The 94,353-nt window shown below is 71.9% G+C and carries 89 protein-coding genes and 9 pseudogenes; 54 read left to right on the top strand and 44 right to left on the bottom strand.

Annotated elements, in window-relative coordinates; genetic code table 11:
* Positions 1 to 236 precede the first annotated feature (236 nt).
* Complete coding sequence (locus ACFOYX_RS01290) at positions 237 to 1,835, bottom strand: IS1182 family transposase (protein ID WP_322443012.1); 1,599 nt, start codon at positions 1,833 to 1,835, stop codon at positions 237 to 239.
* 361 nt (positions 1,836 to 2,196) lie between these two features.
* Here ACFOYX_RS01290 and ACFOYX_RS01295 point away from each other — a divergent pair, with 361 nt between their 5' ends.
* The 3 genes from ACFOYX_RS01295 to ACFOYX_RS01305 all read left to right on the top strand — a co-directional run bounded on the left by ACFOYX_RS01295 (position 2,197) and on the right by ACFOYX_RS01305 (position 4,820).
* Positions 2,197 to 2,676 (top strand): hypothetical protein, encoded by a 480-nt coding sequence (locus ACFOYX_RS01295; protein WP_322443011.1) that lies wholly within the window; start codon positions 2,197 to 2,199, stop codon positions 2,674 to 2,676.
* A gap of 321 nt (positions 2,677 to 2,997) precedes the next feature.
* Positions 2,998 to 4,179 carry a low temperature requirement protein A gene (locus ACFOYX_RS01300; RefSeq protein ID WP_322443010.1) on the top strand — a complete coding sequence of 394 codons (1,182 nt, stop codon included), beginning with the start codon at positions 2,998 to 3,000 and terminating at the stop codon, positions 4,177 to 4,179.
* 62 nt (positions 4,180 to 4,241) lie between these two features.
* Positions 4,242 to 4,820: a hypothetical protein gene (locus tag ACFOYX_RS01305; protein ID WP_322443009.1), complete on the top strand. Its 579-nt coding sequence runs from the start codon at positions 4,242 to 4,244 to the stop codon at positions 4,818 to 4,820.
* 252 nt (positions 4,821 to 5,072) lie between these two features.
* Here ACFOYX_RS01305 and ACFOYX_RS01310 read toward each other — a convergent pair whose 3' ends face one another.
* From ACFOYX_RS01310 to ACFOYX_RS01330, 5 genes and pseudogenes are all read right to left on the bottom strand, one after another.
* Positions 5,073 to 5,549: a hypothetical protein gene (locus ACFOYX_RS01310; protein WP_322443008.1), complete on the bottom strand. Its 477-nt coding sequence runs from the start codon at positions 5,547 to 5,549 to the stop codon at positions 5,073 to 5,075.
* Between the two features lie 113 nt (positions 5,550 to 5,662).
* A pseudogene (locus tag ACFOYX_RS01315) lies at positions 5,663 to 7,230 on the bottom strand (helix-turn-helix domain-containing protein).
* 1,037 nt (positions 7,231 to 8,267) lie between these two features.
* Positions 8,268 to 9,224, bottom strand: a complete 957-nt coding sequence (locus ACFOYX_RS01320; RefSeq protein WP_322443007.1) for an NADP-dependent oxidoreductase — start codon at positions 9,222 to 9,224, stop codon at positions 8,268 to 8,270.
* Positions 9,225 to 9,272: 48 nt separating this feature from the next.
* Positions 9,273 to 10,388 carry a Gfo/Idh/MocA family oxidoreductase gene (locus tag ACFOYX_RS01325; RefSeq protein ID WP_322443006.1) on the bottom strand — a complete coding sequence of 372 codons (1,116 nt, stop codon included), beginning with the start codon at positions 10,386 to 10,388 and terminating at the stop codon, positions 9,273 to 9,275.
* 69 nt (positions 10,389 to 10,457) lie between these two features.
* Entirely contained in the window at positions 10,458 to 11,039 is a 582-nt protein-coding gene (locus tag ACFOYX_RS01330; RefSeq protein ID WP_322443005.1) for a helix-turn-helix domain-containing protein, read from the bottom strand.
* A 303-nt stretch (positions 11,040 to 11,342) separates the two neighbouring features.
* Between ACFOYX_RS01330 and ACFOYX_RS01335 the strand changes: the two genes are divergently transcribed.
* The 3 genes from ACFOYX_RS01335 to ACFOYX_RS01345 all read left to right on the top strand — a co-directional run bounded on the left by ACFOYX_RS01335 (position 11,343) and on the right by ACFOYX_RS01345 (position 13,172).
* Entirely contained in the window at positions 11,343 to 11,762 is a 420-nt protein-coding gene (locus tag ACFOYX_RS01335) for a hypothetical protein (protein WP_377533760.1), read from the top strand.
* A gap of 50 nt (positions 11,763 to 11,812) precedes the next feature.
* Positions 11,813 to 12,796, top strand: coding sequence for a zinc-dependent alcohol dehydrogenase family protein (locus ACFOYX_RS01340; protein ID WP_322443003.1), 984 nt, complete (start codon positions 11,813 to 11,815; stop codon positions 12,794 to 12,796).
* A 244-nt stretch (positions 12,797 to 13,040) separates the two neighbouring features.
* The gene (locus ACFOYX_RS01345; RefSeq protein ID WP_377533761.1) at positions 13,041 to 13,172 is read left to right on the top strand and encodes a hypothetical protein; all 132 of its coding nucleotides are present in this window, start codon (positions 13,041 to 13,043) and stop codon (positions 13,170 to 13,172) included.
* 656 nt (positions 13,173 to 13,828) lie between these two features.
* Here the strand turns inward: ACFOYX_RS01345 and ACFOYX_RS01350 are convergent.
* Positions 13,829 to 14,035, bottom strand: a pseudogene (locus ACFOYX_RS01350) (site-specific integrase); the annotation flags it as partial.
* A gap of 149 nt (positions 14,036 to 14,184) precedes the next feature.
* Here ACFOYX_RS01350 and ACFOYX_RS01355 point away from each other — a divergent pair.
* Entirely contained in the window at positions 14,185 to 15,420 is a 1,236-nt protein-coding gene (locus ACFOYX_RS01355; protein ID WP_322443001.1) for a low temperature requirement protein A, read from the top strand.
* A 42-nt stretch (positions 15,421 to 15,462) separates the two neighbouring features.
* Here ACFOYX_RS01355 and ACFOYX_RS01360 read toward each other — a convergent pair whose 3' ends face one another.
* Positions 15,463 to 16,071, bottom strand: a complete 609-nt coding sequence (locus ACFOYX_RS01360) for a TetR/AcrR family transcriptional regulator (protein ID WP_322443000.1) — start codon at positions 16,069 to 16,071, stop codon at positions 15,463 to 15,465.
* A 175-nt stretch (positions 16,072 to 16,246) separates the two neighbouring features.
* Between ACFOYX_RS01360 and ACFOYX_RS01365 the strand changes: the two genes are divergently transcribed.
* The 4 genes and pseudogenes from ACFOYX_RS01365 (at position 16,247) to ACFOYX_RS01380 (ending at position 21,425) form a co-directional block, all read left to right on the top strand.
* Positions 16,247 to 16,807: a hypothetical protein gene (locus ACFOYX_RS01365; RefSeq protein ID WP_322442999.1), complete on the top strand. Its 561-nt coding sequence runs from the start codon at positions 16,247 to 16,249 to the stop codon at positions 16,805 to 16,807.
* Between the two features lies 1 nt (position 16,808).
* Positions 16,809 to 18,230: an NAD(P)/FAD-dependent oxidoreductase gene (locus ACFOYX_RS01370; protein WP_322442998.1), complete on the top strand. Its 1,422-nt coding sequence runs from the start codon at positions 16,809 to 16,811 to the stop codon at positions 18,228 to 18,230.
* A 190-nt stretch (positions 18,231 to 18,420) separates the two neighbouring features.
* Positions 18,421 to 19,591 (top strand): annotated as a pseudogene (locus tag ACFOYX_RS01375) (MalY/PatB family protein).
* Positions 19,592 to 20,516: 925 nt separating this feature from the next.
* On the top strand, positions 20,517 to 21,425 hold the full coding sequence (locus ACFOYX_RS01380; protein ID WP_322475125.1) for a hypothetical protein: 909 nt from the start codon (positions 20,517 to 20,519) through the stop codon (positions 21,423 to 21,425).
* A gap of 11 nt (positions 21,426 to 21,436) precedes the next feature.
* On the opposite strand, the pseudogene ACFOYX_RS01385 reads toward ACFOYX_RS01380, so the two are convergent.
* Positions 21,437 to 21,571, bottom strand: a pseudogene (locus tag ACFOYX_RS01385) (transposase); the annotation flags it as partial.
* Positions 21,572 to 22,409: 838 nt separating this feature from the next.
* Here ACFOYX_RS01385 and ACFOYX_RS01390 point away from each other — a divergent pair.
* On the top strand, positions 22,410 to 22,841 hold the full coding sequence (locus ACFOYX_RS01390) for a hypothetical protein (RefSeq protein ID WP_200216679.1): 432 nt from the start codon (positions 22,410 to 22,412) through the stop codon (positions 22,839 to 22,841).
* A 225-nt stretch (positions 22,842 to 23,066) separates the two neighbouring features.
* Here the strand turns inward: ACFOYX_RS01390 and ACFOYX_RS01395 are convergent.
* Positions 23,067 to 23,554: pseudogene (locus ACFOYX_RS01395) on the bottom strand (tyrosine-type recombinase/integrase); the annotation flags it as partial.
* A gap of 343 nt (positions 23,555 to 23,897) precedes the next feature.
* Complete coding sequence (locus ACFOYX_RS01400; RefSeq protein WP_322442123.1) at positions 23,898 to 24,836, bottom strand: cyclase family protein; 939 nt, start codon at positions 24,834 to 24,836, stop codon at positions 23,898 to 23,900.
* Positions 24,837 to 24,914: 78 nt separating this feature from the next.
* On the opposite strand from ACFOYX_RS01400, the gene ACFOYX_RS01405 reads away from it, so the two are divergent.
* Positions 24,915 to 25,079, top strand: a complete 165-nt coding sequence (locus ACFOYX_RS01405) for a hypothetical protein (RefSeq protein ID WP_322442124.1) — start codon at positions 24,915 to 24,917, stop codon at positions 25,077 to 25,079.
* Between the two features lie 178 nt (positions 25,080 to 25,257).
* On the opposite strand, the gene msrA is transcribed toward ACFOYX_RS01405, so the two are convergent.
* On the bottom strand, positions 25,258 to 25,734 hold the full coding sequence (msrA, locus tag ACFOYX_RS01410) for a peptide-methionine (S)-S-oxide reductase MsrA (protein WP_322442201.1): 477 nt from the start codon (positions 25,732 to 25,734) through the stop codon (positions 25,258 to 25,260).
* Positions 25,735 to 26,227: 493 nt separating this feature from the next.
* Between msrA and ACFOYX_RS01415 the strand changes: the two genes are divergently transcribed.
* Both ACFOYX_RS01415 and ACFOYX_RS01420 read left to right on the top strand, forming a co-directional pair.
* Entirely contained in the window at positions 26,228 to 27,457 is a 1,230-nt protein-coding gene (locus tag ACFOYX_RS01415) for a low temperature requirement protein A (RefSeq protein ID WP_322442125.1), read from the top strand.
* Between the two features lie 119 nt (positions 27,458 to 27,576).
* Positions 27,577 to 28,356, top strand: a pseudogene (locus ACFOYX_RS01420) (transposase); the annotation flags it as partial.
* Between the two features lie 61 nt (positions 28,357 to 28,417).
* On the opposite strand, the gene ACFOYX_RS01425 reads toward ACFOYX_RS01420, so the two are convergent.
* Together ACFOYX_RS01425 and ACFOYX_RS01430 are read right to left on the bottom strand one after the other, a co-directional pair.
* Positions 28,418 to 29,413, bottom strand: coding sequence for a cytochrome d ubiquinol oxidase subunit II (locus ACFOYX_RS01425; protein WP_322442126.1), 996 nt, complete (start codon positions 29,411 to 29,413; stop codon positions 28,418 to 28,420).
* Positions 29,410 to 30,837: a cytochrome ubiquinol oxidase subunit I gene (locus ACFOYX_RS01430; RefSeq protein ID WP_322442127.1), complete on the bottom strand. Its 1,428-nt coding sequence runs from the start codon at positions 30,835 to 30,837 to the stop codon at positions 29,410 to 29,412. Before ACFOYX_RS01430 ends, ACFOYX_RS01425 begins: the two co-directional genes overlap by 4 nt.
* Before the next feature lie 183 nt (positions 30,838 to 31,020).
* Here ACFOYX_RS01430 and ACFOYX_RS01435 point away from each other — a divergent pair, with 183 nt between their 5' ends.
* From ACFOYX_RS01435 to ACFOYX_RS01455, 5 genes and pseudogenes are all read left to right on the top strand, one after another.
* Positions 31,021 to 31,164: a hypothetical protein gene (locus tag ACFOYX_RS01435; protein ID WP_322442128.1), complete on the top strand. Its 144-nt coding sequence runs from the start codon at positions 31,021 to 31,023 to the stop codon at positions 31,162 to 31,164.
* Between the two features lie 114 nt (positions 31,165 to 31,278).
* Positions 31,279 to 31,335 (top strand): annotated as a pseudogene (locus ACFOYX_RS01440) (hypothetical protein); the annotation flags it as partial.
* A gap of 146 nt (positions 31,336 to 31,481) precedes the next feature.
* Positions 31,482 to 32,135, top strand: a complete 654-nt coding sequence (locus ACFOYX_RS01445; protein ID WP_322442129.1) for a hypothetical protein — start codon at positions 31,482 to 31,484, stop codon at positions 32,133 to 32,135.
* A gap of 264 nt (positions 32,136 to 32,399) precedes the next feature.
* Complete coding sequence (locus ACFOYX_RS01450; protein WP_322442130.1) at positions 32,400 to 34,235, top strand: glycoside hydrolase family 15 protein; 1,836 nt, start codon at positions 32,400 to 32,402, stop codon at positions 34,233 to 34,235.
* Positions 34,223 to 34,494, top strand: a pseudogene (locus ACFOYX_RS01455) (DDE-type integrase/transposase/recombinase); the annotation flags it as partial. The gene ACFOYX_RS01450 and the pseudogene ACFOYX_RS01455, both read left to right, overlap by 13 nt.
* Before the next feature lie 42 nt (positions 34,495 to 34,536).
* Here the strand turns inward: ACFOYX_RS01455 and ACFOYX_RS01460 are convergent.
* From ACFOYX_RS01460 to ACFOYX_RS01470, 3 genes are all read right to left on the bottom strand, one after another.
* Positions 34,537 to 35,466 carry a redoxin domain-containing protein gene (locus ACFOYX_RS01460; RefSeq protein ID WP_322442131.1) on the bottom strand — a complete coding sequence of 310 codons (930 nt, stop codon included), beginning with the start codon at positions 35,464 to 35,466 and terminating at the stop codon, positions 34,537 to 34,539.
* A gap of 24 nt (positions 35,467 to 35,490) precedes the next feature.
* On the bottom strand, positions 35,491 to 36,714 hold the full coding sequence (locus ACFOYX_RS01465) for an epoxide hydrolase (RefSeq protein ID WP_322442132.1): 1,224 nt from the start codon (positions 36,712 to 36,714) through the stop codon (positions 35,491 to 35,493).
* A gap of 490 nt (positions 36,715 to 37,204) precedes the next feature.
* The gene (locus ACFOYX_RS01470; protein WP_322442133.1) at positions 37,205 to 38,401 is read right to left on the bottom strand and encodes an ROK family transcriptional regulator; all 1,197 of its coding nucleotides are present in this window, start codon (positions 38,399 to 38,401) and stop codon (positions 37,205 to 37,207) included.
* 88 nt (positions 38,402 to 38,489) lie between these two features.
* On the opposite strand from ACFOYX_RS01470, the gene ACFOYX_RS01475 reads away from it, so the two are divergent.
* Entirely contained in the window at positions 38,490 to 39,788 is a 1,299-nt protein-coding gene (locus ACFOYX_RS01475) for a DUF1479 domain-containing protein (RefSeq protein ID WP_322442134.1), read from the top strand.
* An 18-nt stretch (positions 39,789 to 39,806) separates the two neighbouring features.
* On the opposite strand, the gene ACFOYX_RS01480 is transcribed toward ACFOYX_RS01475, so the two are convergent.
* From ACFOYX_RS01480 to ACFOYX_RS01490, 3 genes are all read right to left on the bottom strand, one after another.
* Positions 39,807 to 40,103, bottom strand: coding sequence for a MerR family transcriptional regulator (locus tag ACFOYX_RS01480; RefSeq protein WP_322442135.1), 297 nt, complete (start codon positions 40,101 to 40,103; stop codon positions 39,807 to 39,809).
* Complete coding sequence (locus ACFOYX_RS01485) at positions 40,100 to 40,399, bottom strand: hypothetical protein (RefSeq protein WP_322442136.1); 300 nt, start codon at positions 40,397 to 40,399, stop codon at positions 40,100 to 40,102. The genes ACFOYX_RS01480 and ACFOYX_RS01485 overlap by 4 nt, the downstream gene beginning before the upstream one ends.
* 110 nt (positions 40,400 to 40,509) lie before the next feature.
* Entirely contained in the window at positions 40,510 to 41,157 is a 648-nt protein-coding gene (locus ACFOYX_RS01490; protein ID WP_109801346.1) for an FMN-dependent NADH-azoreductase, read from the bottom strand.
* A gap of 83 nt (positions 41,158 to 41,240) precedes the next feature.
* On the opposite strand from ACFOYX_RS01490, the gene ACFOYX_RS01495 reads away from it, so the two are divergent.
* Positions 41,241 to 41,729, top strand: coding sequence for a MarR family winged helix-turn-helix transcriptional regulator (locus ACFOYX_RS01495; RefSeq protein ID WP_322442137.1), 489 nt, complete (start codon positions 41,241 to 41,243; stop codon positions 41,727 to 41,729).
* 6 nt (positions 41,730 to 41,735) lie between these two features.
* On the opposite strand, the gene ACFOYX_RS01500 is transcribed toward ACFOYX_RS01495, so the two are convergent.
* Entirely contained in the window at positions 41,736 to 43,979 is a 2,244-nt protein-coding gene (locus tag ACFOYX_RS01500; RefSeq protein ID WP_322442138.1) for a hypothetical protein, read from the bottom strand.
* Positions 43,980 to 44,247: 268 nt separating this feature from the next.
* Here ACFOYX_RS01500 and ACFOYX_RS01505 point away from each other — a divergent pair, with 268 nt between their 5' ends.
* The 5 genes from ACFOYX_RS01505 (at position 44,248) to ACFOYX_RS01525 (ending at position 48,902) form a co-directional block, all read left to right on the top strand.
* Positions 44,248 to 44,838: a TetR/AcrR family transcriptional regulator gene (locus ACFOYX_RS01505; protein ID WP_322442139.1), complete on the top strand. Its 591-nt coding sequence runs from the start codon at positions 44,248 to 44,250 to the stop codon at positions 44,836 to 44,838.
* A 119-nt stretch (positions 44,839 to 44,957) separates the two neighbouring features.
* On the top strand, positions 44,958 to 45,974 hold the full coding sequence (locus tag ACFOYX_RS01510) for an alcohol dehydrogenase catalytic domain-containing protein (RefSeq protein WP_322442140.1): 1,017 nt from the start codon (positions 44,958 to 44,960) through the stop codon (positions 45,972 to 45,974).
* 28 nt (positions 45,975 to 46,002) lie between these two features.
* Positions 46,003 to 46,155 (top strand): hypothetical protein, encoded by a 153-nt coding sequence (locus ACFOYX_RS01515; RefSeq protein ID WP_322442141.1) that lies wholly within the window; start codon positions 46,003 to 46,005, stop codon positions 46,153 to 46,155.
* 352 nt (positions 46,156 to 46,507) lie between these two features.
* A complete protein-coding gene (abc-f, locus tag ACFOYX_RS01520) occupies positions 46,508 to 48,142 on the top strand; it encodes a ribosomal protection-like ABC-F family protein (protein ID WP_322442142.1) in 1,635 nt (544 codons plus the stop codon).
* 109 nt (positions 48,143 to 48,251) lie between these two features.
* Positions 48,252 to 48,902, top strand: coding sequence for a hypothetical protein (locus ACFOYX_RS01525; RefSeq protein WP_322442143.1), 651 nt, complete (start codon positions 48,252 to 48,254; stop codon positions 48,900 to 48,902).
* Positions 48,903 to 48,930: 28 nt separating this feature from the next.
* On the opposite strand, the gene ACFOYX_RS01530 is transcribed toward ACFOYX_RS01525, so the two are convergent.
* Positions 48,931 to 50,157, bottom strand: a complete 1,227-nt coding sequence (locus tag ACFOYX_RS01530; RefSeq protein WP_109801349.1) for a CdaR family transcriptional regulator — start codon at positions 50,155 to 50,157, stop codon at positions 48,931 to 48,933.
* A gap of 83 nt (positions 50,158 to 50,240) precedes the next feature.
* On the opposite strand from ACFOYX_RS01530, the gene ACFOYX_RS01535 reads away from it, so the two are divergent.
* Together ACFOYX_RS01535 and ACFOYX_RS01540 are read left to right on the top strand one after the other, a co-directional pair.
* On the top strand, positions 50,241 to 51,332 hold the full coding sequence (locus ACFOYX_RS01535; protein ID WP_322442144.1) for a ferredoxin reductase: 1,092 nt from the start codon (positions 50,241 to 50,243) through the stop codon (positions 51,330 to 51,332).
* Between the two features lie 14 nt (positions 51,333 to 51,346).
* Positions 51,347 to 52,486: an acyl-CoA desaturase gene (locus ACFOYX_RS01540; protein ID WP_322442145.1), complete on the top strand. Its 1,140-nt coding sequence runs from the start codon at positions 51,347 to 51,349 to the stop codon at positions 52,484 to 52,486.
* 125 nt (positions 52,487 to 52,611) lie between these two features.
* Here the strand turns inward: ACFOYX_RS01540 and ACFOYX_RS01545 are convergent, their stop codons facing one another.
* Positions 52,612 to 53,295, bottom strand: a complete 684-nt coding sequence (locus tag ACFOYX_RS01545) for a triacylglycerol lipase (protein ID WP_322442146.1) — start codon at positions 53,293 to 53,295, stop codon at positions 52,612 to 52,614.
* Between the two features lie 282 nt (positions 53,296 to 53,577).
* Here ACFOYX_RS01545 and ACFOYX_RS01550 point away from each other — a divergent pair, with 282 nt between their 5' ends.
* Together ACFOYX_RS01550 and ACFOYX_RS01555 are read left to right on the top strand one after the other, a co-directional pair.
* On the top strand, positions 53,578 to 54,996 hold the full coding sequence (locus ACFOYX_RS01550; RefSeq protein ID WP_322442147.1) for an ATP-binding protein: 1,419 nt from the start codon (positions 53,578 to 53,580) through the stop codon (positions 54,994 to 54,996).
* Positions 54,997 to 55,058: 62 nt separating this feature from the next.
* Positions 55,059 to 56,873, top strand: coding sequence for an acyl-CoA dehydrogenase (locus ACFOYX_RS01555; RefSeq protein ID WP_322442148.1), 1,815 nt, complete (start codon positions 55,059 to 55,061; stop codon positions 56,871 to 56,873).
* Positions 56,874 to 56,932: 59 nt separating this feature from the next.
* On the opposite strand, the gene ACFOYX_RS01560 is transcribed toward ACFOYX_RS01555, so the two are convergent.
* Both ACFOYX_RS01560 and ACFOYX_RS01565 read right to left on the bottom strand, forming a co-directional pair.
* A complete protein-coding gene (locus ACFOYX_RS01560; RefSeq protein WP_322442149.1) occupies positions 56,933 to 58,615 on the bottom strand; it encodes a long-chain-fatty-acid--CoA ligase in 1,683 nt (560 codons plus the stop codon).
* A 96-nt stretch (positions 58,616 to 58,711) separates the two neighbouring features.
* Entirely contained in the window at positions 58,712 to 59,425 is a 714-nt protein-coding gene (locus ACFOYX_RS01565; RefSeq protein ID WP_322442150.1) for a spermidine synthase, read from the bottom strand.
* Positions 59,426 to 59,595: 170 nt separating this feature from the next.
* Here ACFOYX_RS01565 and ACFOYX_RS01570 point away from each other — a divergent pair, with 170 nt between their 5' ends.
* Positions 59,596 to 60,600, top strand: coding sequence for a zinc-binding dehydrogenase (locus ACFOYX_RS01570; RefSeq protein ID WP_322442202.1), 1,005 nt, complete (start codon positions 59,596 to 59,598; stop codon positions 60,598 to 60,600).
* A gap of 36 nt (positions 60,601 to 60,636) precedes the next feature.
* Here ACFOYX_RS01570 and ACFOYX_RS01575 read toward each other — a convergent pair whose 3' ends face one another.
* Complete coding sequence (locus ACFOYX_RS01575) at positions 60,637 to 61,245, bottom strand: class I SAM-dependent methyltransferase (RefSeq protein ID WP_322442151.1); 609 nt, start codon at positions 61,243 to 61,245, stop codon at positions 60,637 to 60,639.
* Positions 61,246 to 61,436: 191 nt separating this feature from the next.
* Between ACFOYX_RS01575 and eccB the strand changes: the two genes are divergently transcribed.
* Positions 61,437 to 62,819, top strand: coding sequence for a type VII secretion protein EccB (gene eccB / locus ACFOYX_RS01580; protein WP_322442152.1), 1,383 nt, complete (start codon positions 61,437 to 61,439; stop codon positions 62,817 to 62,819).
* Positions 62,820 to 62,899: 80 nt separating this feature from the next.
* Here the strand turns inward: eccB and ACFOYX_RS01585 are convergent, their stop codons facing one another.
* The 5 genes from ACFOYX_RS01585 to ACFOYX_RS01605 form a co-directional block, all read right to left on the bottom strand.
* A complete protein-coding gene (locus ACFOYX_RS01585; RefSeq protein WP_238454236.1) occupies positions 62,900 to 63,505 on the bottom strand; it encodes a bifunctional 2-polyprenyl-6-hydroxyphenol methylase/3-demethylubiquinol 3-O-methyltransferase UbiG in 606 nt (201 codons plus the stop codon).
* Between the two features lie 104 nt (positions 63,506 to 63,609).
* Positions 63,610 to 64,221 (bottom strand): phosphatase PAP2 family protein, encoded by a 612-nt coding sequence (locus ACFOYX_RS01590; protein ID WP_322442153.1) that lies wholly within the window; start codon positions 64,219 to 64,221, stop codon positions 63,610 to 63,612.
* 38 nt (positions 64,222 to 64,259) lie between these two features.
* Positions 64,260 to 65,126 (bottom strand): carbohydrate ABC transporter permease, encoded by an 867-nt coding sequence (locus ACFOYX_RS01595; protein ID WP_322442154.1) that lies wholly within the window; start codon positions 65,124 to 65,126, stop codon positions 64,260 to 64,262.
* Positions 65,126 to 66,082, bottom strand: coding sequence for a sugar ABC transporter permease (locus ACFOYX_RS01600; protein ID WP_322442155.1), 957 nt, complete (start codon positions 66,080 to 66,082; stop codon positions 65,126 to 65,128). Before ACFOYX_RS01600 ends, ACFOYX_RS01595 begins: the two co-directional genes overlap by 1 nt.
* Positions 66,079 to 67,473, bottom strand: a complete 1,395-nt coding sequence (locus ACFOYX_RS01605; RefSeq protein WP_322442156.1) for an ABC transporter substrate-binding protein — start codon at positions 67,471 to 67,473, stop codon at positions 66,079 to 66,081. Before ACFOYX_RS01605 ends, ACFOYX_RS01600 begins: the two co-directional genes overlap by 4 nt.
* Before the next feature lie 203 nt (positions 67,474 to 67,676).
* Here ACFOYX_RS01605 and ACFOYX_RS01610 point away from each other — a divergent pair, with 203 nt between their 5' ends.
* From ACFOYX_RS01610 to ACFOYX_RS01620, 3 genes are read left to right on the top strand one after another with little or no spacing between them, the layout of a single operon-like run.
* Positions 67,677 to 68,630 (top strand): zinc-binding alcohol dehydrogenase, encoded by a 954-nt coding sequence (locus ACFOYX_RS01610; RefSeq protein WP_322442157.1) that lies wholly within the window; start codon positions 67,677 to 67,679, stop codon positions 68,628 to 68,630.
* Positions 68,631 to 69,449 carry a sugar phosphate isomerase/epimerase family protein gene (locus tag ACFOYX_RS01615; RefSeq protein WP_322442158.1) on the top strand — a complete coding sequence of 273 codons (819 nt, stop codon included), beginning with the start codon at positions 68,631 to 68,633 and terminating at the stop codon, positions 69,447 to 69,449.
* Positions 69,446 to 70,849 (top strand): hypothetical protein, encoded by a 1,404-nt coding sequence (locus ACFOYX_RS01620; protein WP_322442159.1) that lies wholly within the window; start codon positions 69,446 to 69,448, stop codon positions 70,847 to 70,849. Before ACFOYX_RS01615 ends, ACFOYX_RS01620 begins: the two co-directional genes overlap by 4 nt.
* Before the next feature lie 170 nt (positions 70,850 to 71,019).
* On the opposite strand, the gene ACFOYX_RS01625 is transcribed toward ACFOYX_RS01620, so the two are convergent.
* Complete coding sequence (locus tag ACFOYX_RS01625) at positions 71,020 to 71,256, bottom strand: winged helix-turn-helix domain-containing protein (protein WP_109800200.1); 237 nt, start codon at positions 71,254 to 71,256, stop codon at positions 71,020 to 71,022.
* A gap of 134 nt (positions 71,257 to 71,390) precedes the next feature.
* Here ACFOYX_RS01625 and ACFOYX_RS01630 point away from each other — a divergent pair, with 134 nt between their 5' ends.
* A complete protein-coding gene (locus ACFOYX_RS01630; protein WP_322442160.1) occupies positions 71,391 to 71,621 on the top strand; it encodes a hypothetical protein in 231 nt (76 codons plus the stop codon).
* Between the two features lie 318 nt (positions 71,622 to 71,939).
* Here the strand turns inward: ACFOYX_RS01630 and ACFOYX_RS01635 are convergent, their stop codons facing one another.
* The 6 genes from ACFOYX_RS01635 to ACFOYX_RS01660 form a co-directional block, all read right to left on the bottom strand.
* Positions 71,940 to 72,347, bottom strand: coding sequence for an arsenate reductase ArsC (locus ACFOYX_RS01635; protein ID WP_322442161.1), 408 nt, complete (start codon positions 72,345 to 72,347; stop codon positions 71,940 to 71,942).
* Positions 72,347 to 72,532 carry a hypothetical protein gene (locus ACFOYX_RS01640; RefSeq protein ID WP_322442162.1) on the bottom strand — a complete coding sequence of 62 codons (186 nt, stop codon included), beginning with the start codon at positions 72,530 to 72,532 and terminating at the stop codon, positions 72,347 to 72,349. Before ACFOYX_RS01640 ends, ACFOYX_RS01635 begins: the two co-directional genes overlap by 1 nt.
* Entirely contained in the window at positions 72,529 to 73,275 is a 747-nt protein-coding gene (locus ACFOYX_RS01645; protein ID WP_322442163.1) for an MIP/aquaporin family protein, read from the bottom strand. Before ACFOYX_RS01645 ends, ACFOYX_RS01640 begins: the two co-directional genes overlap by 4 nt.
* A complete protein-coding gene (locus ACFOYX_RS01650; protein WP_322442164.1) occupies positions 73,275 to 73,529 on the bottom strand; it encodes a hypothetical protein in 255 nt (84 codons plus the stop codon). The genes ACFOYX_RS01645 and ACFOYX_RS01650 overlap by 1 nt, the downstream gene beginning before the upstream one ends.
* Positions 73,522 to 74,211, bottom strand: coding sequence for a helix-turn-helix domain-containing protein (locus tag ACFOYX_RS01655; protein WP_322442165.1), 690 nt, complete (start codon positions 74,209 to 74,211; stop codon positions 73,522 to 73,524). Before ACFOYX_RS01655 ends, ACFOYX_RS01650 begins: the two co-directional genes overlap by 8 nt.
* 122 nt (positions 74,212 to 74,333) lie before the next feature.
* Positions 74,334 to 74,711 (bottom strand): metalloregulator ArsR/SmtB family transcription factor, encoded by a 378-nt coding sequence (locus ACFOYX_RS01660; protein WP_322442166.1) that lies wholly within the window; start codon positions 74,709 to 74,711, stop codon positions 74,334 to 74,336.
* A 206-nt stretch (positions 74,712 to 74,917) separates the two neighbouring features.
* On the opposite strand from ACFOYX_RS01660, the gene ACFOYX_RS01665 reads away from it, so the two are divergent.
* From ACFOYX_RS01665 to ACFOYX_RS01685, 5 genes are all read left to right on the top strand, one after another.
* Entirely contained in the window at positions 74,918 to 75,244 is a 327-nt protein-coding gene (locus ACFOYX_RS01665) for a metalloregulator ArsR/SmtB family transcription factor (RefSeq protein WP_109800207.1), read from the top strand.
* Positions 75,244 to 75,741 carry an N-acetyltransferase family protein gene (locus ACFOYX_RS01670; protein WP_322442167.1) on the top strand — a complete coding sequence of 166 codons (498 nt, stop codon included), beginning with the start codon at positions 75,244 to 75,246 and terminating at the stop codon, positions 75,739 to 75,741. The genes ACFOYX_RS01665 and ACFOYX_RS01670 overlap by 1 nt, the downstream gene beginning before the upstream one ends.
* Positions 75,742 to 75,816: 75 nt before the next feature.
* On the top strand, positions 75,817 to 77,235 hold the full coding sequence (locus ACFOYX_RS01675; RefSeq protein WP_322442168.1) for an FAD-dependent oxidoreductase: 1,419 nt from the start codon (positions 75,817 to 75,819) through the stop codon (positions 77,233 to 77,235).
* On the top strand, positions 77,235 to 78,596 hold the full coding sequence (locus tag ACFOYX_RS01680; RefSeq protein ID WP_322442169.1) for an MFS transporter: 1,362 nt from the start codon (positions 77,235 to 77,237) through the stop codon (positions 78,594 to 78,596). The genes ACFOYX_RS01675 and ACFOYX_RS01680 overlap by 1 nt, the downstream gene beginning before the upstream one ends.
* 113 nt (positions 78,597 to 78,709) lie before the next feature.
* Positions 78,710 to 79,108, top strand: coding sequence for an NUDIX domain-containing protein (locus ACFOYX_RS01685; RefSeq protein ID WP_322442170.1), 399 nt, complete (start codon positions 78,710 to 78,712; stop codon positions 79,106 to 79,108).
* A gap of 3 nt (positions 79,109 to 79,111) precedes the next feature.
* Here the strand turns inward: ACFOYX_RS01685 and ACFOYX_RS01690 are convergent, their stop codons facing one another.
* Positions 79,112 to 80,425 (bottom strand): PLP-dependent aminotransferase family protein, encoded by a 1,314-nt coding sequence (locus ACFOYX_RS01690; protein WP_322442171.1) that lies wholly within the window; start codon positions 80,423 to 80,425, stop codon positions 79,112 to 79,114.
* Between the two features lie 98 nt (positions 80,426 to 80,523).
* Between ACFOYX_RS01690 and ACFOYX_RS01695 the strand changes: the two genes are divergently transcribed.
* Entirely contained in the window at positions 80,524 to 81,786 is a 1,263-nt protein-coding gene (locus tag ACFOYX_RS01695) for an MFS transporter (RefSeq protein ID WP_322442172.1), read from the top strand.
* A gap of 82 nt (positions 81,787 to 81,868) precedes the next feature.
* The gene (locus tag ACFOYX_RS01700; protein WP_109801975.1) at positions 81,869 to 82,267 is read left to right on the top strand and encodes a DUF2267 domain-containing protein; all 399 of its coding nucleotides are present in this window, start codon (positions 81,869 to 81,871) and stop codon (positions 82,265 to 82,267) included.
* Positions 82,268 to 82,284: 17 nt separating this feature from the next.
* Here ACFOYX_RS01700 and ACFOYX_RS01705 read toward each other — a convergent pair whose 3' ends face one another.
* The gene (locus ACFOYX_RS01705) at positions 82,285 to 83,514 is read right to left on the bottom strand and encodes a hypothetical protein (RefSeq protein WP_322442173.1); all 1,230 of its coding nucleotides are present in this window, start codon (positions 83,512 to 83,514) and stop codon (positions 82,285 to 82,287) included.
* Between the two features lie 49 nt (positions 83,515 to 83,563).
* Positions 83,564 to 84,082 carry an NUDIX domain-containing protein gene (locus ACFOYX_RS01710; RefSeq protein ID WP_322442174.1) on the bottom strand — a complete coding sequence of 173 codons (519 nt, stop codon included), beginning with the start codon at positions 84,080 to 84,082 and terminating at the stop codon, positions 83,564 to 83,566.
* 53 nt (positions 84,083 to 84,135) lie between these two features.
* On the opposite strand from ACFOYX_RS01710, the gene ACFOYX_RS01715 reads away from it, so the two are divergent.
* Entirely contained in the window at positions 84,136 to 84,873 is a 738-nt protein-coding gene (locus ACFOYX_RS01715; protein WP_322442175.1) for a class I SAM-dependent methyltransferase, read from the top strand.
* Positions 84,874 to 84,878: 5 nt separating this feature from the next.
* Here ACFOYX_RS01715 and ACFOYX_RS01720 read toward each other — a convergent pair whose 3' ends face one another.
* Together ACFOYX_RS01720 and ACFOYX_RS01725 are read right to left on the bottom strand one after the other, a co-directional pair.
* Entirely contained in the window at positions 84,879 to 85,301 is a 423-nt protein-coding gene (locus ACFOYX_RS01720) for an OsmC family protein (protein ID WP_109801978.1), read from the bottom strand.
* A gap of 65 nt (positions 85,302 to 85,366) precedes the next feature.
* Positions 85,367 to 85,969 (bottom strand): DUF4291 domain-containing protein, encoded by a 603-nt coding sequence (locus ACFOYX_RS01725; RefSeq protein ID WP_322442176.1) that lies wholly within the window; start codon positions 85,967 to 85,969, stop codon positions 85,367 to 85,369.
* 94 nt (positions 85,970 to 86,063) lie between these two features.
* On the opposite strand from ACFOYX_RS01725, the gene ACFOYX_RS01730 reads away from it, so the two are divergent.
* Both ACFOYX_RS01730 and ACFOYX_RS01735 read left to right on the top strand, forming a co-directional pair.
* Positions 86,064 to 86,558: a type II toxin-antitoxin system PemK/MazF family toxin gene (locus ACFOYX_RS01730; protein WP_322442177.1), complete on the top strand. Its 495-nt coding sequence runs from the start codon at positions 86,064 to 86,066 to the stop codon at positions 86,556 to 86,558.
* A gap of 97 nt (positions 86,559 to 86,655) precedes the next feature.
* A complete protein-coding gene (locus ACFOYX_RS01735; RefSeq protein ID WP_322442178.1) occupies positions 86,656 to 87,684 on the top strand; it encodes a phosphotransferase in 1,029 nt (342 codons plus the stop codon).
* A gap of 8 nt (positions 87,685 to 87,692) precedes the next feature.
* Here the strand turns inward: ACFOYX_RS01735 and ACFOYX_RS01740 are convergent, their stop codons facing one another.
* A complete protein-coding gene (locus ACFOYX_RS01740; RefSeq protein ID WP_322442179.1) occupies positions 87,693 to 88,343 on the bottom strand; it encodes a GGDEF domain-containing protein in 651 nt (216 codons plus the stop codon).
* 266 nt (positions 88,344 to 88,609) lie between these two features.
* On the opposite strand from ACFOYX_RS01740, the gene ACFOYX_RS01745 reads away from it, so the two are divergent.
* The 7 genes and pseudogenes from ACFOYX_RS01745 to ACFOYX_RS01775 all read left to right on the top strand — a co-directional run.
* On the top strand, positions 88,610 to 88,873 hold the full coding sequence (locus ACFOYX_RS01745; RefSeq protein ID WP_322442180.1) for a DUF397 domain-containing protein: 264 nt from the start codon (positions 88,610 to 88,612) through the stop codon (positions 88,871 to 88,873).
* A 112-nt stretch (positions 88,874 to 88,985) separates the two neighbouring features.
* On the top strand, positions 88,986 to 89,867 hold the full coding sequence (locus ACFOYX_RS01750) for a helix-turn-helix domain-containing protein (RefSeq protein ID WP_377533762.1): 882 nt from the start codon (positions 88,986 to 88,988) through the stop codon (positions 89,865 to 89,867).
* A 97-nt stretch (positions 89,868 to 89,964) separates the two neighbouring features.
* Positions 89,965 to 91,020 (top strand): LacI family DNA-binding transcriptional regulator, encoded by a 1,056-nt coding sequence (locus tag ACFOYX_RS01755; RefSeq protein ID WP_322442182.1) that lies wholly within the window; start codon positions 89,965 to 89,967, stop codon positions 91,018 to 91,020.
* An 11-nt stretch (positions 91,021 to 91,031) separates the two neighbouring features.
* Entirely contained in the window at positions 91,032 to 91,235 is a 204-nt protein-coding gene (locus tag ACFOYX_RS01760) for a hypothetical protein (RefSeq protein ID WP_322442183.1), read from the top strand.
* Between the two features lie 133 nt (positions 91,236 to 91,368).
* Entirely contained in the window at positions 91,369 to 92,823 is a 1,455-nt protein-coding gene (locus tag ACFOYX_RS01765; protein WP_322442184.1) for a protein kinase, read from the top strand.
* Positions 92,824 to 92,881: 58 nt separating this feature from the next.
* Positions 92,882 to 93,655 (top strand): DedA family protein, encoded by a 774-nt coding sequence (locus ACFOYX_RS01770; RefSeq protein WP_322442185.1) that lies wholly within the window; start codon positions 92,882 to 92,884, stop codon positions 93,653 to 93,655.
* 412 nt (positions 93,656 to 94,067) lie between these two features.
* A pseudogene (locus ACFOYX_RS01775) lies at positions 94,068 to 94,353 on the top strand (hypothetical protein); the annotation flags it as partial.

Below are 94,353 nucleotides of genomic sequence, written 5' to 3' on the forward strand. Positions count from 1 at the left end.
ATCGATCACCGACGCGCCGGAATCTCATCGCCCCACCACCGCCGACTTCGACACACGCCCTAGGTAGCTGGTGTTAAACGGCGGTTGACCGGATCCGGGTTGACTGCCGTTATCGCGTGGGTGGTGCCGGTTCGGTGCGCTGGTTCGAGAGTTTCGGGTGCTGAAACCGTTGCTGAGGCGGCGATGCAGGCCCTGCAGAACGTTTGCCGGGTGGGGCCAGCCGGGGCCGGTGGTCCTCAGGCGGGGTTGAGGGCCCAGCCGCGGCCGGTGGTGTGGTGGACGCCGAGGGTGGCGAGTCGGGCGAGGTTGACGGCGCCGGCGAGGAGGGTGAAGTCCGCGGCGATGCGGTGCCGGCCGCGCATGCGGGCGCGTCGTCCGCCGTGGCGTCGGCGCATGAGGTGGGCGAGTTTGCGTTCGACTTTGGGTCGGGTGGCGCGGTAGTCGGCCTGCCAGGCGGGGTCCTGTTGGCGGGTGCGGGCGGCGGTGAGGCGGGCTTCGTGGTGGCCGATGGTGATGCTGCGGCCGGTCTTGGAGTCGGTGCACTGCGCGCGTAGGGGGCAGGTGGTGCAGGCGGCGGCGAAGTCGGCTCTGCCGGCGTTGCGGTCGTGGCCCTTGACCGGGCGGATCGGGATCGTGACGCCGCCCGGGCAGGTGACCTGCTGGCGGCGCAGGTCGATGTCGAAGCGGTCCTTGGTGAACTTCCCGGCGGGCGCGTTCGGTGGCTGGACCTTGGTCTTGGCGTCGATGCCGTGGGTGTGCAGGTGGTCGAGGATCTCGCCGGCGCCGTAGGCGGCGTCGCCGTAGACAGCTGCGGTGTCCTCGGCGGGCTGGGTGTCCTCGGTGAGGTCGGTGATGAGGTCGGCGGCGGGCTCGGCGTCGCCGACGTTGCCGGCGGTGACCGCGGTCGCGGTGATGATCTCGGCGTCGGGGTCGACGGCGATGTGGCCTTTGTAGCCGTCGAAGCCGCGGTGGCTGGTCTTGTGTCCATGCCTGGCCTGCGGGTCGACGGTGGAGATCACCCGGTCCGGGGCGACCTTGCGGGCGATGCGCAGCACCCCGTCGGCGCCGGCCTCAAGGTCCTGGCCGAGCACCGTGGCCAGCAGCTGCGTGGCCTGGATGACCGGCTCGGGCAGGTCGTCACGCCCGTCGAGGGCGGCCAGCAGGCCGTGTCCGTCGCGGGCCTGGGAATCGATCAACGCTTCCCGGGCGCTCTGATCGTCCCAGTCCACGACCGGCTTGGCCGAACTGGTGTAGTCGTCACCGGCGGACAAGACCGCCCGCAGCGAGGCGGCCAGGTCGGGTCCGGCCACGCGGAGCAGGCCACGGATCGCCGAACGGATCAGCGTGATCGTGTCCATCGTCGCGACCGCGTCATACAACGGCGTGGAATCCAGCACCCTCCGCCGGCCCAGCAGCCCCGCCGTGCGGGCGGCGTCCAACGCCACCTCGAAGATCCGGTCCGGCTGCTGCGAGCGGCGCAACCGTTCCCGCATGTCCACCAGCACGGTGTGGGCGAACCCAACCCGGCCGGCGCCGTCCCAGCCGCCCACTCCGGCCGCGAAACGCCACCGCGCGTCGAACATGAACCGGTCGACCGCTTCCCGGTCGGACAACCCTTCCAGCCGTTGCAGCACCATCACCGCCGCCACCACCGACGGCGGCACCGACCGGCGACCGACCTTCGCGAACAGGTCGGTGAACAAGCTGTCCGGGAACAACCGGTCACGATGCTCGTGCAGGAACACGAAGATCGAGTTAGCCGGGAGCGCATCCCCGCAGAACCGGCTGACCGGATCGAGAAGATCGAGCTGCTGCGACGCCACACCCAACGCCATACCAGCAAACTACTATAAATAGATGGAAAACGATGACCGCCACGCCGGCAGCGGCCATCGTTTAACACCAGCTACCTAGGCCCTCGCACGGTTCCGGCCTGACAGCGCCATGAAACCTTCGAAGGGTCGGCTGGCTCCACGGACGCCGACGCCCGCCAGCTGAGCTGCCGAGTATCTGCCGCCTCGAATGATCGAGGCTGACGTCCGCTTCTGCCGCTGGTCGGGCGCGCCGTGCTGCAGGCGTGTTTGGTCGGGCAACGCCGGCGCGGAGTCCAGAAATGGCGGATGAGCATGCAGAGCAAGCGGCTGCTCGACTGATCATGCATCGACGGCACCCGGCATGCTGAGCACGGCACCAGGCATGCTGAGCATTGTGAGCGACTTGTACATCCGCCTGATCCCGACGAACCCGGACTGGCAGCCCACCCACGACGCGGCCGCCGCCGTTGCCTACGTGGCGAGCTTGTACTCGGGCCCCGGCGACGCTGTCGAGGAGGTGGAATACGAGTTCTACGACCGGATGACCCTCATCGACGCCGGCGAGAACACCAGCCAGATCGCGTGCTCGCGCTGCGGTCGGGATATCGGTCTGGACTGGCTCGGCGACCTGGTCAGGGGAAATGGCAGCCTGAGCTTCGACCACCTGGACGTGACAGTGCCCTGCTGCGGTGCCGTCGTACCGCTGAACAGCCTGCACTACGACTGGCCCATCGGTTTCGCGCGGTTCGAGGTGAGCGCCATGAACCCGACTCGAGCGCAATACGAACTCGATACAGAGGAACTCGCCAGGGTAGCCGATCTCCTCGGCCACCCAGTTGCGCAGATCCTCACTCACTATTGACCACCAGGCCGAAGAGGCAGCCGGTGCCTGCCGCCGCACGTCCCTAGCAGCGGATGCGCGGATCTGCCGCGATCCGCGCGCTGGGTGTCGCAGATCAGCCGGCGGACGAGTGTCGCGCATCAGTCGGCGGAGGACAGGCCGGCTGCCGGCGTGTCCGGTCTCAGGACCTACGTGACGGATCGGTATCAGGACCTGGCTGACACTTCCCAGCCTGCAGCACGCCGCCACTCGACCCAGGCCACGGCACATCCCCATCCACCACAGCCGCAGCATGGTACGACTGCTTCAAGAACGACAATAACGGCAGAAGCGGGCGAGCCTATGGCGACGAGTAGGGCAGGCGGGCTGCTGCGGAGACCCGGGCAGCCGCAGCAGGCAACGTACCTGGAACTGTTCTTCGACCTGGTGTTCGTCCTCGCGCTCTTCCGGCTCACGCAGGGGCTGCTCCAGAATCTGACGTGGATCGGCACCCTCCGGACGCTGGTGTTGCTGCTGGCCCTGTGGTGGGTCTGGTCCCGCGTTGCGGGGACAACCGACAGGTTCGATCCGCAACGACCGCCGATACAGCTGCTGGTCATCGCGTCCATGCTTGGCATCCTGGTGATGGCCGCCGCGACGCCGGAGGCGTTCGGCAAGCGAGGCCTATTCTTCGCGGGCGCGTACGTCGCCATTCGGATTGGCGCCAGCGCCGTCCTCGTGCTCCTGCTGCGCGGCCACCAGGCGCAGCGCGCCTTCCTGCGGCAATTCTTCTGGTACGGCGTGTCCGCCGTGCCATGGATCGCGGGAGCCGTCGCGCACGATACGGCGCGTCTGGCGCTGTGGACGCTGGCGGTGGCCGTCGACTACACGGCGACCGCACTCCGCTTGCCCACACCGGGGTTGGGTCGCCTTTCGCGATCGGAGCTTGCGATCCTGGGCGAGCACTTGGCCGAGCGCTTCCGGCAGTTCTTCATCATTGCGCTCGGCGAGTTGATCCTGGTCACGGGTCTGGCGTTCGGCACCAGTGGCTTCGGGGCCGAGCACAGCGTTGCAGCCTTGGTGTATTTCACTACCACCGTGCTGTTGTGGCGAATCTATATCTACCGCGCTGGGCAGCTGCTGGAGGAAGCCATCGCAGCCGCCCCCAATCCGCTCCGCCTCAGCATCGCGGCGACCTACTCCCACCCGATCATGGTGGCCGGCATCGTCATCACCGCCAACTGCGTCGATCACGTCCTCGACCACCCGTTCGGACACGCAGAGCCGATCTGGATCGCCATGATCCTCGGCGGACCCGCGCTGTTCCTGGCCGGGCGCGGCATCTTCGAGTACGCGGTCTTCGCCCGCGTGTCCCGCAACCGGCTGATCGGTGTCCTCGTGCTCGCCGCCATCTCACCGGCGATGATCCGAGCGCCGCGGCTGGTGATCGCCATCGCCGCTGCTCTCGTCCTGGCCGCGATCGCCCTATCCGATACAGCCCGCGCCCGAGGACGCCCACCCGAACCGCCGTCACCGCCCCGTTAGCCGGAAGTGTCACGCAGGTCCCGAGACTGATCTGTCGGACCAAGATCTCAGCTTGCCACCCGGTGGCAGACGTGGCCGGATGGTGGATGATCCCTGGCGTGGGAGTCCTCCACGACTACTTTGCGACCGCATCGGATGAACATGCCGCCGCGACGATCGACCTCAAGGGCGGCCCAGGTGGGGCCGAGCCCTTGTCGCCCGAGCTACAAGCGGCCATCCGTGCTGGTGATCACGAGGCGATGCACCGCCTCATGCGGCCGCGCGTCCGATTCTCCGAGCACGGTCTGCATGTCTTGTCCGTCAAGGGCATCGACCCAGTCGTGCAGATGGGGACCTTGGAAGAACTACTCACCGGCGTCAGCACCGATGTCATCTTCGCTCGCCCACGTTCCGGCCTGGACGTAGCCGTCAGAGATGAAGGCGAGCGACTGGTCCTGTCGCTCACTGACGAACTACAGCAGGCACTGGTCGAGCAAGCCCCCGAACGGCTGGATGCGGTTGCCGTGCCGTGGTCTCAGACAGAGGAGTTCTGGGGCCACGGCGACCCAGAAGTACTGGCCGAGTTCCTGCGTGAGTTCTCCCAGCTCGCACGCCAGGCCCGCGACCGAGACCACCGTCTGTACTGCTGGGTTTGCGTGTAGTCCATGGAGAGCCGCGCCTGGCATCCGTCCGCTCATGGCCGGTGACGGCGCGATCATGTCAAGCATCTGGTGGGACGCGAGCGTCAAGCATGTCCCGTGACGGGACACAGGCCGGCTGCCGGCGTGTCGGGCTCCACTTGATGCGTTACGGATGGCGTTCAGTTGATCCGTTACACGTCCGGCTAGACGATCATGGCTCTGTTTGGTCTTGTTTCACACGTTCACGGCAGGTGCCAATGCTTGCGGGCAGCTTCAGCAGTCGGCGTTGTCGGGGCGACCGTCGATGAGGACGATGAAGGTGGCGGTGTGGTCGGCTGTGCTGTCGGCCAGGCTGGTCACGTCCAGCCGCGCGGTTCTCTCGTTGATCACCTTGCAGTACCGCAGGTTGGTGGAGCCGGCGTCACCCGCCTGGTAATGCCAGCCCGCCGCCTCGACGTCCGGGCCGACGAGGGCGACGAGCTCGTCCACGGTGTACCCGCGGTCGACGCTGTATTGGCGCCAAACGGTTGCGAACTCCGGCCCTGCCGAGTCTTCCCGGTTCTGAGGTACCCGGTGGTCACAGGCACGCGTTTTGGATGCCTCCTTGAGCAGCCGCCCGTTCGGCGGAGTCAGCGTGAATGCCGGGTCCTTCCGGTATGCCGTCACCGCTGTGGCCTGGTCACCCGGGGGGAAAGTGCAGCCCAGCAAGGGCGTCGTGCGGGCTGCCATTGCCGTCAGCGTCAGCAGCACGGCGGCCACGAGAACTCTGGCGACGACACGCCTGCGCCGTGACGGGGAACCTGGATCAGGGTCGTTCTTCGCCGATTCGTCGCCAAGCTGGGAAGCGCGGGGGCCGGTTTCATTCATGGGGGACTTCCGAGGGGGAGGCGCCGTCGCGGGGGCTCGGGTTTGCGGGCCTTGAATCTAGCGATGTTCTTCGTGCTCGTGCGGGGGACTTCGGTGAGGACCTGGTCGCGGTCGTGGATGCGGAAGGTGTCGCCGGCGTCTTCGACGGTGACGGTTCGGCCGGCGTGGCCGATCCCGACGTGGATGCGCTGTCCGGCGATGACGAGGACGCCGCGGCTGCTGACCCGCCGTTCGATCCGTAGTGGTTCTGTTGATGGTGGCGGTGGTGGTCCGGCGGGGCGGGCGTCACGGACGCGGGCCTGTTCGGTCGGGGTCAGCGGGTTGGGCAGGCTGCGCAGCAGGCTTCGGTCGGCGTCGAGGATGTGCAGGACGCCACGATCGAGGCGGATGGTGATGCGCCGGCCGGCGAGGTGGTAGCCGATGGGGTATTGCCGGCCGGCGAGGCTGACTAGTCCGGTGGCGTTGACGAGGCGGTCCACCTCGATAGGAGCGCCGGGCTTTACCGGCCCGGCGGTGACCGGGGGCGGCCCCGCCGGGCGGCCTCCGTCGGCGAGGAGCTGACGCAGGTGGCCGGGGGCGAGCCGGGAGGGCACGGTCTTGAGACGGACCCCATCGAGGAGTAGGTGAACGACGGTGGTGTCGACCCATAGGCCGATCGTGAGTCCGGCCCGGGCTGGGCCCAGCCAGAACTGCTGCCCGCAGACAGCCAGGTTGCCCGAGGCGGGGACCACCCGAGTGATCTCGACGGCGAGGTTGACCGGATCGACGCCGTTGGCCGAGACGAGCAGCCGCGGAGCGGTGGCCGGTCGGTGATCGAGTGGCGGGCGAGGCTTCGGCACCGTGACCGGTGATGGCTCATCCGGCCGAGCCTCGTCCGAGGTCAGCGTTGGCGGCAGCCGCAGCGGCAGCTGCGAATCGGTGGGGCGGGCGGTGAACCGGTCTGCCGGGAAGGCCATGTCCAGGGATTGGTGCGGCCGGTCGGTGTTGTACTCGTGCCGGAATGCGTCGATAGCGGCTTGGACGGTCTCGATGTCGGGCCACGCCGGCACGGTGTCGAGCAGTTCGCGCTGCAGGGTCTGGTGGACGCCGGTGACGACCTTGGCCTCCCGGCCGTTGGCGAGCATGACGCCGCCCACGATGTCCATCTGCCACAGTTCCATCGGCCGTTCACGTTGCCACCGTCGGTAGTCCTGGCGACGTCTACGACGCGGCACTGGATCGATCAGCCCGTGCCTGATGAGGACACGGTAGATGGTGGTCAAAGAGGGAACGGGGCCGGGACAACCACGGCGGCCCAGCTCGTAGTGCAACCGTCGTTGACCCCATCGCGGATGCGTCCGACGTAACTCACAGATCGCCGACTCAACCTCTGCCGGGGTCTGGGCCGGATGCCCCTGGGGCCGGTGGGACCGGTCCCGCAACCCGTCCAAGCCCTCCTCTGCATACCAGCGCAGCAACGGTGCACCGCCTGGCGGGAGATCCCGAACCGGTCGGCCACCTCAATGACCGGGAGCCCGGCCCGGACCTCCAGCACTGCTCTGTAACGCTGTTCGGTCACGCTCATCTCCACCAGCACTCGGCGGAGTGTCACGCATCAAGTGAAGCCACCGTGTAACGCATCAACCGGAGTCGGACAGGCCGGCTGCCGGCGTGTTGTTCAAAGTTTCTGTACGTCTTCAAGGCGGCCCTGAACGGGCCGCACGCGCCGCCGCCTGGGCGCGTGGCCTGCACTCCGCTGCCGCTCCGCTCCGGCCACGCCGAACGGCCGGCGGCTGGCGCGGGAAGCGGGAAGCCCGGAGGGCCGCCGGAGAACGACAGGCCGTTCACGGGTGAGGTAGTGGGCCGGCAGCCGGCCGGGCCGCGCGGCCAGGACCCGCGCGGCGTAGGGGAGCGCACGCCGGCCGCGTCGGCGAGCTGGCGGTGGTCGTGGGGTTGCGGTTAGGGCGCCTCCGGCGGGGGCGCTCGGGCTCCAGGATGGCCTGGGCTCCGCCGGCGGGTCACGGTCCGTGGGGGGTGCGGCCGTCCCGACAGACGTAAAGCCCTGACCAGCGGAAACGCTGGTCAGGGCTTTAAGCTTGTCTATGGGGTTTTGAACCGCCCCCCGAAAACCCCTCATTTGCCAGGGTCGGCAACCAGGTTTGTCATCCATGTGCGTCGTTGGGTGCCGTGGGTGCGGGACGCCGCCGTCCCCCGCGGTCGGCGCCGAGTCGCTCAAGGATGTCCGAGACGTCCGGGGCTTGAGCGGGCCAAGACGGTGCTGACCGACGTCGGCCCGGTCGAGACGTCTTACAGTCCCCGGAAGCGCGGGTCAGGCTCTCTTGTTGCTTGTCCCTTGCGGGCGTTTGGCTGCTCGGTGGCTGCTCGTCCGACGAGCATCCCCTCCGTACCGCCCTGTCCGCATGACTCCGGTTGCATCCGGTCTGGTCGCGGCGGTGGCGACGATGAGATTCGCGAATTCCATTGATGCGCACTGATCGGGTGACCGCATCGAGGCGCGTCAAGCCGGCGCGCGCCACCGCGCTTGCAGCCGCCACAATCTCGCGCTCGCGGCCCCGGGTGTCGGTCGCCGCCCGGCGTCGTCCGACGCTTGGGCGCTCGGCCTCAGAACTCGATGATCAGGCGGCCCCGTACGCCGCCCGCTTCCAGCAGCCGGTGTGCGTGGGCGGCCTGCTCCGGTGGGAACCGGTCGGCGACGCGAAGGGTCAGGGCTTTCTCCTCGGCGAGGCGCCGGAGCAGGTCCAGCTTGTCGCGCCGCCCGTCGTAGTCGTGCACGAAGGCCGTCACCAGGGTGATGTCCCGACGGGCGGCCCGGTCCAGGTCAGCCGGCTCGGGGCCGCCGCGCAGCAACGCCACGGCGCCGCCGTCACGGACCGCCGGCACCAGCTCGGCGCCGACCAGTGCGGCGTCGACCGCCGCGTCCACGCCGTCGGGGGCGTGCGCCCGAAAGCGGTCGGCGACGCCGGGGCCGCGGGTCACCGTCACGTCGGCGCCGAGCGCGGCGACCACTTCGGCGTCGTGCGGCGCGGCGTCGGCCAGCACCCGGTGGCCGGCGGCCTTGGCCAGCTGCACGGCGTACCCGCCGACGGCGCCGGCCGCGCCGGTGACGGCGAGGGTGCTGCCCGGTGCCAGCCGCAGCTGGTCCATGGCGTGCAGGGCGGTCAGCCCGTTCATCGGGAGGGTGGCCGCCTCGGCGGGCGTGGAGCCGGCCGGCACAGGCGCCATCCAGGACTCCGGGAGCACCACCCACTCGGCGTACCCGCCGCCGGCGGGTCGGGTGGGGTTGATCATTGCCATCACCTCGTCGCCCGGGGCGAGGTCACCGCTGGTGCGGGGGCCGACCTCGTCGATGGTGCCGGCGACATCCAGGCCGGGCAGGAGGGGCTCGGTGCCGTGCAGGCGTACCGGTGTGGCGCCGGCCCGGATCAGGGTGTCCGCCGGGTTGACCGCCGCCGCGCGTACCCGGATGCGCACCTCGCCCGGGCCGGCGTGCGGGGTCGGCAGTTCGACCACGCGCAGTACCTCGGGTCCGCCGTACCGCAGGAGTCCTACCGCCTTCACGTCTCGTCTCCAAATCATCAGAGGGTGGCCGGTGCGGGTTCGCGCCGATTACCTCGGGGTGGGACAGGCCAGGGACTGGGTCGCGCCCGTGGCGGAGGCCCGCTCGATCGCGTCGATGAGCTTGTGCCGGCCCAGGGCGTGGGCGAAGTCGGGTACGGTCCGGGCGCCGTCGGCCAGGTCCCGGGCGAACTCCCGGTAGAGCCGCGCGACGCTGCCGGGGGCGGACCGGCTCAGCTCGGCGGGGACACCGGCCAGGTAGGACGTCGGCACCTCCAACGGCTGGACCGTGGGATCCGCGCCCTGACCGCCGGCGAGCTTCAGCTCGGCAACCTGCATGTTGCCCCAGTCGGCGGTCAGCACAAGGTCACCGTCGGTGCCATTGATCTCCCACCGGAAGTTGTCCCCCCGGGACGCGCCGCCCCGGTAGAAGACCGACGCGGCCGCGCCACCGTCGAGGGTGCCGATCAGCGAGACCTGGTCGGGCACGGTGAACGGGATGGTGCTGCCGTCGACGGCGACGGTCGCCTGCTTCCGGCCGACGACGAGGTTCGCCGCGACCGAGTCGAACTCACCGAGTACGAAGTGCAGCGGATCGAGCGCGTGCAGGGTCGCCGAGGTCAGCGGGGTCGCGCCGTTGGCATTGTCGAACCAGTACGCATGGCCGTGGTCGGCGACCTCCCCGCCCCAGACCATCCCGGAACCGACCATGGTGGTGCCGAGCACCCTGCCGACGTACCCGTCCCGGACCAGATCCCGGGCGAACCGGACCTCGGACGCGTAGCGGCCCTGGAGCCCGACCACCGTCCGGACGCCCGCCTCTGCCGCCTGGTCGGCGAGCTGCTGGGCCTCGGTCAGGCCGTTGCCCAGCGGCCACTCGCTGTAGACCATCTTGCCCGCCTCCAGCGCCGCCGAGATGAGCCGCAGGTGCTCGGTGACCTTCACGGCGACCACCACCAGGTCGACGCCGGGGTGGGCGATCAGATCGCGGTGGTCGTGAAAGGCGGGTACGCCGTACCGCGCCGCCGCGACCTCCGCCGTGCTGGGCCGGGACGTGCTGACCGCTCGTAGCTCGAACTCGGGCGACGCGGCGATGGCAGGCACGTGCGCGATGGACGCCCAGCCGCTGGTGCTCGCGCCGATGATGCCTACTCCGATGAATGTCATATCCATGTCTTCTGTTGATGTGAGGGTGATCAGGGACGAGCCGGCCGTCCGGACGGCGGTCAGGTCAGGTCAGGTCAGGCAGCTGAGGGCGACCTCGGCGGACCGCATCAACGCGGCACGGTCGGGGTTAATGGCACCCATCACGCGCAGGCCTTGAAGGCTGGTCACCAGGAAGCCGGCCAGATCGCCGGGGCTGCGGTTAGCCGGGATCTGGCCACGCAGCTGCCCCTCGGCAAGCAGGTCGTAGAGCGCGAGTTCGAGGGACTGGGTGGTCGAGCGGAGCCGCTCGGCGACCCGCAGGTCATGCTGCGCCCGCTCCATCGAGGCGCCGACAATCAGGCAGGCGAGGCGTCGACCGTCGCCGACGATGTCGTCGATCACCCCGATGAACACCTCGCGGATGACCTCACGGGCATCGCTGCCCGCGCGCAGCATGTCGGCCAGTGGTGCGGCATAGCGCTGCCGGTAGCGGTCGAGCGCGGCCAGGTAGAGGCCGTCCTTACTGCCGAACGCGGCGTAGAGCGAGCCGCTGCCCAGCCCGGTCGCCTCGGCCAGGTCCCGCATGGAGGCGCCTTCGTAGCCTTTGCGCCGGAAAACCTCCATGGCGGCGTCCACCGCAGCGTCGAGGTCGAACTCCCGAGTACGTGCCATGCCCACACACTAGCTCTATCTTGAACGATCGCCAAAGAATCCAGCAAGGCAAGACGGTCAAGTGGGCCGGCTCATGCCAGATTTGTAGGACTCTCGCCCCAAGTTACGGTTAATGTCTACGGTGATGCTAGGCACCAGCGCGAGCCGTTTCTGGCGCGATCGGTCCAGATAGCGCCATCGGGCGACCACCGTCGCCACGACCAATGCCCTTCGGATGGCTGTCGATCCATGCCCAGCGGCGTACCGAGGCTGAGGTGAGCGCGCTGGGCCTGTCGTTTCGGTTTTCCGGCGGCGCGCCCCGCGATGGTGGGGCTCGCCACGCCGGAGCTTGCCGCATCCATCGACACACATTCGCCGGTCCTTCTTCGGCCCCGTTGGGTGCAGCGACCCGCGGCTCAGCTGGTCGGGCTCTTCGACGCGCTCCTGGACGCTCTCGACCGGCACGGTTTCTTCGGTTGTCCCTTCGTCAGCGCGGCGGTCGAGGCACCGTTGGACTCGGAGGCCCGTGCGATCACCGTGCGTCATACCGAGCGCCGGCACGCGTGGCTCACGGAGTTGGCTACGGAGGCCGGCGCGGGCGACCGGGTCGCACTCGCCCCGCAGATCGGGCTTTTGATCGACGGCGCGTTGACCTCGGGCCGGCTGTTGCAGGACCGGGCGGTGGTGGACGAGGCGAAGGGTGGCGCCCGGTCGCTCGTTGCCCAGCACGCCGCCTGGCCGTGAACGCATCCGTAGCTGAACCGAATCAGGAACTGGAAGACCGAGGGAGCGACATGCGCGCGGTACTGCTCAAGGAATTCGGCGGCCCGCTGGTACTGGAGGAGATCGAGAAACCGGTACCGGGCGGCGGACAGGTACTGGTCCGGGTCACGGCGAGCGGTGTCAACCCGCTGGATACCAAGATCCGGGCGGGAAAGGCCGCCCACGCCCGGAACCATCCGCCGGCCATACTCGGTCTGGACCTGGCTGGTGTCGTGGCGGAGGTTGGGCCGGGGGTAACAGCTTTCACTCCCGGTGACGAAGTGTACGGACTGACCGGCGGCGTCGGTGATCTCCAGGGGTCGCTCGCCGAGTACGCGGCCGTGGACGCCCGGCTGCTCGCCCGCAAGCCCGGGTCGCTGAGTCTGCGCGAGGCGGCGGCTCTGCCGCTGGCCGTCATCACGGCGTGGGAAGGGCTGGTGGACCGAGCCCGGGTGACAGTGGGCCAAAAGGTACTGGTCCACGGGGGCGCCGGCGGCGTCGGACAGGTCGCCATCCAGATCGCCCGCGCCCGGGGTGCTGAGGTCTTCGCCACCGGATCAACCCGAAGCCTGGCGGCCATCGCTGGCATCGGCGCGACTCCGATCGACTACACCACCAGGGCGGTGGAGGACTACGTTGCCGAGCACACCGGAGGCGAGGGCTTCGACGTGGTCTTCGACACCATCGGCGGTGCCAACCTCGACCTGTCGTTCACCGCCGTCCGCACCTACACCGGGCACGTCGTCAGCGCTCTGGGCTGGGGTACCCACAGCCTCGCGCCGCTGTCGTTCCGTGGTGCCAGCTACTCCGGGGTCTTCACTCTGCTGCCGATGCTGACTGGCCAGGGACGCGAGCACCACGGAGAGATCCTGCGCGAGGCCGGCGCCCTGGCTGACGCGGGAGCGCTGAAGCCGCTCCTCGATCCCCGGCCGTTCACCCTGGCCACCGTGGCCGACGCCCACGCCGCCGTGGAAAGCGGCACCAGCACTGGCAAAATCGTGATCGACGTCGAGTGATGAGGCCCCCGCGAGCGCCGACGCGGCGTCGGCCGTGACCCGCCGGAGCGTCGGCGCGTGGGAGACTGGCGCTGCGGTGAGGGTTCGGCTGTTGGTGGCGCAGCCGACGTTGCACTACGAGCGAGGCGGCGTCCGGTCGCTCCAGGGGATGGGTCATGACCCGCTCGATGCCGGCTGCGGTGGCGACCACCCAGACGAACATCAGCCAGTGGGCGTAGGAATTCGTCTGGACGAGCGGGCTCCGATGGGCGGACTCTCGGTCGCGGCCCGGGTCGGGCACCAGGCCAGCTATCCAGAGGACGCTGAAAACGTCGCCGGCGTGCAGCAGCAGTTCGCCGGCCTGGAGTTCGCCCTTATGCCGGCTTTTCGAAGTTGAGCGGGGTTGAGGGACAACGTGATCGTCTTCGCAACACTGGCCGCTGCCAGGGGATTGAAGCCCACAGTGGTCATCAGTAGGCAGGCATTGCTGTTCCGTGGTCGTCTGTAGTTGTGGACAACTGGCCGAACCCAGACCCGCATGCACTGCTGCTCACGCCGCCGCCAGCCGTTGCCGCCACGATGCCTGTGCGAACATCGGCAGGCGGCGTGTGACAGTGGCGGTAGGAATACGACGACGGCGCCACGGCCAGATGGCCGCGGCGCCGTCGTCGTCAGGGCGGGTCAGCCCATGTGGGTCATGTCCCAGTTGGCGTACCCCTGGTGCATGCCCGGGTTGTGCTGCCCGTCGAAGCCCATGTCCTGCGTGCAGGTCGCCACGTGTCCGCCGAAGTCCGCGCCGGTGCTGCCCATGTCGGCAGAGGCCGCCGCAGGGACGGCCAGCAGGCCGACCAGGACCGTTCCTAGAACCACAACACCCTTGCGAATGCCACGCATCGCGGCCACCTCCGACTCACCGTTTCCAGGCCCTGGTTGCGGGGCCCGTCTGCCTTCCACCTTTTCGTTCCGGAGGCGCCTCCGCGCAGGGCCGAAGGTCCTCACCCGCCGGGCCTTGCGGGCTCTTCGAATTTGGGCGGGGTTGAGGTGTCCGGGGTGCACCTCCCGTACGGACAGCCGGCCGTCGAGCCGCTTGGCGCCGAGGCCGGGAAGGATGTAGAGGCGGCTCAGGGTTTCGTAGGTGGCATAGGTGAGCGGTGCGAGGTTCGGCTCCACGATTTCGCCCAGCCAGTACGTCATGTAGTTCGCCACCGTAGGGACGTTTGTGGCGACCGGGCCGGCCTTGGCTTGTTGGTGCAGCCTCAGCAGGTCGACGGTCAGACCACGCTCGCGCAGTTCCCGCAGTGGTTGGCCAGGTGTCATTGCTGCGGGGGTAAGGGGGACGCCGTCAAAGGCTGACGCAACCCTCCGGCGGCCGATTCGTTGGTGCGACAAGGGGCGGACGGAGGCGGACGATGGCGGCGGGACGCGGTGCCGACCTGCTGCGCCCTCCCACGAGTTCGGGCCGCGCCACGTTCCTGGAGCTCTTCTTCGATCTGGCCTTCGTTGTGGCCCTCACCCGGGTCTCGCAACGATTCGCCGACCTGAGCAATGACACTGGATGGGCGCTCGTCGCAGGGTTCGGTCGTACCCTGCTGCTCTTCTTGGCGCTCTGGCTGATTTGGTCGCACACCACCTGGATCACCAGTCGCTACGAACCAGAGCGGTCGATCATTCAGGCCGTCGTGGTCGGCACCATGTTCGCCGCCCTGGTGATGGCGGTGACGCTGCCACGCGCAATGGAGGAGCGGGCGCTGCCGTTCGCGGTCGCGTACTTGATGGTGATGGTGGTGCGGCCGCTGGTGGTCGCCGCCGCGCTGCGTGGCCATCCACGACGGCTGGTGCCGTTCCGGCTTGCCGCATGGGCTGCGGCGAGCGCGCCACTCTGGCTGGCCGGCGCGTTGGGCCCGGACCGGCTTCGCCTGCCGCTGTGGGCTGCCGCCCTCGCTGTCGACTACCTCGCCTGGGGCCTGGGCTGGCCGCTGCCGCGGCTCGGGGCTGCGGCGGTGGGCCGCTGGCGGATCACCGGGGAGCATCTGGCCGACCGTCACCAGCAGATGTTCCTTATCGCACTCGGTGAGTCGATTTTTGTCATCGGCACGGTTTTCAGTGGCACGGACTACTCCGCGAAACGGGCAGCCGCCTTCGGGGTCGCGTTCGCCACCAGCGCGCTCCTCTGGCGGATCTACTTCCACCGCGCCGGTCTGCTGCTGACCGAAGCGTTGGGTCGGGCGGGTATGCCCGGCCGGCTGGGCACGGCGTTGGAACGGACGCATGCGTTGATCGTGCTCAGCGTGCTCGTCACCGCGGTCGGCTACGAGCTGGTGATCGATCATCCGTACGGGTCGCCGCAGCCCAGTTGGCTTCTGTTCGTGGTAGGCGGACCGGTGCTCTTCCTCGTCGCCCGTGTGCGGCTGGAGTACGAGATCTTCGGCCGGGTTTCCCGATCCCGGATGATCGGCGTGGTGGCCCTGCTGCTGTTCACGCCGGCGTTGGCCCGCTGGGCGCCGATGGTCGGGCTGAGCGTGGTGGCCGGAGTGCTGGCCCTGGTCGCGCTACTCGACGCGCTGCGGAGCCGGGGACGTCCGCTGGAGGTTTCCGCCTCGCCGATCGGGCGGGAGGCATCCCGCGATCGCGACTCCGAGGCGTGACCACGCGCGGCCGTGCACAGCGACCAGACCCGAGAACCCGGACTAGCGGGCGGACTCCGTCGACTGGCTCTCGGTATTGATCCGGAGGAGTCCTTCGATCCCGCGGAGGAAGGTCTCGGACACCAAGGCCGGGTTGAAAAGGCATCCGGCTGCCATGGCGCCGTCGCGGAGCATGACGAAGTGGCGCGCGGCGGGATCCGCCGTTTCCTCGTGGACCTGCGTCATCAGCATGGTGAGCGTGTCCAGGAACCATTGCCGGTGGGCGATGATCTCCTGGTGCACGGGATGGTCGGTGTCGGAATACTCGGCCGCGGCGTTCAGGAAGGCGCATCCGCGGAACCCGGGGGACTGGACGTTCTCAGCGATGGAGCCAGCAATGGCCAGCAGGGAGTCGACCGGCGACGGGTTGGTGGCGATGGCCGCGTCGACCATGCCGCGATCCATCTGATGGACTTCACGCAGGTAGGCCAGAATGAGGTCTTCCTTGCTGGGGAAGTGCCGGTAGAAGGTGGCCCGGGTCACTTTCGCCTCGGCGATGATCCGGTCAACGCCGACGGAGTGGATGCCTTCCGCGTAGAAGATCCTGGTTGCCGTGGTGAGGAGCCGGAGTCGCGCCTCGGAGGGCCGGGTGTCGGGTTCACCGCGCGTCATCCAACCAGCCTAGCGGATAGAACGTTCGGTCTGAGGTGCGCGAGCGGACTCAGGTCCGGCAGCCCCGCTCAGAATAGGGGATAGAACGTTCGGTCTTGACAACGTGAGTTGAGGTTGCCATGCTGAACGTGAACAGAACGTTCCATCTCCTCACGCCTCCACTGGAAGGGTCACCGTGACCACCCTTGCTGCTTCACCCGGTATCTCCCAGACCGCTTCCGCACTACGGCGGCTGTACTTCACCCGATTCGCGTTCGCCATCGTGTGGGCACTGGTGACGATCGCGACCGCCAAGGAAATCGGCCCGCTCACAGTGGTGCTCTTCGTGCTCTACCCGCTGTTCGACGTGGGCGCCGCCATCTACGACCTTCGTACGTCGCGGACCACCGGCTCGCCGACCCTGCTGTGCGTGAACATCGCGGTCAGCCTGATCACCGCGGTCGGCGTGGGTGTCGCCTGCGCGTCCGGCATCCCCGCTGTCCTGCGGGTGTGGGGCGCCTGGGCGATCGTGGCCGGTCTGGTCCAGCTGATCGTGGGTGTCACTCGTCGCAAGATGGGCGGCCAGTGGCCGATGATCATCAGTGGCGGCATCTCGGTTCTGGCTGGTGGGTCCTTCATCGCCGGTGCTTCCGCGGACAACGCGTCGCTGACCAACGCGGCTGGCTACGCCATCCCAGGCGCCATCTTCTTCCTCATCGCCGCCATCCGCCTCAGGCGCAGCGCGAAGGGCAACTGACATGACCAACATCGAGTGCGACGTCGTCGTGATCGGTGCGGGTCCGGTCGGGGAGAACGTCGCCGACCGGGTCGTGCAGGGCGGCCTGACCGCCGCCATTGTCGAACGGGAGTTGGTCGGCGGGGAGTGCTCGTACTGGGCCTGTATGCCGACCAAGGCGTTGCTGCGCAGCGCGTCCGCGTTGCGGGCGGCTCGCCAGTTGCCGGGTGCGCGGGAGGCGGTGACGGGAAACCTGGATGCCGCGGCGGTGCTCGGACGCCGGGACTCCTTCGCGTCGCATTGGAAGGACGACGGGCAGGTGTCCTGGCTCGAGTCGGCTGGGATCGCGCTGTACCGCGGCCAGGGGCGGATCCGTTCGGCCCGGGTCGTCGAGGTGACCGGCGTCGACGGTGTCACGACGAGGTTGACCGCGCGGCACGCGGTGGTCGTCACGACCGGAAGCAGCGCTCTGCTGCCGGATATCCCGGGTCTGCGGGAGGCGGCGCCGTGGTCCAGCCGCGAGGCCGCCTCGTCCGGGTCGGTTCCCCGCCGGCTCGTGGTGATCGGTGGTGGCGTGGTGGCGACCGAGATGGCGACCGCGTTCGCCGCTCTGGGGTCTTCGGTGACGGTGCTGGCCCGTGACAGTGTGCTGCCGTCGGTGGAGCCGTTCGCCGGCGAGTTGGTCACGGAGTCGTTGCGCGAGGCCGGTGTTTCGGTACGCCTCGGCGCGGAGGCTGTTTCCGTCAACCGCGACGACAGCGGGACCGTCCACCTCGAGACCGCCGACGGCGAGCGGGTGGAGGCCGACGAGGTCCTGGTGGCGATCGGCCGGACGCCGAACACACAGGACATCGGACTGGAGAGCATTGGGCTGGCGCCGGGTGCCTGGCTGGCGGTCGACGACACTTTGCGCGTCGTCGGCGGCGGGGAGTGGCTATATGCCGCAGGTGACGTGAACCGGCGGGTGCTGCTGACCCATCAGGGCAAGTATCAGGCGCGCGCGGTGGGTGACGTGATCGTGGCCCGGGCGAAGGGTGAGAAGGTCGAGGACGGCCGGTGGGGCCGGCACGCGGCGACGGCCGATGAGCGGGCGGTGCCGCAGGTGGTCTTCACCGACCCGGAGATCGCGTCGGTGGGGCTGACCGCGGCCGCGGCCGCGGCGGCCGGACCGCGGATCCGGGTCGTGGACTACGACTTGGGCGCCGTTGCCGGATCTTCCCTGCACGCTGATGGCTACAAGGGACACGCCCGCATGGTCGTCGACGAGGACCGGAAGGTGATCGTCGGCTTCACCCTCGCCGGCCCGGACGTCGCGGAACTGATCCACGCCGCCACGATCGCCATCGTCGGCGAGGTCCCGCTCGACCGGCTGTGGCACGCGGTTCCGGCATACCCGACCGTCAGCGAGGTTTGGCTGCGGTTGCTGGAGACATACGGCCGCTGACGGTGAACCAAGCGCTCGTCCCGTCGCGGTTCGCGCCGGGACGAGGTTTGCCGTCCGCTCCGGGCTGGATGCCATGGTCGGGACTGCCCTGTACGGCGAGGGAGATCGTCGCTGACCCACGACCAGGCGGTGCCGTTGCTGAGTACTCCGAGGTCGGCGCAGGCCGGACGGAGCGGAATAGGCTTCAGCCGTGAGTGGCGTGCCTAGTGGTGCCCGAAACGCGGTGAATCCTCTTCGCCAGCTCACGATCGACCAGCTCCGTCAACGGACGAGCCTCAAGTGGCGGGAGTACCCCGACGACGTGCTGCCGCTCTGGGTGGCGGAGATGGACGTGCCGCTGGCCGAGCCGGTCGCGCGGGCGATCACCGACGCCGTCGCGCGCGGCGACACCGGCTACACCGCCGGCACGGCGTACCCGCAGGCGCTGGCAGAGTTCGCCCGGCGGCGGTGGGGTTGGGACGGGCTGGCCGTGGAGCGCACCGCGCTGGTGCCCGACGTGATGCACGGCATCGTCGAGGCGTTGCGGCTGGTCACTGAACCGGGGGCGCGGTGGTCGTCAACTGCCCGGTCTACCCGCCGTTCTATGAGTTCGTGGCGCACGCCGGCCGCCGGATCGTGGAGGCGCCGCTCGGCGAGGACCTGCGGATCGACCTCGGCACACTGGAGGACGCGTTCCGGCAGGCTCGGTCCGGTGGGCTGCCAGCGGCGTACCTGCTGTGCAGCCCGCACAACCCGACCGGCGTCGTGCACACCGCGGACGAGTTGGCCGCCGTCGCCAGGCTGGCTGAGCGGCATGGGGTGCGGGTGGTCGCCGACGAGATCCACGCTCCGGTGGTGGGTGGGGGAGCGCGGTTCGTGCCGTACCTCTCGTGCCCGGCGCGGAGAACGGCCTGTCGCTGATGTCCGCCTCCAAGGGGTGGAACCTGGCGGGCCTGCGCGGTGCGCTTCTCATTGCCGGCCCGGCCGCGGCCGGAGACCTCGCCCGCGTTCCGTTCGAGGTAAGCGTCAGCACCAGCCACCTCGGCGTGATCGCCCACACCGCAGCCTTCCGCGACGGCGGCGAGTGGCTCGACGCCTTGTTGACCGGCCTGGACGACAACCGTCGGCTCCTCGCCGCGCTGCTCGCCGAGCACCTGCCGCACCCGTTACCACCCCGGTCAGGCCACCTATCTCGCCTGGCTCGACTGCCGCGCCCTGGGCCTCGGCGACGACCCCGCCACCCTGTTCCTCGACGTGGCCGGGTGGCGCTCAACTCCGGTTCGGCCCTTGGCACCGGCGGCGGCCACGTCCGGCTGAATTTGGCCACCGCGCCGGAGTTGATCACCGAGGCGGTATGCCGGATGGCCACTGCCGTCGCCTGAGAAGCCACTTCGGCCGCGCTTCATGGTGCTGCAGTCCCGCAGCGGCACGCGTCAGGGCTTCCCGCTACCGCGCCGATCTCCGATCCATTGGCTGGTAGAGGCTGCGCTGCGTAAATAAGGAGACGACCTGACCGCGGCGGTGCCCGGCGGCGATGGCGACGGTGAGCCGGGCGGCGGCGGCGAGGCGGAGGAGGCGCCGGCCAGGGGCGAGCGGGCGGCAGCAGCCCCGCCCCCGGTCGTTCTCTTGCCCCGCCGCGCAAGCAACGGGCGCCAGCAACCGACTGCTGCCGTCATTTGGGAATCAGCTGTAGTTCCTCATGAACGACGATCATGGATTCATGGTTGAGGTCCCCACCGACACGAACCCCCATGCCTGCTGTAGGCGGGTAGCGACAGGTAGGAGCACGTCGTTCTCGTGGTGACGGGAGGTCCCGATGGCGGGGGAGCGGGGCGCGGTGGGACCTGGCGAGGTCCTGTCGGCCTGCCCCCGTTTACCCCCCGAAAACCCCCGCCTGCCGTTGACAACCAGCGACAAGAAGCAATCATTGCTTGATCGTGTCTGTGCAGCTCAGCGCCCATTTCTGAGGGTCGATGACAAGGCCCGGGTGGCTACGTTTGGTAACAAGGGGTCGTCGGTTCGAATCCGGCCGTCCCGACAGAGGGAGGGTTTCCGCAGGTCAGAGCCTGTGGAAACCCTCTTTTCTTGATTGATTTGGTCAAGGCGTTTGTGTGCTTGGTGCTCGTGGATCCCTTGACTCGGCGGATCCCTTGACCCCTGCGGGTCCGACAACCCCGCGCTGCGGACAGCCTACTTAAGTCACTGTTGACATACCGAAGGGCGCATCCGCGAGGTAACGCTTCGACCATCGTCAACGCGCTGGTCAGGCTCGCGCTGCCCCAGTCAGCCCGTGACATGATTGCGCCCATGGGGAAGCAGCAGGACGTCGGCGGGCCCGACCGTCACAGCGGGTCAGGTACCACCGCCCACCGTGCGACCGGTGGGAGCGCCGACGCGCGGCTCGCCCTCGCGCAGGACCCCGCAACGCCACAGATGACCCTCTTCGACTTGGCGTCCGACGCGTCGGCCGTGGTCCGTAAGGCGGTCGCGGCCCGGACCGACGCACCCGCGCAGGCACTGCGACCGCTGACCCGGGACCATGATCGTCAGGTCCGGGAGGCCGTGGCGAGGAACCCTTCGACCTCGGTCGGCAATCTCTTGCGTCTCGTCAAAGACGCCGACCGGTGGGTCCGCTGGGCGGTCGCCGGCAACCCGGCTTGCGACGAGTCGGTTCGTCGGGTGATGTCAGAGGCGCCCGACAAGGAGCTTCGTGGCCTCCTCGCGGAGATGCGGGAGTTGGAGTCCGATCTGGCCGCCAGGCTGATCGACGACGTCTCACCCGAGGTACGGGAACGACTCGCCACCCACACCCACGACCCCGACGTGATCACCGCTCTGATGGCCGATCGCACCGCACGCGTACGCAAGGGGGTCGCCCGCAACCCGCGGACCACCGCCGAGCAGCGCAGCGCGCTTGCCCAGGACCCCGTGGTCGACGTCCGTGCCGCGCTGGTCCGCGCGGTCGAGCTGGACGAGGCGGACCTGGAACGCCTGGTTGACGATCGTTCGGTGCAGGTCCGACTGGCGATGGCAACATCCGAGGTCATCCCGCCGCACATCCGGCGGGCCCTCGGCCGCGATCCCGACGATATGGTGGCCGGTGCGGCGCGGGATTTCCGCCCGGCGTCTGGCAACTCCCCGGTGATACGGGCTCCACGCGTCGGTCACCGGCGCTCCGGGACCGGCCCAGATCGACCGGGCGGCGCCGCGCGCTAAGGCCGGCGGCATGTCTGCCACGGCCCATACCGGACGGGGACGTCCCGCCACGGCGAACCTACCCTGGTCCGCCACCGGATTCCGTCGATCAACTGCCGTCTCGTCAACTTCGGCAGACGACCTATCAACGCTCGTGGTTGAGTCACGGTTCAGGCGTGGTGGTCAGTCATCCGGATGACGCCAGCATGGCAGCGGCCCGCGACGCACAGGTTAAAGATCAAGCTATGCGCCTTATCGCTACACACCGAAGATGATCTCGGGTTCGTTCGGATCCGCATGTGGGGTTACGGTATCGATCGCCACCGACACAAACCCCAACGGCGGCGGGATGGTCCTGGCTGAGGGGTGGGGCAATGGATTACTTCACTCGGCTGAGTATGCTGGTGGGCGACCTGGGAGAACATGCTTGAGCACGCCGCTGGGGCCTTCAACTACTGGGGGTCAAGGGGTCGTCGGTTCGAATCCGGCCGTCCCGACGCAGGTCAGAGGCCATCCGGGATTCTCCGGGTGGCCCTTTCTGATCTTGTACGACAGCGAAGTACAGCAACGGCTCATTGATCCAGGCTCTCGGCCGATTTTCCGCAGGACTTGGCGGGTAGCCTTGGACGAGACCTGGCTGTAGATCTCCATCGTGATCGAAAGCCCGCGTGTCTCAGGATCGCCATCGCGATCCGGGGATGGACGGCCAGGTCGACCACCGGTGACCTGGTTCGGCGGCCTCGCCCTCACCCGCGAGGACGACGGCACCACCACACTTCGCGCTGCCGTGGGGACCAGGCCGAGCTGCACGGCCTGCTCACCAAGGTCCGCGACCTCGGCGTTACCTTCATCTCCCTCACGTCCATCGACGCCGCGCGCGACCCCGATTCCCAGGAACAGCAACACCAATAGACCGCCCGGGTCCACGCGACGGGGCTGACCCACGCCCCGATCACGTACTCCGGCGCGACCGCCACCATCCCGCCTCGACCAGGAGTGAATTCCATGGCTACCATCACTGCCGCCGCACCCGCCATCCATCCCGATCTGTCGCTGACCCGCCTGCACCTGATGCGCGCCGGCTACCTCCTGATGGGTGTCGGACTCGCCCTGGTGAAGTGGCCGCTCCTGCCCGACGTCGCCACCCTGCCGCTCTACGAGGGCGTGACGCTCTGCATGTTGACCGCCATGTCCCTCTTGGCGTTCCTCGGCCTGCGCTACCCGGTCAAGCTGCTTCCCGTGCTGCTCTTCGAGTCGCTCTGGAAGCTCTTCTGGCTCGCACTGGTCGCCCTCCCCCAAGCCATCACCGGTGACCTCGACGCGGCCACGACCGAGACCGTGGTCAGTTGCTCCCTGGTTGTCGTCATCCTCGCCGTCACCCCGTGGCGGTACGTGTGGCGGAACTACGTACGCGCCACCGGAACCCGGTGGCGGTGACCAGCCCGATGTCCCTGAGCTTTCCGCTCGCAAGCATCGCTTAGCCTCGGGACGCTTGCGAGGCGACCTGGGCAAACGTGCCGTGAGCATGCCGCTGGGCCACCGGACTACTGGGGATCAAGGGCTCGTCGGTTCGAATCTGGCCGTCCCGACCCAGGTCAGAGGCCATTCGGGATCTTCCGGATGGCCTTTCTGATCTTGTACAGCAGCGAAGTACAGGAACCCTCATTGATCGAGGCTCTCGCCGAGCTTCCGCAGGGCTTCGCGGGTGGCCTTGGATGAAACCTGGCTGTAGATCTCCATCGTGATCGAGAAGTCCGCGTGTCTGAGGATCGCCATCGCGATCCGTGGACGCACGTCCAGGTCGACCAGCAGGGAACCGCAGGTGCTTCGGGCGTCGTGGACGGTGATCTTCCGGATGCCGGCGCGGGCGATGCGGCTGTCGTAGGAGCGGTTGAAGTTGCGGGCTCGACCGGGAGCCCGTAGCGGGTCGTGAAGATCATGCCGGTGTCGTGCCAGGCGTCGCCGGCTTCCTCCTTCGCGGTCTCCTGTTGCCTGTGGCGGTGCCGCAGTGCGGTGACGCAGATGGTCGCAGCGGGAGGGGGGCCGCGTACCCGCTGGAGCTGCTTGTCGATGACGAGGTTGATGTCGTGGTGGTCGCGGCAGCCCTCGCAGGATGGTTCGCCATGCGTGGTCCACGGCTTGTCCCAGCCCTTTCCCTGAGCGCAGCACTGGCATGTCTTCGCGACTTTCTTGAGCCAGGTCTGCACCTCCCGTACCGCTATCTGGTGGATGTCCTGATCCATGCCTACCGGGTGCTCGGGTTTGAACAGGCCGTGAGCGGGGAACGCGGTGTTCGGTCAGTTGGTGCTGGCCCTGCCGAGGTTCGCGAAGGAATCGTGGCGGCAGCACCTCGCCCGTGGCCTGCGCCGCGCACGCCTTGAGACGCTCGTGCCGCCTGGTTCCCGACCAGCACGGCGTGTCCTCACCGACCACGACCGCGTTCCAGGTGCGGGTCGGGCCGTTCATGGCACCGCACCCCCTCGTGAACCGCGGTCAGAATGTGGCGATCGGGTTGACCGGGCTGCCGGACGTACCGGCGAAGCGGACCGGCGCGACTGCGAGGTGGAAGTCCCACTGGCCGAGCTCGGCAGCCGTTGTCGCGCACACCTCCAGGTCGCAGTTGTCGAGCAGCCACAGACCCATCGCGACGAGACTCACGGCGTGAACCGGCATCAACACGTCTTCGTACCCCGACGGCTGAACGTCCTGGGGGGTGTCAGCGCCGATCAGCGCGACGTCGCGTTCATGTAGCCACGGCAGGCAGGACGCGTGCCAGCCGGCCTGCGTGAAACCGCTGGCCTCACCGGCCTCGTGCCGGACGCGGCCATAGCCGGTCCGCAGGAGTACCGCATCGCCGGATCGCACCCGTACACCCTGGCGACGCTCGGCCTCCTCGAGATCGTCGGGAAACACACCCTGCCCCGGTTCCAACCACGGCACATCGCGGGCCCTCGCAATGTCCAGCAAAACACCACGCGTGATGATCCCGTTCGCCGCCGCCGTGACGGCCGCCCACGCCGATCCCGTTGCGGCGTCGACCAACGAGTGCGACCGCCCGTTGTACATCGTGCCGTCCCAGAAGATGTGGCACGGCGAGTCGACGTGGGTGAGGGTGTTGCCGTGGAACGTGATGCCGAGCCGCTCGGACGAAAAGCCCCAGCGCCGGTCGGCGTGGAAGCCGGGCACCGGCATGTTCTCGGCACCCGGCATGTCGGCGGCGCACGGGCACGTCGTCGTCGACCGCTCCATGTCTTCCGGTACGGCAACCTCCCATGCGCAGGACACGCTCCTGCCGTGGCGCACGGCCCGCGCCGCCGCCAGCCGGACGTCGTCGGTGATGTGGTTCAGAGTTCCGAGCTCGTCTTCGTCGCCCCACCGTCCCCAGTTCGACAGCGTGTTGAAGTACCCGAGCACGTCGTCCTGTGTGGGCATCGGTCGCCCTGCCGTCATCCCAGCATCGACTCCTCCGGTCACGCGGTTCGAGGCACCGCAGGTAGGGTATCCCGCCGCTTGATCGAAGACCGCAATGACTGGTCGACCAGACGACCCGTCCGCACTGCCGGCTGCTACCGCGTCATCGAAATTCAGGCCGGCAACCACACCATCACCGCCACCGACCTACTACCCGACGACCTCCGCACCGCCGGCGCCGCGATCACCCAAGGTGCGCATTAATTTGAGCCAAGTCGGGCAATGCCGCGCGCACCAGCATCTCGTGCAGCCGGTCGAATGCCACGTCTCGCTCGGCACCGGTGCCGGAGAGAGCCTGCACCCATCCGGCTGAATCCTCGTCCAGGCCGACCACCTCGGCCCCGGGCCGGCGCGCGGACCCGCGGTCCGCGCACCGGGGGTGTCAGGCCGTCGCCCGCTTCGGGAGCTTCCACCCGGGGCGGGGGAAGTGGCAGGTGTAACCGTTGGGGTAGGTCTGCAGGTAGTTCTGGTGCTCGGGCTCGGCCTCCCAGAAGTCGCCTGCCGGGGTGACCTCGGTGACGACCTTGCCGGGCCACAGGCCCGAGGCGTCGACGTCGGCGATCGTGTCCTCGGGGACCCGCTTCTGCTTGTCGCTGGTGTAGAAGATCGCCGAGCGGTAGCTGGTGCCGATGTCGTTGCCCTGGCGGTTCTTCGTCGAGGGGTCGTGGATCTGGAAGAAGAACTCGAGCAGCGCGCGGGAGTCGGTCTTCTCGGTGTCGTAGACGACCTCGATGGACTCCGCGTGGATGCCGTGGTTGCGGTAGGTGGCGTTCGGGACGTCGCCGCCGCTGTAGCCGACGCGCGTGGACACGACGCCGGGCTGGTGGCGGAACAGCAGCGCGGTAGCATTGCGCGAGATACTTAACGTACAGGGTGCCCTGGTCGGACGGCTTTGCACACTTCTTGCATTCGGCAAGGAATTTCTGACCATGGAGGTCCTCGCCAAGAAGCATTCCGCCAAGGTCAAAGGAAAATGTCGACCCACCATGCCATTTGAACGTCAGCTTCGGCACAGCGACGGGATGAGGATTTACCCACTGGACGTGCACGCGGGTCGTCGACTCAAGCCATAGCTTCGCGCGTCGGGCGCCATCGGCCCCCTTGGCTTGAGTCTCTTCCCAGACACGGTTCGTAGCGAACCGGTCACACAGGACCTGGGCCAGTCCAGGGTGGTATGGCAGGCGGTGGCGACAGGGCGGTCGCCTCGGCCGCGGCGGGGCGTCGGGCTCGACCTGGTGCCTGATGTGCACAGGTGATGCCCGCGCTCGAGCGTCGCCTGGAGTCGCGGGCCGCCGCGGTTGCCTTGGCGGTATCGGGTGTGTTCGGGCCTGCCGGGCAGTTGAATGGGTCAAATGGGCAGCCGGTTTGCGGGGCGGCGGCGGGCCGCGGGTCGGGCGGTGGGTTTGCTGCGGCGGAGCGGCAGCGCGCAGCAGGCGACGTTCGTGGAGTTGTTCTTCGATCTGGCGGTGGTGTTCGCGCTCGACCGTGTGGTCGCGGGGTCGTTGCCCGGTTTCCTCAACGACGACCCGGCGCGGCGGTGGGGCAATGCCGGCCGGACGGTGTTGCTGTTCATACCGGTGTTGTACCTGTGGACCACCACCGCGTACCTCACCGGCCGGTTCGAGCCACGCCGCGCGGGCACTCGGGTGATGCTGCTGTTCAGCACCTTCGCCATGATGATCATGGGGACGGCTGTGCCGGGGGCGTTCGCCGGTGAAGGTCTGGTGTTCGCGGTGGTGTTCGTGACGGTGCGGGTGGCGCGCCCGGCCGTGATGTCGCTGGCTCTGCGGTCGCACCGGTTGCGCCGGTTGTACTGGCGGGTAACGGCGTGGTTATGCCTGGCCGGGGTGTTTTGGGTAGGCGGCGGGGTGGCCGTCGGCGCCGCCCAGCTGGTGTGGTGGGCGGTGGCGGAGGTGGTGGATCTGGGATCGGCGAGGTTGGGCTGGCCGCTGCCCGGGCTGGGTCGGCGTCAGGACACCATCTGGCAGCTCGCCGGGCACTACCTGGCGAACCGGAACCAACAGCTGTTGATGATCGCCCTCGGTGAGAGCATCCTCGCCGTCGGGATCAGCTATAGCACCCACCCGCACGGCCTCTACAAGACTGCTGGCCTGGTGATCGCTTTCGCCACCACGACGCTGCTGTGGCGGGTGTACTTCCAAAAGGCCGGTGAGCTGCTGCCCGAGGCCCTCGACGCGGCAGGCGATCCCGCGGGGTGGGGTCGACGGGTCGGGTTCGCGCATGCGGTGATGGTGCTGGGCATCGTCACCACCGCAATCGGATATGAGATCGTGCAGCACGGCCACACCCAGGTGACACACCCGTCGTGGCGGGCGACAATCCTGGGCGGGCCGGCGCTGTTCCTCGTCGGCCGGGCCCGCCTGGAGCATCTGGTGTTCGCCCGGGTCTCGCGGCGCAGGATCGTCGGCATCGCCCTGCTGGCCGCGGCAGCCCCGCTGATGGGGCGGGTGTCGCCGCTGGCCACCGCGACCACCGCCGCCGCAGTGCTGCTGCTCATCGCCGTGCTGGACTGGCGCAACGCCGCGGGCAAGCCACCGGAGGTCCCGTCGCCGCCCGGCTGACCGCCGCCCAAGCAAGAGCGGGGCATCGACGGCGGATGGAAGGTTTGCCGCGTCGATGCCCCGCCACTTTGTGGAGCCCACCTACGTTGCTAGCTTGATCTTCAACCTGTGGCGGATCCGTGGGTACCCCGGCTGATCATGCCGACAGCCCTGGTCGATCAGCTGATGCGTTCGGGGAGCTGGTGGCGTTCCGGCGGGAGTTCCACGCTTGTCTGACCACACGGGCGGACGCGATGTTCGAGCTGGCCGACGCGGTGTTGTGCGGCGACGGGCCGGTGCATTCGCTGGTGGAGCTGTCGCTGGTGGGCGAGCATCGTCGTGGCCATGGGTCGCTGTACGCGGCGCTGGCCCGGGGCCGGGTGGATGTCGAGCGGCTGCGCACGAGCTTGGCAGCGCTCCCGCTGCCACGCGCGGCCGACGGCCGGCTGGTCCTGGCGGTGGACATCACCTGCTGGCTGCGGCCGGACGCGCACACCTCCGCGGAGCGGATCCTGTGCCACACATACGGCCGCGGCAAGGACCAGCACGTGATGATCCCTGGCTGGCCGTACTCGTTCGTCACGGCGTTGGAGCCCGGTCGCAGTTCCTGGACCGCGCCGCTGGACGCTCAGCGGCTCGCGCCGGGCCACGATGCCGCCACCGTCACCGCCGGTCAGCTCCGCCAACTCGTGCAGCGACTCATCACCGCCGGACAGTGGCGCACGGTGACCGACACCCGCCTCTACGGCACTGCCACCGCCCGCAGCTGGAACCGACTGCATCCCCGGCTGACGCACCGCAACGCCTGGCTCGACCAGACCGGCGACCTGCCGCTCATCGAAGGCACCGTGATCCGGCTGGAGGTGAATCACCTGCCCAGCGGCGCGATCCCGAAGCCGGTGTGGCTGTGGTGGTCCGAAACGAGACCACCAACGAATCTTGAACCGGCCGCGGTCCGGCACGGCGCCGGCGTGAACGGAGTCAGGCGGTGTCCAGGCGACCGCGCTGATGCAGGACGAACAGCAGCGCCATGGCCGGCACGACGAGCAGGAGCGCCGCGGCGGCGACGAGGGTGAGCGACGCCAGGGTGGCGTCGGGAGCCGCGGCCTCGTCGATGCGTAGGTGGGTGCCTAGTAGGTACGGGTACTGCGCGACGCCCCAGCCGAGCACCACCGTGCCGGCCGCGCTGACGGCGAGCGCCTGCAGCAACCGGGGCGCCGCCCGGTGCAGCAGTGCGATGCTGGCCAGTCCGCATGCCGCGGAGACCAGCACCAGGGGCAGGCCGCGGCCGGTCAGCCCGGAGAACAGGCGCCCGGCGTCGGCGTGCAGGATGGCGATGCCCGCCAGTGCCACGGCGCCGGTCGCCACGGTGCTGGCCTGGGCTCGGCGGCGGAACCAGCGCTCCAGGCGGGCGTCGGCGTGGGTACGGGCCTCGGCGGTGAGGAACACCGCGGCGACGAACGCGCACACCCCGACCGCGAGCACCCCGCCGAGCAGCGACGTCGGGTTGACCCAGCTGGTCACGGGGTTGCCGTGTCCGTCGGCGGGCACCCGCCCGGAGGCGATTCCGCCGGCGACTGTGCCGAGGAAGAACGGCGTGATCACCGACGAGGTGGCGAACGCCGCCCCGGTCGCCCGCTGATGGTCGGTCTTCACCACCACCTTCCGGAAGGCGAACCCGCTGCCGCGGACCACGATGCCCAGCGCGGCGAGGCCCAGCGGGATGTAGAGCGTGGTCATGATCGCGGCGAAGGCGGAAGGGAAGCCGGTCCAGAGCATCACCAGGCAGAAGATCAGCCACACGTGGTTGGCCTCCCACACCGGTGCCAGCGTGTGGTCGATCAGGTGCCGGGGGGCCCGCCCGCGCCGCGCACCACCGGCGGTGAGGTCCCAGAAGCCCGCACCGTAGTCCGCGCCGCCGAGCACGGCGTAGGCGGTGACGCCGATGAACAACACGACGGCGGCGAACGTACTCACGCCTGCCCTCCCGCAGGCGCGGACTCCGAGGCCCGGGGCGGCCCGTAGGGCACGTCCGTCTCGGTAGCCCCGCCCTGGTCGCGCCAGCGGCGGCGCAGCAGCCGCAGGACGTACACGGTGGTGGCGCCGACCGCGGCATACAGCGCGACGGTGGCGGCGAAGAACAGCCACAGATTGCCGGACGTGGCGACCGCGTCCCGGGTGAGGAGGTGACCGACGACCGTCCACGGCTGCCGGCCGACCTCGGTGACCACCCAGCCCGCCTCCAGCGCCACCACCGCGAGCAAACCGCTGACCGTGGTCGCCCGTAGGAACCATCTGCTGCGCGGCAGGTCACGGCGGCGCCACCAGGCCAGCGCGTACCAGGCGGAGAGGGCCAGCAGCGCGGAACCGATACCGACCATGACGTCGAAGCTCAGGTGAACGATCGTGACCAGGCGGTCCGGCGGCCGCACCTCGGCGGGTATGGCGTCCAGGCCCTGGATGCGGGTCGACGGTGAGTAACCAGACAGCAGCGAGGCCCCCGAGGGAACCTTGAGGCCGCCGTGCACCTTCCCGTTCGCGTAGTAGCCGCCCAGCACCTCCGGCACGTGGGTGCCCGTGGTCGGGAGGGCCTCGATCGTGGCGAACTTCGCCGGCTCGTTCCGGTAGACCTCGCGCGCGGCGATGTCGCCGACGAAGACCTGCAGCGGGGTGGCCAGCGCCGCGACGGTCAGCGGTATCAGCAGGCCGAGCCGGTGGTACCGGTCGCGGCGGCCGCGCAGCATCCCGGCCGCGTACACGCCGGCGACGACGAACCCGGCGACCACGTACGCGGCCAGCAGCATGTGGATGGCCTCGTACCAGAACGCGTCGTTGAAGATCACCTCGAGCGGGCGGACCTCCACGATCTTGCCGTCCCGCATGGTGAATCCGCCCGGCTGGTTCATCCAGGCGTTCGCCGCGACCACCGACAGCGTGCCGCCGATCCCGGAGAGCACCACCGGCACCCCGGTCCAGAAGTGTGGCCATGGGCGCATCCGCCGCCACCCGTAGACGTAGATGGCGACGAAGATCGCCTCCAAGAAGAAGAACAGACCCTCGATCGCGAACGGGATGCCGAACGCCGCGCCGTAGTTGCCCATCAGTCGTGGCCAGAGCAGGCCGAGCTCGAACGACAGCATCGTGCCGGACACCGCGCCGACGGCGAACAGCACCGCCGCCACCTGTGACCAGCGCCGGGCCAGCAGCAGCGCAGTCTCGTCGTTCCGGCGAATGCCGCGGGCGTTCGCGATCAGCATCAGGAATGTGAAGGCCACCCCGAACGGCACCAGGATGATGTGGAAGCCGAGAGTGAAGGCCATCTGCTCGCGCGCCGGCAGCAGCTGCGCCGGATCGGCGAGCACGAGGCTGGCGCCGAGGGGCACCAGTGACAGGCCAGGCATGGCGCGTGCTACCCGTTGACGGCGGCCCAAAACATACCGATGGGGTGAGGATTAGGGCGGTTCATACAGCTACGTCGACTGGCTCTTCGGGCCGACCGCCCTCACGCCCGAGCAGTTACCACCGATGTTTCCCACGAGAATGCACACCCCGACCGTCGTTGACCAGGCAGAAGGGTGGAGCGGGTGTTGCCGATCATGTTGCCCGCCTACACATTCGGCATCGCCGAGGACACCAACCTCGTCGAGTCCTGGAATGCGCGCTACGCCGCCGTGCGCAAGGACCCGGCCGGTCCGGTGGGAAGGGACACCGATGGCGGGTCTGCCTGACACGATGCCTGGGGGCGTACCTCACCGAACTCGGGGGGCCCAGAACGCATCCGGATCGGCCCCCTCTCGGTGCCGGTTCCGGGCCCCACCGACGTCCTGGTGCGAACGGAGCTGATGGCGGTCAACCGTGTCGACACGTTCGTACGCTCCGGCGGGTACGCCACGCACACACCGTTCCCGTTCGTGATCGGTCGCGACCTGGTCGGCTCCGTGGTCGAACCGGCGAGGGGGTGGATGAATTCGCGATCGGAGAGAAGGTCTGGTGCAACAGTCCGGGGCACCGGGGGCGTCAAGGGTCATTCGCGGGGTTCGCCGTGGTGCCCCGGGAGCGTCTCTACCGCCTGCCGGCGCAGGCCGACCCGGCGATCGCCGCCTCCGTACTGCACACCGCGGCGACCGCGTACCTCGGCCTGTTCCGGACCGGCTCCTTGCGGCCCGGTGAGACGGTCGTCGTCGCCCGGGGCGGCGGGCGGGGTCGGGAGTGCGCCCGTACAGCTTGCGGTGACGGCGGGTGCTCGCGTCTTTGCCAGGCGGCGCCAGAGGACTTCGACTGGTGCCGCCGGTGCGGCGCTCACCTGCTGATCGACTACCGCGACCAGGCCTTACCGGCTCTGCTCGCCCAGGGCGCACCGGAGGGATTCGACCTGTGGTGGGACAACTCGGAACGCCACGACCTGGACCTTGCCGTACCCCGCTGCTCAAGCGGGGTGGACGGATCATCGCGCTGGCCGGGATGGCGGCCCGGCCGGTGCTGCCGATGGGCGCGCTGCGCGGTGTACACACGTGACGCCAGCATCAGGGGGTTCGTCATCAGCAACGCCTCGGCCGCGGACCTAGCGGAGGCGGCCGCCGTTATCAACGACCTGCTGGCCACCAACCGGCTCGTCTCGCGAACTACTGGGCCAACGGGTGAACAGTTGCACACCCAGACACGCGAGGTGAACCGCCAACCCTTCGGGGTGCGAACGTAGGTGTCCTGGTCCTCGCCGACCGCGAACGGCACGGTGGCGTCGAGTCCGAGTTCGTAGTGGCCGCGTCGCAGGTTCTGCATGAAGGCGTGTCCGGCGATGATCACCTGCGCTGTTCGGTCGGTCCGTAGCCCGCGCATCGGTTTCCGCCCGGTTAAATCAACCGGACAGGGGTAAGTAGGCGCAAGCGCAATTCAGGGCGTCTGGGGTCGAACTACTCAGGATCCGCCCCGTCAGCTAACACGGCTATCAGCCAACATGGCAAGGATGATCGCTAGGTGGCTCAGCTACTGGAAACCGACCAGTCCGGGGTTGCACGCCGTGTGCGCCGGTCGGATTGAAGACTACGGCTACCTCGCCGACGGCCGATCCGGAGCCCTGGTCGGCCGCGACGGTTCCGTGGACTGGTGGTGCCCGTCTCGGTTCGACGCGCCGTCGATATTCGCCCGCCTGCTCGACGACGACGGCGGACATTGGTGGATCCGGCCTGCCGGAGACTTCCAGGTCGAGCGGAGCTACCTGACAAACACGCTGGTGCTGCGGACGGTATTCACCACCCGGGACGGATCCGTGGCGGTCACCGACGCCCTGGCCATGGACTCGAATGTCCGCGGACACGAGATCGGCCGGAATCCGCCCGGCCTCCTCCTGCGGCTGGTGGAAGGGCTCTCCGGACACGTTCCAATGGTGATGTCCTACGCGCCCCGCTTCGAGTACGGCCGCGTGCGGGCCCATCTCGATCTGCGCGGCGAGACTCTCGTCGCGAGAGCCACGGGCACCACGCTCGGGATGACCGCGACGGTGCCGGTGCACCGCCAGCGGACCGAAGCGTCAGCGTCGTTCACGGTCGACCCGGGACAGCGGGAATCCTTCTCCCTGTCCTACTCGTCGACCTATCACGAACGCGAGCCAATGCCGGTCGACGTACCAGGGACCCTCGCCGAGACAGCCGAGGGGTGGCGTTCCTGGATATCGGAGCACAACTACCCAGGGCAATATCCGGAGTTGGTGCGCCAGAATGTGATAATCCTGGGGGGGTTGACCTATCAGTCAAGTGGTGCGTACGTCGCCGCGGCAAGCACCTCGCTGCCGGTGCGGCCGGAGGGCCACGACAACTACGACTACCGCTACGTGTGGTTGCGCGACTTCAGCCTCGCCATGCGGGCCCTGTACCAGGCGGCCTGTTCGTTAGAGGCGGAACGGCTCTTCCGCTGGTTGGCCGAGGCGATCGGCGATGTGGGCCGGCAGCCCGTACCGATCATGCTCGGGGTCGAGGGCGAGCACGACCTGGCCGAACGTCAGCTCGACGTGCTAACCGGGCACCTTGTCAGGGGTCCAGTGCGGATCGGCAATGACGCCTGGCGCCAGCGGCAACAGGACGCACTCGGCCAGGTGATCGACGCCGCGTGGGTGCTGCGTGACAGCCTCGAACCCATGCCCGACGACGTACGGCGGTTGCTGCGTTCCCTGGCCGAGCAGGCGGCCGAAACCTGGCGGCTGCCAGATTCGGGAATGTGGGAGGCACGGGGCGAGGAGCGGCATTACGTCACGTCCAAGGTGGGATGTTGGATGGCGTTGGACCGAGCCGTGCGGTTCGGCACCGTCCTCGGCAGTGCGGCGGACCTGGAGCGTTGGGCGGCGGCCCGCGACGAGATCCGTGCCGCGATCCTGCAACAGGGCTGGAATCCCAGCGTTGGCGCCTTTACCAGAGCCTTTGGATCCGACGTGCTCGACGCATCGGTACTCGTCCTGCCCATCATCGGGTTCATTCCCGCAGCCGACCCGCGGATGCGCGCGACCATCGAACGGATTGAACAGGAGCTGACCACCGATGGGCTGGTCCGCCGCTGGCCCGACGAGTCGGCGGGCTTCGTCATCTGCTCTTTCTGGCTGGTCGAGTGCCTTGCGCTGGCCGGCGAGCGGGATCGGGCCGCCGCGCTGTTCGAACGCCTCGCCGGGCGGGCCAACGACCTCGGCCTCTTCGCCGAGCAGATCGACCTGCGTACGGGTGAACAGTTGGGGAACTTCCCGCAGGCGTTCTCACACATCGGCCTGCTCTCCGCCGCCTTGCGCCTGACAGAGGCCAGCACGCCAGCGCCATGAGGCCTTCACAGCGGCCCAGACGGCGTGGCGAGATCGATAACACTTCTGGCTGGTTCGTTGACGAACCGTACGTCAGAGTCATCTGGCGGTACGTGTACCGGGGCAGTTGACCAGTACGGGCAGGTCATCGACGTGCTCGTGTCGGCCCGGCGGTTCTTCCGACGGGCGCTGTCGGCTTTGAAGGTGACACCCCGCGAGGTGGTCACCGACGCCGCCGCGGTCTACCCCCACGGTGCTGGACGAGGTCATCCCTCAGGCCGATGAATGCCGGAGATGGTCGATCAGGGATATCCCCATCTGGTTACCCGAACGTAAATACGTACGCCTCGGCGCCGGGCTCGAGGAACGTAATCTCCAGGGTCCGTTCGCGGACCGCGTCGTGCTGGCGCACGAGCTGGTACAGGCGGCCCTCCCGGAGCAAGCCGTTCCCATCTTCGTCCACGTCGACGCCGTGTGACGGGCCCGGAGCTTCGCCGTCGAGGAGCACGCGGAACGGGATCGGCTGTCGCGCTCCGGCAGACAGCACGAGATGCACGTCGCGCGCGTGGAACCGGTAGGCGATGCCTCCGCCGGCCTGGTCGAGCACGACGTCCTCAGACCCGATTGTCCACTCGCCGGCGAGGGCCCAGTGGTTGAAGGGCAGGTTCTCGGGGAGCTCGTAGGCCCGGCGTTCGTCGAATGCGGCGCCGTTCGGTGACGCGAAGTGCTCGCTGCGCGCGTAGCCGAGATACGTCTCGGGCGTACGCAGGTGGTCCCAGTCGGCCTCCGCCTCCACGCCGAGCCGTTCGACAGGGACGAGCTTGCGCTCGACGCCGAGCAGCCGCTGGATGACGCGCTCCGATTGCTCGTAGCGTCCTTCGCCGAAGTGGTGGTCGCGGATGATGCCGTCCGTGTCGACGAAGTAGAGCGCGGGCCAGTAACGGTTGTCGAAGGCGCCCCAGATCCCGTAGTCGTTGTCGACCGCGACCGGGTAGTCGATCCCGCGCGCCGTGATCGCCTGTCGCACCTGGTCGATCTCGTGCTCGAACGAGAACTCCGGCGTGTGGACTCCGATGACGACCAACCCGTCGTTCCGGTAGGCCTGCGACCACGCCCGGACGTACGGCTCCTGGCGCAGCCAGTTGATGCACGTCAGCGTCCAGAAGTTGACGAGGGCGACGTGGCCGCGCAGCTCGGCGGGGCCGAGCGGCTCGGTGTTGAGCCACTCGGTCGCCCCGCCGAGTGAGGGCATGTGCAGACGTTCGGGCACCGTGGTCTAGCGAAGCGACCGGAAGCTGGCGCGTACCTCTTCCGAAAAGAGTTGCGGCTGTTCCCAGGCCGCGAAGTGCCCGCCCTTGTCGAGCCTGTTGTAGTGGATGAGATTGGGGAACGCCTGTTCTGCCCAACTCTTCGGCGCCTGGTAGAGCTCATCAGGGAAGACGCTCACGGCAACCGGGATGGAGACGCCCTTGGCGGCGAAGAAGGAGAGCTTGTTCTCCGCATAGAGACGAGCCGCGGAGACCCCCGTGTTCGTCAGCCAGAAGAGCGTGATGTTGTCGAGGATGTCGTCTCGCGTGAGGCCGCGGGGTTGTCCGGCGAAGGTCTGGCAGATCAGGTCCAGGCTTGCGGCGTCGTGGTCGAGCATGTAACTCGCCAACGCGATGGGCGAATCCGCCAATCCGGTCAGCGTCTCTGAGCGCCCCATCATGAGGGCGTAGGCGGAATGCTTCCAGAAGAAGTCCGCCTGCTCGCACGCGCGTTTTTCGTCGGCTGAGAGATTGGATGGCAGTGAGCCGAGTGCGTTGTTCGCTCCGGTGATGTCGGACTGGAGCAGCGCGTCGATGTCGGGCGGGAAGATACCAGGCATGTTGGTGTGGATGCCGATGAGTTCCGGAGGCGCCTGCAGACCCATGACTTCCGTGATGAGCGCGCCCCAGTCGCCGCCCTGGGCCACGAACCGGGTGTAGCCGAGGCGCCTCATCAGCTCGATCCAGGCGCGGGCTATGCGCTCGGGACCCCAGCCGGGCTTGGTCGGCTTGCCCGAGAAGCCGTAGCCGGGCATCGACGGAATCACCAGGTGGAACGCGTCCGACGCGCTCGCGCCGTGTGCCGTGGGATCGGTGAGCGGTCCGACAATCTTCAACTGCTCGATGATTGAGCCGGGCCAGCCGTGCGTGACGATGAGCGGCAACGCGTCGTCGTGTTTCGAACGAACGTGAATGAAGTGGATGTCGAGCCCGTCGATCTCGGTGATGAAGTTCGGTAGGGCGTTCAGTTTCTCCTCGACCTTGCGCCAGTCGTACTCTTTCTCCCAATAGCGCGCGAGCGCCTGGCTCGTCTCGAGCGGCACGCCCTGCGACTGATCGTCGACGGTCTGCTTTTCGGGCCAGCGCGTTGCCGCGATGCGCGCACGCAGCGCCTTGAGGTCCGCTTCGGGGATTTCTATGTTGAACGGCCGGATCTCGCTGACGGGCGCTCGCGCTTCGGTCTTGACAGCCACGTGGGCCTCCCTTTCGTCTTGAGCTCATTGGCGGTCGAGCGGAGCTTTCGCGAGGGCCTTGGGTAAGGCGCTGCCGGGACTTGTGCCAGTTCGGCAGAGGCACGCGGTCCTTCTGCCCGAGCCTAGAAGGCCTTTCCCGTGATCACGGGCCATTTGAGCAATCCACACGGCCGTCCAATCGACGGCCCGCCTCGGCCCGCCGCCAGCCAGCAGGCGGCGGTGTCCGCCACGGTGGCCTCGTCGACCGGCCCGGGCGAGGCGACCGCACGAAGGCAGCCGGATGGAGCTGGCCCGCTGGCTCGACCACTGGTCCCGGCACGGCTTCGGCTACTGGACGGTCTGCGACCTCGCGGGGGAGCTGACGCTCGGCTTCGGCGGGCTGAGGCGTACGGATCTCGACGGCGAGCCGGTCCTCAACCTGCATGGCGCGGTCCGCCACGATCCGGGGAAACTGGCCCCTCCGGCCGGGGCGTGGAAAGGCGAGGTCTGGTCAGTCGCCGGCGTCGGCGGTGGAAGCGGCCCCTGGTCGGGCCGTCACCTGCGTGGCCGCGGTGCGGGGCGCGGCGACGATGGCTGAGCGCAGGCGGTTGATCGCGTCGCTTCGGGCGCCGGCCAGCGACGGTTGCTCCGTCACCTCGGCAACCTGGACCGGCACGTGCCGGGGGAAGCGTGCGAAGGCCGAGGAGATGGCGTCCACCATGGCGGGTCGGGTGCCCCAGGAACCGCCGATGACGACCAGTTCCGGGTCGGCGAGCGCGACGATGGCGGCGAGCACGCCGCTGATGGCCTGGCCCAGGGTGTTCCGGGTGGCGGCGGCCTGTGCTCCGTGGCCGGTGGCGCTGCTCAGGAGGCGGTCGACGTCGATCGCGGTCGAGTCGGCTCGGCGCAGTCCGAGTTCGCCGAACACCTCGATGAGACGGGTCGCCTGGCCATGCGGCCCGAGGGTGATCAGGTGGGCGATCTCGCCGGCGATGCCGGTGTGCCCCCGCCGGATCTCGCCGTCGCTGACTACCGCGCAACCGAGCCCTTCGCCGAGGTGCAGGTAGGCGAAGTCGCGCGGGGCGGCGGGGTTGCTGTCGCGTTCGGCCTGCGCCGCCCAGTTCACGTCGTTGTCGACGATGACCGGCCCGGCGACGTACGGCGTGAGCACCTCGACGGGGTCGAGTTCGCCGAGCAGGAACGGGGCGTCGGGTAGCTGGATCAGTCGACCGGTGGTGCGGTCCACCGGGTCCGCGGCGCTGACCACCGCCAGCCGGGTGGTCGGGGCGGCGTCGTGCCGGGCATGTTCGGCGGCGGTTCGCAGCGCCGCGGCGACCTGGGCGGGTCGCGCCGGCCGAGTGATCTCCTGCCGCGTTCTCGTGACCGTCTCGCCGTGGGCGTCGACGCGTTCGGCCACGACGCCGTCCGGCGCGATGCTGAACACCAGGGCGGTGCCGACGTGGTCGGTGAGGGCGTAGTAGGAGCCCACCCGGCCCCGGCCGCGTCCCCCCGGTGTGCGTTCCCCGGTGTCCGCCACCAGCCCGGCCTCGGTCAGCCGGCGCACGCTCTCGCCCACGGTCGGCTTCGACAGGCCGGTCCGGTGGGCCAGGTCGGCGCGGGTCAGGCGCCGGGCCCGCATCAACTCGCGGAGCACGTGCTCGTCGGTCAGCGATCGGAGCAGCTCCAGCGAGGGCTTCGCAGCGGTCACGCCACGATTCTAGTCAGGAGCCTTGCCTAGAAGGGGGGCGCGCCCTACCGTAATCAAGGAAGGACCCCTGACTAGAAGGAGTCGAGCCGTGACCGCCTCACCCGTCCTGGCAACCGCCCCACTTCCCCCACTCCCGCACTGGGAAGAGACGCCGACCGACCTGCCGGGGGCCATCCGACAGATCAAGGCGGCGCTGCGCGCCCGCATCGCCGCGTCGGGCCGTACGGTCGAGGAGGTGTTCGCCGTCGTCGAGCGGCGGATCCGGGCCGAGGTCGACGAGATCACCGACGCCCGGGCGCGGGGCGAGACGATCTGGCCGGTCATCGACTACGCCGAGATCGAGGCCGGCACCGTCTCGGCGGACGCGCTGGCGAAGCTGCGCCGCCGCGGCTGCCTCGTCGTCCGCGGCCACTTCGACCGGGAGCAGGCGCTCGGTTGGGACCGCGACATCGTCGAGTACGTCGAGAGCAACGCGTTCTTCGACACGTACCGCGGTCCCGGCGACGACTTCTTCGGCAGCGTCGGCTCCAAGCCCGAGATCTATCCGATCTACTGGTCTCCGGCGCAGATGCAGGCCCGGCAGAGCGACCGGATGGCACGGGTGCAGGCCTTCCTCAACAGCCAGTGGAAGCACGAGTCCGAGGGCGGGCAGTGGTTCGACCCGAACCGCGACTCGCTCTACCCCGACCGCATCCGCCGCCGCCCCCCCGGCGCGAACTCCACCGGCCTGGGCACCCACCTCGACCCCGGCACCCTCGACCTGTGGATGACCGAGGCCTACCAGCAGACGTTCCGCCACCTCTTCGACGGCACCGTCGAGCAGTACGACCCCTGGGACGCCGCCCACCGCACCGTCGGACCGCAGTACCCCGGCACCACGATGTGTTCGGCCTTCCGCACCTTCCAGGGCTGGACCGCCCTGTCGGACATGGACCACGACCAGGGGGTGCTGCACACCGTCCCGATCCCCGGTGCCATGGCCTATCTCATGCTCCGCCCGCTGCTCGCCGACGTGCCCGAGGACGACATGTGCGGCGTCACCGTCAACCAGGTCTTCCCCGCCAACGAGACCTGGCACCCCCTGCTCATGCGAGCCCTCGCCGGCATCCCCGACGTCAAGGCGGGTGACTCCGTCTGGTGGCACTGCGACATGATCCACAGCGTCGCGCCCGTCACCGACCAGCAGGGCTGGGGCAACGTCATGTACATCCCCGCCGCCCCCTGGTGCCCCCGCAACGAGCGGTACGCGGCCGACGTCCGGGAAGCCTTCCGCACCGGGTCCAGCCCCGGCGACTTCCCGGAGGAGCACTACGAGCGCAGCTGGACCAACCGCTTCCCGCCCGAGGACCTCAACGCGACCGGGCGCCGCGGTCTCGGCCTCGACTGACAGTGAGGACGATCGGGGTCACCCGGCCCGGAGGTCAGGACACCGGGCAAGGCCGGCTTCCCGGCGCCCGTGCCGCCCCAGGCCGACGAGGTCGGCGCCTTCGTCGAGGGTGAAGCCGAGCCGCTGGGCGGTCTTGATGACCCGTAGGAGGATCAGGCTGTCGGGTGGGTACAGGCGGTGTCCGCCGGGGCTGCGCTGCGGTTCGGCGAGCAGGCCGCGCCGCTCGTAGTACCGCAGTGTCTGCGGGTTCACCCCCGCCGCCTCGGCCAACTCCCCGGTGCGCAGCGCCCGGACCACCGGGTCGGACCCACTCAAGGGGTGCCTCGCTGGCTGACACGGGCGGCCAGCGCGTCGAGGACGTCGACATGCACGGCCGGGACCGCGACATCCAGGACGACCTGCCCGGGCGGCTGCGTGGTGACGTCGAAGGTGAAGAAGGAGCAGCAGCGGTTCTCGCGCTCCGTGAGGTCCCGCACGGCCGTCTCCAACTCGGCCGGCCCGGCCAGCGTCAGGCGCAGCCGCGTGTCGCCGAGCCGCTCGGCCCGCCGCACGGTGGCGAACAATTCGTCGAACTCGGCCAGCCGCAGGCCGTACCTGGGTAACGAATGCAAGTTGGTGAGGTTGCCGGCGCACGTGGTCCGGGGAAGTTGCGCCGGCACGCCTGGTGACGTCCGGTCGTGACCGGCGCGGGCCGGTCACGACCGGACGAAGCCGGCTGCCGCTACGCGGCGGCGGCGGCCGGCACCCAGAGGCCGTCGACGGTGCGCTCCGCCGCCGCGAGGCTCTCCTCGGCCAGCGGGATCAGCCCGGCCATGGCCGGATTCACCTGGGCGAGGGTCAGCTCGGCCGTGATGAAGCGGGGCTCGAGTCCGGTCATCGCCAGGCCGTGCGGGAGCCAGGGCTCGGCGTGGTCCCAGCCCGCGCGCGGGGTGCCCGCGCCGTAGCCGCCGCCCCGGGTGGCCAGCACGATGAACTCACGTCCGTCGAGCAGGCCGGCCTGGGTCTCCGGGTGGTACGACAGGCCGGGCGCGATGAGGTGGTCCACCCATGCCTTGACGCTGCTGGGGGCGGCGAAGTTGTAGAGCGGGAGCCCGAGCAGGACGGTGTCGGCCTGCTTCACCTCGTCGACCAGCTGCTCGGTCAACGCCCAGGATGCCCGCTGCGCCGGGGTGTGGTGCTCCGCCGGCACCATCCGGGCCAGGCCGCCGGCCTCGTCGAGGTGCGGCAGCGGCTCGCGGCCCAGGTCGCGGTAGGTGACCGTGCCGCCGGGGTGGGCGGCCCGCCAGGCGTCGGCGGCCCGGGCGGTGAGCCGGCGGCTCACCGAGCGGTCGCCCTGGATGCTCGAGTCGATGTGCAACAGGTGCGGCATTGGCTTGCCCTTCCCTAATCGTTGGTGGTGCGCGAACCATTTGTATCACGCAGACTCCTGGGTTGGTCGGTAGACTGGGTCACATGCCCGCCGCGCCGGTCGACCAGCCAGAGCACCGCCTGGCGCCGCTGCTCGACCACCTCGCGCGGCGGATGCGGCTGCGGGCCGAGACGGTGCTGGCGCCGCTGGGGCTGCGGCCGCGTCACCTCGTCGCGCTGACCGTGCTGCGCGCGCAGGGGGGCAGCAGCCAGCAGGCCCTCGCCGGCACCCTCGCCATGGACGGCACGAACATCGTCGGGCTGCTCAACGAGCTGGAGGCGGAGCGGCTGATCGAGCGGCGACGCTCGCCGGAGGATCGGCGGCGCCACGTCGTGGAGCTCACCGACGCCGGCGCCCGACGGCTCCGCGAGGCGGAGTGCGCCCTCGCCGTCGTGGAGGGGGAGGTGCTCGGCGCCCTCGACCCGGGTCAGCGCGAGACGCTCTACGAGCTGCTCCAGCAGGCCGCCACCGTCACCCCCGCCAGCTGCGCCGAGGCGTTGCGGGATGCGCCGGGAGATGCGCAGACCTGCTGAGGCCGGTTAGCGTCCCCGGTCCGCCTCGCGGAGCCGGCCGACGAGGTCGCGGACCGCCGCGGCGAACCGTTCGTCGGATTCGCACGGCCAGTGGCCGCGGATGGGCGGCGGGACGCTGTCGCTCGGGGGCACCACCACGTCCTCCGGGTCCCTGAGCCGGCGGTCCACCCGCTCGCTCGGGTCGGCCCCCGGCGGCGGGTCGCCGGGCCGGTGGGCGGCGAACACCCAGCCGCCGATCTGGTCGGTGTCCCGCCACAGGTTCACCCATCGCCAGTCGATCCGGGCGCCCATCTCGCGCAGCACGTCCCGGCCGAGGTACGCCGGGAAGAGCCGGGTGTACAGGCGGTCCAGCGGGGACCCGTAGGTGAGCAGTGCGACCCGGCGGCGCACCGGGGCCGGCAGTTGCAGTACGGCCGCGGCGAGCAGGACCGAGCCGTGGCTGTGGCCGGTTAGCAGGACGCCCTCGTGCTGGCCGGCCAGGTAGCAGATCCGCTTGGCCAGCTCGGGCACGGCCCGCTCGGCGTAGCAGGGCGGCGCGAACGGGTGGGCCGCCCGGGGCCAGAAGGTGCCGAGGTCCCAGACCACGCCCACGTACCGGCGGAACTCGGCCGTCCGGTAGGCGAACAGGCCGCCGACCACCAGCCCGGCGATGATCCCGGCGATGAGGTAGCTGCCGAAGGTGAGCCCGAAGTTCACGAATTCCGCCGGCACGCCGAGGAACCGCTCCACCAACGGGCCGGGCTGGTGTTCGAACAGGCCCAGCACGCTCGCGGCCAGACCGACTGCGGCCAGGCCGGCGAACACCATGGCCAGTGGCCCGAGCCACTCGGTGAACCGGGCCCGGGCGATGGTCCTCGCCACTCGGTCCAGGCGGTCGGCCGCCTCCGGCGGAGCGTCCGGGAAGTCCCGGGCGACGATCGCCGCGGCGGCCCGTCGCCGGCCCGGCCGGGTGAGCAGGGTGACCGCGCCGCCCGCCGCCACCGCGGCGATCGACGCCAGGAAGAACGTGAAGATCGCCCACTTGTACGCCAGGGGCGGGGGCACCAGGTCGCCGGCGCTCCCCGTGATCGCCCGGCGGTTGAGAAAGTACGCCGTCCGGTAGACCAGCTCGGCGGAGAGCGCACTGGCCAGGCCCACCGCGGCGGTCGCGATGACCGGCGCGCCGAGGCCGCGCAGCAGCGCCTGCCGGGGATCCCGGCCGCGACGTCGCCACAGCGTCAGCACGGCCAGCGCGAAGAGCAACGTCATCTGCGCGACGAACGCCCAGGCGACGATCTGGCTGTACCCGGGCAGTCCGGTGGAGTGCGGCCAGGGGGCTCCGTCCAGCGCGACGACCCCGAGGGTCGGCACGGTCAGGGCGCACGCGACGACGCGCGCGGTGGCGGCCAGCCGATCCGTCGGGCCGGTCGACGCCCGTTCCAGCGACGCGCCGGCGCAGAGCAGCGCCAGGCACGCCGCGAGCACCGCGCCGGCGACCGCGGCCAGCACGATCACCACGGGCGACGGCCCGCCGGCCCCCCGCGCGGCGAGGAGGGTGAGGTTCAGCACCGCGAACGCCGCGGCGACGTGGATCGCCCGCAACCGGCCCACCATCGGCATGGCGTCCCACTGGCCGACCGCGCTGAGCCGGTCGCCCTCGGGGTCACCGCCCGGCGTGCGGAAGGCTTCGTACGGGCGGCCCGGCCGGACGCTGAGCATCCACAGCAGCCCGAGGGCGGCGACCGGCAGCACGACGAGCACCACCAGGCGGAGCCCGACCGGGCGACCGCCCAGCCAGGACAGCCAGGCCCGCCCCTCCAGGCAGCGGGGCGAGCCCATGCACTTCCAGGCGATGAGGTCGAGGGCGACGCCGACCGCGGAGAGCACGTACACCAGGGTGAGGTTGAGCGCGATCAGCCGGCAGAGCACCTTGACGCCCGAGCCGGAGCCCCGGTCCGCCGGGCGCATCCAGATCGCCACGTTGCTGAGCATGAACGGCAGCAGGAAGACCAGGGACAGCGTCCGAGCTGCCGTGCCCGACGGCAGGTCGCTCCACCGGTACGCCTCGAGCACCACCCCGCCCGGACCGGTGGAGTCGGGGTAGTCCGGCCGGGGCCGGAAGAAGCCACCGCTGCGGTCCCCGGCCACCTGGTGGACGTGCGGCCGGTCGAGCACCTGCTCGGCTCCGGCGCCCGAGACGCCGTGCACCCGCAGCTCCACGACCTCGCCCGGGACGTATTGGCGTCCGGGCGGCGGTGACTCCTCCGACATCGGCCCGCGACCCCCGCTGCGCGCGGCCAGCAGCTCGTGACGGGTCGCGGACCGACGACGAGCTCTGCCGCCACCCGGCTGGCCGGGCTGACTACCCGCCCGACGGCCCGCCAACCGCGCTCCGGCCGCGCCGTCCCCGGCGGTTGCCGCGCCGGGTCGTGCGGCCGTGGTCACAGGTCCTGGCATTTCGAGACGACCGGTCATAGTGTTACGCCGTCAATCGGCGGGCCGGCCGGCCCTCCGAGCGGCCGGGAGGAGTGGTTCACCGATGGGACGACCCAAGTCGCCGGCTTCCGCCGGGACCCGGCAGCGGCTCGCCGAGGCGGCGCTGGAGCTGTTCCACACGCGGGGCTACAACGGCACCAGCATCCAGGACATCGTCTCCGCGGCCGGTGCCCCGAAGGGCACCTTCTACAACCACTTCGCCAGCAAGGAAGCGCTTGCCCTGGACTCGGTGACCCGGTACGCGTCCGCCGTGCCGCTGGAGATGCTCGACGAGAAGCAGGGTGGCAGCCCGCTGGAACGGATCACCGCCCATCTCCGGTGCCTCGTCGCGCTCTCCGACACCCTGGGCGACCGCGGCTGCCTGCTCGGCAACTTCGCCACCGAGATCCCCCCGCACAGCGGTGCCGTCCGGGACGCCGTCGACGCCGGGTTCGCCCGCTGGGTCGACGCCCTGGCCGGCGTCATCGAGCAGGCCCGGGACGCGGGGGAGCTGCATGGAGACGAGCCGGCGGGGGTGCTCGCCGGGTTCATCGTCAACAGCTACGAGGGCGCGGTCGCGCGGGCGAAGGCCGCCGGCAATCGCCAGCCCGTCGAGGAGTTCCTCGCCGTCACCACGGCGCGGATCCTCACCTGAGCCGTCCGGGCCCCGGGGGGCGTCGACCCGGCGGCGGCGCCCCCCTCTTTTGTCTCCCTTCCAAGACGACCGGTCATACGCCAACGACCGGCGTCCTTCCATCGAACGTGAGGATCATGATGACCACCTACCGTGCCTTCGAGGTGACCGCTGCAGGGCAGTTCGCCCTGGTTGAGCGCGAGTTGACCGACCCGACGCCCGGCCAGGTGCGGCTGCGGGTACAGGCCTGCGGGGTCTGTCACACCGACACCCTCGCCGTCAACGGACTGCTCCGCGACCCGTCGACGCCGATCGTGCCCGGCCACGAGATCGTCGGCGTCATCGACGCGGTCGGCGCCGGCGTGACCGCGTGGCGCCCCGGTGACCGGGTCGGCGTCGGCTTCCTCAACGGCCACTGCGGCGACTGCGACTCCTGCCGCCGCGGCGACTTCGTGAACTGCGCCGCCCAGCCCCTGACCGGCACTACCGTGGACGGTGGATACGCCGAGGTCGCGTACGCCCGAGCCAGCGGCCTCGTGCGGATCCCGGACCGCCTCGCCGCGATCGACGCCGCTCCGCTGCTCTGCGCCGGACTGACCATGTACCACGCGCTCCAGGGGCTCGACGCCCGTCCCGGCGCCCTGGTGGCCGTCCAGGGCATCGGCGGGCTCGGCCACCTCGGCGTGCAGTACGCCCGCGAGCTGGGCTACCGCGTCGTCGCCATCGCGCGCGGCACGGAGAAGGCGCGACTCGCGACGGAGCTGGGCGCCGAGACCTACCTCGACAGCACCAACGAGGACGTCGGCGCCGCCCTGCAGAAACTCGGCGGCGCGGCGGCGATCGTCGCCACCGCGGCGAGCGGCGCGTCGATGTCCGCGCTGGTCCCCGGGCTGGCACCGCGCGGCCGGCTGGTCGTGGTCGGCGCCGGCTTCGACCCGATCTCGGTGCAGCCCGCCGACCTGATCTTCGGCACCCGGGCCATCGCCGGGAGCCTGACCGGCAGCTCCATCGAGAACGAGGACAACCTCCACTTCAGCGTGCGACGGGGGGTGCGGTCGAGGAATGAGGTCCGCCCGTTCGCCGAGGCTCCCGAGGCGTACGCCCACATGCTCACCGGCCGGGCCCGGTTCCGCGTCGTGCTCGACGTGGCCGCCTGAATCCGACATTCGGCACGAGGAACAGGTCATGAACGAGCTGTCGGCGAAGGTCATCGCCGTGAACGGCGGCATGGACCGCTGGAACGAGTCGACCTCGGTCAGCGCCCGGGTGCTCGGTGGCGGTGGCCTGTGGGCGCTCAAGGGACAGGAGGGCGTGCTGCAGGACATCCGGTTCGAGTAGGGACCGACAGATGCCCGGCCGACCGGCTCCAGGGCCGCGATCCGGTCCAGCGCGTCGAGGGGTCCCGGCTCGGTGATGCTGACCACCGCGGTCGTCCCGTCCGGCCACCCGGGCGGGACGACCGCGGCACGGGCCGTCGGCAGCGGCCGGACGCTGTTAGGGTTGGCACCGAGTGATCGGAACAGGGAGACCAGACATGGCGGGCGACGACGACATCTCCGGGTGACACCGGACCCGGCCCCGGCAGGCGCGCCTCAGCGCAGCCGCCGTGGCGCCGTGCCGTCGTTCCACGAGCCCTGTTCCCCGCCGGGCCGCCCTGCCGCGCGCGCCCGCATCATCACGAGGACGCCACATGTCCGACGCGTTCATCACCTGCTCGAACCTCTCCTTCTCCTGGCCGGACGGCACCCCGGTCTTCACGGACCTCTCCGTCACCGTCGGCGCGGAACGCACCGGCCTCGTCGGGCCCAACGGCGCCGGCAAGAGCACCCTGCTCAAGCTGATCGCGGGCGAGTACCGGCCCACCGGCGGCGGCGTCTCCGTCCGGGGCGTCCTCGGCCACCTGCCGCAGGACCTGCCGCTGGACGGTGCGCGGACCGTCGCCGAGGTGCTGGGGGTCGCCGACCGGCTCGCGGCACTGCACGCCATCGAGTCCGGAGACGCCGGCGAGGAGCACTTCGCCACCCTCGGCGACGACTGGGACGTCGAGGAGCGCAGCCGCGCCGAACTGGACCGGCTCGGCCTCGGCGACGTTTCGCTCGACCGCCGGCTGCACACCCTCAGCGGGGGCCAGGTCGTCTCCCTCGGGCTCGCCGCGCAGCTGCTGAAGCGGCCCGACGTCCTGCTGCTCGACGAGCCGACCAACAACCTCGACCTCGACGCCCGCCGCAAGCTGTACGCGGTGCTCGAGGAGTGGACCGGCTGCCTGCTGCTGGTCAGCCACGACCGGGCGCTGCTCGACCGGATGGACCGCATCCTCGAACTCGACCGGGGCGGGGTCCGCTCCTACGGCGGGAACTTCACCACGTACGAGGAGGCCGTCCGCGCCGCGCAGGACGTCGCGGAGCGCAACGTCCGCAACGCCGCGCAGGAGGTCAAGCGGGAGAAGCGGGAGATGCAGCAGGCGCGGGAGCGGGCCGAACGCCGGGCCGGCAACGCCGCGCGAAATCTGAAGAGCGCCGGGCTGCCGAAGATCTTCGCCGGGACGATGAAGCGGGGCGCGCAGGAGTCGGCGGGGAAGTCGAACGAGACGCACGCCGCGCGGGTCGGCGAGGCGCGGGCCCGGCTCGAAGAGGCGGGCCGGGCCCTGCGCGACGAGCAGAAGATCACGCTGGAGCTGCCGGGCACCAACGTCCCGGCGGGACGGACGGTATTCCTCGGCGAACGGATGCAGGTGCGTCACGGCGACCGGGCCCTCTTCGCCGGCGACGGCGTCGACCTGGTGATCCGGGGACCGGAGCGGATCGCGCTGACCGGGCCCAACGGCGTCGGCAAGTCGACCCTGCTGCGACTGATCCACGGTGACCTGACGCCGGAGGGTGGCCGGGTCCGGCGGGCCGACGGCCGGGTCGCGTACCTGTCCCAGCGGCTGGACCTGCTGGACCTCGACCGCACGGTGGCGGAGAACCTGGCCGCGTTCGCCCCCGGGATGCCCGACGCGCAGCGGATGAACCTGCTCGCCCGGTTCCTGTTCCGGGGCTCCCGCGCCCAACTGCCGGTCGGGGCGCTGTCCGGCGGTGAGCGGCTGCGCGCCACCCTGGCCTGCGTGCTGTGCGCCGAACCGGCGCCGCAGTTGCTGCTGCTCGACGAGCCCACCAACAACCTGGACCTGGTCAGTGTCGGGCAGTTGGAGAGCGCGCTCGGTGCGTACCAGGGCGCGTTCGTGGTGGTCAGCCACGACGTGCGGTTCCTGACGGAGATCAAGGTGGAGCGCTGGCTGCGGCTCGACGAGGGCGGGCTGCGTGAGACGGACGCACCCGACGACTAGTCCGACAGGAGGCCGGGACGGACCGTTCGCCCGTGGCGTCACCGACCACTTGGGAGGCACTCCGACCGGTATGGAGTGAGTGTCGCGAATGTGAGGCGTGGTGAGGGCGATGAGTGCCCGCAGCCTGGCAGAACTCGCCGTCGAGCGTGACGTGCGTCCGGTCGGCGAACAGACCGGATCGGCCACCGAAGTGCTGGTGGCCGCCATCCCGTCCGAGACCCTGGCCGCGTACACGGCGCTGGTCGGCATCGTCCTCGCCGCCGACGTGGGCGCCGGGTACGGCGCGTTCCGGTGGTCGGCGTACGTGATCTTCGTGGTGTTCGCGTTCCTCGCGCCGTTCGCCGGCTACTACCGGAAGGTGACGTCGCCGGAGAGCAGGCCCGACGCCGACCACCGCCGGTTCCCCGTCCTGGAGTGCGCCGCCGCGGCGCTCGCGGCGGCGGCCTGGGGCCTCGTCATGCCGGGCAGCCCGCTGGGCATCGTCCTCGACGGCAACGCGCTGGTGTTCGCGACCGCCGCGCTCGTCCTCGGCGCCGCGACGCTGCTCGCCTTCGCCACCCAGTTCCTGGGCAAGGCCAACGACCGGAACCCGGCCGGGGTGCCGGTTCCCACGGTCGTCATCGACGAGCCCGTGCCGCTCACGAGCGTCGGCCCGGGTGACCGGGCAACGCCAGGACGTCGGCTGACGCCCGCCGGAGGTCGGCGAGGAGCCGTGCCGGTTCTCCGCCAGCCTCACCCGGTTCCGCACCCATCCCGGTGACGGTGAGCTCGGCGTCGGCCGCCCCGGCTCACTCCGGCTCGGGGGCGGCCGGGGGCATCGCCAGCGCGAGGGTGAGGTCGAGGACGGTGGCCGGGTCGTGGAGGCGGTCGCCGTACAGCTCGCGGAGCTGGCCCATCCGGTAGCGCACCGTCTGCGGGTGCACGAACAGGTCGGCCGCCACGTCGTCGCGCCGGCCCTGGTGCAGCAGCCACGACCGCAGCGTCTCGGCCAGCCGGTGCGCGGTGGCCGGTGGCAGCGACTCCAACGGCTTCAGCGCCTGGGCCCGCAGGTCGGCCAGCCCCTCCGGGTCCATGCTGAGCACCAGCTCGGCGAGGTGCTCCTCGGTGTCCAGCGGCCCGGCGTCGGGCCGGCCGAGGCCGAGCGCCAGCGCCCGCGTGGCCCGCTCATAGGAGGTGCCCACCCGGCTCCACGGGCGTGCCGGCCCGAGCACCGCCCGATGCCCCCGCAGCACCCGGGCGAGCTGCCGGCGGCCGGCGCCGTGCGCGTCCGGCACCAGCAGTACGGCCAGCTCCTCGGCGAGGTCGACCCCGGGCAGGTCCTCCCCGCTCTCCAGGGTGTGCGGGCTGAGCAGCGCGAGCACCGGGCGCAGGTTGCGGCGCGGCAGCAGCACGACGGTGAGCGTCTGCGGCGGCGGCCACTCCGCTCGCTCGGCGCTGCGGCGCAGGGTCTCCTCCGGCTCGCCGGCCAGCAGCTGCTGGGTCAGCCGCTCCAGGTAGCGGCGCTGGACCCGGCCGGCGCTGGCCAGCTCGTCGGCGTGCCCGGCGACGCTGGCGGCGGAGAGCTCGTCGATGTAGGCGAACATCAGCTCGGCGAACTCGGCGACGGTCTCGGCCGCCAGCCCGGCCTGCACCGTGGTGGTGGAGACCTCCCGCCAGGCCACCCGGGCCCCGATCCGGTACGCGGCCAGCAGCGCGTCCATGCTCCGGCCGGAGCGCGCCTCCCCGCTGCCGAGCGCGTACGCGGCCTCCAGGGCGGGGGTCAGCGGGGTGCTCGGGTCGGAGGACTGGGCCTTCTCGAGGAGCTGAAGGAACGTGCCGAGCGCGATGCGTACCGCGTTCTCGATCTTCTCCCGCATGGTGCCGGTGAGGGCGCCGGAGTAGCCCGGCACCTCGCCGGTGATCGCGCTGACGGTCCGCTCGGCCACCACGGGGAGGCGGCCGCGGAGCCGGGCGGCCACCCGCTCGTCCAGTTCGAGGCGGGCAGCCCGCCGGGTCGTCCCGGACTGGTCGGACATGTTGTTCTCCCCGAACAAAAACCTGCGGCTGATTCACCTTTGCCGGTCAAGATGTTATGCGATTGCGCGGCCACCCTGGTCATATGACCACAACTGTCCCGCGGCCCCCCGGGAAGGTCTCCTTCCGCGCCAGGCTGCTGCGGCTGGCCGAGACGGTCACCACCCCGCTGCTGCCGGAGGACTACCTCGACCTGGTCGCGCCGCTGCGCGCCGGCGCCGCCCTGCGCGGCCGGATCGTCGCCGTGCGACCGGAGACCCGGGACGCGGCGACCGTGGTCATCCAGCCCGGCCGGGGCTGGCGCGGCCACGTCCCCGGACAGTACGTGCGTCTCGGCGTGGACGTCGACGGGGTCCGCCAGTGGCGCGCCTACTCGGTCACCTCGGTGCCTGGCAGCCGGGACGGCCGCCTCGCGATCACCGTCAAGGCGATCCCGGACGGCAAGGTCAGCAACCACCTGGTCCGCCGCACGCGGCCCGGGACGATCGTCCAGCTCGACCAGGCGCAGGGCGACTTCGTGCTGCCCGAGTCGGCTCCGGAGCGGGTCCTCCTGCTCACCGCGGGCAGCGGCATCACCCCGGTCATGGCGATGCTCCGCGCCGGCCTGCACACCCGGGCCGACGTGGTGCTGGTGCACTCCGCGCCCACCCCGGACGACGTGATCTTCGGTGCGGAACTGCGGGCGCTCGCCGAGCGGGGCGCGCTGCGGCTGGTCGAGCGGCACACCGACACCGACGGGCTGCTCGGCGTGCACGAACTCGACGACCTGGTCCCCGACCACGTCGAGCGGGAGACCTGGGCCTGCGGCCCGGTCGGCATGCTCGACGCGGTCGAGGGGTACTGGACCTCCCGAGGCGTCTCCGAGCGGCTGCACACCGAGCGGTTCCGCCCCACCGTGATCTCCCCCGGGGAGGGCGGCACGGTCACCTTCACCGGCTCCGGGACGACCGTCGAGGCCGACGGCGCCACCCCGATCCTCGACGCCGGCGAGAACGCCGGCGTGCTGATGCCCTCCGGGTGCCGGATGGGGATCTGCTTCGGCTGCGTGCTCCCGCTGCGCCAGGGCGCCGTACGCGACCTGCGCAACGGCGACCTCACCACCGCCGTCCCCGGCGACGGCGTGCTCATCCAGACCTGCGTGTCGGCGGCGGCCGGTACCTGCGACATCGAACTCTGAGAGGAGGCCTGCACGTGACCGTGATCCAGAAGAAGGCCGTCAACCCGATCGCCCACCTGAGCGCCGAGGACATCGAGATCATCGGCAAGGAGCTGGACGCGATCCGGGACCGGGTGATCGCCGACCGGGGGGAGCGGGACGCCCGCTACATCCGCAAGGTGATCAAGACCCATCGGACGCTGGAGCTGAGCAGCCGCGCGGTGCTGCTCTTCTCCTTCTTCCCGCCGGCCTGGATCGTGGGCACCGCCGGCCTCGCGGTGGCGAAGATCCTGGACAACATGGAGATCGGTCACAACGTCCTGCACGGGCAGTGGGACTGGATGCGCGACCCGAAGATCCACTCCACTACCTGGGACTGGGACCACGTCTCCCCGCCCGACCAGTGGCAGCACTCGCACAACCAGCTGCATCACCGGTACACCAACGTGGTCGGTAAGGACAACGACCTCGGGTACGGCATCATGCGCGTCGACGAGGATCAGCCCTGGCACCCGGTCCACCTCGGCCAGCCGCTGTGGAACCTGATCAACGCCTGTTTCTTCCAGTACGGCATCGCCGCGTACGACCTGGAGCTGGGCCACAACCTGCGCGAGGGCCGGCACAAGGCCCCGGAGTTCCGGGCCCGGGCCCGCGCGGTCGGTCGCAAGATCCGTCGCCAGGTGCTCAAGGATTACATCGTGCACCCGCTGCTGTCCGGCCCGTCCTTCCTGAGCACGCTGGCCGCGACCTTCACCGCGAACCTGATCCGCAACGTGTGGAGCCACTCGGTGATCATGTGCGGGCACTTCCCGAACGGGGTGGAGACCTTCGAGAAGACCTCGATCGAGGGCGAGACCCGGGGCGAGTGGTACCTGCGGCAGATGCTCGGCTCGGCCAACATCAGCGGCAGCGAGCTGATGCACATCATGACCGGCAACCTGTCGTTCCAGATCGAGCACCACCTCTTCCCCGACCTGCCGAGCAACCGCTACCAGGAGATCGCCCCGCAGGTCCGGGCGCTCTTCGACCGGTACGGGCTGAAGTACACCACCGGCCCGCTGCCCAAGCAGGTCGCCTCCGCGTGGTGGAAGGTCATCCGGCTCTCCCTGCCGAACCGGCGCCGCGACCGGAGGCAGCCGGTCGCCCCGGCGCTGGCCTCCTCCGGGGCGGCCTGACCCGTCGCCCGACCCGGCCTCGCACGCCGGCCCGGCCGACCCGGACACCCATCTCTCGGTGTCCGGGCCGGCCGGGCCGCTGTCGTTCCTGCCGGTGTGCGTGGACTACCGCCGGGCGGTGGGCGTCACTGGTTGACGAAGTCTCGCACCTGGCCGTAGATGGTGGCGTCGTTCTGCAGGCTGGTGTGGAAGACACAGGCCGTCTGGGTGTTGGTCGCGCCGGAGAGGATCGTGCTGTCCACCGGGTTGATGACCCCGTCACAGGGGGAGCGCCAGGTGCCGTAGCCGAAGGCGCCGGGCGTCTCGTCGCCGGAGTTGAGGGTGGCGAGGAAGGCCGAGCCGACCCGCATCTCCACGCAGGCGGTGCTGACGCAGGTGTTCGCCGAACTGGTGCCGTGGTTGGGGCCGCCGAGGGAGACCCATCGGTCGACCTTGCCGCTGCCGGCGAGGTTCTTCAGGTAGTAACGGGAGGACAGCCCGCCCATCGAGTGGGTGATGATGTCCACCTTGGTCGCGCCGGTGCCGGCCAGCAGCTTGTCGACCTCCTGGCTGACCGTCTGCGCGGTGGTCGCGTTGGACTGGCTGGTGTTGTAGGAGAACGCCCGCAGGTGGCTCGACGGCCACCCGTCGGCCTGGAATCGGCTGATCATCGTGTTCCAGGTCGAGGCGCTGCTGTTCCAGCCGTGCACGAACAGGATCGGGTTGCTCGACGGCGTGTACGAGGCGGCCTGCGCGGGGGAGGGGAGGCCGATCAGGGTCGCGGTGGCGACTGTGAGGGCGAGCAGCCATCTCGCCAGGATCGATGTCACGGGGGTGGGTCCTTCCGGGGGAGACCGGCGGCGCCGCCGGTCGGCGGGCCGCCCACGAGCCGTCCACGTGCCTGTTCGGCACCTCGGAGGGGGTGCGACACGGGCTCGGGGGGACCCACGTCGTCCGAGGTGCGGGAATGTTACCGACGGGTTGCCGTCAGATGTCAATACATCGATGCGAGGTGACTGTCGGTCGACCGGCGACGCCAGCGGGCGGTGGCGGGTCTCGGGGGTGCCTGGCAGACTTTCCGGAGGTCACCGCCGGCGGAGGGACGTGGGTCCATGACGGGAAACGGGCACGACCTCCGGCCGGACGCCGAGACCTTCACCCTGTTCGGCGCCCGGGTGACCATCGTCGACGCCGCCGGGCTGCTCGCCGCGGCCGGCGCCGGCCCGGTCGAGCTGCTCGCCGACGCCACCTTCCCCGCCCCGGTGCGCGCCGTGCGACTCACCGTCCGGGCCGCCGACGGCACGCAGCGCTTCGACGCGGAGGTCCGCACCTCCGCCGGCCGCGCGGTCGGGCTGCTGGCTCTGGGCGTCGCCGGCCCGGCCGGGGTGCTGCTCGCCCGCCGGCTGGCCGGCACCGATCCGACCGCCGGTGGGCTGCTCGCCGAGGCGTCGCGCCGGCTCGGGCTCCGGCCCAACGGCACCGGCGTCGGGGACGACCTGGCCGGGGCTGCGGCACTGCGCGAGGCCGCCGCGCACGGCCTGCACCCCGAGGTCACGTACGACGAGAGTCCCGACGGCGGGCGGACAGTGACCCTGCGCGCGGCCGTGCCCGGCGGCGAGGCCGGCCCGACGCACCTGCGGGCGATGGTCGGCCTGGTGCTGCACGTGGTGCGCGAGCTGGCCGGCGAGGGGGCGCTGCGCGACCGGTCCTACAGCGTGGGCCGCCGACCCGCGCCGGCGGCGGTCCCGGCCGTGCCGCGCACCGAGGCGGTCACCCTGGACCAGGTCGGCGGCCTGGCCGAGGTGGTCGCCCGGTTCCGGGAGATCGCGGTGTCGTTCCGCCACCCGCAGGTGATGGCCCGCTGGGGCGCCCGCCGCCCGCAGGGCATCCTCATGTACGGCCCGCCCGGCACCGGCAAGACCATGCTGGCCCGGGCCCTGGCCAACGAGATCGGCGCCGACTTCCGCGAGATCCGCACTCCGGAGATCCTCGACAAGTACCTCGGCGGCTCCGAACGCAACATCAAGCAGATCTTCCGGGAGGCCCGCCGCTACCGGCAGCCCACCGTGCTGCTCTTCGACGAGTTCGACAGCATAATCAGCTACGCCGGGGCGGGCGGGGACGCCGCCAGCCAGGCGGTCAACGCGGTCGCCGGCATCTTCAAGCAGGAGATGAACACCCTGTTCGAGGAGAACCCCGACGTGATCGTGGTGGCCACCACCAACTTCCCGCAGCGGGTGGACGCCTCGCTCATCCGCTCCGGACGCTTCGACGTCAAGCTCGCCATCCCCGCGCCGGACGAGTCCGGCCGCGCCGAGATCATCACCAAGATGATCCGGGAGCTGATCGCGCTGCACGAGGGGCCCGGTTTCCGGATGTTCGCCGCCGACGTCGACCCGGCCGAGCTGGCGGCGCTCACCCCCGGCCTGACCGGCGCGGACATCCGCGAGGTGCTGCGCCGGGTGCAGCTGGCCCAAGGCGATGCGGGAGGCGACCGAGGGTGCGCCGGCCGGCCCGATCAGCCAGGATGACCTGCGAGAGGCCGTCGCGGGGCTGCACCGCGGCTGAGCCCGGCCCGACGGAAGGAGACCCCTTGTCGTCCACCCTGCTGTCCCGTCGGGACCTGGTGTTCCTGCTGCACGACTGGCTGGACGTGACCCGGCTGACCGAGCGGCCCCGCTACGCCGAGCACTCCCGGGAGACGTTCGACGACGTGCTGGACCTGGCCGCCCGGGTGGCCGCCGAGCACTTCGCCCCGCACAACCGGGCCGCCGACAGCGCCGAGCCCACCTTCGACGGCCGCCGGGTGCACACCATCCCGCAGGTCAAGGCGGCCCTGGACGTCTTCGCCCAGACCGGGCTGCTGGCCGCCAGCATGGACGAGTCGATCGGCGGGATGCAGCTGCCGCACGCCGTCTCCGCCGCCTGCTTCGCCTGGTTCCAGGCGGCCAACGTCGGCACCGCCGCGTACCCGTTCCTCACCCTGGGCAACGCCAACCTGCTGCTCACCCACGGCAGCGCCGAGCAGATCGACACCTGGGTACGCCCCATGGTGGAGGGTCGCTTCTTCGGCACCATGTGCCTGTCCGAGCCGCAGGCCGGCAGCTCCCTCGCCGACATCACCACCCGGGCCGAGCCGCAGTCCGACGGGACGTACCGGCTGGTCGGCACCAAGATGTGGATCTCCGGGGGCGACCACGAGCTGGCCGAGAACATCGTCCACCTGGTGCTGGCCCGGATCCCCGGCGGCCCGCCGGGGGTCAAGGGCATCTCACTGTTCATCGTGCCCAAGGTGCTCCTCGACGCCGACGGCGCCCTCGGGCCGCGCAACGACGTGGTGCTGGTCGGCCTCAACCACAAGATGGGCTACCGGGGCACCACCAACACCCTGCTCAACTTCGGGGAGGGGGTGCACCGGCCGTACGGGCGGGCGGGTGCGGTCGGCTACCTGGTCGGGGAGCCGCACCAGGGGCTGGCGCAGATGTTCCACATGATGAACGAGGCGCGGATCGGCGTCGGCGCCGGCGCGACCGCGCTCGGCTACACCGGGTACCTCAAGTCCGTCGCGTACGCCCGTCAGCGCCCGCAGGGCCGCCCGCTCGCCGACAAGGACCCCACCACGCCGCAGGTGCCGATCGTCGCCCACCCCGACGTCCGCCGGATGCTGCTGGCCCAGAAGAGCTACGTGGAGGGCGCGCTCGCCCTCGTCCTCTACTGTGGCCGGCTGCTCGACGAGGAGAAGACCGCCCCGGTCGAGGCCGACCGCGGCCGGGCCCACCTCCTGCTGGACATGCTCACCCCGATCGCCAAGAGTTGGCCGTCGCAGTGGTGCCTGGCCGCCAACGACCTGGCCATCCAGGTGCACGGCGGGTACGGCTACACCCGTGACTACGACGTCGAGCAGCACTGGCGGGACAACCGGCTGAACCCGATCCACGAGGGCACCCACGGCATCCAGGCGCTGGACCTGCTGGGCCGGAAGGCGACCATGCAGGGTGGCGCCGGGCTCGCGCTGCTGTTGGAGACGATCGGCGCGACGGTCACCCGGGCCTGGAAGGCCGAGGGGGAGGCGGCCGAGCTGGCCGCCCAGCTCGGCGCGGCGGTGGACCGGATCGGCGTGGTGACCCGCCGGCTCTGGGCCACCGGCGACCCGGAGCCGGCGCTGGCGAACGCCAGCGTCTACCTGGAGGCCGTCGGGCATGTGGTGATCGCCTGGATGTGGCTGGAGCAGCTGCTCGTCGTCGAGGCGGCGGGCGCCCCGGACGGGCCGGACGCCGACTTCCTCGCCGGCAAGCGGCAGGCCGCCCGGTACTTCTTCCGGCACGAGCTGCCCCGCACCGGACCCCAGTTCGACCTGCTGGAGAGCCTCGACCGGACCACCCTGGACACCCGGGAGAGCTGGTTCTGACCGCCCCGGCGGGCCGGGGCGCGCGCCGGCCCCGTGCGTCGGGCCGCGGCCCGGCCGGGTCAGTCCCCGGCGAGGAGCCGGTCGCGGACCTCGCGGCGGAGGACCTTGCCGATCTGCGACCGGGGCAGGTCCTCCACCACGACGATGCGGCGGGGCACCTTGTAGCCGGCGAGGTGCTGCCGGCAGCCGGAACGGACGTCCTCGGCGGCGGTGGGGCTCGCCGGGTCCAGCACGACCGCCGCCACCACCTCCTCGCCGCCGTGCTCGCCGGGCAGGCCGACCGCCGCCGCCTCGCGCACGCCGGGCACCCGGCGCAGCGCCTCCTCCACCTCCGACGGGTAGACGTTGAAGCCCCCGGTGATGATCAGCTCCTTGATCCGGTCCACCACGGTGACGAAGCCGTCCGGGTCCATCGTCACCACGTCGCCGGTACGCAGCCAGCCGTCCGGCAGCAGCACCGCGGCCGTGTCCTCGGGGCGTCCCCAGTAGCCGGCGAACACCTGCGGGCCGCGGACCAGCAGCTCACCGGCCTCGCCCGGGGGCCGGTGCCGGCTCGGGTCCTCCGGGTCGACGATCCGGATCTCGGTGGACGGGAAGGGCACGCCGACGGTGCCGCGCCGGCGGGCCGGGGAGACCGGGTTGCCCAGGGTGATCGGGGAGGTCTCGGTCATGCCGTACCCCTCGACCAGCAGGCCGCGGGTGACCGACTCCCACAGCTCCACGGTGGCGGGCGGCAGCGCCATCGCCCCCGAGATGGCGTACCGGACCGAGCTGAGGTCGATGTCGCGCTTGCGAGCGGCGGTGGCGAGCCGCTCGTAGATCGGCGGCACGGCGGGCAGGAAGGTCGGCGGCCGGCGGCGTACCGCGTCGAGGACCTGGTCGAGGTCGAACCGGGGGAAGAGCACCAGGGTGGCGCCGATGCCCACCGAGAAGGTCAGGCACAGCGTCAGCCCGTACGCGGGGAAGAGGGGCAGGACGGCGTACACCGTCTCCTCGCCGTCGCGCAGGCCCGGCACCCAGGCGCGGCCCTGCGTGGCGTTGGCCCGCAGGTTGCGGTGGGTGAGGATGGCGCCCTTCGGGGTGCCGGTGGTGCCGCCGGTGTACTGGAGCAGCGCGGTGTCGTCCGGGCCGGGCGCCGGGTGGTCGGCCGGGAGGGGGCCGGCGGTGGCGACCAGTTCCGCCCAGGAGAGCGAGCCGGGGGCCGGCGCCGTCATCGCGGCCCGGGCGGCGCGGGTCTTGCGCAGCGGCAGCCGTAGGGCCCACCGCTTGAGCGGCGGCAGCGCGCCGGTCAGGTCGACCGCGACGACCGTCCGCACCGCACCGCGGCCGGCGATCAGCGGGGCGACCTTGTCCCAGACCACGGCGACCCGGGCGCCGTGGTCGGTGAGCTGGTGTTCCAGTTCCTGCGCGGTGTAGAGCGGGTTGTGCTCGACCACCACCGCGCCGAGGCGCAGCACCGCGTAGAAGGCGACCACGTGCTGGGGGCAGTTCGGCAGGATCAGCGCCACCCGGTCGCCGCGCCCGACGCCCAGCGCGCGCAGCGCGTCGGCGGCCCGGTCGACCTGGCCGGCGAGCTGGGCGTACGTGGTGGTGGCGCCGAAGAAGTCCAGCGCCACCCGGGAGCCGAAGCGCCGGGCGGCGTCGGTGAGCAGGTCCACCAGCGATTCCGCCGGGACGGCGATGGTGGCCGGTACGCCCTCGGCGTAGCTGCGCGTCCAGGGTCGGTCCACGGTCGCGTCCATCGCCGTCTCTCCTCGCTGTGGCGCCGCCGTCAGCCTAACCTACCTCCCGGTAACCTACGGTCGCGTAGCTGGCCGGTCGCCGGGGCCGGGGCGAGGTCAGTGCCGGGCCACGTAGACCGTGTTCGCGGACTCCCGGCCCTGCAACGGGTTGGGGAACCGGACGACGTGCGCCACCGAGGTCGGGAACACCTCGGTCAGCACCCGCTGGAACGCCGGGTCGGGCGGGTCGTTCGACCAGAGCGCGAAGACCCCGTCGGGGTGCAGGAGGTCGGCGAGCCGGCGTAGTCCGGCGACCGTGTAGAAGTCGGCGTGGCTGGGGTGCAGCACCTGGCGCGGCGAGTGGTCGACGTCGAGCAGCACCCCGTGGAACCGACGTCCCGGCGCGTCCGGGTCCCACCCGCTCCCGCCGGCGACGGCGGCGAAGAAGTCGGCCCGGACGAACCGGGTACGCGGATCGGTGGCCAGCCCGGCGGTGAACGGGAGCAGGTCCCGGCGATGCCAGTCGATCACGTCCTCGATGGCCTCCACCACCACCAACGAGCGGACCCGCGGGTCCTCCAACGCGGTCCGGGCCGTGTAGCCGAGGCCGAGCCCGCCGACCACCACGTCCAGGGCGTCGCCGTTCAGCGTGGCCAGCCCGAGCCGGGCGAGTTCGATCTCCGCGACCGGGAACAGGCTGGACATCAGGAACTCGTCGTCGAGCTTCACCTCGTACACGTCGACGTCGAGCGCCGGGTCGCGCCGCCGACGCAGGCTGATCTCGCCGATCGGGGTCTCCCGCCAGGCCAGTTCTTCGAATCGCGCGCCCACGGGTGGTCCTCTCCGCCGGTTCCGTCACCGGATGTTACCGGCCCGCCGGCCGCCCGCCGGACGATCCCGGCCGCCCGGGCTTTTCCCGCCGCCGGCGGCATCCCACGCCCCGGCCCGGGTAAGCCACCCGGTCGAGGACGTCGGAGCGGAAGGGGAGCGCGGTGGCGGAGATGCTGGCCGGACGGTTGCACGTGACCGGGCGGGCGTTGCGGATGGAGTCGGTGCCGGTGCCCGAGCCGGGCCGCGGGCAGGTCCGGATCAGGGTCGCCGCCGCCGGGGTGTGCCTGTCGGACGTGCACCTGATCGACGGCACGCTCACCCCGCTGTACCTGTCCGGCGACGTGGTGACCCTCGGTCACGAGGTGGCCGGGACGGTCGACGCGCTGGGGGAGGAGGTCGAGGGCTGGCAGCCGGGCCAGCGGGTGCTGCTCCAGGCGGGGGAGCGAGACCGGAGTGGCACCGTGCTCACCCGGGGCGTGGACTACGACGGCGGCTGGGCCGAGTACGCGCTGGCCCGCGAGGACACCGTCATGCCGATCCCCGACGCCCTCCCGTTCGAGCAGGCCTGCATCATCCCCGACGCGGTCTCCACCCCGTGGGCGGCGGTGACCGACACCGCCCGCACCCGGCCGGGGGAAGCGGTCGCGGTGTGGGGGGTCGGCGGCCTCGGCGCGCACGCGGTGCAACTGCTCTTGCTGGTCGGCGCGGCGCCGGTCATCGCCGTGGATCCGCTGCCGGCGGCCCGGGACCGGGCGCTGACCCTCGGCGCCGACATTGCCCTGGACCCGAAGGACGCCGCCTTCCGGGACGCCGTGCTGGACGTGACCAACGCCCGCGGTCTGGACGTCGCGTTCGACTTCGCCGGCGTCACCCAGGCACGCGAGCAGGCCATGACCGTGCTCGGCCGGCAGGGCCGGCTGGTGCTCACCGGCATCGCCAACCAGCCGCTCACCATCTCCTCCGACAGCCGGTTCAACTACAGCCGGCAGGCCGTGCTCGGCCACTACGGCTCGGAGGCGCAACACGTCGAGCAACTCGTGTCGCTCGCCGCTCAGGGCCGGCTCGACCTGACCGCCTCGGTCAGCGATGTGCTGCCGCTGGCCGACGCGGCCGAGGCCGTGCGGCGGGTCCACGACAAGGAGGGCAACCCGATCCGGCTCATCCTGCGCCCCTGACCGGTCGGCCGGCGCGCCGCGCGCGGCGGTGCGGGATCAGCCGCTGGGGCGGGCCGCGACGACCACCGTGTCGAGGGCGTCCACGCTGTCGCCGCCCTCGGTGGGCACCGGCCGGCGGGCGGTCTCGGCCCGCTGGATTCGCATGCCGGCGAGCCCGTCGACGACCGCCTCGGGGGTGAGCAGGATCGCCGGGTCCTGCGGTCCGCCCGTCCCGCCGTCGAGGTTCGCCCGGTCGTGGCCGACGACGACGATCGTGCCACCGGGGCGCAGCGCACTCCGGGCGGCGGCGAGCACTCCGGCCAGTTCCGCGGCGGGCAGGTGCAGGTAGCTGATCAGGACCAGGTCGTAGCTGCCCGGCACCGGCCGATACATGGTCACGTCCGCGACCCGCCACTCGACCGGTACGCCCTGCCGGTTGGCCAGCTCGCGGCCCCGCTCGACGGCCACCGGGGAGAAGTCCACGGCCGTGACCCGCCAGCCCTGGCCGGCCAGCCAGACCGCGTTGCGTCCCTCCCCGGCCGCCAGGTCGAGCGCGCTGCCGGGGTCCAGCCCGGCGACCGACTCGACGACGAAACGGTTGGGCTCAGCGCTCCACACCAGACCCGGCGTGTTGGCGTACCGGGTGTCCCAGGCGCTGCTGTCCACTGTGATTCTCCCTCCGGCGGCGGCACACCGCTACGGCGACCGTACCGGTCGACGTGAACGCCGCCACCACGGCCGCCCCATCGCCGCCGGGACCGCTCGAGACCCGGTCACCGCCCGATGGCGCGCAGGGTCCTCGACGCATCGACGGAACGCTTATCCTGTGCGCCGACCGTTTCACCGGAAGGGACCTCATGCCGTCGCGGCAGGACCAGCTCCACTCGTACCAGTTCACCGTGCAGCGGGCGGTGGCCGCGCTGGTGATGCGGGAGACCGACCCCGCCCAGTCGCCGTTCCGGCGGCTGGCCGGCGCGGGACTGGCCAGCGTCCTGGTCGCGGTGATCGGCCTGGGCGGGTTCGCTCTCTACGGCCTGTTCGCCGGTGGTGGCAGCTCCTGGCGGGACGCCGGCGCGGTGATCGTGGAGAAGGAGTCCGGCGCCCGGTTCGTCTACCGCGAGCACCGGCTGCACCCGGTGCTCAACTACGCCTCGGCCCTGCTCATCATCGGCGCCGACCGGCCGAAGACCGTGCTGGTCTCCCGGCGCTCGATCGAGGGCGTGCCGCGCGGGCTGCCACTGGGCATCGCCGACGCGCCGGACTCGCTGCCCGCGCCGGGCAGGCTCTCCACCGCGCCCTGGACGGTCTGCTCGGTCATCTCGACCGAGGCCGGGCGGACCGAGCCGGGCTCGGCGCTGCTGATCGGCCGGGACGCCACCGGCGGCCGGCCCCTCGGCGAGCAGGGGGTGCTGCTGCGGCACCCGGACGGGAGCCTGCACCTGCTCTGGCATCACCGGCGCCACCTGCTCCGCGACACCGACCGGGTGCTGGCGGCGCTGGCCGCGACCCGGGACCGGGCGGTGCCGGTGGCGCCGGCGCTGCTCAACATCGTGCCGGCCGGCGCCGACCTGGCCCCGCCCACGGTGCGCGGCCTCGGCGAACGCTCCGCCCGGGTCACCGGCGCCACCGTCGGCGACGTCTACCTGGTGCGCAACTCGGGCGGCGGCCGGCAGTACGCGGTGGCCGAGCGGGACGGTCTGGCCGGCATCACCGAACTCCAGGCCGGCCTGCTGCTCGCCCGCACCGGACAGGGCGAGCCGGAGCCGATCACGCTGGGCCGGTTCGCCGCCCTGCCCAAGCTGCCCGACCGGGTCCCCACCGGGCCGGCCGCGCCGCCCCCCGCCCCGCCCCGGCTGGCGACCGTCGACGGCGGCGCGGTCTGCGCCCGGGTCGGCGACGACACCGGCGTACGCGACGTGCGGGTGGGCGCCACCCCGCCGGACCTCGCCGCCACGCGGACGCCGACGGGCCGGAGGGGGGTCCGCGCCGACCAGGTGGTGGTCGAGCCCGGCCGCGGCGCGGTGGTCGAGTCGGCGGCGGCGCCCGGCGCGTCCGGTGGCGCGGTCTCCGTGGTCACCGACCTGGGCCGGCGGTACGTGCTCGCCGACGGCGCGGTGCTCGGCATGCTCGGCTACTCCGGCGTCCGCCCGGTGCGGCTGCCGGCGAGCCTGGTCAGTCTGGTCCCGGCGGGCAGCCCACTCGACCCGGCCGCCGCCCGCGCGGTCGCCGCCCCGGCCTGACGGCGGGCCGGGCCGCCGGACGTCGGGCACCCGGCCCACCTTTCCGCGGGCGGCCGGCCCCGGGGTGCCGGCCGGGCGGCTCAGGCGGGCGGGCGGCGTAGGACGGTGACCGCGAAGTCGGCGTCCTCCCGCCACGGGCGCAGGTCCCAGGTGGCGAAGCGATGCTCCAGCCGCAGGCCGGCGGCGACCGCGTCGGCGTCGAAGTCGGTCAGCGGGTAGCCCCGGTCGGTGCCGAAGCCGACCACCACGATGCCGTCCGGGCGCACGTGGGCGGCGACCCGGGTCAGCACCGCCGGTTCGGTGCCGGGCGCGACGAACGCCAGCACGTTGCCGGCGATCACCGCCGCGTCGAAGGGCTCCGCCTCGCCCTGCGCGGCGAGGTCGAGCTCGGCCAGGTCGCCGACCAGCCAGCGCGGCCCGGGGTGGTCGGCGCGGGCGGCCTCCACCAGGGCCGGGTCGGCGTCCACCCCGACCACGGAGTGTCCCCGGACGGCCAGCGCCGCGCCCACCCGTCCGGTGCCGCTGCCGGCGTCCAGGATGCGGGAGCCCGGCGGAACCATGGCGTCCAGCAGCCGCGCCTCACCGGCCAGGTCCGCTCCCTCGGCGGCGAGGCGGCGGAACCGGTCGATGTACCACTGCGAGTGCCCGGGCTTCGTGTCGGTCACCCAACGGGTCGGCTTGCTCATGGGGCCACCGTAACCGGATCTTCCTCGCCGGGAGCCGGATGGGGTGGCCGGCCGCCGTCCTGCGCGAACCAGGCACGATGCGCGGTGGCCGTCCGGCGTGGGGATCAGGTCAGCGCGAGGAACGTGCCGGCGGCGAGTGGGACCCCCGCCATGGCGCCCGCGACGACCTGCGGCCAGGTGTGGTCGCGCAGCCGCACCCGGGACCAGGCGACCGCGGCCACCAGCAGCCAGGCGGCGTGCAGGGCCGGACCGAAGAGCAGCACCAGCACGGTGGTGGACGCGGCGATCACCGCGGCGTGCACGCTGAGCTTCCACCAGTGGTTCACCGCGGTGACCGCCGCGCCCACCACGAAGATCACGACGATGACGGCGAACAGCTCCGCCGGGGCGTGCAGCGCGGCCAGCAGGGCCATCCCGACCGCCACGGAGACCAGGCCGGTGAGCAGCGGACGGGCCCGCTGGGTGCGGTCGCCGATGTGCCGGTCGGTGAGCCGGCCCCGGCGCACCCCGTGGATGATCACGCCGACCGGGATGACCGCGCAGAAGAGCAGCGCCGTGCCGCCCCAGAGCAGGAGGTCGCGCGCTGTGTCACTGACCCGGGCGGCGGCCATCAGCGGCAGGGCGGTCACCAGGACGCCCGGCGCGAGCACCTCGGTGAGCAGGCGGGCCAGCCCCCGGCTCGCCGACCGGTCCCCGTCGATCGTGGTCGTGCGCACCGGGCCATCCTGGGGTCACCTCTCGTTCAAGGTCAAGTTCAGCCCTTCTCGGCACCGCTGGTGAGCCCCTCGGTGAGCAGCCGCTCGCTGGCGAAGAAGAGGATCACGATGGGGAGGGTGAGGATCACCGATCCCGCCATCAGCACGGTCTTCGGCACCTCGACGCCGTCGGAGAGCAGCGACAGCCCGAGCGACACCGTCCACCGGTTGGGCTTGTCCACCAGGAAGAGCAGGGCGAACAGGAACTCGTTCCAGGCGATCATGAAGTCGTAGAGGGCGACCGCCATGATCGACGGTGCCGCGAGGGGCAGGCTGACCCGGCGGATGATGCCGAGCCGGCCGGCGCCGTCGATGGCCGCGGACTCCTCCAGGCTGACCGGGATCGTCTCGAAGTAGTTCTTCAGCATGTAGACCGAGACCGGCAGGGTCTGCGAGATGTAGACCAGGACCAGCCCGAACAGCGAGCCGCGCAGCCCGACGCGGGTGAAGACCACGAAGAGCGGGATGGCGATGACGATGGACGGGAAGAGGTAGACGGCGAGGAAGAGGGCGTTGACCTGCCGCCGGCCGAAGAACCGCAGCCGGGCCACCGCGTACGCGCCGGGGATGGCGACCACCAGGGTCAGCGCCGTGGCGGACAGCGCCACCAGCCCGCTGTTGCGGATGAAGGTGAGGAAACCCTGGCCGCCGTCCTCGGCGGCCTTGAGCACCTCGGCGTACGTGGCGACGGTGAACTCGCTGACCGGCACCCACAGCGAGCCGGGATCGAGCAGCAGGCGCTCGATGGGACGCACCGAGAGCACCAGCATGTACCAGAAGGGCAGTACGGTGACGACCAGGAAGGCGGCGATCACCAGCCGGCGCAGCCAGCGCAGGCTGACCGTCTCGAGCCGGTCCCGGTCCATCAGGCCTCCCTGCGTGCGGTGAAGAAGCGCAGATAGATCGCGACGAACGCGATCAGCACGACGGCCAGCACGACCGCCTGTGCCGCCGCGGCCCCGACGTCGGTACGCGCGGTGAGGAACTGGTAGACCCGGACGCTGACCACCTCGGTGCCGGCCGAACCGCCGGTGAGCAGGTAGACGTCGTCGAACTTGTTGAAGGTCATGATGAACCGGAGCACCGCCAGCAGCGCGATCACCGGCATCAGCTGGGGCAGCAGGATGTGCCGGAAGCGCTGGGTCGGGGTGGCCCCGTCGACCCGGGCCGCCTCCTCCAGGTCCGCGGGGACGGCCTGCAGCCGGGCGAGCAGGAACAGGAACGCGAACGGGAAGTACCGCCACGCCTCGAACGCGATGACCGTCCACAGCGCGGTCGAGTCCTGGGACAGGAACGGGATCGGCGCGTCCCAGCCGAGGAACCGCTGCCCCCAGTCGTTGACGATGCCGAGCTGCGGGTCGAGCATCACCTGCCAGACGAAGGCCACCGCGACCACCGGCGCCACGTACGGCAGCAGCATCGACGCCCGCACCAGTGTGCGCCCGCGGAACGGCCGGCGGACGACCAGCGCGGCGACCAGGCCGATCACGATCGACCCGAAGGTCCCGCCGAGGCTGTAGAGCAGGGTGGTCCAGAGCGTTTCGGCGAACCCGTGGGTGTGCAGCACCCGGTCGAAGTTGCTCAGGGTGAACTCGCCGAAGAGCCCGCTCCGGCGCAGGGTGGCCAGGCGTACCCGCTGGAAGGCCAGCACCACGGTCCAGACGATCGGGATGCCGATCACCCCGGCCACCACGAGCAGGGTCGGGGCGACCAGCGCGAGCCCGGCGCGGGACTCGCGCCGGCGCAGGGTCAGTGGCCGGCGGCGGGGGCCGGGCCGCTCCCGGGCGGGGGAGCGGCCGGCCTCCGGGGCGGTGGTGGTCAATTGACGCCCTTCTTGATCGCCTCGACGTCCTTCTTCGCCCGCGCGGCGGCCGCGGCGGCGTCGGACTTGCCGCCGACCACGTCGGCGAGCGCCTTCGGCACGGGCAGCTCGCCGAGGATCGCGCCGACCAGCTTGCCCTGGCCCTGCGGCAGGCCCCAGCGCTGGAAGGTGTCCGGGCTCTTGCGCAGGGTGGCGAGGACGTCGTCGCCGTACACGGCGGAGAGCGGCTTCTTGGCGTCCACGCCGGCCTGGCTGGTGTTCCAGGCGGTGAGGAACTTCTCCTTGTCGTCCGCGGTGCCCTTGCGGGCCGGGAACCGGCCTTCGGGAGACATGCCGAACCAGCGCGGATAGCCGTCGGAGAGCAGGTACTCCACGAACGACTTGGCCGAACCGGCCGCGGCGCCGTCGAGCACCGCCCACGAGCTGATCTCGCCGTACTGGGCCGGTTCGGCGCCGTTGGGTCCCTTGATCGCGGTGACGAAGCCGCTGTTCTTGGCCAGGAACGTCGGGTCCTGCTGGCACTGCGGACAGGTCGGCTTGGCGTCGTTGCGCAGCCCGGCCAGCTCGTCGAGGATGAACGGCGACCAGATCAGCATCGCGGCCTTGCCGGCGAAGTAGGTGGCCCGGGTGGTGTCCACGTCCTGGGCACCCTTGACCGAGTGGTTGCGCATCAGGTCGCCGTAGAAGCGGAACGCCTCGACGCACTCGGGTGAGTCGAGCTTGACCGCGCTGGAGTCGTCGGTGAGCTGACAGTTGTTGGCCAGCGCGAGGTGCTCGAAGGTCTGTTGGGTGAAGACGTCGCCGGGGGCGGTCGCCGCGGTGATGCCGGCGACGCCGCCGGTGTTGAGCTTCGCCGCGGCGGCGGCGATCTTCTCGTACGTGTCGGGGGCGGGCAGGCCGGCGGCGTCGAAGAGGTCCTTGCGGTAGACGAGGAGCTGGCCCCACCCGTCACTGGGGACGGAGAGCTGCTTCCCGCCGTCGGAGGTCAGCTCCAGCGCGCGGGGGGAGAAGGTGTCCCGGCCGAGCTTGTCGACGATCTCGGCGTTGGCGGACTCGTGCAGCAGTTGGTTGCCGGCGAGCGTCTGGATGCCGGCCAGGGAGACGGAGCCGACCACGTCGGGCAGCTCGCCGGCGGCGGCGCTGGAGGCGATGAGCGAGGGGAACTGGTCCTCGTTGACGGTGACCAGGTTGACCTTGACGCCGGTCCTGGCGGTGTAGTCGGCGATGATCGCCTTGGTGGCGGTCACCCGGTCGGCGACGTCCTCCAGGCTCCACACTGTTATCTCTGAACTGTCGGCTTTCGGCTCGTCGTCGCTGCAGGCCACCATTCCTGTCCCGGCAACTGCCATGATCAGGGTGGCGGCGAGCATCCGCATCGAGGGTGATGGCATCGGTGGCACTCCTCTCGAAGGGTACATCAGGGATTCAACGCCCTCGATTGATCAATTACAAGACATATGCTGATATTTTGTTTTAGAATCGAGCCCGGCACTTCCCTCGGAGCGACGCCATGCCCAACTGGGTTGTCTCTCTGGCCGGGCCCCGGCGCGTCAGCCTCGAGCCCTGCCCCGCAGATCCACTCGGCCCGGGCCAGGTGCGCGTCCGCACCTGCTACTCCGGCATCTCGGCCGGCACCGAGCTGACCCTCTACCGCGGCAGCAATCCCCGGCTCAGCAAGGACTGGGACGACGCCAGCCGGATGTTTGTGCCCCGCCAGGCGCCCGCCGCCTACCCCGTCGTCGGCTTCGGCTACGAGGAGGTCGGCGAGATCCTCGAGGTCGCCGCCGACGTCGCCGACCGACGTCCCGGGCAGGTCGTCTGGGGCATCTGGGGACACCGGGCCGAGGCCGTCGTGCCCTCCGGCACGGTCCAGCCGCTGGCGGCCGGGCTCGACCCGCTCACCGCCGTCTTCGCCCGTCCCGGCGCCATCGCCCTCACCGCGGTGCTCGCCGGCGACCTGCACCTCGGCGACTGGGTGGGGGTCTTCGGCCAGGGGGTGATCGGCCTGCTCGGCACCCGGCTGGCCGCCCTCTCCGGCGCCCGGGTGGTCGCGGTCGACCGGGTGCCCGCCCGGCTGGACTTCGCCACCCGCTTCGGCGCCCGTCGAGTCGTCGACGCCGCCGTCGACTCCGCCGCCGCCGTGCTCCGCGGGGCCACCGACGGTCGCGGCGCCGACGTCTGCCTGGAGCTGTCCGGGTCGTACCCGGCGCTGCACGAGGCGATCCGCGCCACCACCCACGCCGGCCGCGTCGTGGCCGCCGGCTTCTACCAGGGGTACGCCCTCGGGCTGGGACTCGGCGAGGAGTTCCACCACAACCGGATCCAGCTGGTGGCGGCCCAGGTCTCCGGGCCCACCCCGGCACCCGGCACGGCCGGCCGGTGGACCGGGCCCCGGATCGCCCACACCTTCATGGACCTGGTGGCCGAGGGCAGCGTCGACCCGCTGCCGCTGGTGAGCCACGTCGTCGACGCGGGCGCGGTGGCCGACGCGCTCGCGTTGCTCGACCGCGGTGACGGTGACGTCCTCCAAGTCGTGCTGAGGTTCTGAATGGCCATTCCACTCGCCTGCCAGGAGCAGTTGCTCCCGGGCGCCAGCCTGTCCGACAAGTTCGCCCTCGCCAGCACGCTCGGCTACCAGGCCATCGAGCTGCGCGGCCGCGGTGACCTCGCGTTCGCCCGGCGGCTGCCGGAGCTGCGCCGGGCCCGCGCCGAGGGCGTGCCCATGCCCACCGTCTGCGTCGAGATGGACCACTTCATCGGCGACTTCGACCCGGACCGCTCCCGGGACGCGGTGCGCAACCTGCGCTCGCAGCTCTCGGTCATCGCCGAGCTCGGCGGCATCGGCGCGATGACCCCGGCCGCCTGGGGGATGTTCTCCCGGCGGCTGCCGCCCTTCGAGCCGCCCCGCTCGCCCGACGGCGACCGGCAGGTCCTCGTCGACGCCCTCGGCGAGCTGGGCGAGCACGCCCGGGCCGAGGGGGTCACCCTCTTCCTGGAGCCCCTCAACCGGTACGAGGACCACATGGTCAACCGGCTCGACGAGGCGGTCGCCCTCTGCGCGGCCGTCGGCCTGCCCTCGGTCCGGGTGGTCGCCGACACCTTCCACATGAACATCGAGGAGGACGACGTGCACGCGGCGCTGCGCGCCGCCGCGCCGTACCTCGGGCACGTGCAGGTCAGCGACTCCAACCGGTACCAGCCCGGGGCCGGGCACCTGGACTGGCCGGCGCTGCTGCGGACCCTGCACGACATCGACTACCGGGGCTGGCTGGCGCTGGAGTGCCGGCTGCGCGGCGAGCCCCTCGCCGCCCTCCGGCAGGCCGCGGCGGTGCTCACGCACGCCCAGCCGTGGCAGGCGGCGGCATGAGCGCCGGGCCGGCCGGCGGAACCGGCGCCGCCGCCGGACTGGACGCCACGGCGGGTCGCCCCGACGGCGACCCGTCCCCGGGGTGGGACGGTGCCGAGCGGGCGGCGGGGTTGCGCCGGTTGGCCGTCGCCACCCTCGACGGCAACTGGGAGCACGACCACACCGTGCCCTCGCGCACCCTCTACCCGCACCAGTGGAGCTGGGACTCGGCGTTCATCGCCGTCGGGCTGGCCCACGTCCGACCGGAGCGGGCGTGGCGGGAGCTACGGACGCTCTTCGCCGCCCAGTGGGCCGACGGGCGGGTTCCGCACATCGTGTTCAACCCGGCGCTGCGGGTCGGGTCGTACTTCCCGGGGCCGGAGTTCTGGGACTCGGCCCGCGCCGACGGCGCCCCGGCTTCCAGCACATCCGGGATCGTCCAACCGCCGGTGCACGCCGCGGCGGCGTGGCTGATCCACCGTCGGGCTCCGTCCGAGGCGTCGGTGCGGGCCCTGCGCTGGCTCTATCCGCGGCTGGTCGCCCAGCAGCGGTACCTGACCGGCCGGCGGGACGTGGGCGGCGCCGGGCTGGCCTGCCTGGTGCACCCGTGGGAGTCGGGGCTGGACAACAGCCCGGCCTGGGACGCCCCGATGGCCGGGGTGCCCGCCGACGCCGCCGTGATGCGGGCGTACCGGCGCCACGACACCGCGCACGCCGACGCCGCGCACCGCCCCACGGACCTGGACTACGCGCGCTACGTCGCGATCGTCGCGTCCTATCGGGAGGGCCGCTACGGCGACGACGGGCTGGCCGGGCGGCATCCCTTCCTGGTGGAGTGTCCGCTGCTCAACGCGGCACTGGGGGTGGCCGAGCAGGCGCTGGCCCGGATCGCGGCGGTGGTCGGCGCCGACCCCGGGCCGCACCGGGAGCGGGCAGCCCGGATCACCGCGACCCTGGTGGACCGGCTGTACGACCCGACCACCGGCACCTTCCACCCGCGCGACCTGCGCACCGACCGGCTGATCCCGGCCCGGACGGTGCTCGGGCTGATGCCGCTGATCCTGCCGGACCTGCCGGCCCGGCAGGTGCGGGCGGTGCTGACCGAGGCGTGCTCGCCCCGGTTCGGCCTGGCGTCCCGGATGGACCGCCCGCTGCCCACCCACGACCGCACCGCGCCGGACTTCGAACCGTTGCGCTACTGGCGCGGCCCGAGCTGGCTGAACACGAGCTGGCTGCTCTGGCGGGGACTGCTCACCCACCGCCGGCCCGACCTGGCCGCCGGGCTGCGGGAGTCGATGCTCGGGCTGGTCGCCCGCAGCGGCTGCCACGAGTACTTCCACCCGGACACCGGCGCCGGGCTCGGCTCCCCGGCGTTCAGTTGGACCGCGTCGCTGGCGCTCGACGCCCTCGCCGAGGGGTGAGCCGCCGGCGTCGGCCCGGGGCGACCCCGGCGGGCAGGCGCCTCGGGCGATCCCGGCCGGGTGGTGGCGCCGGCCCGCAGGGAAGCCATCGGCTCGCAGCGGCGGTTCAGCCCGCTAGGCGTGCACCAATGGCTCTGCCCGCTCTCGCCGGCAGTCCGGGCAGGTAGGACTTACGGCTTCCGCTCGGCGACGTAAGAACCGCGAGCCGGCAGCGTCACGACCAGACCGCGCTCCCGAAGCAGACGGACAGCCGCTCGGACAGTTCCGCGGCTGACGCCGTGCTCCTGCTGTAGATGGGTCTCGCTCGGGACCGGCTGGCGGGGTTTGAGTTTCCCGTCCTCGATCTGCTTGGCGAGGAGGTCTGCGAGCTGGATGTAGAGCGCCACCGGGGACATCTCGTCAACCATGAGCCGAACCTTATGGACGCGCAGCCTGAGCAGGCCGTAGGGTACGGGCTAGACGTATAGAACGGGCTGTACGAGTAGAACGAGATGGATTACCTTCGGTAGGCGTCCGCAAACCCCCAGCCAGGAGGAATCTCATGAGGCTCTGGCCGTTCAACCGCCGTCCGGGACCGGTCGACCGGACCGGCCCTGCGACCGCCTACCCGAACCGTTCCGGCGCCTTCGGTCCGGAGGCCCTCTCCGAGGTCCAGCCCCGCCGCAACAACGGCCGTCCGCACTACTGGGCAATCGAGCCGACTATGGAGTACCAACGGGCCCCGCTCCTTACCCTCGGCCAGCAGTACCGCTTTCCGGGTCGGGCCGGGTGATGGGGGAGGAGTTGCTGACGCGAGTCCCCTTCGCCGTCGTCCTCGCCTCGTACTGCATCGAGTTCCACGAGCGGAACCTGTGCGCAAAGTGCAACGACTCCGGATGTCCCCGGCTCGATGACGCCGCGTTCACCCTCGACCGCTACCGCGCCGATCGGTTGGAGCGGTACCGCCTCCGTCGAGCGCAGTAAGGGATCTCTGTCTTCGGAATCATTAGAGTCGCGTTGCTTGATCAAGGAGGGATGTCCGGAGGAATGCTCCTGCTCAGGGTGCAGCCGCCCGCTGACGGTCGTCGGCGGGCGGGCGGCGCTGACCGGGTCAGGCGGTAGGGCGCAGCTCGGCGAGGAGCTGATCCACCCGGGTGCGGATCTCGTCGCGGATCGGGCGTACGGCCTCGACGCCCTTGCCGGCGGGGTCTTCGAGCTTCCAGTCCTCGTACCGCTTGCCGGGGAAGACGGGGCAGGCGTCACCACAGCCCATGGTCACGATGACGTCCGAGGACTCCGCCGTCTCGTATTCGAGGAGCTTGGGGGTCTGGTCGGTGATGTCGATGCCGACCTCGGCCATGGCCTCGACGGCGGCGGGGTTGACCGCCCCGGCGGGCGCCGAGCCGGCGGAGCGCACCTCGACGGCGTCGCCGGCCAGGTGGCGCAGCCAACCGGCGGCCATCTGGGAGCGGCCCGCGTTGTGCACGCAGACGAACAGCACGCTGGGCTTGTCGGACATCAGGTGCCTCTCTCGCAGTACGGGTCGCAGGGCCGGTTCACCGGCGCCTCCGAGTGGGCGGTGGGCAGAGACCGGCGGGGGTCGCTGTTGCGGTCGAGCAGCCGGTAGCGCCCGGCCGGACGCGGCGGATTGAGCAGGGCGGGATAGGACCTGTCCGCGCCACGGTGCGCCGGGTTGGTGCTCATGCGCGATTGTCGAGCGCCGGGTCGCGCTCGTCGGTAGGCACGACCACCTGGTCGGCGGCTTCCCCGGCGTCGGGGTAGAGCGCGGCCAGGAGACCGACGCCCGCGGCGAGGCCGACGAGTTGCGCGACGACGAAGCCGGGCACCGAGGCGGGGGCGATGCCGGCGAAGGTGTCGGTGAAAGCGCGACCGATGGTCACCGCCGGGTTGGCGAACGAGGTCGACGAGGTGAACCAGTACGCGGCGCCGATGTAGGCGCCGACCGCGGCCGGCGCGACCGCGGCGCGGTCGGCGCGGGCGAGGGCGAAGACCAGCAGGATCAGGCCGGCGGTGGCGACAACCTCGCCGAGCCAGAGGTGCCCCGCGGCGCGGTCCTTGCCGGAGAAGTCGACGGCGGCCAGGTCGAACATCAGGTTCGCCAGGATCGAACCCCCGATCGCGCCGGCGACCTGGGCCATGACGTAGCCGCCGAGGTCGCGGCTGGTCAGGCCGGTGCCGGCGCGCCGGCCGAGGAACCAGTCGGCGGCGGAGACGACGGGATTGAAGTGGGCGCCGGAGACCGGGCCGAAGATCAGGATCAGGGCGCCCAGGGCGAGCGCGGTGGCGATCGAGTTCTCCAGCAGTTGGAGCCCGACGTCGCCGGGGGAGAGCGTGGTGGCCATGATGCCGGAGCCGACCACGGCGGTGACCAGCAGGGCGGTGCCCGTGAACTCGGCCAGCAGGCGCCGCCAAAGTGCGATGGTCATCAGTCTGTTCTCTCCCATTGCGGTGAGGTCGCGGGCCGCGTGCCGGCCCGGCGGGTGGTCCAACGGGTGGCGGGAACGTGCAGTTCGTCGAGGAGCCGGCGGACGGCCCAGGCCACCGCCTGATCGCCGGCGAGGTGGGTGAAGAAGCCGAGCGCCGTCTGGGACCGCCCGGCGTTGTGCGGGGCGGCGGCGTGCAGGGCGAGCTGCTGGTCGACGGAGAGGTCTTCACGCAGGTGCCGGCTGGTGTCAGTCATGACGGTCCCCCGAATTGATGACGGGGGCGAGCCGGTCGACGCGGGCGGCGAGGTCGGTGAAGGCGGCCTCGAACGCGGCGTCGGTGTCGACACGGACCGGGTCGGGCACCGACCAGTGCAGCCGGGGCCGGACCGGGCCGGTGAGTTCCTCGTGGGCGTTGTCGCAGACCGCGATCACCAGGTCCCCGTCGTGCGCGACCTGGGTGATGTGGGCGGTGCCGGTGGGGTCGAGCTGGAGTCCGTGGCGGTGGGCCACGGCGACGGCGCGGGGGTGGACCCGGGACGCGGGCTTCGTGCCCGCGGAGGCGGCTGGCGTGCCGGCCCGGCTCGTCCACAGCGCGGCGGCGAGCTGGGAGCGGGCGGAGTTGCGGGTGCAGACGAACACCACCCGGCCGACGTCGGTCAGCGGCGGCGGAGTCAGCGTGGCCAGTGCCTCGGGTCGCAGGCGGAGGTAGGTGCGGCGGCGGTCGCCCTCGGACCGGGCGCGGACGACCAGGCCGGCCGCGGTGAGGACCTTGACGTGGTGGGCGACCAGGTTGGTGGACATGCCCAGGTCGTGGGCGATCTCGCCGGGGGAGGCGTCGCCGAGGGTGAGCGCGTCCACGATCGCCAGGCGCGCCGGGTCGCCGAGCGCGGCGTGGATTCGGGCGCGCTCCTGCAGGGAAGCAAGCTCAATGGTCATTGACTCAACTATCACTGAGTGATTGTGAAACTGTCAAGCGGAACTGAGTCGGTGGCACTGAGCGGCGCGGTCAGCAGCAGGCGACCAGATATGGCTGCACGGCGCGGTGCGCCGGCCGCGGCTCACGCAAGAGCTGCCGGTTCGACGGTGAGCAGTGCGGCGAGCTGGCGCAGGATGGCCGGCCGGGCCCGGTAGTACACCCAGGTACCCCGCCGCTCGGCGTCGACGAGGCCTGCCTCGCGCAGCGTCTTCAGGTGATGGGAGATAGTCGGCCCGGTCAGGTCGAACGCGGGGGTCAGGTCGCAGACGCATGCCTCCCCGCCCTCGGCGGACGCGATCATCGACATCAACTGCAGCCGCACCGGGTCGCCGAGCGCCTTGAACGCGGGCGCGAGGACGGCGGCGGTCTCGGCCGGCACCCGGCGCTGCGCCAGCGGCGGGCAGCACGGCGTGTCGGCGGCGCGGTCGATGACGGGAAGCGACGCCGCTTGCTTTGACATGCCTCTAGGTTGACAGGTGTCTAAGCAACGTGCAACTCTCTGATTCGACGGACGTCAAGACAGGCGCCGTGGGAAGGGGATCGTCATGTTCGGGCAAGGCTCGGCGGTCAGCGGCAGCCCAGGCGGGAGTTACCGTCTGCCTCGCGGCACCCGCACCCGCTACACTTCCATCGTCGATCGGCGATAAACGATAGAAGGAGGCCGGTGTGGACGAGCTGCTCGACCGGGCGACCGCACAAACGTACGCGTCGTGGTTCCGGGCCCTCGCGGACCCGACCCGGGTGCAGATCGTCGAGTACCTCGCCCGCCACGCCCGACCGATGAGCGTCGGGGAGATCGTCGCCGCGGTCGGCCTGGCGCAGTCCACCGTCTCCCAGCACCTGAAGATCCTCACCGAGGTGCGGTTCGTCCTCGTCGAGCCGGTCGGAACGGCCCGCCACTACCGCATCAACGACGCCTGCGTCGGCTGCTTCCCCTCCGCCGCCGACGTCGTCATGGGCCGACCCGCCCCCAACCCGAACGGAGCCTGCTGATGGCCGACCTCACCGTCCGTCCCATGACGGCCGACGACGCCGAGCGGGTCCTGGCGATCTACCAGGCCGGCCTCGACGGCGGACACGCCAGCTTCGAGACGACCGCACCCACCTGGGCGGCGTTCGACGCCGGGAAGCTGCCCGCGCACCGCTTCGTGGCGGTCGACCGGGACGACATCGTGGTCGGCTGGATCGCTGTCTCGCCGACCTCGGCCCGCGCGGTCTACGCCGGCGTGGTGGAGCACTCGGTCTACGTCGACCCCGCCGAACAGGGACGCGGCGCGGCCCGGCTGCTGCTGGACACGCTCATCGCCTCCAGCGAGGCGGCCGGCATCTGGACCATCCAGTCCGGCATCTTCCCCGAGAACACCGCCAGCCTCAGCCTCCACGAGCGGGCCGGCTTCCGGGTCATCGGCGTCCGCGAACGGGTCGGCCGCCACCACGGCCGGTGGCGCGACGTCGTCCTCCTCGAGCGGCGCAGCCCCGTCATCACCTGACCAGCCCTGGCCCCAGCAGCCGGGCCGTCGTCCACCTACTTGATTCGACAGTTTTCAACACAGAGGAGTTGTCTGATGAGCACCCTGAACGAGCTGCCCGTCGTGGTGATCGGCGCCGGCCCGGTAGGCCTGGCCGCCGCCGCGCACCTGCACGAGCGCGGCCTCCCCTTCACCGTCCTCGAAGCCGGCGACACCGCCGGCGCAGCGGTGCGGCAGTGGAGGCACGTGCGGGTGTTCTCCCCGTGGCGGTACAACATCGACCCGGCCGCCCGCCGGATCCTGGACGAGGCCGGCTGGATCGCCCCCGACCTGGAGGCCCTGCCCACCGGCGCGGAGCTGGTTGCCGACTACCTCCAGCCTCTCGCGGAGCTGCCGCAGCTCAAGCCGCACCTGCGCTACGGCGCTCGGGTCGAGGCGATCAGCCGCCTGGGCATGGACCGCCTGCGCACCGCCGGCCGCGACACCACGCCGTTCCTGATCCGACTCGCCGACGGCGACGAGGTGCTCGCCCAGGCCGTCATCGACGCCTCCGGCACGTGGGGCACCCCGAACGTCCTCGGCGCGTCCGGCCTGCCCGCTCGGGGCGAGGGCGACGTGGCGGCGTACCTGGAGCACGCGCTTCCGGACGTCCTCGGTGCGGACCGGGACGCGTTCGCCGGCCGGCACACCCTGGTCGTCGGCGCCGGCCACTCGGCGGCGAATACCCTGCTCTCCCTGGCGGAGCTGGCAGCCGACGAGCCGGGCACCGAGGTGACCTGGGCGATCCGGACCACCTCACCGGTGCGCACCTACGGAGGCGGCGACGCCGACGCCCTCCCGGCGCGGGGTGCGCTCGGCTCCCGGCTGCGCGAGCACGTCGACGCCGGCCGGATCCGGCTGCTCACCGGCTTCTCCGTGCACGCTCTCACCCCCACCGACGGTCGCGTCGGGGTGGTCGTGCGGCACGCCGATGGCAGCGAAGAGTCCGTCACCGTGGACCGGATCGTCGCGGCCACCGGCTTCCGGCCGGACCACTCCATCGCCGCTGAGCTGCGGCTGGACCTCGACCCGGTCATGGGCGCCACCCGCGCCCTCGCGCCGCTGATCGACCCGAACGAGCACTCCTGCGGCACCGTGCCCCCGCACGGCGTGGACGAGCTCGCCCACCCCGAGCCGGACTACTACGCCGTCGGCATGAAGAGCTACGGCCGGGCACCGACGTTCCTCATGGCCACCGGCTACGAGCAGGTCCGCTCCGTCGTCGCGGCCCTCGCCGGCGACTGGGACGCCGCCCGCGACGTGCAGCTCGACCTGCCCGAGACCGGGGTGTGCAACAGCAACCCCGCCGCCTCCGCGACCGGCGACAGCTGCTGCGGGCCGTCCCCGACCGCGGACCCGGCAGCGCGCGGGCTCGCCACCGGCATCTCCGGTGGCCTGCTGTCCGCGCCGCTCGGCTTGATCACCCTCGACGCCGCCCCCGCCGGCGGCCAGACCGGCGGCTGCTGCGGCGGCTGATGCCCGCCACCACGACGGTGCCCGCCGGCCCCACGGTCGGCGGGCACCACGCCCACGGCTGGCGCATCGTCGCCGCCCTCGCCGTCACCTCCACCGTCGGCTACGGCACTCTCTACTACGCCTACGCGGTTCTGCTGAACCCGATGGCCGCCAGCGTCGGCGCGTCCACGACCGCCGTCACCGGCGCGCTCACCGCGTCGGTCCTCTCCGGAGCCCTGATGGCCATCCCGGTCGGCCGGTGGCTCGACCACCATGGCGGTCGCGCGCTGATGACCGTCGGTTCGCTCACCGCCACCGCCCTGCTCGTGGCCTGGTCCCAGGTTCACACCATCGGTCAGCTCTACGCCGTCATGATCGGGATCGGGATCACCGGCGCGATGGTGCTCTACGAGCCGGCCTTCGCCGTCATCGTCTCCTGGTTCACCCCGGACCGACGCGCAACGGCCCTGCTGGTGGTCACGATCGTGGCCGGGTTCGCCAGCACCATCTTCATGCCGCTGACCGGCCTCCTGATCGAACACGTCGGCTGGCGCGGCGCGCTACTCGTCCTCGCCGTCATCCACGGCCTGGTCACCGTGCCCCTGCACACGCTCACCATCCGCCGGCCCCCGTCGGCAGCGATGACGGCGCCCGGCGGCCCGACACCGCCGGACCACGCCCAGCGGCCCACGGTCGTCAGGGCCGCGATGCGGGACGCCCGGTTCTGGATCCTGGCCGGAACCTTCGTCGCCCACGGCGCGGCCACCAGCACCATGACCGTCCACCTCGTCGGCTACCTGGTCAGCCGCGGCCACCCCGCCACCTTCGCCGCCACCGCCGCCGGCCTGCTCGGCGTCCTGTCGGTCACCGGCAGACTCGTCCTCACCGGCGCCCGCCGACGCCTCCGTGTCACCACCATCGTGGCCGCCGTCTTCGCCACTCAGGCCACCGCCGTCCTCGCGATGCCCCTGCTCGCCGGCACCCGCGCCGGGGCCGTCATCGGGATCGTCGGCTTCGGACTGGGCTTCGGCGTCGCCAGCCTCGCCACGCCGGCCCTGCTCGCCGATCGCTACGGCACCACCGCGTACGCGAGCATCGCCGGCCGGATGGCGGCGTCCGTCACGGTCGCCAAGGCGACCGCGCCCCTCGGCGCGGCCGCCGTACTGTTCTCGGCCGGCGGCTACCGGCTCCTGCTCGGCGTGGTAGCCGGCTGTTGTGCGATCGCCGCCGTCGGCATGCTCATCCGCGGGGACCGGCGGTTTCCCGGACCGGCTCCGGTGCCGGCTCCGCCGCCGGCGACTCCGCCGTCAGCAGCTCCGCCGGCACCGGCTCGACCTCGACGCGGGTGTCGTGGAACGTCGGGCCGCCACCCAGATCGGTGACAGTGGGCAGGCGCCGGAATGGGTGGCGCGGGACATGGCACGGATGCTACCGATCCGCCCGGCGTCGTGCCGTTCTACCGTTGGCCGCGGTTCCCCAGCAGACAAGGAGTGCCGTGCCCGAGATCGACAAGGTGGCCTGGATTCGCATCGAGGACGGCTGCGTCCTCAGCACCCGCTCCCGGGGCAAGGACGTCTGGTACCTGCCGGGCGGCAAGCGGGAGGCCGGCGAGACCGACCTGGACACTCTGGGCCGGGAGATCGCCGAGGAGTTGGGCGTCGTGGTGGTGCGGGAGTCGGCCGTCCACGTCGGGACCTTCTCCGCGCAGGCGCACGGGCACGCGGCCGGCACCGTGGTCCGGATGGCCTGTTACGCCGCCGACTACCGGGGCGAGCTGCGCCCGGAGAGCGAGATCGAGGAGTTGGCCTGGCTCGGTTACGCCGACCGGCACCGGGTCTCCCCGGTGGACCAGCTCATCTTCGACCGGCTCCGGGCCGAGGGCACGCTCCGCTGACGGTCAGCCCGGCAGCAGCCGGGCCAGGGCGCGCAGCGCCGTGCGTACCGTCGCGTCGTCGGCGCTGAGACTGACCCGCAGGCCGGGCGCGGCCCCGCGCCGGGCGGCGAACTCGTCGGTGCCGGCGACCGCGACGCCCCGGCGGCGGGCGAGCGCGGTCACCGCGTCGGCGTCGTCGCCCAGGCGCACCCAGGCGAAGGGCGCCGGCCCGGTGGCGGCCACCCGGTCGCCGAGCAGCTCGCGGGCCAGCGCGGCGCGTCCGGCCAGCTCGGCGGCGCGGGCGGCGGCGAGCTGGTGCGCCGCACCGCCCAGCACGAGCTGGGTGGCCACCTCGGCGACCAGCGGCGCGGGCGCCCAGGCGAGCGCCCGGGCGGCGGCGCGCAGCGGCTCGGCGAGCGCCGGCGGTGCGTACCGGTAGCCGATCCGCAGGCCCGGGGCGAGGGTCTTGGTGATGCCGGTGAGGTGGACCGTGCGGGGGTGCCACGCGGCGACCGGCGGCGGCCGGTCGGGCAGCAGCGCGCCGAACGGGTCCTCCTCGATCACGGTCAGGTCGTGGCCGGCGGCGACGGCGGCGATCTCCCGGCGGCGCTCGGCCGGCATGGTGAGCCCGGTCGGGTTGTGCAGGGTGGGGTGCAGGTGCAGCGCGGCCACCCGGCGTCGGGCGCAGAGCCGGTCGATGGCATCCGGGCGGGCCCCGGCCGCGTCGCTGGGCACGGTCGCCAACTCGATTCGGAGCAGCCGCGCGGCGGCGAGCAGGCCCGGGTTGGTCAGCTCGGTGGTGACCACCACGTGCCGGGGCTGGGCGAGCGCGGCCAGCGCGGCGGCGAGGGCGTGCTGGCCTCCGGCGGTCACCTCGACCTCGTCGGGCGCGGGGCGCCAGCCGCCGTGGGCCATCCACCGGGCGCCGGCGACGCGGTGCCGGACCGCGTCGGCGTCCTCCGTGCCGACCGCGAGGGGGTCGGCGGCGATCCGGTGCAGGATCGGCGCGACCGCCCGGTGGACCGGCCCGTGCCCGGGCGGGTGCACGGCGGCGACGTCGAGCACCGGCGCGGTGGCGGGCGCGGTGCCGGCGGGGGTCGGGGCGACGAACGTCCCCCGGCCGACCTCACCGGTGAGCAGCCCGCGCCGGGCGGCGACCTGGTAGGCGCGGCCGACGGTGGCGATGGTGACGCCGAGCCGCCGGGCCAGCTCCCGCTGCGCCGGCAGCCGGTCCCCGGCGGTGAGCCGGCCGGCGGCGATGTCGGCGCCGATCGCGTCGGCCAGCGCCAGGTAGCGGGGTCCGGCGCCGGACAGCCCCGCGGGCTCCCAGATTGTCACCGTGACAATCTAGCCGCCGCGCGGCCCGGGCAGCGTCGGATTGTCACCGTGACAATCGGGGCCGCCGGACCTTCCGGGTACGTCGTTGACGCTGCCCCATGACCGTCACCACCACCGCCGCCCTGTGGCGGCACGCCACCTTCCGCCGGCTCTGGCTCTCCGACGCGGTGAGCACCCTCGGCACCCACGTGACCACTGTGGCGCTGCCCCTGGCCGCGCTGACCGCGCTCGGCGCCGGGTCGACCGGGGTGGCCGCGCTGACCGCCGCCACCACCCTGCCGTACCTGCTGCTCGGCATCCCGGCCGGCGCGATCGTCGACCGGCTGCCGCGCCGTACCGTGCTGGTCGGCGCCGACCTGACCCGCGCCCTGCTGCTGGCCAGCGTGCCGCTGGCCTGGGCCGCCGGACTGCTCACCCTCGCCCACCTGATGGCGGTGGCGCTGGTGGCCGGCTGCGCCACGGTGCTGTTCGACGTGGCCTACTTCGCGGCCGTGCCGGCGGTGGCGCCGCCCGGCCGGCTGGCCGACGCCAACGCCCGCCTCGAGGCGACCCGGGCGGTCGGGCAGACCGCCGGCCCCGGCCTCGCCGGCTTCCTCGTCGGCGCGCTCGGCGCGCCGGTCGCCCTCCTCGTCGACGTGGCCAGCTTCGTCGCCTCGGCGCTGTTCCTCGCCGGTACGCCCCGACTGGCCCCGCAGCGGGCCGCCGGCGCGGGCGGCGTGTGGCGGGACGCCACCGGCGGGTTGCGATTCGTGCTCCGGGACCCGGTGGTCCGGGCGCTGACCCTCTGCTCCGGCCTGACCAACCTCTGGCACGCCGGTTTCCTCGCCATGCTGCTGGTGTACGCGGTCCGCGAGCTGCGCCTGCCGGCCACCACGGTGGGCCTGCTGATCGCCGGCGCGAACGTCGGATACCTGCTCGGCGCGGCGGTCGCCGGCCGGGCCCGGGCGCGCCTGGGCGTCGGACGGGCCATCGCCGCGGCGGCGGTGCTCCAGGCCGGCGCGGCGCTGGTGCTGTTGCCGCACCCGCTCTGGATCGGCGCGGGACTGGCGGTGAGCGCCTTCGCCAGCGGGCTCTACAACGTCAACGCGGTCAGCCTGCGGCAGGCGGCCACCCCCGGCGAGATGCTGTCCCGGATGACCGCTACCAGCCGGTTCTTCATCTGGGGGACGATGCCCCTCGGCGCGGCCCTCGGCGGGGCGCTGACCGGCCTGCTGGGCGCGCCGGCGTACCTCGCGGCGGCCTCGGTCGGCATGGCCGCGGCGGCGCTGCTCGTCCGCTGGTCGCCGGTCTGGCGGACCGTCGAGATCCCCGCCCCGGACCGGCCGCCGGTCCCGGCCGATGCCGTTGCCGCCGGGCGGTGAGCGGACCGTTTGTCGTCGCCGGCCGGGGGTAACCGCGTGACCGGCTGCGGCCCTGCGCGGCCGGCGACGACAGGAGGGCGGCGTGCGGTTTCCCCGATTCGTCGAGGCGGTGTCCCGCCGGTCCGAGCTGCCCACCGAGCAGGCCGCCACGATAGCCCGGGCCACCCTGCAGACCCTCGCGGAGCGGGTCACCGGGGACGAGGCGAACGACCTCGCCGCGCAGCTGCCGGACGAGCTGAGCGGCTACCTCACCGCCCCGGCCGGCGAGGGTGGCCCGACCGGAGGCGTCGTCGAGTTCGTGTACCGGGTGGCCCACCGGGCCGGGGTGGACCCGGCGGTCGCCGAGGTGGGGGCGCGGGCGGTGCTGGCCACCCTGCGCGAGGCGGTCACCGTCGGCGAGTTCCACGACCTCGTGGCCCAGCTGCCCAAGGGCTTCGACGCCATGGTCGAACCGATCCCCCGACCGCCGTACGGCGGCTGACGAGGCGGGGCGAACCGTCAGGACGGGTCGGCGAGGTCGGCGGGGGACGGCTCCTCCGGCTCGGCCACCCAGGCGGAGAAGACCGGCACCCCGTGCCACGGCCCCACCCCGTCGGGCCGTTCGTCCGTGGCGAGCGCCACCACGGCGTACGGGTGGCCGAAGCGCAGCTCGGCGGTCCGGGCCACCCCCTCCGGAGGCAGGCTGACCAGGGCGAACGCGCCGGTCACCGCGGCCGCTTCGAAGCCGTACCGACCGAACCGGGCCATCGCCGCCTGCCGGGCCTCGGCCTGCGCGTCGACGCCCGCCACCGCCCTGATCGCCGTTGGGAAGCCCAGCCTGGGTGCGGTCAGGTCGTGCTCGCTCCGCGCCGACCAGCAGGGCAGCACCGCGGTGTGGCGCTCCTCCCGGCCGTCCCGGGCCCGGGTGCGTACCCGCTCCTCCCGCACGCTCCACAGTGCCGTCTCGCCGAGCGGCAGTTCGAACAACGACCGCCGGCCCGGCTCCGCCCCGGCCACCGCCGCCGCGCCGAGCCGGTACGCGGCGGCCAGCACGTCACCCGGCGCCACGTCGGGCGCAGCCGCCACCGACACCACGGCCAGCCCCGCCCGGCCGCCGTCCGTGACCGCCGGCTGGGCCGTCGCCACGTGCACGATCACCTCGCCGGCCCGCTCCGTGGCGGCGATCCAGCACCGGTGGCCACGCTCGGGGGCGCGCAGGGCCCGGGTGAGCGAACCGGCCCAGGGGCTGGCCGACCCGAGGGCGGCGGCGGGGGTCAGGTCGAACGGGTCCGCCCAGGAGATCCGGGTGGCCAGCGCGCTCGCCAGGGCCAGCACCACCTGCGGCGTGATCCGCAGCGGAAACCGGTCGATCAGCCCGAGGGTGTGCTCCCGGGCCCAGGCGTCCAGCGCGTCCTGCGTGGGCAGCGGTCCCGTCGTGGTGCGCGGCGGCAGGTCGGCGTACCAGTCGGCGAGCCGGCCGGGGTCGTACCCGACGTGGTGCCAGACGGCGGTCGCGGCGGGCACCAGCGGATGCGGCTCGGCCAGCAGGGCGGCCGCGGTCGCGGCGGCGGCCGACGGGTTCATGCCGAGCACGTCCGCCAGTTCGTCCCGTTCGGCTCCGGTCGCCGCCGGTCCGCAGAGCGCCAGCAGCAGCCACGCGCCGAGCGGGGAGGCCACGTGGTGCCCGGGGTCGACGGCGGCGTGCAGGCGTTCGGCGTACCGGGCGAGGGGCTGCTGGAGGCTGGTCATTGCTCCACTCTGCCCACCGCCGGCCGGTTCGGCACGCCCACCGGGCCGGTCAGGACCAGAGTTCGAACGGTTCGTCGATCTCCTCGCCGGCCAGGAACGGGGTGAGCAGCGTCGGCAGCCGTCCCGGGTAGAACCGCTCCCGGCCGGCCACGATCTCGATGACCGGCCACCAGCGGAAGCCGAAGTAGTCCTCCACCTCGTAGTCGAGCCGGTCCGACCCGTCGACCGCCGGGCCCCGGCCCGGCACCCGGACCGGCACGACCACCTCGTCCTGCACGTGCCGCACTTGTCGGTGGATGAAGCTGGCCCGGCGTCGCCAGCCGGGCGCGCCGACCTGTTCCGGGCCGACCCGGATCCCGGTCTCCTCGCGCAGCTCCCGCACCGCCGCGTCGAGGTACGTCTCGCCGGGGTCGAGGCCCCCGCCCGGCAGCTCCCACCAGGTGCCGAGCCGGGGGTGGTCCGGGTCGCGGGTGTGGAAGAGCAGCACCCGCTCCTCGGCGTCCAGCACCACCACCCGCACCGCCCGACGTTCCAGGACCGGCAGGTCCTGCGGCAGTTCCTCGGTCACCGTTTCCTCCCCAGGGTCACGCGGTCGTCGTCCACCCTGCCACGATGGCGGTCATGAGCCAGCTTTTCGGTGAGGTGGCCGGCAGCTACGACGCGGCGCGCCCGGGCTATCCGCCGGAGATCGTCGAGGCGATCCGCGCGTACCACGGCGGGGTGCCCGCCCGGTTGGTCGAGGTGGGCGCCGGGACGGGCCGGGCCACCGAGCTCCTGGTCGGGTTGGGCGCGCCGATGACCTGTGTGGAGCCGGACCCGCGGATGGCCGAGCTGCTGGCGGCCCGGTTCCCGGCGGTCGAGGTGGTGGTGGCCGCCTTCGAGGAGTGGGCGGCCCCGCCGGGCGGCGTGCCGGCGCTGGCCTGCGCGCTGGCCTGGCACTGGCTGGACCCGGAGACCCGCAACCGCCGGGCGTACGATGCGCTCGCCCCGGGCGGCACCCTGGCCGTCTTCGGGCACCGCTACGCGTACGTCGACCCGGCGCAGGCCACCGCGATCCGGGCGGCGTTCGAGTCGGTGGATCCGGCGAACCACCGGGACCGTCCCGACGACTGGTTCCACGCCGACATCGCCGGCAGCGGCCTCTTCGCCGACGTCCGGTCGGTGCCCTTCCGCCGTACGGTGCCGCTGACCACGGCGGCGTACCAGGCGCTGGTCAGCACGTTCTCGCCCCAGCTGAAGCGGCCGCCCGAGCTGCGCGAGCGGGTGCTGACGGCGGTCGGCGCCACGGTCGACGGGTTCGGCGGGACGGTGGTGCTGGACCTGCGCACCACCCTGGTCCTGGCCCGCCGTCCGGCCTGACCGGCTCAGTCCGGCTCGCCGAGCACCTGCCTGTGCCGCAGTCGCACGTCGGTGCCCCGGCGCAGGGAGTTGGGGATCTCGGCGATCGTGTCCACCCGGTCCACCAGTTCCCGCAGCCGCGCCGGCGGCGCGTCCCCGTCGACCAGCACGTCGTACGAGATGCCGGTGGAGGTCGGCGGGTCGCCGTCGAAGTCGCCGTGCACGGTCACCTCGACCCGGTGCAGGACGATCCCGGCCGCCCGGGCCTCCCGGAACAGATCGTTGGAGACGCACCCGGCCACCGCCAGGTGGAGCAACTGCCCGCCGTTGAACCCGAGCCCGTCCCCGCCGGCGTCCGCCGGGCGGTCCACCACCAGCGTGCACGCCCCGGCCGAGCCGATCGCCGCCGGCCGGCCGGGCAGGCTGCGCGTCCGCACCTCGAAGGTCATCCCGACCACCTCCGCTTCGCCCAGGCCGAGTCAACCATCGATCGGGGGGCGACGCCCTCGCCGGTTCAGCCCGAACTGGCGTCGATCACCCGGGCCACGTCGGGCGGCAGCGGATAGGGGCGTTCGACCGGCAGCAGTGCCGCCGCCCCGGCGTCGTCGCCGGTGGTCAGCCGATCCCGGGCCGCCCGAACGACCGGGGTGACGTCGGTGAGGCGGACCAGCCACTCGTCGACGTACCGGTGTACCGCCTCGCCGGAGAGCCCCACCTGCAACGAGCGGTGCGGCAGTGGTGCCAGCCGCAGCGAGCGCTCCGGGTCCCACTGGATCCGGACCGGGCTGGCCCGCAGTTGCCGGTTCCATGTCGCGCGGTCGGCGTGCAGCCGGGGGTCGAAGCCGCTGGCGCAGGCGTGCGCCAGCGCCCACTCGAAGCCGGCCCGGGTGATCTCCACGGCCAGCACCCGCTCCTGCCCGGGCTTCCGCGTCCAGCCGCAGCGGTACATCATCCAGCGGAACGACGGCTTGATCCAGGTCATCCGCTCCCGCTTGAACGGCGGCACGAACCGGCCGGCGGCGAGCGCCGCCTCGACGATCTCCGGCGGGTACGCCTGGTAGACCGTGATGCTGTCGGCGGTGAAGGTGGCCCGGACCTGCCGGGCGGGAACGGTCACCCGGCGATCGTCGCCGACGCCTCCGCCGTACCTCCACCGCATTTCGCCGGGCGGCGGCGCGCGGGTCCCCGGCCCGGAGGATAGGCTGCCGGCCGTGGCAGGTCTGTTGAGGAATGTGGCGTCGCGGCTCGGCCGGATGAGCGGGGGTACGGCGACGCCGACCCGGACGCCGGGTCCGATCCCGGCCCAGGTCGCGCGGCGCCGCCAGGTGGCCGCGCTGCAGCGTCGCCAGCTCGCGTACGCCCCGGAGCTGGACGGGCAGGCCGACCCGGGGGAGATCGTCTGGACCTGGGTCCCGTACGAGGACGACCCCCGCCAGGGCAAGGACCGCCCGGTGCTGGTGGTGGGCCGGCAGAGCCGAACGCTGTTCGGGCTGATGCTCTCCAGCCAGAGTGAACGGGATGGCCAGCGGCACTGGCTGGCGCTCGGGCCGGGCGCCTGGGACCGGGACAACCGCCCGAGCTGGGTACGCCTCGACCGGGTCCTCACCATGCGGGAGGACAGCATCCGGCGCGAGGGCGCGGTGCTGGACCGGCCCCGCTTCGACCGGGTGGGCCAGGCCCTGCGCGCTGGCTACGGCTGGCGCTGACGGGCGGGGAAACCGCTCGCGACGACGGGTGCGCCGTGGCTGGCGCTGACCGGCGAAACCGCTCGCGGTGACGGGTGAGCGGTGGCACGGTGATCCGGTGACGGGTGAGCTGACGATCGCCGGGGACGACCGACTGGCCGGCTGGGTGGCGGAGGACTTCGGTCTCGCCCTCGCCACCCCCGAGTTGGTGCCGTACGGCGCGGATGACACGGCGCGGCTGTGGCGCGCCACCGACGCCGACGGTGCCCAGTGGGCGGTCAAGCTGAGCGGCGGCGGCAGCCCGGCGGGCCTGCGCGTCACGGCCCACCTGGCGGCGCGGGGCGTGCCGGGCATCGTGGCCCCGTTGACCACGCGGGACGGCCGGCTCTGGAGCGTCCACGAGGGACGGCGGCTCTCCGTGGTGCCGTGGCTGACCGCCGATCGGGCGCTGGACGGCGGGATGGGCGTCGCGCACTGGCGGGCGTACGGCGAGGTGCTGGCCGCGACGCACGCGGTCGCACCCACCGACGAGCTGGCGGCGCTGCTGCCCCGGCAGGACCACACCCACGCGGCGGTCGGCGTGGCCGCCCGGGCCACCGACCGCCGGCTGCGGGCGGTGGACGGCTCGGCCGACCGGTGGACCCGGGAGGTGGCGGCCCGTTGGCGGACGGCCGCCGACGACGTGTCGACCCTGCTCGACCGGGTGGACCGGCTCGGCGCGGAGCTGCGGGAGCGGCCGGCGGACCTGGTGGTCTGCCACGGCGATCCGCACCTGGGCAACCTGCTGCTCGACCCGGACGGGCGGGTCTGGCTGATCGACTGGGACGACGCGGTGCTCGCGCCGCGGGAACGCGACCTGATGTTCGTGCTCGGCGGCGTGCTGGCGTTCGCGCCGGTGACCCCGGCCCAGCAGGCCGCGTTCTTCGCCGGCTACGGCCCGGTGGATCCCGATCCGGTCCGGCTGGCCTACCACCTGGGCGTGCGCGCCCTCGACGACATCGGGAGCTGGGCGCGGGACGCGGCCGACACGGACCGGCCGGAGGCCGAGCGGGTCCGTGCGCTGAAGATCGTGGACGGGCTGTTGTCCCCGGTCGGGCTGCTCACCCTGGCCCGCGGGGCGCTGCGCGACCTGGGCCGCTGGGACTGATCAGCCGGTCAGCGCTCGGCGAGGTGCGGGGTGTCCACGAGCTGCCGGGCCGGCCGGGCCGCGGCCACGCTCTTCGCCTGGTACATCGCCGCGTCCGCGCGGCAGAGCGCCTCGGCGAGCTGGGTCGGCCCGTGCACCGGGGCTAGGCCGACGGACGCGGTCACCTGCACGGTGCGGCTGCCGAGCGGGATCGGCGCGGCGAGCGCGTCGCAGAGCCGCCGGCTGGCGTGCTCGATCCACCGCCGGTCCACCGTCGGGCTGACCAGCAGCCCGGCGAACTCGTCGCCGCCGAGCCGGGCGACCAGGTTGTCCCCGGCGAAGGCGGCCAGCCGTTGGGCCACGCTGATCAGCACCTGGTCACCGGCGGCGTGCCCGTACCGGTCGTTGACCTGCTTGAAGTCGTCGAGGTCGAGCACCACGGCGATCAGCGGGTTGCCGCCGGCGCCGGTGAGCAGGGCCGCGGCCAGCCGGTAGAAGGCGCGTCGGTTGGGCAGGCCGGTCAGTGGGTCATGGCTGGCGGCGTGCCGTTCGGCGGCCAGCTCGGCCTGCAGGAGCTGGATCTCCGCCTCCGCCCGCAGCGCCCGGCGGCGCAGTTGCCAGGCGGAGACCAGGGCGCCAGCGGCGGAGACACCGGACGCGACGGTCATCGGATCCGGCACGCACCCTCCCTCGCCACAGCCGTCGGTCGCCTCCTGGCGGTGCCTCTGCCGCTCGTCGCCGACGCGGTTTTCCGCTGGTCCGCGCAGAGAGCGGGGTGACCCACAGTGAACGGATGAGTACACCGCACGTGCGTTATCATGCTCGCTGTCCAGTGCAGATGCAATAGCAGATGCACGTGCATCACCGTCCTCTGTCGACACCCCGCCCCGTCGCCACCACCGCTTCTCCCGCGGCATCGGCTGGCTCTTGCACAGGAAGACGCCCCATGCAGCAGCCCCAGAACGGCGTACCCACCACTCAGCTGCCGCCGCTGCGGTGGCAGAAGAGTCGTCGCAGCAACCCGAGCGGGAACTGCGTCGAGCTGGCCGAACTCCCGGACGGCGCCGGCATCGCGATGCGGAACTCCCGGCACCCGGAGGGCCCGGCGCTGATCTACACGATGGACGAGATCGCCGCCTTCGTGCTCGGCGCCCGGGACGGGGACTTCGATCACCTGATCGCCGGCCCCGCCTCCCGCTGCCGGGACTGATCGGCCGTCCGGAGGAGTCCACCTCACTGTCGGTCCATGGCATGCTTACACGTCGGCCGGACTGGGGCGTCCGGTCGGCGAGTGTCGGCATGCGAAGGACGACCACGTGACGATGGTTCCCCGCGAGGACGGCCCGGCCACCGGCCCGACCGTGCTGCGCATGCTGCTCGGAGCGCAGCTGCGGCGGCTCCGCGAGGGCGCCGGGGTCACCCGCGAGGGCGCCGGCTGGGAGATCCGGTCCTCCGAATCGAAGATCAGCCGGATGGAGCTCGGCCGGGTCGGCTTCAAGGAGCGGGACGTCGCCGACCTGCTCACCCTCTACGGCGTCTCGGCGACCGACGAGCGCGCGGCGCTGCTCAAGCTGGCCCGCGACGCGAACAGCCCCGGCTGGTGGCACCGGTACGGCGACGTGCTGCCCACCTGGTTCCAGTCCTACCTGGGGCTGGAGGCCGCCGCCGCGCTGATCCGGACGTACGAGGTCCAGTTCGTTCCCGGCCTGCTGCAGACCCCCGAGTACGCGCGCGCCGTCATCCTGCTCGGCCACCGCGGCGCCGCGCCGGAGGAGGTCGAGCGGCGGGTGGGCCTGCGGATGGCGCGCCAGGAGCTGCTGCGCCGGACGCACCCTCCCCAGCTCTGGGCGGTCGTCGACGAGGCCGTCCTGCGCCGGCCGATCGGCGGGCCGGAGGTGATGCGCGGCCAGTTGGACGCGTTGGTCGAGGCGACGGCCTCGCCGCACGTCCGGCTCCAGATCGTGCCCTTCGCCGCCGGCGGGCACGCCGCCGCCGGGGGCGCCTTCACCATCCTGCGCTTCGGCGACCAGGACCTGCCGGACATCGTCTACATCGAGCAGTTGACCAGCGCGATCTACCTGGACAAGCGCGAGGACCTCGACTACTACGCCCTGGCCATGGAGCGGCTCTGCGTGGAGGCCGAGCCGCCGGAGCGAACCCCCGAGCTGCTCGGTCGGATCGCCGACGAGCTGTACCGGCGCTGACCGTTCCCGGATCATCCGGCCCGGCATTGACGTCCCTTCCCACGTGCGGGTAACCTCTGGATCGATCCAGACTGAATCGATCCAGAAGGGCGTCGCGGTGAAGCCGACCCTGCAGGACGTGGCGAATGCCGTGGGCGTGTCCCGCAGCACCGTCTCCAACGCCTACAGCCGCCCTGACCAGCTCTCGGCCGCCCTCCGGCACCGGATCCTCGACGCCGCCCGGCAGCTCGGCTACCCCGGGCCCAACCCGACCGCCCGGTCGCTGCGCCGCGGCTTCGTCGGCGCGATCGGCGTGCTGTTCACCTCCCAGCTGTCGTACGCCTTCACCGATCCCTTCGCGGTGCGCTTCCTGGCCGGGCTCAGCGGCGCGGCCGAGCGGCACGGGGCCGCCCTGCTGCTGGTCCCGCTGCCCGCGGACCCGGCGCTCGCCCGCACCGCGGTGGAGAACGCCGCCGTCGACGGTTTCTGCGTCTACTGCGCCGGCGACGAGGAGTGGGCGCTCGAAGCCATCCGCGGCCGGGCCCTGCCCTACGTCACCACCGCCGTCGCCGAGGCGGCCCACCCGGCGCACCGCTACGTCGGCATCGACGAGCGGGCCGCCGCCCGCACCGTCGCTGAGCACGTGGCCGCCCTCGGTCATCGGCGGGTGGCCCTCCTCGGCGACACCGTGCTGCCCGACGCCCCACCCGGACCGCTGCGGCTGGCCGGCCCGGGGGACGTCCCGCACCCCACCACTCGCGGCCGGCTCGCCGGCTTCGCCGACGCGTTCGCCGCCGTCGGGGTCGACTGGTCCGCGCTCACCGTGCTCAACGCCACCGGCAACAGCCGCGCCGCCGGCGCCGCCGCGGTGGCCGCCACGCTCACCGGCGACGCCCCGCCCACCGCGGTGCTGGCCTGCTCCGACGTGCTCGCCCTCGGAGTGCTCGACACGCTCGCCGAGGCCGGTCACCGCCTTCCGCACCCCGTCTCCGTCACCGGCTTCGACGACATCGCCGAGGCCGCCGCGGCCGGGCTCACCACCGTGCGGCAGCCGGCCGAGGAGAAGGGGCGGATCGCCGCCGAACTCCTCCTGGAGCCCCCGGCCGACCCGGCCGCCGGCCACGTCCTGCTCCGCACCGACCTCGTCGTCCGTACCTCCACCGGTCCCGCCTGAAGGAGCCGACCATGGAACAGTCCACCGGTTTCGTCCTCGCCGTCGACGCCGTGACCCGGCACGTCAACTCGGCCCGGCCCGACGCGCCGGTCCGCCCGGACCGCCCCCGCCCGGCCCGGCTGACGCCCACCCGGCTGGCCGCCGCCGGCGCGCTGCGCCGGCTCGCCGACCTGATGGAGCCCCGGCCGGCGCCGGCGCCGCCCGCCTGCTCCTGAGTCCCGTCACCGGCGCCTCCCGGGTGGTCGGGGCCACCAGGGCACCCCCCGGATCACCCCACCGACGGCTATCCGGTGCCGAACCGGGCACCGGGTTGGGAGCGGCGGCGGTCGGCAGGCAGACTGGAGCACCATGTCGCCGTTCACGCCCACGCTGCGGCTGCACGATCGGTACGTCCTGCGCGAGTGCATCGGCCTCGGCGGGATGTCCGAGGTGTGGCGCGCAGACGACGAGGTGCTGCACCGCCCCGTCGCGGTCAAGGCACTCTCGACCGAGCTCGCCGCCGACCCGCAGCAGCGCGCCACCATCCAGCGCGAGGCCCGGGCCGCGGCCCGGCTCACCCACCCGAACGTCACCCAGGTGTACGACTACGGCGAGGCGACGCTGCCCGACGGGTCGGTGGTGCCGTACCTGGTGATGGAGCTGGTGGAGGGGCGCAACCTGTCCGACCGGCTGGCCGCCGGCCCGCTCGCCTGGCCGGAGGCCGTCCGGGTGGCCGGTCAGGTCGCCGCCGCCCTCGCGGCCGCGCACCGGATCGGCGTGGTGCACCGGGACGTCAAGCCCGGCAACGTGATGCTCACCGAGACCGGCGCCAAGGTGCTCGACTTCGGCATCGCCACGCTGGCCGGGCCACGCCACCCGCTCGCCGGCCAGACCGGCGAGCTAATGATGGGGACCCCCGCCTACTTCGCTCCGGAGCGGATGACGCCCGGCCCGGCCAACCCGGCCAGCGACGTCTACGCCCTCGGCGCGCTGCTCTACCGCACCGTCACCGGGCGGGCCCCGCTGCCCGTGCAAACCTGGGAGGACGTGCTCGACGTGCAGGCCCGGCGCCCCCCGGTGCCGCCGCTGCGCGTCCCCGGGCTGCCCGCCGACATCGCCGAACTCACCCTGGCCTGCCTGTCGCCGGATCCGGCCCGCCGGCCCACCGCGGCCCAGCTCGCCACCCGGTTCGGCGCCGGCCAGCCCGCCGACCCGCCGACCGCCATCCTGCCCACGGTGACCCGGCACGAGCAGCCGCCGACCCTGATCGAGCGGGCGCCGGCCGCCGTCCGCCCGGTGCCACCGGTGGCGCCGCGACGGCCGGCGACCCCGTCCAACCGGCTGCTCGGCGTGCTGGTCGCCGCCGGTCTCGCGTTGCTGCTCGGCCTGGTCGGCATGCTCGCGCTCAACGGCGGCTCCGAGAACCCGCCGGCCGCCGACCGGGCCACCGCGGCCCCGGTCGAGGAATCCACCGCGGAGTCGTCCAGCCCGCCCGAGCCGGCCACCTCCGCGCCCTCCTCCGACCCGACGACCCAGCCGGCGCCGGTCACCCTGCGCCAGCTCGAGGCCGCGTTCGCCGACGTGCTCGCCGAGGCGGAGGCGCGGGGCCAGGTCGACCCGAAGACCGCCGAGGACCTGCGGGAGAAGGCCGCCGAACTGGACCGGGGCAAGCCCAAGGACCGCGCCAAGCGGATCGCCGACCTGCGCGAACGCGTCGCCGAGGCGGTCGACGACGAGCGAATCGACGCCGACACCGCCGCCCAGCTGGAGGAGTTGCTGACCGCGTACGCGCAGCTGCGGGGTGGCCGCGACAACGAGGGCTGAGCCGGGCACCCGGACCGATTCCATGGTCGGCCGTCGGGACGCACCGTAACTTGGTCGGATGATCGGAACAGCGCAGCTCGCCCTCGTCCCCGGTGCCGCCGCCCCCAGGGCCGCGGAGCCGGCCTCCGAGGGGCCGGTCGGCTGGGTCACCGGACTGGTCGAACGCCTCGGCGGCCCCGGCGCCGGGCTCGCCGTCGCGCTGGAGAACCTCTTCCCGCCCATCCCCAGCGAGGTGATCCTGCCGCTGGCCGGATTCGCCGCCAGCCAGGGACGGATGAGCCTGCTCGGGGCGATCGGCTGGACCACCCTCGGCTCGGTGCTGGGGGCGCTGGCGCTGTACTACGTCGGCGCCGCCCTCGGACGGGACCGGATGCGGGCCATCGCGGCCCGGCTGCCGCTGGTGAAGCTGGCGGACGTCGACCGCACCGAGACCTGGTTCCTCCGCCACGGCGTGAAGGCGGTGTTCTTCGGCCGGATGATTCCGATCTTCCGCAGCCTCATCTCCATCCCGGCCGGCATCGAGCGGATGCGCGTGCCGGTCTTCCTGCTCTACACCACGCTCGGCAGCCTGCTCTGGAACACCACCTTCGTCCTCGCCGGCTACCTGCTCGGGGAGAATTGGCACCTGGTCGAGACGTACGTGGGCACCTTCCAGAACGTCGTCATCGGCGCCGGCGCGGCGGCCGTCGGCTGGTTCGTGTTCACCCGGGTGCGGCGGGCGCGGCGGGACCGGGAAGGTGCGGCGGACCAGCCGGCCGGGCCGTCGGGCCAGCGGGGGACCGTCTATCGGGGTGGTTGGTGGACGGGTGAGGAGTTCGACGACCGGCGGTAACGCGTCGTTGGCTGCGGCGTGGCTGAGCGGTCACACCCAGAAACCGGACATCCCACCCAGACGACTCACACGATGACACACCAGCCGACAAGATCCACCCAGCACTGCGTCCGGAGCCGGGCACGGGCCGAAATCGTGGCCGGGGCGGGGTCGTTGTATCTCGCGTACGACCGAGTACCTGGCCCGACCGGGTCGGATGGTCGGGCCCCCGGGAATGATGGCGGGCCGGCGGTCGTTACACATGGTCCCGGCGCCGCGAGCAGGTATTACCGCTTGACGGACCCGCGTTGAGGCTCCCCGCCCCCGCGGACCGGGGCAGAGACTTTCCCCCTTTTGCTTTTGAGCGCCTGACGGTGCTTGCGCATGTCCCGGCCCCCACCGGGTGTGCGCCAACCCCCCAAGGAGCTTTGTCATGAACACGATGCTGCGTAAGAGCGTGCTGGGTATTGCTGGTCTGGCGTTCGCCGGTGGTCTGGCCGCCGGTCCGCTGAACCACCACGACGCCGCCCCGACCACGGCGATGAGCCCGGCCGCGGTGCAGGCTGACAAGCCGGACATGGGCAAGCTGATCCCGCATGGTGTGCAGGGCGCGCAGTCGCACATTGACCTGGACGACGAGCAGACCGCCAACGCGGAGGCGATCATCGCGGCGACGAAGAAGGCGGGTCTGCCGGAGCGGGCCGCGGTCATCTCGATCG

The organism is Micromonospora sp. GCM10011541 (genome assembly GCF_042650725.1).
GTDB classification, from domain to species: Bacteria; Actinomycetota; Actinomycetes; order Mycobacteriales; family Micromonosporaceae; genus Micromonospora; species Micromonospora sicca.

Excerpts from the sequence above, each read along its gene's own strand:
- ACFOYX_RS01290 (WP_322443012.1), bottom strand. The coding sequence starts at position 1,835 with ATGGCGTTGGGTGTGGCGTCGCAGCAGCTCGATCTTCTCGATCCGGTC.
- ACFOYX_RS01295 (WP_322443011.1), top strand. The coding sequence starts at position 2,197 with ATGCTGAGCATTGTGAGCGACTTGTACATCCGCCTGATCCCGACGAAC.
- ACFOYX_RS01300 (WP_322443010.1), top strand. The coding sequence starts at position 2,998 with ATGGCGACGAGTAGGGCAGGCGGGCTGCTGCGGAGACCCGGGCAGCCG.
- ACFOYX_RS01325 (WP_322443006.1), bottom strand. The coding sequence starts at position 10,388 with ATGACATTCATCGGAGTAGGCATCATCGGCGCGAGCACCAGCGGCTGG.
- ACFOYX_RS01330 (WP_322443005.1), bottom strand. The coding sequence starts at position 11,039 with ATGGCACGTACTCGGGAGTTCGACCTCGACGCTGCGGTGGACGCCGCC.
- ACFOYX_RS01335 (WP_377533760.1), top strand. The coding sequence starts at position 11,343 with ATGGTGGGGCTCGCCACGCCGGAGCTTGCCGCATCCATCGACACACAT.
- ACFOYX_RS01340 (WP_322443003.1), top strand. The coding sequence starts at position 11,813 with ATGCGCGCGGTACTGCTCAAGGAATTCGGCGGCCCGCTGGTACTGGAG.
- ACFOYX_RS01345 (WP_377533761.1), top strand. The coding sequence starts at position 13,041 with ATGGGCGGACTCTCGGTCGCGGCCCGGGTCGGGCACCAGGCCAGCTAT.
- ACFOYX_RS01355 (WP_322443001.1), top strand. The coding sequence starts at position 14,185 with ATGGCGGCGGGACGCGGTGCCGACCTGCTGCGCCCTCCCACGAGTTCG.
- ACFOYX_RS01360 (WP_322443000.1), bottom strand. The coding sequence starts at position 16,071 with ATGACGCGCGGTGAACCCGACACCCGGCCCTCCGAGGCGCGACTCCGG.
- ACFOYX_RS01370 (WP_322442998.1), top strand. The coding sequence starts at position 16,809 with ATGACCAACATCGAGTGCGACGTCGTCGTGATCGGTGCGGGTCCGGTC.
- ACFOYX_RS01380 (WP_322475125.1), top strand. The coding sequence starts at position 20,517 with ATGGGGAAGCAGCAGGACGTCGGCGGGCCCGACCGTCACAGCGGGTCA.
- ACFOYX_RS01390 (WP_200216679.1), top strand. The coding sequence starts at position 22,410 with ATGGCTACCATCACTGCCGCCGCACCCGCCATCCATCCCGATCTGTCG.
- ACFOYX_RS01400 (WP_322442123.1), bottom strand. The coding sequence starts at position 24,836 with ATGCCCACACAGGACGACGTGCTCGGGTACTTCAACACGCTGTCGAAC.
- ACFOYX_RS01415 (WP_322442125.1), top strand. The coding sequence starts at position 26,228 with ATGGGCAGCCGGTTTGCGGGGCGGCGGCGGGCCGCGGGTCGGGCGGTG.
- ACFOYX_RS01430 (WP_322442127.1), bottom strand. The coding sequence starts at position 30,837 with ATGCCTGGCCTGTCACTGGTGCCCCTCGGCGCCAGCCTCGTGCTCGCC.
- ACFOYX_RS01450 (WP_322442130.1), top strand. The coding sequence starts at position 32,400 with ATGATCGCTAGGTGGCTCAGCTACTGGAAACCGACCAGTCCGGGGTTG.
- ACFOYX_RS01460 (WP_322442131.1), bottom strand. The coding sequence starts at position 35,466 with ATGCCCTCACTCGGCGGGGCGACCGAGTGGCTCAACACCGAGCCGCTC.
- ACFOYX_RS01490 (WP_109801346.1), bottom strand. The coding sequence starts at position 41,157 with ATGCCGCACCTGTTGCACATCGACTCGAGCATCCAGGGCGACCGCTCG.
- ACFOYX_RS01495 (WP_322442137.1), top strand. The coding sequence starts at position 41,241 with ATGCCCGCCGCGCCGGTCGACCAGCCAGAGCACCGCCTGGCGCCGCTG.
- ACFOYX_RS01500 (WP_322442138.1), bottom strand. The coding sequence starts at position 43,979 with ATGTCGGAGGAGTCACCGCCGCCCGGACGCCAATACGTCCCGGGCGAG.
- ACFOYX_RS01505 (WP_322442139.1), top strand. The coding sequence starts at position 44,248 with ATGGGACGACCCAAGTCGCCGGCTTCCGCCGGGACCCGGCAGCGGCTC.
- ACFOYX_RS01510 (WP_322442140.1), top strand. The coding sequence starts at position 44,958 with ATGACCACCTACCGTGCCTTCGAGGTGACCGCTGCAGGGCAGTTCGCC.
- ACFOYX_RS01515 (WP_322442141.1), top strand. The coding sequence starts at position 46,003 with ATGAACGAGCTGTCGGCGAAGGTCATCGCCGTGAACGGCGGCATGGAC.
- abc-f (WP_322442142.1), top strand. The coding sequence starts at position 46,508 with ATGTCCGACGCGTTCATCACCTGCTCGAACCTCTCCTTCTCCTGGCCG.
- ACFOYX_RS01525 (WP_322442143.1), top strand. The coding sequence starts at position 48,252 with ATGAGTGCCCGCAGCCTGGCAGAACTCGCCGTCGAGCGTGACGTGCGT.
- ACFOYX_RS01530 (WP_109801349.1), bottom strand. The coding sequence starts at position 50,157 with ATGTCCGACCAGTCCGGGACGACCCGGCGGGCTGCCCGCCTCGAACTG.
- ACFOYX_RS01535 (WP_322442144.1), top strand. The coding sequence starts at position 50,241 with ATGACCACAACTGTCCCGCGGCCCCCCGGGAAGGTCTCCTTCCGCGCC.
- ACFOYX_RS01550 (WP_322442147.1), top strand. The coding sequence starts at position 53,578 with ATGACGGGAAACGGGCACGACCTCCGGCCGGACGCCGAGACCTTCACC.
- ACFOYX_RS01560 (WP_322442149.1), bottom strand. The coding sequence starts at position 58,615 with ATGGACGCGACCGTGGACCGACCCTGGACGCGCAGCTACGCCGAGGGC.
- ACFOYX_RS01570 (WP_322442202.1), top strand. The coding sequence starts at position 59,596 with ATGCTGGCCGGACGGTTGCACGTGACCGGGCGGGCGTTGCGGATGGAG.
- eccB (WP_322442152.1), top strand. The coding sequence starts at position 61,437 with ATGCCGTCGCGGCAGGACCAGCTCCACTCGTACCAGTTCACCGTGCAG.
- ACFOYX_RS01585 (WP_238454236.1), bottom strand. The coding sequence starts at position 63,505 with ATGAGCAAGCCGACCCGTTGGGTGACCGACACGAAGCCCGGGCACTCG.
- ACFOYX_RS01595 (WP_322442154.1), bottom strand. The coding sequence starts at position 65,126 with ATGGACCGGGACCGGCTCGAGACGGTCAGCCTGCGCTGGCTGCGCCGG.
- ACFOYX_RS01605 (WP_322442156.1), bottom strand. The coding sequence starts at position 67,473 with ATGCCATCACCCTCGATGCGGATGCTCGCCGCCACCCTGATCATGGCA.
- ACFOYX_RS01615 (WP_322442158.1), top strand. The coding sequence starts at position 68,631 with ATGGCCATTCCACTCGCCTGCCAGGAGCAGTTGCTCCCGGGCGCCAGC.
- ACFOYX_RS01620 (WP_322442159.1), top strand. The coding sequence starts at position 69,446 with ATGAGCGCCGGGCCGGCCGGCGGAACCGGCGCCGCCGCCGGACTGGAC.
- ACFOYX_RS01625 (WP_109800200.1), bottom strand. The coding sequence starts at position 71,256 with ATGGTTGACGAGATGTCCCCGGTGGCGCTCTACATCCAGCTCGCAGAC.
- ACFOYX_RS01630 (WP_322442160.1), top strand. The coding sequence starts at position 71,391 with ATGAGGCTCTGGCCGTTCAACCGCCGTCCGGGACCGGTCGACCGGACC.
- ACFOYX_RS01635 (WP_322442161.1), bottom strand. The coding sequence starts at position 72,347 with ATGTCCGACAAGCCCAGCGTGCTGTTCGTCTGCGTGCACAACGCGGGC.
- ACFOYX_RS01640 (WP_322442162.1), bottom strand. The coding sequence starts at position 72,532 with ATGAGCACCAACCCGGCGCACCGTGGCGCGGACAGGTCCTATCCCGCC.
- ACFOYX_RS01645 (WP_322442163.1), bottom strand. The coding sequence starts at position 73,275 with ATGACCATCGCACTTTGGCGGCGCCTGCTGGCCGAGTTCACGGGCACC.
- ACFOYX_RS01650 (WP_322442164.1), bottom strand. The coding sequence starts at position 73,529 with ATGACTGACACCAGCCGGCACCTGCGTGAAGACCTCTCCGTCGACCAG.
- ACFOYX_RS01655 (WP_322442165.1), bottom strand. The coding sequence starts at position 74,211 with ATGACCATTGAGCTTGCTTCCCTGCAGGAGCGCGCCCGAATCCACGCC.
- ACFOYX_RS01660 (WP_322442166.1), bottom strand. The coding sequence starts at position 74,711 with ATGTCAAAGCAAGCGGCGTCGCTTCCCGTCATCGACCGCGCCGCCGAC.
- ACFOYX_RS01670 (WP_322442167.1), top strand. The coding sequence starts at position 75,244 with ATGGCCGACCTCACCGTCCGTCCCATGACGGCCGACGACGCCGAGCGG.
- ACFOYX_RS01675 (WP_322442168.1), top strand. The coding sequence starts at position 75,817 with ATGAGCACCCTGAACGAGCTGCCCGTCGTGGTGATCGGCGCCGGCCCG.
- ACFOYX_RS01680 (WP_322442169.1), top strand. The coding sequence starts at position 77,235 with ATGCCCGCCACCACGACGGTGCCCGCCGGCCCCACGGTCGGCGGGCAC.
- ACFOYX_RS01695 (WP_322442172.1), top strand. The coding sequence starts at position 80,524 with ATGACCGTCACCACCACCGCCGCCCTGTGGCGGCACGCCACCTTCCGC.
- ACFOYX_RS01705 (WP_322442173.1), bottom strand. The coding sequence starts at position 83,514 with ATGACCAGCCTCCAGCAGCCCCTCGCCCGGTACGCCGAACGCCTGCAC.
- ACFOYX_RS01715 (WP_322442175.1), top strand. The coding sequence starts at position 84,136 with ATGAGCCAGCTTTTCGGTGAGGTGGCCGGCAGCTACGACGCGGCGCGC.
- ACFOYX_RS01720 (WP_109801978.1), bottom strand. The coding sequence starts at position 85,301 with ATGACCTTCGAGGTGCGGACGCGCAGCCTGCCCGGCCGGCCGGCGGCG.
- ACFOYX_RS01745 (WP_322442180.1), top strand. The coding sequence starts at position 88,610 with ATGCAGCAGCCCCAGAACGGCGTACCCACCACTCAGCTGCCGCCGCTG.
- ACFOYX_RS01750 (WP_377533762.1), top strand. The coding sequence starts at position 88,986 with ATGGTTCCCCGCGAGGACGGCCCGGCCACCGGCCCGACCGTGCTGCGC.
- ACFOYX_RS01760 (WP_322442183.1), top strand. The coding sequence starts at position 91,032 with ATGGAACAGTCCACCGGTTTCGTCCTCGCCGTCGACGCCGTGACCCGG.
- ACFOYX_RS01765 (WP_322442184.1), top strand. The coding sequence starts at position 91,369 with ATGTCGCCGTTCACGCCCACGCTGCGGCTGCACGATCGGTACGTCCTG.
- ACFOYX_RS01770 (WP_322442185.1), top strand. The coding sequence starts at position 92,882 with ATGATCGGAACAGCGCAGCTCGCCCTCGTCCCCGGTGCCGCCGCCCCC.